Here is a 115,343-nt window from a genome sequence, read left to right on the forward strand (position 1 = left end):
CGGCGCGCTCAACGCACCCCGCACACCCGACACTTCAGATGTGCTCGGCGCACCTGGCGCACTCGGCACATCCGGCGCGCTGTCAGTATCCCGGTGGGCACGGACGAACCCCTCGGCGACCACGTCCGACGGGAGGCTACCCCCGGGCTGCCAGACGACCGACGTCGTCGGCGCGCTCGCGGCACCCGGCGCGCTCAACGCACCCCGCACACCCGACACTTCAGATGTGCTCGGCGCACCTGGCGCACTCGGCACATCCGGCGCGCTGTCAGTATCCCGGTGGGCGCGGACGAACCCCTCGGCGACCGCGTCCGACGGGAGGCTACCCCCGGGCCGCCGGACGACCGACGTCGCCGGCGCGCTCGCGGCACCCGGCGCACTCAACGCACCCCGCACACCCGACACGTCCGGCGCGCTCGGCACACCCGGCACTCTCGACACGCTCAGCGCTCCCGGCGCTCCCGGGGCACCCGGGGCGCTCTGGGCGCTCTGGGCGCTCTGGGCGCTCTGGGCGCTCTGGGCACACAACACACCCTGCGCACCCGGCGCTGCACCGGTCCCGGTGCCGTGCGCCGGAGTCGCACCGTTCCTCGCTGCCCGGCGCGTCGCCCCTCCCGTCCCGTAGCCGGTGAGGACCGCGCCCGAGTCGGCCTCGGGGGTGGTCTCCGTCACCGACAGCAGCGGTGCTCCCACCTCGACGATCTCGCCGGCGCGGCAGTGCAGGGCGGTCACCGTCCCGGCGAAGGGGGTCGGGAGGGTGATCACGGACTTGGCCGTCTCAACCTCGACGACGGGTTGATCGTGCGTGACGCTGTCGCCCACGGCGACCGTCCACTCCAGCACCTCGGCCTCCGCCAGCCCCTCGCCCAGGTCCGGCAGCAGGAAGGTGCGGTCCCCGGCAGCCGGGGCGACAGAGAACGCCGGCAGGGGCTGTCGTACGCCCTGGCCGCCGTCCGGCAGCAGACGCCGCAGGCCCGCCAGCACCCGGTGCACGCCTGGTAGATGGGCGTTCTCCAGCAGGGGCGGCGGATACGGGATGTCGAGACCGGTGACGCGCAGCACGGGCGCGCGCAGCGCGTCGAAACAGCTTTCCTGCACCCGGGCCGCGATCTCGGCGCCGACGCCGGCGAACCCCTGCGACTCGTGCACCACCAGACAGCGGCCGGTGCGCCGCACGGACTCGGTGAGCGCGTGGTCGTCGAGCGGGACGAGGGTGCGCAGGTCCAGCACCTCCACGTCGAGGCCTTCGGCGGCCGCCTCCCGCGCCGCCGTCAGGGCGACGGCGACCGACGGGCCGTAGGCGACGAGCGTGGCGTCGGTGCCGGGGCGGCGCACCGCCGCTGTGCCGAACGGCTCGCTCCGCAGGGGGAGTTGGATGTCCTCCTTGGTCCAGTAGTGGCGCTTGGGTTCCAGGAAGATCACCGGGTCCGGGTCCTCGATCGCTTCCCTCAGCAGTGAGTACGCGTCGCCGACGGTGGCGGGGGTGACGACCTTCAGGCCGGCCGTGTGCGCGTAGTAGGCCTCACTGGAGTCGCTGTGGTGCTCGACTCCGCCGATTCCGCCGCCGTAGGGGATACGGACGACCATGGGCAGGGCGAGGGTGCCGCGGGTGCGGTTGCGGAACTTGGCCACGTGGGAGGCGATCTGTTCGAACGCCGGGTAGGCAAACGCGTCGAACTGCATCTCCACCACCGGCCGGAATCCGGCCATCGCCATACCGACGGCGAGGCCGGCGATGCCCGCCTCCGCCACCGGGGTGTCGAAGCAGCGGCGGTCGCCGAAGGTGTCGGCGAGCCCGTCGGTGATCCGGAAGACACCGCCGAGCCGGCCGACGTCCTCGCCGAAGACGACAACGCGTTCGTCGGCGTCGAGCGCGTCCCGCAAAGCGGTGTTGAGGGCCTGTGCCATCGTGGCCGCCATCTCAGTGTCCCTCCAACTCGGCCCGCAGGGCGGCGCGTTGTGCGGTCAGTTGCGGGGTCGGGGCGCTGAAGACATGGTCGAACAGGGCGAGCGGGTCCGTCACGGGGTCCTCGGCGAACCGGATCCGCACCTCGGCGGCGTACGCCTCGGCCTCGGCCGCCGCCGCCCTGATGTCGTCCTCGGTGAGCAGTCCGCGGTCGCGCAGCCAGCTCTCGAGCCGGTCGATCGGGTCGCGCCCGCGCCAGTGCTCGGCCTCCTCGGCCGGACGGTAGCGGGAGGGGTCGTCGGCGCTGGTGTGCGGGGCCATCCGGTAGGTGTGCGCCTCGACCAGCCAGGGGCCGCCGCCCGCGCGCGCTTCCTCGACCGCCCTGCCCAGTACGGCGAGTACGGCCGCCACGTCGTTGCCGTCCACCTGCTCCGAGCGGACGCCGTAACCAACTCCCTTGTACGCCAGGCTCGGTGCCGCGCTCTGGGCCGAGAGCGGGACGGAGATGGCGTAGCGGTTGTTCTGCACCAGGAAGACCACGGGTGCCCGCAGGACGCCCGCGATACCCAGCGCCTCGTGGAAGTCGCCCTCGCTGGTGGCGCCGTCGCCGACGAGCGCGAGGGCGACCGTGTCGGTGCCCTTGAGGCGTTCGCCATGGGCCAGCCCGGTGGCGTGGGCGGCGTGGGTCGCCAGCGGAGTGCACTGGGGTGCGGTGCGGTGGCGCACGGGGTCGTAGCCGCAGTGACCGTCGCCGCGCAGCAGGGTCAGCGTCTCGACGGGGTCGATGCCCCGGCTGACCAGCGCCACGCAGTCGCGGTAGGTGGGGAACAGCCAGTCGGTCGGGCGCAGTGCCAGCGCGGCGCCCACCTGGCACGCCTCCTGGCCGAGGCTGGAGGGGTGGACCGCGAGCCGGCCCTGGCGGGCGAGCGCGGTCGCCTGTTCGTCGAAGCGGCGCCCCAGAACCATTTTCCGGTAGGCCGCGAGCAGCACGCCGGACTCCGGCAGGTCGTAGTCACCCTGCTCCGGGGCCGAATCGGCCCGTTCGCCCGGATCGCGTGTCGGCTCTTTTCCTTTCCATGGGAAAAAGCGCACCGGAACTTGAGAAGGAAGCCATTGCGAAGGTGAAAGTGAGGGCGCGAACAGAGAATCTGCCCGCTCGGCCAATGTCTCGTTCGTCGGTTGGTCGCCCAATTCCCCGCCGTCCTCTCCGTCAGGACGCGTGTGCGTCCCGGGTGCTGCAACAGGGCTAACACGGCCTCAGCTCCCTGATCGAGAAGGAGAGATGAAGCGGAACTGAACACTCCGAGGTTGCGTGTCGGCTCACTTGGAGGAACGGAAAGTCAACCCATCGTTGGTGCAACGGTAATTCTCGAGTCGCCCGTGATTTGCACGGCTCCGGTTGCAATTGACCAGCGAAGCACGGTCCTGCGGAAGGCAATGGAATGTCCCCCGTACGCCCCCAAGTACGCCCGGGAAATCGTCACTACACACTCGTCTGTTCCTCCTGCGGCAGCCGCTACGAGGACGACGGCCTGATTCTCGACTGCCCCCTGCCGCACGAACCGGCGTTCCTGCGCACTGAGTACTCCGCTCCCACTGGGTACTCCGCTCCCGCCGGGTACGAGGGTGCCGGCGGTCGCACCGACACCGGGCTGTTTCGCCATGCGGCTCTGCTGCCGGTGGCGCGGACCTTCCCCGGCGTGCCCGGCCCGGTCGTGCGGCGTGCCGACCGGCTCGGCCGGCGCATCGGCCTCGACCAGCTGTGGGTCGCCTTCAACGGGTACTGGCCGGAACACGGGGCGCATCTGCCGACCTGCACCTTCAAGGACTTCGAGGCGTACACGGTGCTCGGCCGGCTGCCCGCCGCCCCGCCCGTCCTGGTGATCCCCTCGGCGGGCAACACCGCCGCCGCCTTCGCGTGGGCCGCGACCCTCCATCAGGTGCCGTGCCTGCTCGTCGTACCCGACACGGCTCTGGCCGGTCTGCGCTTCCCCACCCCGCTCGACCCCTGCGTACGCGTCGTCGCCCTCGACGGTGCCGCCTACAGCGACGCCATCGCCTGCGCCGATCTGCTGGCCCGGCTCCCCGGTCACCAGGCGGAGGGCGGCAGCCGGAACGTCGGGCGCCGCGACGGCCTGGGCACGGTGATGCTGGCGGCGGCCGAGGCGATCGGCCGCCTGCCGGGGACCTACGTACAGGCGGTCGGCAGCGGCACGGGGGCCATCGGCGCCCATGAGGCGGCGCGCCGGATCCGGACCGACGACGAGGCCTTGCCGCGCCTGATGATGTGCCAGAACGCGCCCTTCGCCCCACTGTTCGAGGCCTGGCACCACGGCGGTCGCGCTCCGGCCGACCGGGAACACGAGCCGCTGGCTCGCGAACTGACCAACCGGCGACCGCCGTTCACCGTTCGCGGCGGGGTGCACGATGTGCTCACCGAGAGCGGCGGGGACGTTCTCCGCGTCGACAACGTTGCCGCTCTCGCCGCGATGGATCTGTTCGACGAGACCGAGGGCATCGACATCGAACCGGGCGCGGGAGTCGCGCTGGCCGCTCTCGCCGACGCGGTGCGTGCCGGGCTCGTCGACCGCGACGAACTGGTCCTCCTCAACATCACGGGCGGCGGCCGGGCCCGACAGGCCCGCGACCTGCGGCTCGTCCCCGCCGAGCCCTGGCTGCGTGTCCCCTGGCCCACCACCGGCGACGGCCCGGCCATGGTCGCCGAGCAGATCGGCCGCCATCTGACGTACGCGCCTGCCGCTGCCGGAGCGGCTCGTTGACGCACGACCGCCCGGGTGCGAGCGAGCGGCGCACAGCAAGCCCGCCGCCAGTCCCTGGGGGCCTGGCCGATGCACGAACACCCGCTCATTCACTGGCAGTTGAGCAGCACACAGCCTCCACGACAGCACGCCGCCCCTCCCCCACACCCCACCGGAGCACGTCGATGACTGTAAGCCGTGGCCTGGAGCCGTCCGCCGCCCAGCGCTCGATGTGGTTCGGCCAGCGGCTCGACGGCGCGGGTGCCGCCTACAACGTGGGCGAGTACACCGAGATCCACGGGCCCGTCGAACCGGAGCTGTTCCGGACGGCGGTGCGGCTGGTGGTGGACGCGACCGAGACGCTGCGGTCCCGGTTCGCGGCGGACGACGACGGCGTGCGGCTGCTGGTGGACGCCGGTCCCGAGCGGACGATGCCCGTCGTCGACGCGGCGGGGCTCGAGGCCGCGCGGGAGTGGATGGCGGACGACTTCGCCACGCCCTTCGACCTCGACCGGGGCCCGCTGTTCCGGTACGCGCTGCTGTGCCTGGCGGACGACCACTGGATCTGGTACCAGGCCTACCATCACATCGCGGTCGACGGCTTCAGCTGTTCCCTGATCGCCCGGCGGGTGGCCGACGCATACTCCGCGCTCGCGGCGGGCGTCCCGTACGCCCCGCCGACCGCGTCCCTCGCCCCGCTGATCGCCGCCGACCAGGCCTACCGCTCCGACGGACGGCACGACCGTGACCGCGCCCACTGGACGAGCTCCCTCGCCGACCTGTCGGACCCGGTGAGCCTGTCCGCCCGCCCGCCCCGGGTCGGCGACCACTTCCTGCGCCGCACCGGCCATCTCCCCGCACCTGCCGGTGACTTGGTGCACTCCGCCGCCGAACTCTCCGGAACCCGTTGGTCCCGCGTGGTCCTCGCGGCGACCGCCGCCTATCTGCACCGGCTCACCGGCACCCATGACATCGTCCTGGGCCTCGCCGTCACCGCCCGGGAGGACGAGAAGGAACTCGAGACCCCGGGCATGGCGTCCAACGTGCTGCCCCTACGGCTGTCCGTACGCCCGGACACCACCGCCGCCGACCTCGTACGGCAGACGGCTCGCGCCACCCGCGACCTGCTGGCTCACCAACGTCACCGGGGCGAGGACCTGCGCCGGGATCTGAACCTGCCGCCGGACGGCCCCCGTTACTTCGGGCCGGTCGTCAACATCATGGCCTTCGGGGCGGAGTTGCGCTTCGCCGGTCACCCGACCACCCGCCACAACCTGTCCACGGGCCCGGTCGAGGACCTCGCGGTCAACGTCTACGACCGTGCGGACGGCCAGGGCATCCGGATCGACCTCGACGCCGGTCCCGAGCACTACTCCGACGCCGAACTCACCGCCCACCACCGGTGTTTGCGCCACTTCGTGGACCGGTTCGCAGCGGCGGCAACCAAGCCCGACACGGTCGTGGGACGGGTGGAACTGACACTCCCCGGCGAGGAGGCGCGGCTCGACGGTCCGGTTCCCGTCGCCACTCCCGCCGTACGTGGGAGCAGCGTTCCGGCGCTGTTCGCGGCCCGCGTGGCAGCCGACCCCGACGGTGTCGCCGTCGTCCACGGTGAACTGGCGATCTCCGGCCGCGAGTTGAACGCCCGCGCAAACCGGCTCGCCCACCGGCTGCTGCGGCTGGGCATCCGGCCCGAGGACCGGGTCGCGGTCCTGATGCGCCGCTCCGACGAGCTGATCGTGGCGTTGCTGGCCGTCCTCAAGACGGGCGGCGCCTATGTCGGACTCGATCCGCGCGCCCCGGCCGCCCGTACCCGGTACATCCTCACGGAGACCGGTGCACCGGTACTGCTGACGGACGACACCACCGACAGCGGCTCGTACGACGGTCTTCATGCCGTCGTCTGCACGGACCCCTCCCTCGTCACCGAGCCGGACACCGACCCCGAAGTGCCCGTGCATGCCGCCCAGTTGGCCTACGTCAGTTACACCTCGGGCTCCACCGGTACACCCAAGGGCGTAGCCGTCACCCATGGGGACGTCGTCGCGCTGGCCGCCGACTCGGCGTTCGGGGGCGGCGCGCACGCACGGGTGCTCGTCCATTCGCCGACCGCGTTCGACGCGTCCACGTACGAGATGTGGGTGCCGTTGCTGGGCGGGGGCACCGCCGTGGTCACGGGGGCGGGCGGGGCCGACGAGTACATCGACGCGGCCGGTGTCGCCCGGCTGACCGCCCGGCACGGGCTGACGGCGCTGTGGCTGACGGCCGGGTTGTTCCGGCTCGCCGCCGAGCAGGACCCGGGCTGCTTCGCCGGGCTGCGCCAGGTGTGGGCCGGTGGCGAAGCCGTCCCCGCCTCCGCCGTGCGCCGGGTCATGGCGGCGTGTCCGGGTCTGACGGTCACCAATGGCTACGGCCCGACCGAGACGACCACCTTCGCGACCTGCCGTCCCTTTCCGGGCGGCGCGGAGGTGCCCGACACGCTGCCCATCGGCCGACCGCTCGACGGTATGCGCGCCTACGTCCTCGACAGCGCTCTGCGGCCCCTGCCGACGGGCGTCGTCGGTGAGCTGTACGTGGCCGGGCCCGGAGTGGCGCGCGGCTACCTCGGCCGGCCCGACGCGACCGCCGAACGCTTCACCGCCGATCCGTACGGCCCGCCGGGCACCCGTATGTACCGCACCGGGGACCGCGTCCGTGTGGACGGGAACGGCGAGCTGGAGTTCCACGGGCGGGCCGACGGTCAGGTCAAGCTGCGCGGCTTCCGCGTCGAACCCGGCGAGGTCGAAACCGTACTCGCCGCCCATCCGCAGGTCGCCCAGGCGCTCGTGCTCGTCCGCGAGGACCGCCCCGGCGACCGGCGACTGGTCGCCTACGTGGTGCCCGCCCCGGGCCCGCGCCCCGAGCCGGAGACCCTGCGTGCCCACGTTGCCGCACAGTTGCCCGGTCCCCTGGTCCCCTCCGCCGTCGTACCACTGGACCGGCTGCCGTTGACCGCCAACGGCAAGCTGGACCGTGCTGCCCTGCCGGTTCCCCACGTGGAGAGCGGCAGCCGCGACGCACGGGCTCCACGAAACACGCACGAAGAAGTCCTCTGCGGCCTCTTCGCAGACGTCCTGGGGCTGCCCGTCGTCGGCCCGGACGACAACTTCTTCGCACTCGGCGGCCATTCACTGCTCGCCCTGCGCCTGATCGGCCGGATCCGTGCCACGCTGGGTGTCGACCTGAGCCTGCGCGACCTGTTCGAGGCGCCCACCCCGGCGACGGCTCTCGCCGGTCCGCTCGTGGGACCCCTCGACGCTCTTCGCGTCGGCACGGATGCGGTCGTACGGGTCGTATCGCGGCCGGTGGCCGGAGCAGTCCCCGACGAGACCCCGTTGTCCTCCGCCCAGCGGCGCCTGTGGTTCCTCGACCGGCTCGAGGAGTCCGGCGCGGCCTATCACATCCCGCTCGCCGTACGGTTCACCGGCGCCGCCCTCGACCAGGACGCGCTGCGTCTGGCGCTGGCCGATCTGGTCACCCGGCACGAGATCCTGCGCACGGTCTATCCGGACATCGACGGCACCCCGCGCCAGCGGCTGCTCGACCCCGCCGCCGCCCGGCCCCGGCTGGATGTCAGCGGGGTCACGCAGGCCGAACTGCCGGACCGACTGGCCGAGTTGGCGGGCCAGGAGTTCCGGCTCACCGAGGACATCCCGCTCCGCGCCCATCTGCTCGTCCTCGGCCCCGAGGACCACGTCCTGCTCCTGCTGCTGCACCACATCGCCGCCGACGGCTGGTCCCTGGATCCCCTCACCCGCGATCTGGACGCCGCCTACCGGGCCCGCCAGGAGAACCGGGTCCCGGACTGGACGCAACTGCCGGTTCAGTACGCCGACTTCGCCGTCTGGCAGGGAGAGCAGACCAGCCCGGCCACTCATCTCGCGTACTGGACAACCGCGTTGGCAGGTCTTCCCGACGAACTCCCCCTGCCGACCGACCGCCCCCGCCCGGCCCGTGCCACGCACCGGGGCGGCGACATCCCCGTACTTCTGGACGCGGCGCTCCACAGGCGGGTGCGCGTCCTCGCCGGGGAGACAGGCACGACGCCGTTCATGGTCGTCCAGGCAGCACTGGCCGCCCTGTTGACCCGGCTCGGGGCGGGCACCGACATCCCTCTCGGCACGCCGGTCGCAGGGCGCGCCGACGAGGCGCTGGACGATCTGGTCGGCTGTTTCCTGAACACTCTCGTCCTGCGCACCGACACCTCCGGCGACCCCACCTTCCGGGAGTTGCTGGAGCGGGTCCGGGAGAGCGACCTCGCGGCCTACGCCCACCAGGACCTGCCGTTCGAGCAGTTGGTCGAGGCTCTCAACCCGCCTCGTTCACCGGCCCGGCACCCGCTGTTCCAGGTGATGCTCGCCTTCCGGCCCGGCGCCGAACCGCGCCTGGACCTGCCCGGCGTCACCACCCGGACGCTGCCCGTGGAGACCGGCGCGACCAAGATCGACCTCACCTTCAACCTCGGTGAACGGCAGGCCGCCGACGGGTCACCGGACGGCATCGAGGGCATCCTGCAGTACAGCGCCGACCTGTTCGACCGGACCACGGCCGTGGAACTCGCCGCCCGGCTGGAACGGCTGCTGCGGACCGCCCTCGACGATCCCGACCGGCCCGTGGGCAGGCTCGGCATCCTCGGGCCGGACGAACGACGGCGCCTGCTCGTCGAGTTCAACGACACCGCCCATGACGTGCCGGAGACGCCGTTCCACCGGATGTTCGAGGCGTGGTCGGCGCTGACCCCGGACGCGGTGGCCGTGACCGACGCGCACACTGAACTGACGTACCGTCAACTCGACTTGCGAGCCGAGCGGTTGGCGCGGGCTCTGGTCTCGTTCGGTGCCGGACCAGGCCGGGTCGTCGCCTTCGCGCTCCCCCGGTCTGTCGACCTCGCGGTGGCGGTACTGGCCGTCCTCAAGGCGGGCGCCGCCTATCTGCCGCTCGACCCGGAGCATCCGGCCGAGCGGACCGCCCATCTGTTGTCCGACGCCGGCCCGGTGTGCGTCATCACCGGGGACCCGATCACGGTCGACTGCCCGCTCGTGCATCCCGACACCGACGGCCCCGACACCGGGACCCCGCTGCCCGACACCCGACCCGCCGATCCGGCCTACCTGATCTACACCTCCGGCACCACCGGGCGTCCCAAGGGCGTGGTCGTCGAGCACCGCAACCTCACCACCTACGTGGCCCGTTGTGTGTCCGCGTACCCGAGTCTGCGCGGCGCCTCGCTGCTGCACGCCACGATGTCCTTCGACGCCACCGTGACAACCCTGCACGGAGCACTCGCCGCGGGCGGCCGGGTGCACATCGCCGCCGTCCACGAAGCGGGCGCGGACCCGCTGCCCGGCGGTTACACCTTCCTCAAGGCGACCCCCAGCCATCTCGCCCTGCTGCCCGCCCTGCCGTACGACATCTCGCCGAGCGAGGAGTTCATGCTCGGCGGGGAGGCCCTCGTCGGGGAGGCCCTGCGCGCCTGGCGCCGGGAGCATCCCCACGTACGGCTGGTCAACCACTACGGCCCGACCGAGCTCACCGTCGGCTGCACCGACCACCGCATCGAACCCGGTGACGACCTGCCGTCCGGCCCGGTGCCCGTGGGGCGCCCCATGTGGAACACCCGCGCCCACGTCCTGGACGCCTGGCTCAACCCGGTCCCGGTCGGCATCGAGGGTGAGCTGTACGTGTCGGGCGACCAGGTGGCCCGGGGGTACTGGAACCGGCCCGGGCTGACCGCCGAACGGTTCGTCGCCGATCCGTACGGGCCGCCGGGGACCCGGATGTACCGCACCGGCGACCTGGCCGTGCGGCGGGCCGACGGTGTCCTGGAACTGCGAGGGCGGGCCGACGGGCAACTCAAGATCCGGGGGCTGCGGATCGAGCCGGGCGAGGTCGAGGGTGCGCTGACCGCGCACGGTGACGTCGAGCAGGCCGCGGTGGTGGTTCGCGAGGACCGGCCCGGCGTACGGCGGCTGGTCGGCTACCTCGTGGGAGCCCGCGGCCTCGACGGCGACGACGTACGGGCGTTCGCGGCACGGCGGTTGCCCGAGCACATGGTGCCGGAGGCGTTCGTCGTGCTGGACGCCCTCCCGATGACGCCGAACGGCAAGCTGGACCGGTCCGCGCTGCCCGTGCCCGACGTCACGGCCGTCGAGGTGGCGCGCGCTCCGCGCACTCGGGGCGAGGAGACCCTGCGGGGACTGTTCGCCGAGATCCTCGGCCGGGACCCGCGCGATGTGGGCGTGGACGACGGGTTCTTCGACCTCGGTGGCGACAGCATCGCCTCCATCCATCTCGTCAGCCGCGCTCTCACGGCGGGGCTGCGCCTCACGCCGCGTGATGTCTTCGAGCAGCGGACGGTCGCCGGGCTCGCCACCGTGGCCGCGGGGCGTCCGGCCCCGGCACGGGGGTCCATTCAGGAACCGGCGGTCGGTGAACTGCCGTTGACCCCGGCCATGCACCGGTTGCGTGAACGCGGCGGCCCCATCGGTTCGTTCAGCCAGTCGGCGCTCCTCGTGACACCCGCCGGAGCCGACGAGAAGCGGCTCGCGGGCGCCCTCCAGGCCGTACTCGACCACCATGACGTGCTGAGGATGCGCGTGACGACCGACGGCGACTGGACCGCGTACATTCCGCCGCCCGGGAGCGTGGACGCGGCCGAACAGCTGGAGCGGGTCGCCGTGCCCGACGGGGACTTCGGGGCGGCGATCGAGGTACCGGTCTCCCGACTGAGGCCGAGCGAGGGCGAGTTGGTTCGTGCCGTCTGGTACGACGCGGGTCCTGATCGTCCCGGACGGCTGTTGCTGACGGTTCATCATCTGGCCGTCGACGGCGTGTCCTGGGGGATCCTCCGCAACGATCTGGCCGCCGCCTGGCGGGACGAGCAACTGCCGCCGTCCGGAACACCGTTCAGGCAGTGGGCACGGCTGCTGGAGCGCGCCGCCGAGCCGCGTTCCGGTGAACTGGAGCTCTGGCAACGGCTGTTGGGCGCCCACGACCCGTTGCTGGGCGGGCGGCGTCCCGACCCCGCGCAGGATGTCGTCGCCGCGATGCGTCACCTCATCCGTGCTCTCCCGGCCGCACAGACCACCGACCTGCTCACCACGGTCCCTACCGCCTTCCACGCCGGTCCCGACGACGTCCTGCTCGCCGCCCTCGCTCTCGCCTTCGCGCGGTGGCGCCACCATCCGGCACTGCTGCTGGACATCGAGCGGCACGGCCGCGAGGAACTCGCCGAGGGGGTCGACCTGTCCCGGACCGTGGGCTGGTTCACCAGCACCGTCCCGGCGCGGCTCGACCTCACCGGTCTCGCCCTGGAGGACACCGCCCAGGTGCTCAGGAGCGTCAAGGAGCAGCTGCGGGCCGTACCCGACCACGGCATCGGCCACGGTCTGCTGCGCCACCTCAACCCGGCCATCGGAGCGACGCTGAGCGCGCTTCCGGCCCCGCAGATCGGCTTCAACTACCTGGGACGCACACCCGCCGCCGACCCGCGGCCGGCCGACTGGTCCGCGGCGCCCGAACCGCTTCCCGGCGCGCTCGCCCTCGGCGCCGCCCACGATCCCGGCCTGCCCGTGGCTCATGGTCTGGAGATCACCGTCGTGGCCGGCGAGGAGGGGCTGCGGGCCACCTGGTCATGGGCTCCCGGGATCTGGTCGGAGGCCGATGTGAGCGCCCTCGCCGGGCTGTGGTGCGACGCCCTGACCGCACTGACCCATGCCACCGCGGAGGGCGGACGGACCCCGTCCGACCTGCCGCTGGTGTCGCTGTCCCAAGCAGAGATCGCCGAACTCGAAGCCGAGTTCGGAAGCGAGTGGAGGTAACCCACGGTGACTCGGTCCGGAATCTCCGACATCCTGCCCCTGTCCCCGTTGCAGGAGGGACTTCTCTTCCACGCCCTGTACGACGACGACCTGGCCCCCGACGTCTACGCCGCCCAGCAGGTCCTGGAGCTCACCGGCGAGGTGGACCCCGCCGCCGTACGAGCCGCCGGGCAGGCCCTGCTCGACCGGCATCCGAACCTGCGTGCCTGCTTCCGCCGGCGGGAGACCGGACAGCCGTTCCAGATCGTGCCCACGGATGTCGAACTCCCGTGGTCGGAAGTCGACTTGGCCACCAAGGACGACGAGGCCGAGCGTGACCTCGCATGGCAGCGGCTGCTCGACGACGAGCGCACTCGCCGCTTCGACCTGTCCAGGCCGCCGCTTCTGCGCCATCTGCTCGTCCGATGGGCCCCCGACCGCTACCGGCTGGTGATCACCAACCATCACATCCTGCTCGACGGCTGGTCCAAGCAGTTGCTCGTCCGGGAGTTCAGCGCCCTGTACGCGGGCGAGCACCCGACCGCGCTTCCCACCGTGCCGCCGTACCGCGACTACCTGGCCTGGCTGGCCCGACAGGACCGCACCGCCGCCGAACGGGCCTGGCAGGGCGCTCTCGCGGGGCTGACCGGGCCCACACTGCTGGCTCCCGGCGCCGCTCCCGCCACGCCTGCCCTCCCCCGCGAACTCGTCGTGGAGCTTTCTGAGGAGCTCACCGCCCGCGCCGAGACGACGGCGCGTGCGGTCGGTGTCACGCTCAACACCCTGGTGCAGGCGGCCTGGGGTGTACTGCTGGGCCGGTTGACCGGGCGCACCGACGCCGTCTTCGGCCAGACCGTCACGGTTCGCCCGCCCGAGCTGCCGAACGTGGCGTCGATGGTGGGGTTCTGTATCAACACCGTTCCCACGCACGTCCGTTGGGACGAGGAGGCCACCGTCGCCGACCTCCTCACCGGCATCCGGAGCCGACAGGCGGACCTGCTGCCGCACCAGTATCTGGGCCTCGCGGACATACGGCGTGCCACCAATACGGGCGATCTGTTCGACACCCTGCTGGCGTTCGAGAACTACCCCGCGTCCGCCGCCAAGGGCGGCGCCGCCCAGGTCACCCGGATCACCGCCCGCGACGCCACCCACTACCCGCTCACCCTCTCCGTCCTGCCCGGCCGCCGTCTGGCGCTGCGCCTGTCCTACCGTCCCGACCTGTACGACGGGACGGGCGTCCGCACCCTGCTGGACCGTTTCGCCGAGGTCCTGGCGGCTCTCGCGGCCAACCCGGCGTGTCCCGTGCGTGAGGTGGAGGCGCTACTGCCGGGCGAGCGGGAACGCCTGACGGCCCGACCGGCCGCGGCGGCCGAACCGGCCGTCACTCTTCCCGAACTCTTCGCCCAGCAGGTCGCCCGCACCCCCGGCGCGACGGCGGTCGTGCACGACGAAACCCGTCTCACGTACGCGGAACTCGACGAGCGGTCCAACCGCCTGGCGCACCTGCTCGGGGAACGAGGCGCCGGCCCGGAGAAGCTGGTCGCCCTCGCCCTGCCGCGTACGCCCGATCTGGTGGTGGCGGTGCTGGCGGTCCTGAAGACCGGCGCCGCCTATGTACCGATGGACCCGGAGTATCCGGCGGAGCGGCTGGAGTTCATGCTGGCCGACGCGGATCCGGTGCTGCTGCTGACGTCGGACGACCTGTCCGCCGCGCGGACGCCGACCGGTGGAGCGCCCGTGATCACGGTGACCGAGGCGCTCAACCACCCTGCCTGCGCACTGCAGTTGCCGCCTCCGGCGCCCGCCAACACCGCCTACGTGATCTACACGTCAGGCTCCACCGGCCGCCCCAAGGGCGTCTCCGTCCCGCACGCCAACGTCGTTCGGCTCTTCGCGTCGACCCGGAACTGGTTCGACTTCGGGCCGGACGACGTGTGGACGCTGTTCCACTCGTACGCCTTCGACTTCTCGGTGTGGGAACTGTGGGGCGCGCTGCTCCACGGCGGCACGCTGGTGGTCGTGCCGTTCGCGGTGAGCCGTGAACCGGAGGAGTTCCTGGAGCTGTTGGTACGCGAGCGCGTCACCGTGCTGAACCAGACCCCGTCGGCCTTCGGCGAACTGCTGCGCGCGGACGCCGCCCTGCCGGAGGTGGGGCGTGAACTTGCCCTGCGGTACGTGGTGTTCGGCGGCGAGGCACTCGACTTCGCAAGGGTCGGCGACTGGTACACCCGGCATCCGCAGGACGCGCCCGTCCTGGTCAACATGTACGGCATCACCGAGACGACGGTCCATGTCACCGGCCTGCCGCTGACCGAGAGCGCGGTCAGGGACGCCCAGGGGTCGATCGGCCGTGCCATCCCCGACCTGCGCACGTATGTGCTGGACGTGGGGCTGCGGCTCGTACCGCCCGGTGTCACCGGTGAGTTGTACGTGGCCGGGGCGGGCCTCGCCCGCGGGTATCTGGGCCGGCCGGGGCTGACGGCCGGGCGGTTCGTGGCCGATCCGTTCGGGGGCCCCGGCGAGCGCATGTACCGCACGGGTGATCTGGCGCGCAGGTCTGCGGACGGCGAGCTGGAGTACGCCGGGCGGGCCGACAGCCAGGTCAAGATCCGCGGTTTCCGCATCGAACTCGGCGAGGTGGAGGCGGCGTTGACCGACCATCCCGAGGTCGCCCGGGCGGTCGTCGTCGAGCGGGACGCGCGGTTGGTCGCCTACGTCGTCGGTCGGGCCGCCCTGGACGCGGACAACCTGCGCCGCCACACGGGTCGCACGCTCCCCGAGCACATGGTGCCCAGTGCCGTGGTCGTCCTGGACCGGCTGCCGCTGACCGCGAACGGCAAGCTGGACCGGGCGGCCCTGCCCGAGCCCGACGTGTCGTCCGGTGGGGGCCGTGCCCCGCGTACCCCGCAGGAGGAGATCCTGTGCGGCCTGTTCGCCGATGTCCTCGGCCTGGCGGCGCACCGGGTGGGCGCGGACGACGGGTTCTTCGACCTCGGCGGCGACTCCCTGCTCGCCATGCGGCTGACCGACCGGATCAGGGGCGCGCTCGGCGTCACGCTGCCTGTCCGCGCGGTCTTCGAGGCACCGACACCGGCCGGACTGGCCGAACGGCTGAACTCCGAGGACGCCGTACGACGCCCCGAACTCGCCCCGTACGAACGGGGACACGCCCCGATTCCGCTGTCGTACGCCCAGCAGCGACTGTGGTTCATGAGCCGTCTCGACGCGGGCAACAGCGGCTACACCGTCCCCTGGGCCCTGCGCCTGACCGGCTCGCTGGACCGGTCGGCGCTTCGGGCGGCCCTCACCGATCTCGTGGCCCGCCACGAGCCGCTGCGCACCCTCTACCCCGACTTCATGGGCACCCCGTACCAGCGCGTCCTCGACCCGGAGGCGGCCCGGCCGGAGCTCGACGTCGTCGCGACCACCGAGACCGAACTTCCGGCGCTGCTCACCGCCGCAGCCCGTCAACGTTTCGACCTGTCGTCCGAACTCCCGCTGCGCGCGACCCTGTACGGGCTCGGCGACGACACACACGTCCTGGTGCTCCTCGCCCACCACATCGCGGTCGACGGCTGGTCCATGGCACCCCTGATGCGCGACCTGGAGACGGCGTACGCGGCACGGAGTGCGCAGAGTGCCCCGGAGTGGCGGCAACTGCCGGTGACGTACGCCGACTTCGCGCAGTGGCAGCGCGAACTGTTGGGCGCCGCGACCGAGCCAGGAAGCCTGATGTACCGTCAGATCGACTTCTGGCGTGACGCGTTGGCAGGCGCTCCGGACGAGCTGCCCCTCCCGGCGGACCGTCCGAGGCCCGCCGAACCCAGCGGTGACGGCGACCGGGCCGCCCTCACCATCCACGCCGAACTGCACGCGGCCCTCGTCGACCTCGCCGCCGATGCCAAGGTCACCCTCTTCATGGTGCTACAGGCGGGGCTCGCCGCCCTGTTGACCCGGCTCGGCTCCGGTACCGACATCACCCTCGGCACGCCCGTCGCCGGTCGCCCCGACGCGGGGCTGGACAACCTGGTCGGGTTCTTCGTGAACAGCCTCACCCTGCGCACGGACACCTCGGGCAACCCCTCCTTCCGCGAACTGCTGCACAGGGTCCGGGAGTTCGACCTCGCCGCCTACGCCCACCAGGACGTGCCGTTCGACCTCCTCGTGGACGCCCTCAGCCCGGAACGCACCCTCGCCCGCCATCCCCTCTTCCAAGTGGTGATCGCCTTCACAGGCCACGCCGCGCACCCCGGCCTCGCCCTGCCCGGCCTGGACGTGACCCGGGAATACGTGGAGACCGGCGCCGCCCGCTTCGACCTCTCGCTCTATCTGAGCGAGCGCCGCGAGTACGACGGCAGCCCGGCGGGCATCGACGGCATCGCCGAGTACAGCACCGACCTGTTCGACCCGGCCACGGTCGAGCGGCTCGCGCGGGTACTCGTGCGTCTGCTGACCGCTGTCGCCGACGACCCCGGTGTACGCATCGAACACGTGGATCTGCTGGGCGACGACGAGCTCTTCCCGGCACCGGTTCGCGGGACGCTGGCGGAAGCCGGGGCCGGGGCTACGGATGCCCCGGGGCACCCCGTCGACCCGGAACCCGCCAACCCCGCCGAGCGCGTCCTCGCCGCGCTCTTCCGTGAACTGCTCAACCTGCCCGAAGTCCCCCTCGACGAGGACTTCTTCGCCCTCGGCGGCGACAGCATCTCCTCGATCCGGCTGGTGAGCCGGGCGGCCGAGGCGGGGGTCGTGATCAGTGCCCGGGACGTGTTCAAGCACCAGACGGTGCGGGAACTCGCCGCCGTGGCACGCGGACCCGTCGGCGGTGCCCCCGTCGCCGACCGGCGAGACGCGGGCGCGTCCCTCGTCCATCTTCCCGCCGACGACGGTACGGGCCCCGTCCCGCTGACCCCCGTCATGCGCTGGCTGCTCGAACGCGGCGGCCCGATCGGCCGGTTCAGTCAGTCCGTGCTGCTGACGGTCCCGCCGACGGCCGACCTGCCCCACCTGGCCGAGGCTCTGCAGAGCCTCCTCGACCATCACGACATGCTCCGGTCCCGGCTCGACACCGGCTCCGAACCGACTGCCGAGCCGGTACTCGACGTACGCCCGGGCGGTACGGTGCGTGCCGCCGACCTGCTTCGCCGCCGGGCGGTCTCCGCCAAGGACGACCTCCACGCGGCGGTGGCCGAGGAGTTCGACCGGGCCGTGGGCCGGCTCGATCCGGCGGCCGGGGACATGGTCCGGGCCGTGTGGTTCGACGCCGGGCCCCAGCGGCCCGGACGGTTGCTGCTGGTCGCCCATCACCTGGTCGTGGACGGCGTGTCCTGGCGCATCCTCGTACCCGACCTGGAGACCGCCTGGGCGGCCGTCGCGGCAGGCCGGCGGCCCGAACTGGCCGCTGTCGGCACGTCGTTCCGCCGCTGGGCCACCGTGCTGGGCGAACAGGCGGTGACGCCGTCGAGGATCGCCGAGGCCGAGCTGTGGCACGCCGTCGTGGACGCCCCGCGCACCCCGCTGGGCGCGCGACCGCTCGACCCCGACCGGGACACCGCCGCCACCACCCGCTCGCTGCGCCTGACCCTGCCGCCCGAGACGACCGGCGCCCTGCTCACCACCGTCCCGGCCGCCTTCCGTGCCGGTGTTCAGGATGTCCTGCTGACCGGCCTCGCCCTGGCCGTCGCCGACCTCCAGGGCTCCCCGCACGTCGTTGTCGACGTCGAGGGCCACGGCCGTGAGGAGCTGACGCCGGGGCTCGAACTGTCGCGCACGGTGGGCTGGTTCACCTCGCAGTACCCCGTCCACCTGGACCTGTCGGGCGTGGACGTGGCCGACGCGCTGGCCGCCGGGCCGGCCGCCGAGGTGGCCGTCACCAGGATCGCCGAGCGCCTGCGCGAACTGCCCGACCACGGCACGGGTTACGGTCTCCTGCGCCACCTCAACCCGGACACGTCCGCCGTGTTGGCGAAGGCGCCCGTGCCGGCCATCGGCTTCAACTACCTCGGCCGGTTCACGGCTCCCGCCGCTACCCCCGACACCTGCCCCGGCACCGGGCTGTGGGCCTTCGCTCCCGAGTCGTCGGCGCTCGGCACCGGCGCCGACCCCGGCCTCGCCGCCGCCCACGTACTCGAGCTCAACGCGGTCGTCCACGACACGGGAACGGGCGGCACCGGACCGCGTCTGCACGCCGACTGGTCCTGGCCCGACGGCGTGGTGACCGAGCCGGAGGTGCGGGCACTGGCCGGGTCCTGGTTCGCCGCGCTCACCGCGCTCGCGTCGCGGACGGACGACGAAAACGGCGACGGCCTGTCGGTCGGGGATCTGTCCCGGGACGAGCTCGACGAACTGGCGGCGGGCCTCGACAGTTGACCACGCCAAGTCCCACAAGTCAGCAGAAACAGCGAGACGAGAAGGCGACATGACCCAGCCGGCACTGGCCGACGTACTCCCCCTGACCCCACTCCAGGAGGGCCTGCTCTTCCACGCCCTGTTCGAGCAGGAGCGGGACGCCGACGACGTGTATGTCGTCCAGCTGGTCTTCGAACTCGAGGGCCCGGTGGACGCCGTACGCCTGCGCACCGCCGCCCAGGCGCTGCTGGACCGCCACCCGAACCTGCGGGCGGCGTTCCGGCGGCGCCGTGGCGGCCGGCCGGTGCAGGTCGTCCCGCACCGGGCGACGCTGCCGTGGGCGGAAGCCGATCTGACCGGACCGGGCACCGACCTGGAGAAGGCGTGGGCGGAGCTGCTGGACGAGGACCGGGAGAACGGCTTCGACCCGGCCACGCCGCCCCTTCTCCGCTGCGCCCTGGTGCGCACCGGAGCCGACCGCCACCGGCTGCTCGTCACCCACCACCACATCCTGCTCGACGGCTGGTCGGTCTCGGTCCTCCTGCGCGAACTGCTCGCCCTGTACGCCGCCGAGGGCGCCCCTGCAGTGCTGGCGCCCGTCCCGCCGTACCGCACCTTCCTCCGCTGGCTGGAGCGCCGGGACCGTACCGCCGCCGAGGACGCCTGGCGGGAGGCACTGGCGGACGTGACGGAGCCGACCCGGCTGGCCCCGGACGCCCCGTCGACCCCTGTCCCGGGCACCACCGACCTGGCGCAGGCCCGCACGGAGTTGTCGGCGGAGGCCGGGGCCGCTCTCACGGCACGCGCCCGGAGCCTCGGGGTCACGGTGAACTCCCTTGTCCAGTCCGCGTGGGCGCTCCTCCTGGGCCGGCTGACCGGGCGTGACGACGTCGTCTTCGGCACCACCGTCTCGGGGCGCCCGCCCGAGCTGCCCGGCGTCGAGTCGATGGTCGGCCTGTTCATCAACACCGTCCCGACCCGGGTCCGGCTGCGCCCGGCGGACACTCTCGGCCGTCTGGTCCACGAGGTCCAGGACACCTACGTGAACCTCCTCGACCACCACCATCTCGGGCTGGCCGACATCCAACGGGCGGTCGGTGTACCCGAGTTGTTCGACACTCTTCTCGTCTTCGAGAACTATCCGGTGGACCCGGAGGCGACGGGCGCAGGCGGTCCGGGCAGGGCCGACGGGCTCCGGGTCGTCGGTTCGAGCGGGCGCGACGCCACGCACTACCCCGTGACCCTCGTCGCCCTCCCCGGAGTGCGGCCCCGCTTCCGGCTGGCCTATCGCCCCGCGCTGTTCGACGCGGGCTGGGCCGACGCCACGCTCGCGCGGCTGGTGCGGATCCTGGAGGCCATGGTCGCCGACCCGGACCTCCCACAGGGGCGCCTGGGCATTCTGGCCCCCGGCGAACTCCCCCACCGGGTCGAGCTCCCGCCGGCCGCGACCGACACCCTGACCGGCCTCTGGTCGGCCCAGGTCGCGGCCACCCCGGACGCCGACGCCGTACTCGACCGGGGCACCCGGCTCACGTACCGCGCACTGGACGCCCGAGCCGAGCGGTTGGCCGCCCGGCTGACCGCTTTGGGTGCCGGTCCCGAGCGCGTCGTGGGCATCGCGCTGCCCCGCACGGCCGAGCTGGTGGTCGCCGTCCTGGCGGTGCTGAAGTCCGGCGCCGCCTATCTGCCCCTCGACCCCGCCTACCCGGCCGAGCGCTTGGCGTACATCGTCGACGACGCCCGTCCGGTCGTCGTTCTCGCCACTGCCGGCACGACCGGAGCACTGCCGGAGGGAACACCGACGCTCGACGTGAGCGATGAGCTGACGGTCTCCCAAGCTCCTTCCCGCGCAAGCAGGTTGCGTCCGGAGAACCTCGCGTACATCACGTACACCTCCGGCTCCACCGGCCGTCCCAAGGGTGTTCTGGCCACCCATCGCAACGCCGTCGAGTTCGTCGAGTGGACGCACAGCGAGTTCGGCCGCGACCGGCTGGCCAAGGTGCTGTTCTCGACCTCGCTCAACTTCGACGTGTCGGTGTTCGAGATCTTCGCGCCCCTCCTGCGCGGTGGCCGCGTCGAGATCGTCGACAGCCTTCTCACGCTCACCGACGGCACCCCTCGGGACGTCGGTCTGATCAGCGGTGTACCCACGGTCCTGGCCGGCGTCCTGGCAGAACGGCCGGCTGTCTCGCCGCACACGGTGGCTCTCGGCGGTGAACCGATCCCCGGCCGGCTCCGCGCCGACATCCAGGCCGCGTTCCCCGGGGTGCGGCTCGTCAACTTCTACGGCCCCACCGAGGCGACGATCTACGCCACCGCCTGGCAGTCGGACCCCGGCTCCTGCGACGACTCCGCACCTCCCATCGGCCGGCCGCTGGCCCGTAACCACGTCCACCTCCTCGACCACGCCCTGCACCCCGTGCCCGACGGCGCTGTGGGTGAGGTGTACGTGGCGGGCGGCGGGCCCGCCCGCGGCTATCTCGGCCGGCCGGCTCTCACGGCCGAGCGTTTTGTCGCCGACCCGTTCGGCGCACCGGGGGCACGCCTGTACCGGACGGGCGACCTCGCCGTCCGTGCCCCGGACGGACAACTGCGCTTCCTGGGCAGGGCCGACCATCAGGTGAAGGTGCGGGGCTTCCGTGTCGAACTGGGCGAGATCGAAGCCGTACTCGCCGCCCACCCCACCGTCGCCGGCGCGGCGGTGACCGTACGGGAGGACGGCCGGGGCGGAAAGCAACTCGTCGCGTACGTCGTCCTCACCGAAGGTCGAACGGGGACGGAGCGAGAGGCGGATGACGGGGTCGCACCCCCGGACACCTCCGCCCTCCGCGACCACCTCGCCCGCACACTCCCCGCCCACATGATCCCTTCGACGTTCGTCACCGTCGCGGCCCTCCCCCGCACCGCCAGCGGCAAACTGGACCGCAAAGCGCTGCCCGCCCCCGACGCGGCGACCGGCATCGCCAAGGCCTCCCCGCGTACCGGCACGGAGAAGGCGCTGCGCGGCATCTTCGCCGAGGTCCTCGGGCTCGCCCCGGCCCAAGTCGGCGTCCACGACGGCTTCTTCGACCTCGGCGGTCACTCCCTGCTCGCCCCCCGCCTGACCTCGCGCATCCGCGCCGAACTCGGCACCGACCTGCCGCTGCGCGTCCTCTTCGACACCCCGACCGTGGCGGCGCTCGCCCGCAGGACGGACGAGGGCCTCCGGCCCGTCGACGCGGGCGCGGCTCCCCTGGGCCCGCTGCTCCCGCTCCGCACCCGCGGTCACCGCGAGCCCCTCTTCTGCCTCCCGCCGGCCTCCGGCCTGTCCTGGGGCTTCGCCGGACTCGCCCGCCACGTCCCCGCGGACCGCCCGCTGTACGGTCTGCAGTCCCGTGGTCTGATCCCGGGCCGGACACCGGCCGGCACCCTCGCCGAGGTGGTCGCCGAGCACACCGCCCGCATCCGCGACACCCAGCCGCACGGCCCGTACCACCTGCTCGGCTACTCCATGGGCGGCCTCGTCGCGTACGAGGTGGCCGTCGGTCTCCAGGCGGCAGGCGAAAAGGTCGCCCTGCTCGCGCTGCTCGACGCCTTTCCCGGCGCTTGGACCGCACAGGGCCCCGCCCCGTCCGACCGCCCGGCCCTGCTGCGCAGCCTCCTCTCCATTCTCGGCCGCCCGACGGACGAGAACGACGACGAGCCCCTCACCGACTCGCGGTTCGCGGAGCTGGTCCGGCGCGTGCCCGACATGCCCGGCAGCCTCGCCGACGCCGAACTCGCCGCCCTGGTCGATGTGACGGCCAACAACCGGCGCCTGCTCGGCGAGTTCACCCCCACGTCGTACGACGGTGACCTGCTGTTCTTCACCGCCGCACAGGATCCGGACGCGCTCCCCGACCGGTACGGCGCCTGGCAGCCGTACGTCGAGGGCCGCGTCGAGAACCACGACATCCCCTGCACGCACGGGGAGATGACCCGGCCCACGTCACTGGACCGCATCGGCCCGGTGCTGGCCAGCCACCTCAGGAGGAACCAGGCATGACCACCAACCCCTTCGACGACGACAGCATCGAGCACTTCGTCCTGGTGAACGACGAGGGCCAGCACTCGCTGTGGCCCGCCTTCGCCGACGTCCCGGCCGGCTGGACCGTCGTCCACGGCCGTGCGAGCCGCCGGTCGTGTCTGGACTACGTCGGCGAACAGTGGACCGACATGCGCCCCAAGAGCCTCATCGAGGCCATGGGCCGGTGAACACGGAGGAGATGTCTACCCCTATGCCTGACAGCATCAAGCTGGTGTGCCTGCCGTACGCGGGGGCGGGCGCCTCGTTCTACCGGCCCTGGACCGCCCTCGCAGGGGACGCGCTGGAGATCGTCGCGCTTCAACTGCCGGGCCGGGAACGGCTGATCGACGAGGAGCCGTACCGGGACGTCCACCGAGCGGTCGACGCGCTCCTGGCGCAACTGCGGGAGCGGTTCGGCGACGGCGGTGGACGGGTCGCGCTCTTCGGGCACAGCCTGGGCGCCGTCCTCGCGTACGAACTCGCCCATCGGCTGGCCGCCGAGCCCGGCGTCGAGCCGCTGCACCTGTTCGTCAGCGGTGCCCCGGCTCCCGGGCGGGCGCGCACAGCGCGGGCCACCGGACTGTCCGACGACGAATTCCTCGCCCGGGTCGGCGAGTTCGCCGGTTACCGCCATCCCGCCTTCGACGACCCGGAGATGCGGGAACTGCTGCTGCCCGCCCTGCGCGCGGACGTCGAGATGCACGAGAACCACGTGCCCTCGACCGAACTGCCCCTGGGCATGCCCCTCACGGTGGTCCGGGGCGAGGACGACGAGCTGGTGGACCACGACGAAGCCGTGGCCTGGAGCAAGGCGACCGGCCGCGACTTCGCCTACGTCGAGCTGCCAGGCGGCCATATGTACCTGACCGAGGCCGCGCCCGCTCTCGTCCACGTCATCGCCTCGTCGCTGTCCTCCCAGGCCGCCTGACAACTTCCGGAGTTCCCCATGCGTCTGCACGGCAAGTCGGTCCTCGTCACCGGCGCAGCCCGAGGACTGGGCCGGGCCACCGCGCTCGCCTGCGCCGCCGAGGGCGCCGACCTCACCCTGCTCGACATCTGCACCGACCTGCCCGGCGTCCCTTACCCCCTGGGCACACCGGGCCAGTTGGCCCACACCGCCAACCTGTGCCGAGAGGCAGGCGCCGCCGTCCTCACCGCCGAGGCCGACATCCGCGACCTGCACGCCGTACGAGAAGCCATCACCCGCGCCACCGACCGGTTCGGCCACATCGACGTCGCCGTCAACAACGCGGGCATCGCCGCACCCTCCGGCAAACCCGTCCACGACATCGACGAGGACGAATGGTCCCTGATGATCGACGTCGACCTCTCCGGCGCCTGGCGCGTCATCCGCGAGGTCGGCAAGGCGATGAGCACCCGACGCACCGGCAGCATCATCAACGTCGCCTCCACCGCCGGCCTCGTCGGCTACCGCCACTTCGCCGGATACGTCGCCGCCAAACACGCCGTCATCGGCCTCACCAAAGCCGCCGCCCTCGACTACGCACCGACAAAGGTACGCGTCAACGCGGTCTGCCCCGGCTCGGTACGAGACAACCCGAAAGCCGAGGGCCGCATGCTCGCCGAGATCGCCCGCGCACTCGAAGTCCCCGTCCACGACCACGAGAAGACCTTCGTCGAAGCACAGCCCATGAACGCGCTGATCGAACCCGAAGACGTCGCCGCCGCGATCGTCTTCCTCGCCTCCGACGAGTCCCGGCAGATCACCGGCTCCGTCCTGACCGTCGACGGCGGATTCAGCATCCGCTGAGCCCGACTTCCCCCAGCATCAAGGAGTAGTACGGCCCGTGTCCGCCTCGCTGCCCGATCCCACCCGCTGTCACGCGATCCGTGTCCGGACGGCCGACTTCCCGGAGTCCGTCGGCGACCAGGGGCTGTGGATCGAGGACGTGCCCGTTCCGGCCACGGACCCTCGCGCCGAGCGCCGCCGGGCCACCGAACTCGCCCGTCCGGCCCACGACATACGCAGGGTTCTGCTCCGGTACGCCGACGGTGTGTCCGACCTGATCGTCGTGAGCCGACGTGACCGCCACGGCGATATGCCGGTGAACCGTCCGCCCGCCGGGGCCCCACCCACCTGGGGCCTGGGCGACGACGGCCCTGCCGCCGGCTTCACCGTCCCTCTGGACCAGGAGGAGCAGGAGGAGCAGGAGGAGCAGGAAGGGGACGAGACGAGTTGGCTCACGGCGCTGGCGGTCACCCTGCGCCGCTACGACACCGAGACCTCTCCGGTCATCGGCACGGACCACGGCGGCTTCACCGTCGTACCGGCGGCCACGCTCGGCGCGTCCAAGCCCTCCCCGGCGACGGGCGCGGCCCTCACAGGCCTGCTCTTCAGCACGCCGGACGAAGAGGAGGAAGGGACAGGGGCCAGGGAAGGGGCACACGCACAGGCAGCGCATGCTTACGCCGATGGCGACAGCGAGATCCAGTACGTGCCCTGCCTCGCGCCCCCGTTCCCCCTCACCCTCTCCGTCTTCCGCGACTCGGGCGGGTGGCAGTTGCGCTGCGACCATCTGCGCAGCCACTTCTCCGCCGAGATCGCCGCACAGTTCGTACGGCACGTCATGCACGTACACAAGCAGGTACTGAACCGTCCGCACACCCCAGTGGACGACGTCGAACTGCTCGACGAGGCGGAGCGCGCCCGCACGGCGGCGCTCGGTCGTCCGGCCCGCGCCGTGGTCGCCGCCGCCCCCGCGAGCGTGCCCGGTGGGCTCGACCGGATCGTGGCGGCGGCGCCTGACCGTGTCGCCGTGACCGATGGATCCGCCGTCCTGACGTACCGTCAACTCGACGAGTGGGCCGACCGGTTGGCAGCAGGTCTACGGGCGCGCGGAGTGGTCGGCGGGGACCGGGTGGGGGTGTGCCTGGAGCGCTCCGCCGAACTCGTCGTCGCCCTTCTCGCCGTCCTGAAGTCCGGGGCGACCTATGTGCCTCTGGACCCCGCCTACCCGGCGGACCGGCTCGCCCACACGGCACAGGACGCTGAGCTGGGCGTGGTGATCACCCGCGGCCCGGGCTTCCCCGCCGTCGCGGACTGTGTACGGGTGACACCGGACGAACTGGCGGACAGCCGGGCCCCGGAGGAGGCCGCGGCGAACCGTCCGTCGCCCTCCCCCGACGACGCCGCCTACGTCATCTACACGTCCGGGTCCACCGGCCGGCCCAAGGGCGTCGTCGTACCGCACCGCAATGTGATCGCCCTGGTCGACGCGACCCGCGACGAGTACGGGCTCGGTGCGGCGGACGTGTGGACGTGGTTCCACTCCAGCGCCTTCGACTTCTCGGTGTGGGAGATCTGGGGCTGTCTGCTGACCGGCGGACGGCTGGTCGTCGTGCCGTACTCCGTGTCGCGTGAACCGGACCGCTTCCGGGATCTGCTCGTCGCCGAGCGGGTCACCGTGCTCAGCCAGACCCCGTCGGCCTTCGCCCAGCTCCTGGACGTCGATCATGCCGACGCAGCCGTGCGGCTGGTCGTCCTCGGCGGTGAGCCGGTGGACGCCCGCGCGCTGCTGCCCTGGTTCGACCGGCACCCCGAGCGGGTGTGCCGGGTGGTGAACATGTTCGGCATCACGGAGACCACCGTCCATGTCACCGAGCAGACCCTCACCCGGAAGCTGGCCCTGGCCGCCACCCGTTCCGTGGGGCGCGCCCTGCCCGGCTGGCACCTGTACGTGGTGGACCCGGCCGGGCGGCTGCTGCCGCCGGGGGTGGCCGGTGAGATCTGTGTCGGCGGCGCGGGAGTGGCGCTCGGCTACCTCGGCCAGGAGGAGTTGACCGGCCGACGGTTCGTGCCGGACCCGTTCACCGGTGACGTGATGTACCGCAGCGGTGATCTGGGGCGGCTTCGGTCCGACGGGCGGCTCGAGCACCTGGGGCGCATCGACAGCCAGGTGAAGATCCGCGGTTTCCGCATCGAACTCGACGAGATCCGCTCCGTTCTACTGGAGGACCCCGCCGTGCGGACGGCGGCCGTCGTGGTGCGCCGCGACGAGCCGGCCGACGCCGCCACGGCCAGGATCGACGCGTACGTCGTCCTGTCGCCCGGGAGTGACCCGGGCGCCGTCCGCGAACGGGCGGCGGGCATCCTGCCCGAGCACATGCTCCCGGCGGCGGTCACCGCGCTGGACGCGCTGCCCCTGACCCCCAACGGGAAACTGGACGCGGCCCGGCTCCCCGCACCGGCCGCCCGCGGACCAAGGGCGCCGGGCACAACCCGTGCCGTCAACACCGTGAACGACCTCGACGACCTCACCGCGAGCCTGACGGAGATCTGGAGCGAGGTGCTGGGCGTCCCCGTCGGCCTGGACGACGACTTCTTCGAGCTGGGCGGCAACTCCCTGTTCGCCGTCCGTATCGGCGCGGCTCTGCGTGCCCGGGGCCTGCCGTCCCTGCGCCTGCGGGAGCTGTACCGCCACCCGACCGTCCGGGCGACGGCCGCCGGCCTACGGGCGGCGGCCGAAACTCCCGGCGCCGGAACGGCAGCGGCTCTTGCCGAATAAAGCCGGATAACGCGGTCACCTGATGCTGATCTCCGCCACCTGGAGGCGGCGGATCGTGCTCTCGTCGGAGGCCGGCGCGCCGAGTCTGGTGGCCTGGAGGCGCAGATAGCGGCCGGTGGCAGCGGTGAGGGTGTAGGTCTGTGCCGCTCCGTTGGGGTTGGCCTGGCCTGTGACCGTGCGCACGGTGGTGTAGGCCGTGGCTCCCTCGGCCCGGGTCCGCAGGGTGAAGTCGACGGGGAAGCCAGCCGTGCCGCCACCGGCCGCGCCGGTGTCGGTGCGGGGGTGGAGGGTGACGGAGCCGATGGCACGGTCGGCGCCCAGATCGACCTCGATCCAGACAGGGGTGGCACCGACATCGGCGGAGGCGAAGTCGATGCTGGTGAAGCCCTTGGCACCCGTGACACTCGACGTGGTGCCGTCGAGGGCGCGCGTCTTGCCCCAGTCACCGTTCTCCAGCGTGCAGTTGGCGGTCACCGAGGTCGCGGCTGTGGGGACGGTGAGCTCGGCCAGCTGGAGCCGGTACTTGGCCGACTCGTCCGCGGCCGGGACGCCGAGCCTCGTCGCCTGCAGCCGCACGTACCGGGCGGTCGTGGTCCGGAAGCCGTAGGTCTGCACAAGACCGCCCGGATTGGGCTCGGCGGTGACGGTACGGACGGTCGTGTAGGTGCCGGCGCCGGCCGCGCGCGTCTGGAGGGTGAAGTCGACCGGGAAACCCGCGGTACCGCCGCCGACAGCGGGAGTGTCGGTGCGGGGAAAGAGCCGGACGGCGTCGATGTGGGTGTCGGCTCCGAGGTCGATCTCCACCCACACCGGGTTCGCGCCGACATCGGCGGAGGCGAACTCGTTGCTGGTGTAGCCCTTCGCCCCCGTCACGCTGGTGAGCTTGCCGTCGGTGAGCCGGCTGCGGCCCCAATCCCCGTTCTCCAGGCTGTTGTTGCTGCTGACGGCGCGGCCGAGGGCGAGGTTGTCGAGCCGCCCGGCGCCGGTGACGGTGAACGTCCATGTGCCCGGCTGGAGGGTGAAGTACACGTACGCGGAATCCTTGCCCGCGTACGTGAGGCCGCCGGCACCGCCGGTGGCGGAGCCCGAGGTGAAGACGGTGGTGCCGTTGGCCTTGATGACAGGATGGGAGCCGCCGTAGGTGGGCACGCCGACACGGGCCGTCGTGCCGCTCGGCGAGGTGAGGCCGAGTGTCACCTGGGTGCCCTCGCGGGTGATGCCGAAGCGGATGTCGCCCTTGACGGTGGGTGTCACGGTGTTGATCTTCGTGAGGGTGCCGGTCTGCGGGACGACGTCGTACGTCGTCCAGCCGGGCTGAGTGGGGCGCACGCCCGCCGCGTAGGCGGACAGCGCGTAGAGCGGGCCGCCGTTCCAGGCGTGGTTGTCGGTTCCCTCGGCCTTGGTCCACAGCTCCCACAGGGTGTAGGAGGCGGGGTCGTTGACCTGTGCGGCGAAGCGGTTGCGCATCCGCTCCTCGGCGACGGTGGCCGCGCCCATCAGGTACAGCGCCTCCAGGACGTAGAACTCCATGTAGGGGCTCGCGTTGAGATGGGTGCGCAGCACCTCGACGAGCCCACCGTTGCGGGAGGCGGGGGCCAGGCCCGCGACCACGGCGAGGGCATTGGCGCGGTCGTCCGTGTCGCGGGTGTAGCCGGGTGAGCGGTACTCGTTCGTCGAGGAGTTCCACAGCACGCGGTCGAAGTTGGCCCTGATGCTGTCGCGTCGGGCCCTCCAGCCGGCCGTGTCGGCGCTGTTGCCGCTGAGGTCCGCCAGTCTGGCGGCGGTGTCCAGGGCGAGGTAGTACCAGCAGTTGTCGAGGACCCGGGCGTCGATGTCGGAGCCCCAGTCCTCCCAGTCCCAGTCCCCCGCCCGGTGCTTGACCAGGCCGTCGCTGTCGAGCGCCCACAGGTTCAGGTACTTCTTGACCGCCGGATAGGCGCCGGTGACGGCGTCGGCGTTGCCCGTGTAGAGGTAGTAGGTCCAGAACGACCACACCGAGGCGAGCATCTGGACGGGCAGTTCGGCTGTCCAGATGACCGACGGGACCGGGGAATAGAGAGCCCCGGTGTCCTTCTGCCAGGCCGTCAGCTGGGCGATGGCCTTCGCGCCGAGCGCGTGCGAGCGGGTGTCGAAGGTGTAGAAGCCCTCCTTGAGCTGGTTGACGACATCGCCCCACCACTGGGCGCGTTCGCGGGTGGGGCAGTCCATGTAGTTGTCCCGCATGTTGACGTACATGGTGCGGGCGGCCTTGCCCCACAAGGTGTCGAGGAAGGGGTCGCTGCTGCTGAACGACCCGGCGAAGTCGGTGTCGTAGCCGGACTCGCGGTACTTCAGGTCCAGGACGGTGACACCTGCGGGGACGGTGTAGCGGACGGCGGTGCCGCTCATCCAGCCCAGTGACTCGAACTCCTGGACACCGCCGGCGCAGACATAGGTGGAGCGCACGTTGAAGCCGGTGCCGGGTTCGATGCCCGTCAGGTTGGCGCCGTCGTCGTGGTGGTCGGTCTGGATGCCGATCACCGCACCGGCGGGGGCGTCCACCCTGAGGTACGGGGTGACCTGGAGGTTGGAGGGCAGGGTGGCGGAGATGGGGGTGCCGCCCTGTCCCGTGGACGGCAGGGAAGCGGCGTTGGCGTAGGACGTGAGACCGGAGTGGCGGAACAGCGGAACCGGCCGCTGGACGAGGCCGTTCCAGGGCGCGGAGCCGGCGGCGCCGAAGTCGGTGGGTGCCGTCCAGCCGCTGTCGTCGAAGCCCGGGGACCGCCAGCCCGCCATGGCGGTGGCGTTGCGGGCGTCGTAGTAGATGTTCGACTCGGGCAGCCGGAAGTTGGCCTGTGCGCCGCTGGTGTTGTTCGAGTAGCCGGGGTGGACGGTGTGCTTCCAGCTGGTGTCACTGACTATGCGGGTGGTCGTGGACCCGGTCGTGACGTCCGACTGGAACAGCAGACCGCCCTTGCCGCTGCTGTTGTGCGAGAAGCCCTGCTTGCCGAAGTGCCACACCAGCAGTGCGACCGTGTTGCTGCCACTGGTCAGGTAGGGGGCCAGGTCGATGACGTCGTGGTAGGTGTCCGTGCGGTTGGGGCCGCGCTTGAGGCCGCCCTCGAAGACCACGAGGGTGCCGTTCACCCACAGCCAGTACTTGGAGTCGGCGGCGATCCGCGTCAGGGCCTGGGCCGGTTTGGCAGGCAGGGTGAACGACCTGCGGAAGGCCACCCATTGGTTGGTCGCGGTGGCCGGAGCCCAGATCCACTTGGCGGTCCAGGGATCGGCTGCGGCCGCCGCCGGTGCGAGGGCGGGCAGCACCAGGGAACTCGCCAGGGGCGCGAGCGCCACGGCTGTGGCGGTGCGCAGGACAGACCTGCGGGTCAGCTGTCGCATCGGGGGGGTCCGTTTCATGGGGTGGTCAGGGAGATGGGGAGGGGTTGGCAGGGGGCCGGGCCTGGCGGGGACGTCAGTCCCGTACGCCGCCGAGCAGCGCCTCCAGATCGGCGGCGGCACCTGCGCCGCCGTCCTCGAAGAGGACCTTGTTGGCCAGCGCGGGCAGTTCACGCGCCGGCACGTCCAGGAACGGTTCCAGCTTCCGGGCCAGCCGGGCGGCGTCGGAGCCCAGGCCGTGCCGGAGCAGGACTCCGACCGTGCGTTCCCACAGACCGGGGTCGTCCATCAGGTCCCGTACGGTGGCCGGCTCGGCCGAGGTCGCCGGGCAGGGGTCCTCGGTCGTCCAGGTGTGCGTCCCGTGAGCCGCGGTCACCGGGGGCCATCCCTCGCCGGGCAGGTGGACGGTGGCCCGCGTCCCCACGGGCACGGTCACCTCCAGATGGAAGCGCCCCTCCGCGCGCCGCCAGCTCACCGAGGCCTCCCCGTACGGGGTGACATGTCGGGCGGAGGCGTGGGTGAGTGCCCGGTCCGGCAGCGGCCGTACGGTGAACTCCCGGTATCCGGGGGCGGCGGGGGCGAGTCCGGCGACCGTGCGGTGCATCCAGTCGGCGACGGCGCCGAGGGCGTAGTGGTTGAACGAGGTCATCTGGCCCGGGTTGACGGTGCCGTCGGGCAGCATGCTGTCCCAGCGTTCCCAGACGGTGGTGGCGCCCATCGTCACGGGATACAGCCAGGACGGGCAGCCCTTCTCCAGCAGCAGACGGTGCGCGAGGTCGGAGCGGCCGACGGAGGTGAGGGCGTCGGTCATCAGCGGGGTGCCGACGAATCCGGTGGCGATCCGGAAGCCGCCCGTACGGACGAGGTCGGCGAGCCTGCGTCCGGCGGCCTCGCGCTGCCCGGGGAGGGACAGCAGGTCCCACTCGAGGGCCATGGCGTACGCGGTCGGTGAGTCGCCCACGATCCGGCCGGCCGGTGTGACGAACGCGCGGGCGAACGCCTCCCGGGTCCGGGCGGCGAGCGCGCGGTACTCGTCGGCCTCCGCGGAGCGGCCCAGCGTCGCCGCGGTACGGGAGACGAGGTCGGCGCAGCGGACCAGGCACGCCGTGGCGACGACGTCCGCCGGGGTGCGGGCGGCGAACGGGTCGTCCGGCGGTGCGGCCGGGTCGAGCCAGTCACCGAACTGGAAACCGCCCGCCCACACGCCGCCGGTGGTCAACGAGGCGATCTTGTCGACCCAGGCACGCGCACTGGCGAACTGGCGTCGCAGGATGTCGAGATCGCCGTAGCGCTCGTGGAGCACCCAGGGCACCACAGCGGCCGCGTCTCCCCAGGCCGCCGCGGTCGGTGACCCGGTGTCCAGGACGTCGGGGACCACCCAGGGCACCGCGCCGTCAGGATGCTGGTCGGCGGCGAGGTCGGCAAGCCAGGAGGAGAGGAAGCCCGCGGTGTCGAAGAGGAAGGCGGCGGTGGGCGCGAAGACCTGGGTGTCTCCGGTCCAGCCGAACCGCTCGTCACGCTGCGGACAGTCCGTGGGTACGTCGAGGAAGTTGCCGCGTGTGCCCCGGACGACGTTCTCGTGGAACTGTTCGAGGTCCGGGTCGGAGCAGGTGAACCAGCCGGTGCGCCGCAGGTCGGTGCCCACGACCACGGCGTGCAGGTCGTCGGCCGTGAGGCCGGGCACTCCGCTGATCTCGGCGTAGCGGAAGCCGTGGAAGGTGAACGAGGGTTCGAGGACGGCCTCGGCGGACTCGGCGAGCAAGTAGGTGTCGATGGCGTCGGCCGTCCGCAGCGGCCTGGTGCACAGTTCCTCGTCCTCGAGGACCTCGGCGTGCCGGACAGTGACCTCGCGGCCCTCCGTGGCATCGCGTACCCGCAGCCGGACCCAGCCGACGACGTTCTGTCCGAAGTCGGCGAGCGTACGGCCGGACGGTGACTCCCAGACCTTCAACGCGGGCAGGACCTCGGTGACGCGTACCGGGGGGCCGTCCGGGGCGACGAGTCGCGCCAGGTCCGTGTCCTCCTCGGGGAGCACGTCCACGGGGCCGCTCGCTTCGCCGGGTGTGTACCGCAGGTCGGTGCGCTGACCCTTGTAGAGGTCGTCGGCGACGATGCCGGTGTCGCGCGCCCGCCACTTCTCGTCGGTGCCGAAGACCTCCACGGACCCGTCGGCGTACCGGACTTCGAGTTGGGCGAGCAGGGCGAGCCGGTCGCCGTAGAGGGCGCGGGCACCCCACCAGCCGAGGTGGCCCCGGTACCAGCCGTTGCCGAGGAGGACCGACAGGGTGTTCTCGCCCGCTGTCAGCAGTGCGGTGACGTCGTGGGTCCGGTAGCGCAGCCGGTGGCGGTAGCTGGTCCAGCCGGGTGCGAGGACCTCGTCACCGACGCGGGTGCCGTTCAGTGCGGAGGTGTAGACGCCGTGAGCGGTGGCGTACAGCCGGGCGCTCACGATCCCGGGGCGCAGGACGAGTGTGCGGACGAGCTCGGGGGCGGGTGCGTCCAGGGCGCCGTGGTCGCGGGGCGTGATGAAGCGGGCGCTCCAGTCGCGCGGGTGCAGCAGTCCCGTCTCCACGGTGGCGGGCGCGCTCCACCCGCTCCAGGCGTTCTCGGAGGCCACCCGGATCCGGACCGTGGCCCGGGTGCGGGAGGGCAGGGGCTCGAAGGGCCACGGCACCAGGATCTGCTCGGCCGACTCGACCCGTACGGCGGTGACGCCGTCCAGCTCGACCTCGTACGCCGTCTGGTGCCAGCCAGGGTCGTCCGTGCGCACCTGCCAGGAGAGGCGCGGGGCCGGGGACCCCACACCGAGCGGGTCGTCCCGGTGCTCGAAGCGGATCGCCGCAACGGTGGTGTCGCGGGGCTCCGGATGTTTCACGGCCATACCCGTCTCCTCTCTGGACGTGGAACGTTCCACGTTTGAAACGACTCAACCATGAGCCGGAGAGGCCGGTGCGTCAAGAGCGGACGGGAAATTGGATTCGCGATTCCGCCGCGCTCAGGGACGCGGCGGGGCGGTGCTGCCGCGCACCACGAGGTGCGGGGTCGAGGCCGTCACGACGGCACGGTCACGGCTCTTCTCGATCCGCTCCACCAGGAGCCGGGCGGCAGTCTCGCCCATCATCGCTCCCGCCTGGTCCACGCTGGTCAGGCTGACCGGGGCGAGGGCGGCCACCGAGGTGTTGTTGTACCCGGCGAGCGAGAGGTCCCCGGGGATGCGCAGGCCGAGTTCGGCGGCGGCGCGGAAGACTCCGGTGGCGGCGACGTCCGCGCCGGCGAAGATCGCGGTGGGGGGTCGTCTCGACGTGAGCAGTTCCATGGCGCCGCGGTAGCCGCCCTCGTCCGAGTACCCCGAGTGCACGACGCGGGCCAGGTCGGCCAGGCCGTGCCGGGCCATCGCCTCGTCGTAGGCGGCCCTGACATGGTGTTCCGGGCGCTGGCGCCACTGGGTGCCGCGCACCGTCGGATGCGACAGGTGGGCGATGTCCCGGTGCCCCAGGCCTACCAGGTGGTCGATGACGAGATCCACGCCGAGACCGTCCTGGTTGACCACGCTGTCGTACGCCGGCGACGGGTCGTGATGGCCGATCACCACGGTCGGCACGTCGGCCGCGATGCGCACCACCTCCTCCCGGGCGACGGCGGGGGCGATCAGGATCAGCCCGTCCATCTGCCGGTCCACCATGGCGTGGATGAGCTTCGTCTGGTCGTCCATCTCGGCGGAGCCGCTGGAGCCGATGAACACCGTGAACTCGGTGGTGCGCAGCGTGGCGTCAACCCCCTCCAGGAGGTCGGCGTAGAAGGCGTTGCGGATGCTCGCGAGGAGGATGCCGATCGTGAAGGTGCGGCCCCGCATACCGCGGGCGGCGGCGTGCGGACGATAGCCCAGCTCGGTCATCGCGGTCCGCACCCGCTCGCGCATCGCCGGGCTGACGCCATAGGCGTTGGTCAGCACCTTCGACACGGCGGAGGTCGACACGCCCGCACTGCGTGCGACATCGGCGATGGTCACCCTCTTCGAGCCGCCCGCAGATCGCATGGGAATCCCCACCTCCGTTGCCATGATCACCCCGCCCCACTTCGGCGTTTCCGGAACGTTACTCGCAGATGACTTGACGGCTCCGGGCGGTTCGCCTCAATCTTTGGGGCATTCCGTTTGTGGCACGTTACACGAAAGGGCCGCCACGACCGGCCGAACGGACGGCCCTACCACGGCGGACCGCCAAGGACTTGACGCACGGCCGCCGCGAAGGATCAAGAGGCCGACCCTCCATGCCCCATCTCCACCCGCAGCCCTACCGCACTGGACCCCACCACCCCCACTGAAACGATTCACAGCCGCTCGAACGAAGGAACAACCATGAGGTCAAGCACTCCCGCCAAGACAAGGGCCGTGGTGACCGCGGCCGCCGTTCTGCCGCTCGTGCTCAGCGCCTGCAGCGCCGGTTCGCTCGGCTCCGCCGACGAGGGCGGGAACGCGACGTCGATCAAGCTGCTCGTCGACAACGCGCCCGACAACCTCCAGTCCGCGCAACAGCTGGCCAAGGCCTTCGAGGCGAAGAACCCGAAGATCAAGGTGAGCGTGGAGACGCGTCCCGGCGGTACGGAGGGCGACAACCTCATCAAGACCCGGCTGCAGACGGACAGCATGGACGATCTCTTCGTCTACAACGTGGGATCCCTGTTCCAGCAGATCGACCCGACGAAGACGCTCACACCGATCACGCAGGACCCGTATGTCAAGAACCTCGACGAGTCCTTCCTCCCGCAGGTCACGGTGGGCGGCCAGACCTACGGCGTCCCGCTGGGCTCGGCGCTCGGCGGCGGCGTCCTCTACAACAAGAAGGTCTACGACAAGCTCGGCCTGTCGGTGCCCAGGACCTGGGCGGACTTCATCGCCAACAGCGAGAAGATCAAGGCCGCAGGTATCGCCCCGGTGATCCAGACCTACCAGGACACCTGGACCTCCCAGCTGCTGGTCCTGGGCGACTTCCACAACGTGGCGGCGGCGCAGCCGGACTTCGTCAAGGACTACACCGCCGACAAGGCGAAGTTCGCCACCGATGCGAACGCGTTCAAGGGCTTCGAGCACCTCCAGCAGATCCACGACCTGAAGCTGCAGAACTCCGACTACGCGTCGGCCACCCTCGTCAAGGGCCTGCAGATGCTGGCCACCGGCAAGGGCGCCCAGTACCCGATGCTCTCCACCGTCATCAGCGGCATCAGGACGAGCAACCCGGACCAGCTCAACGACATCGGGTTCTTCGCACTGCCCGGGGACGACGCCGCCACCAGCGGCCTGACGGCGTGGTTCCCGAACGCCCTCTACGTCCCGAGGACGACCACCGGCGACAAGCTCGCCGCGGTCAAGAAGCTCCTCGCGTTCGCGGCGAGCCCGGCCGGCTGCGCGGCCCAGGCCAAGGCGTCGACGCCGACCGGCCCCTACCTGGTCAAGGGCTGCACCCTGCCGACGGACGTACCGACGATCACCAAGGACGTCGCCGCCTACTTCACCAGCGGCGCCCAGAGCCCGGCGCTGGAGTTCCTGTCCCCGGTGAAGGGACCGAGCCTCGACCAGATCAGCGTCCAGGTCGGCTCCGGCATCACCGACGCGAAGACCGGGGCGGCCCAGTACGACAAGGACACCGAGAAGCAGGCACAGCAGCTCGGTCTGCCGGGCTGGTAGGAACGCACGTCAGTGTCTCCCCGCCTTCGGCGACGGGCGCGGGGAGGCACCCGAGAGAGGTCGCACGATGACCACAGTCGTACCGGCCGGGCAACCGCCCGCCACACAGCGGGAATCGGCGAGCAGGGCGCGCCGCTCCCCCGGAACGCGCAGTTCCTATCCCACCTGGTTCTATCTGCCCGCGGCGGCCGTCTACGGGGTGCTGTTCCTGGTCCCCACCCTCGCGTCGTTCTACTTCAGCCTGACCAGGTGGACGATCTTCAAGTCGACCTTCATCGGTCTGGACAACTACACCGACTTCTTCCAGGAACCCGCCCTCGTCAAGGGCTTCGTCAACACGTTCCTGTACGCGGTCGTCACCTCGGGACTCAAGGTCGTCATCGGCCTCCTCCTCGGGATCCTGCTGACCAGTCAGATCCGAGCGCGCGGTTATCTGCGCTCGGTGGTGTTCTTCCCGGTGCTGGTCAGCACAGTGGGCATCGGCATCACCTTCACCGCCTTCATGGACCCCTCCACCGGGGCCATCAACAGGGCCCTGTCGGTGATCGGAATCGACGGTCCCGGATGGCTGACGGATCCCTCGCTCGCCCTGTTCTCGGTGGCGCTGGTCGACGTGTGGAAGGGCGTGGGTCTGGCGACCGTCATCTACATCGCCGGCATCGTGTCCATCCCGGACGAGTACTACGAGGCGGCGAGGCTGGACGGCGCGGGTTCGTGGCAGCTGCTGCGCAACGTCGTGCTGCCGCTGAGCTGGCCGGCCACGTCCACGGTCATCATCCTGTCGCTCATCGGCGGGCTGCGTTCCTTCGACCTCATCTGGGCGATGACCCGCGGCGGACCGGGCTTCAGCTCCGACGTGGTCGCCTCCGTCATCTACAAGCAGTACCAGGCGGGCTTCTACGGCCTGTCGACCGCCGGGAACGTCATTCTCTTCCTGGTCGTGACGGCGGTCGTCGTCCCGCTGTCCCGCTTCCTGGCCCGCAAGGAGGTGCAGCGATGAAGAAGTCCACCGGTACCTGGCTCGGCGTCCTGTCGACCGCCGTCAGCCTCGTGGTCTTCGTCGTGCCGTTCGCGTTCATCGTGCTCACGGCCGTGAAGGATCCGCAGCAGGCTTCCCAGCTCGACTTCTCCTGGCCGCGCCACTTCCGGCTCATCGACAACTTCGTCCAGGTGGTGGAGGCGCGGGACTACATCCTGGTCATCGCGTTCGTCAACAGCGTGATCCTGACCGTCACCAGCGTGACGGCGATGGTCGTCCTGGGCGCGATGGTCGCGTTCGTGCTGCAGCGCCGGATCACCCGCTGGACGGGACTGATCAACTTCCTGGTCCTGTCCGGGCTGATCATCCCGCCGGCCGTGGTGCCCACGATCTGGGTCCTGCAGAAGGCGGGCCTGTTCGGCACGCTGCCCGGGCTGATCCTCGTGGAGGTCGCCTTCGGCCTGTCCTTCTCCATCCTGCTGTTCCGCGCGTTCATCGCCACCATCCCGCGCGAACTCGACGAGGCCGCGATCATCGACGGGGCCTCGCCGCTGCGGCTCTTCTTCCGGGTCGTCCTGCCGATGCTGCGCTCGGTCGTGGTGACGGTGATCGTCGTCCAGTCGGTCGCCGTCTTCAACGACTTCACCAACCCGCTGTACTTCCTGCCGGGCGAGCAGAACGCCACCGTCCAGCTGACGCTGTTCAACTTCCAGAGCCAGTACAGCACCAGCTACAACCTGCTCTTCATGGACATCCTGCTCATCACCGTGCCGCCGCTGATCATGTTCCTGTTCTTCAACCGGCAGATCGTGGCGGGCATGACCGCGGGGGCGGTCAAGGGCTGAGTCTCCGGCGCCCCTCGTACCGAGTACCAACACCTCACCGATACAAAGGAGTCTCGTGTGACCAGCCCACATGCCGGCCTGCATGTCGAAGGCCTCCGTCCCCGGATGCACGGAACCCGGACACCCGGAAGGCGACACCGTTCCCTCCTCGCCGCCCTGCTGGCCGCCGCCCTCGCCGTCCTCGGACTGGTCTCGGCCGGGCGGGCGCAGGCGCTCGGCGGTGACATCCGTATGCACGACCCGTCCGTCATCAAGGTGGGCAACTGCTACTACGGCTTCTCCACCGGGTTCGAGAACGACCCGCTCAATCCCAGCGGTTCCATCACCGAGCGCCGGACGTGCGACGCCACGGCGGCGACCGGCTGGACGAAGATCGGCAACGTCTGGGAGTCCACGCCGTCCTGGATCGCCGGCAAGCTCGGTTCGACGCCCCCGAACATCTGGGCCCCCGACATCAAGTACTTCAACGGCAAGTACCACCTGTACTACGCCGGTTCGCTCTGGGGCACCTCGTACGCGGTGATGGGTCTGGCCACCGCCACCAGCATCGAAGGCCCCTGGACCGACCAGGGCATGGTCACCGACGTCAACTACCCCATCGATCCCAACGTCGACTGGGGACCCGACGGCCGGCTGTACGTCTCCTGGGGCTCCTGGACCGGCTCCGGCACCTATATGCACGTCCTGGACCAGTCCACCGGCAAGCTGTCCACCAGCGACAACAACCTCTGGCACATCGCCGTCGGCATCGAGAACCCGACCATCGTCCTCAACGGCGGCTACTACTATCTGTTCGGCTCCAAGGGCCTGTGCTGCAGCGGCACCAACAGCACCTACTACACGGTCGTCGGACGGTCCACCGCCATCACCGGCCCCTACCTCGACCAGAACGGCACCGACATGGCGTCCGGCGGAGGAACACAGGTGCTCGCGGGCGCCTACCCGAAGGTCGCCGCCGGCGGTGCGGACGCCTACGACGACGGCACGTCGAAGTTCCTCGCCTACCACTATTACGACGGGAACAACTCCGGCCGGGAGGCCCTCGACATCCGCCAGGTCACCTTCGCCGGCGGGTGGCCCGTACTCGCCGCCCCGCTGGGCTCCACCGACAACCGCCTCCTCAACCGCAACAGCGGCAGATGCGCGGACGTCTGGTTCGCGAGCACGGCCGACGGCGGTGCCGTGAACAACGGCAACTGCAATGCCGGGACCAACCAGGGGTGGATCCCGACGCCCAGCGGTTCCAACTACCGCCTGGTCAACGTCAACAGCGGCAAGTGCCTCGAGATCCCGGGCGGCTCCACCGCCGACGGTGCGACGGCCGACCAGTGGACCTGCGACGGCGGCACGCACCAACTGTGGCGCAGGACATCGGTGATCGGCGGCTATGTCACCTTCACCAACGTCAACAGCGGGCTGTGCCTCCAGGTCGCCGGAGGATCGACCGCCAACGGCGCGGCCCTGAGCCAGTCGAGCTGCAACACGGGTATGAACCAGCAGTGGCTCGTCGTCTGAGACCTTGGCGCGTCCGCGGCACCGACCGGTGCCATGGACGCGCCTCCCCTCTTGCGACCCCTCAGCCGGCCAGAGGATCACCCGTGATGAACGTGTGCCTCCCCGAGCCGACGCTGTGCGGGTCGCGGCCTCCCGAAGGGAGCAGCACCTGCGCCGTGGTGTTCGCGGGCAGCTCCACGTCCAGCCGGAACATGCCGTCCCGCCGGGCCCACCGCGCGGACACCTCGCCGTACGGGGTGCGGTAGCTGCCCTCGGCGTGGGTGAGGTCGCCGACCGGGCGGGGGTCGATCACCAGCTCGCGGTAACCGGCCCCGCCGCGCGCCTGGCGGATGCCGACGACTCCGGCGTGGAACCACTCCTCGATCTGGAGCAGGATCATGTGGTTCTTGGAGTTGCCCATGCCCCACTCCTCGGGCACGGTCGTCAGGCCCTGCGGATTGGCGGTGGTGGGTGCCATGAAGTAGCCGTAGCTCGGCCGGGTGTCCTCCTGGAGGACGTCCCACAGAACGTCGTCGCGTCTGCCCTCGTGCAGGGCCCTGATGATCGGGGCAAGCCCGAGGGTGCCGCCGCTGAGGTGCGGCCCGCCCCCGAACGGCTGGTGTGCGCGCACCAGTTCCACCAACGCGTCCAGCACCTTCTCCCGTTCGGACTCCGGTACGAGGCCCTCGTCCAGCGCGAAGGCCTGCGCGGCCTGGGTGGCCCCGGCGCCGCCCCGGTCTCCCTCGGCGGTGTAGCGGCCGAGCGCCGAGTTGTAGAAGGCGTCGTTGAACGCGTCCCTGATGTTGTCGGCGAGGTTGCGGTACTCGGAGGCGTCCGTGTCCCGTCCGATCAGTGCGGCCATCCGGGCCATCCGGTCGGCGACCTGATGGTAGCCCCAGGTTCCGGTAATACGGCCGGAGGTGTTCTCGCTCGCGATCCAGTCGGCGAGGGCGGCGTCGACAAGGTGGGCGTTCGCCCCGGTGCCGGTCTTCCTGGTCCTGATGCAGTTCAGGAACGCCTGCATCCGCGGGTAGTAGCGGCTCATCGTCTGGGTGTCGCCGTACGTCTCGTACAGCAGCCAGGGCACCAGCACGATGCCGTTGCCCCAGTTGATCTCGTCGCCGAAGCGGCCGGTGTAACCCCAGTCGTACACCGGTGCCTTGAGCGCCACGTTGCCGATGTCGGCGCCCGCCCTGGACTGCCCCTCCGCCAGGTGCCGTTGCATGGTGCGCAGGTAGGCCGCGTATCCGAAGGTGCGGTGCACCGAGGCGAAGGGCTGTACGTAGTCGGCGGGGTAGGCGAGCTTCTCGCGGCCGGGGCAGTCCGTGAAGGTGGACATGGTGTTGCTCATGATGGAGTAACGGGCCATGCGGTGAACGCGGTTGACGCGGTCGTCGGACGTGCTCAGGGAGCCGGCGGCCGGTACGTCCGCGTGGATCCGCAGTCCGGTCACCGTGTCCCGGGTCGGTATGTAGCCCTCGGGCAGGCCGGTGACCTGGAGCCACTGCATGCCGAAGTAGTGGAACCGCGGATGCCACCGCTCGCCCCGCTTGTCGCCGTACGTCGTGTAGGCGGCGAACACATCGGTGCCGCGGGCGGCGCCACCGCCCATGATCGACGCCTGGTTGACGGTGCCGTCGGCGTTGAGCGACTCGGCGGGCCGCAGCTGGACCGTGCTGCCTGCGGGCAGGGGGCCGTCGAGTTCGAGTTGCGGCCAGCCGGCGAAGTTCTGCCCGAAGTCGAAGACCCACACGCCGGGTCGGGGCTGGGTGACGCCGACCGGGCGGAGTCTGTCGACGACCTTGAGGGGTTCGGCGACGCGCCAGACCAGTTCGGTGGTCAGGTTGGGCGGCGGGGCGATTCCCGCGCCGACCCAGCCCACGGCCGTGCCGTCGCGCCGCTTCGCCGACGCACCGAGGTCCGCGCCCGGGGCCGTCCAGGCGGGCTGCTCGCGCCGGGCGTCGTAGTCGGAACCCGAGTACCAGTTGGCCGTGGTGGTCGGGCCGAGTGCCGCCCGCCACGAGCGGTCGCTGACGATCGTCTCGACCCTGCCGTCGGTCCTGGTGAGTTCCAGGCGGGCGATGAGCCGTGGGGAGACGGCCGCGCCGGCGCTCGGGTCGGTGCTCGCCAGGGAGTTGCCGGAGCCGGTGACCGCCGCTCCGCTCTCGTGGCCGTGGGAGAGACCGGGTTCGAAGGTGATGCCGGTGCCGTCGGGGCCCGCGGTGCCGATCGCGGTGATGGTGCGGGACTCCAGGCGCACACCGCCGTCGCCGGTGTCGATGTTGACGGTGCCGCCGAGGTGATAGTTGGCCACGCTGTTCACCTTGACGGTGACGGCACCCGGGGCGGCTCGCGCGACCAGGCTGCCGCTGCCCTTGAACTGGCTCTGCCACCAGCTGTACGGGGCGGTCCGGCCGGTCGCCGGGTTGGTCACGGACCGGGTCACCAGCGCCGTACCGTGGCCGAGTTCGACGCCCAGGGTGTTGGCGCCGGGGCGGACGAGGCGGGTCACGTCGTAGGCCCGGTATTCGGTGGAGAGCTGATAGTTGGAGTTGCCCGGAGCGAGCACCTCGTCGGTGACGGGCCTGTCGTTGAGCCACGCCACCTGCAGTCCTACGCCGGACAGGTACAGCCGCGCCCGGACGACGTCCCCCCGGCCCGTGTCCACGCGGAAGGCGCGGGCGAGGAGGGGCAGCGGCTGGTCGACGGTGCGGCCCGGGTACTCGATCCAGCGGGCCTCTCCCCAGTCGGCGCGCTTGAGGAGGCCCATCTCCCACGAGGCGGCCCCGCTCCACGGTGTCGCCCTGCCGTGGTGATCCCAGGCCCGCACCTGCCAGATCACCCGGTCGCGCGAGGCCGGGGCAGGGCCGTGCCAGGCGATGTCGGTCTGGGCCGAGGAGCGGACCGTGCCGCTGTCCCACAGCAGACGGCCCCGGTCGAGGTCCGCCTCCGTGCGGGCGGCGCGAATCCGGTAGGCGGACTGTGTCCATCCCGCGCCGGCGCCGACCACCCGCCAGCCCAGTCGGGGTGCGGGGTTGTCGACGCCTAGGGGCTCGTCCTCACGGCCGTCGACGGTCAGACCGGTGACCCTCGCCCCCCGTCTGTCGTCCTCGTGACCGGCGTGGGCCGTCTGGGCGGGCAGTGCCAACCCGGTCGCCGATACGGCCATCGTCGTGACCACCTGTCTGCGGCTCAACTCTGCTCCACCTGGGACATCGGGCATGTCGAACCTCCGATATGCGATCGATGAGAACGTCTCAGTCGGCTGCTGCGCATCACCGTCGGCCACAGAGGGTGGCCGACGGCGCGTCGGTCAGCTGCCGGACTCGTAGTCGCTGTCCATCTCGGCCAGGACCTTCTCCGGCGTGCTCTGGTCGCTGAAGATCTCCTGGAGACCGCTGAGCATGGTCTGCTGGACCTTGGCGTTGGGCCAGAGCTGGTCCATGAACGGCACGGTCCGGCCGGCTTTGACGAACTCGGACAGCTGGGCGAGGGACGGGCTCGCGACGAAGCCCGTGTCGGACAGGCTGGGCAGTCCCCCCTGCTTCTTGGCGAACAGGTTCATGCCCTCGGGGGACATCACGAAGTCGACGAACTTCAGGGCGAGTTCCTCGTTCTTCGCCTTGGCGTTGACGCCGTATCCGGCGCCCGCCGCCGCGGGTATGAGGGTCTTCGACGGATCGTCGGTGGCCGGCAGTGCCCGGAGGGTGAACGTGCCCTTGGGGTTCTTCTGCTCCAGGAGGGCGATCACCCAGTTGCCCTGGATGATGCCGAGCGTCTTTCCGGTCGCGGCGAGGCTCTGGCTGGCTTCGTAGTTGGTGCCCAGGGGGTTCTTCTGGAAGCAGCCCGTCTTCTCCATCGTCAGGTACTTGTCCAGGGCCGTCAGCCAGGGCGAATTGGCGAAGGTCGCCTGCCCCGCCTGCATCTTCTGGTCGAAGTCGCGGTCGTTGCCGTAGACGGTCGTGGCGACCAGCGCGTACTGGACGAGCTGGGTCACCCAGTTGTCCTGGTTGCCCAGGGCGAAGCCGGGCGTTCCCTTGGCCTTGGCGGCGCGGCAGAAGGCGAGGAGCTCGGTCCAGGTGTCCGGCGGAGTGAGACCGGCCTTCGCCATGGCCTGCTCGTTGTAGACCGCGCCGATGCCGTTCTGTCCGAAGACCGCCGTGTAGGTCCTGCCCTCGTACTGGGCGACGCTCTTGATCGCCTCCGGCAGCTTCACCGCCCACGGCCGGTCGGAGAGGTCGCGCAGATAGCCGGGTTCGGCCAGGGTGTGGGTGGCGCCCGGGTTGCCGTTGCCGGGCCAGACCGACATCACGTCGGGTGCGGTGCCGGAGGACAGCTGGGTGCGGATCTGCTGCTGGTACTGGTCGGCGCCGCTGGTGGTGTAGCGGACCTTGACGCCCGGGTTGGCCTTTTCGAACGCCTTGACGACGTCCTCGACGGAACCCTGGTCGATGGAGGCGAGGGTCAGGGTTCGGGAGCCGCCCGAGCCGCTGTCGGAACCGGCCTTGGTGCCGCCGCTGCACGCGGCCAGCACGGCGACGGAGGTCGTCGCGGCGATCAGAAGGGGGAGTGCGCGTGTCTTCATGATGTCCTTCTCGGGGAAGAGCCACCGGGCATGGGGGACGGTCGGGCGTCGGGGCTCACCCCCGCAGTCCTCCCGCGAAGCCGTTGATGATGCTGCGCTGCAGCACGAAGTAGACGAGCAGGACGGGCAGGACGCTGATCACCAGAGCGGCGAAGATGAGGTTCCAGTCGGTGACGTACTGACCGACGAAGCCGGCGATCGCGACCGGCATGGTCTGCCGGTCGCTGCCGCTGAGGTACAGCAGCGGGGTGAAGAAGTCGTTCCACACCGCGACGGCGTTGAGCACCAGGGCGGTGACGGTGATGGGTTTGAGCATCGGCAGGACCACGTACCGGAAGCCCTGCAGTGGTGTGCACCCGTCGATCAGCGCCGCGTCCTCGAAGTCGCGGGGCAGGGCGCGCAGGAAACCGACGTAGAGGAAGACGGTGAACGGCACCTGGAGGCCGGAGTAGAAGAGGACCAGGGCCCATGGGGTGCCGAGCAGGCCGAGGTCGCGCATGGTCTGGTACAGGGGCAGCGAGGCGAGTTGAAAGGGCAGGACCAGGCCCAGCAGGAAGCCGAGGTACGTGCCCCGGGACCAGCGTGCCGTCGCGCGGGCCAGCGGGAACGCCGCGAGGGCGGAGACGGCGAGCACGATCGCGACGCTGCACGCCGTCACCAGCACGCTGTTGAGCAGCGCCCCGCCCAGCGCGCCCTGCTGCCAGGCCTCGGTGAAGTTGTGCAGCGTGGGCGAGGTGGTGGGGCTGATCGGCGAGGAGGTGTCCGACGCCGGCCGCACGGCCAGGTTGACCAGGACGTACACCGGGAAGCCCACGACCAGGGCGATGGCGATCATCGTCAGTTCCAGCGCGAACGTACGTCCGCGGTAGCGGCTCACGAGGTGGCCCTCTCGTTGCGCGACAGCACGGCGTACTGTCCGGTCGAGACGACGGCCACGATGATCGTGAGGACGACCGCGAGCGCGATGCTGTAGCCGAACTCCCCCAGCGTGAAGGCGTCTTTGTAGATCAGCGTGGAGAGGGTGTCGGTCGCGTGTCCCGGCCCGCCGCCGGTCAACGCGTACACCTGGTCGAAGAGTTTGATCCCGCCGATGATCGACAGCATCAGGTTGATGGTGAGGGCCGGAGCGAGCAGTGGCCGGGTGACCGACCAGAAGCGCCGGACTGCGCCCGCGCCGTCGATGGCGGCGGCTTCGTGGACCTCCTTGGGTACGGACTGGAGTCCCGCGAGGAAGATGACCATGGAGTAGCCCGCGAACTGCCAGACGATGACTCCGACGACGGACCACAGGGCGACCGTCGGGCTGCCCAGCCAGTCCTGCCGCAGCCCGTCCAGTCCGACCGCGCCCAGCAGGCTGTTGACCGCGCCGTCGGGGCCGAGCAGGTTGCGCCAGAGGTAGGCGGTGACGATCGGGGTGATCACGGCCGGGGCGAACAGCAGGACCCTGAGCACGTTGCGGGACCTGATGGCCGAGTTGACCCCGAGGGCGAGCAGCAGGCCCAGCGCGTTCTGGATGACCGTGATCGACACGGCGATGACCAGTGTGTGCCGGATGGCCTGCGTCGCGTCGGGATCACGGAGCAGTTCGGAGAAGTTGTCGAGGCCCACGAAGGAGAAGTGGGGGTCGAGGCCGTCCCAGTCGGTGAAGGCGTAGTGGACACCGCGGACACTCGGCACGAGGACGACGAAGGCGAAGAGCAGTACCGCCGGCAGGGCGAACCACCAGGGCGGGGTGTTTCGCGCCCGCCGGACACCGGGAGCCGGTTCGGTGTCCGGAAGCTGCTCGAACGGGGCCGCGGTCACCAGCACACCTCCTTCCGCGAATCGGTTCACGACTCGATGGGTAACGTTACCCACGAGGTCGTGGCCAGACCTTAGAGAGCGTCCTGTGTGACGTCAAGGGCCCTCCGTAGACTCGGCGTCAGCGTTTCCCAGCGGAAAAAGGAATCGAATGGAGCCACCAGCTCGGCGTCGTCGCGTGACGATCGTCGATGTCGCACGCCACGCCCAGGTGTCCACCACCGCCGTGTCCAAGGTGCTGCGCAACGCGTACGGGGCGAGCCCCGAGATGCGCGAGAAAGTCCGCCGCGCGATCGACGAACTCGGCTACCGGCCGCACGCGGGGGCGAGAGGCCTGCGCGGGCAGACGTACACCATCGGTGTGATGCTCCCGGACATCCGCAACCCCTTCTTCCCCGAGGTTCTCGACGGCATCACCGACTGGCTGGGGGACACGGAGTACCAGGTACTGCTGGGCCCCGGCTGCAACGGCGAGAAGGAGGAGGCCCGGGTCACCGAGGCGATGGTGGACCGCGGTATGGACGGCCTCATCCTGGTCGCGCCCGTCTCACCCCGCCCCCACCTCGAACACATCGCCTCCTCCGTGCCGACCGTCGTCGTCGGCCGGCACGGCTCGTCCGAGCTGTACGACACGGTGGTCGACGACGACGTGGAGGGCGCGCACCTGACCGTCGCACACCTCGCCGGACTCGGGCATCGCCGCATCGCCCACATCGAGCACCACGAAACCGACCCGACGCGCCTGGCCGAGATGCCCAACGCCCGCCGCGCCGACGGATACCGGCAGGCCATGCGGACACTCGGGCTGGCCGACCACATCGACGTGGTCTCCACCACCTACACCCAGGAAGGCGGCTACCGGGGCGCACAGGAACTGCTGGCGCGCCCGACGGTTCCCACGGCCGTCTTCGCGGGCGCGGACATCGTGGCCATGGGCGCCCTGGAGGCGATCAACGAGGCCGGGCTCTCCGTTCCCGGCGACATCTCGGTGGCCGGTTACGACAACACCACCTTCGCCGCGCTCGGTCCGATCTCGCTGACCAGCGTCGACCAGGCGGGCCACGAGATCGGCGGGAACGCCGCCCGGCTGCTCCTGGAGCGGATCTCCGACCGGCACAAACGCACGGACCAGGTCAGGCTGTCGCCCACGCTCGTCCCGCGCCGGACGACGGGACGGCCGCCGGAGTAGGGCGCAGGGGAAGCCGCGGGGGAAGCCGCGGGGGTCGTTCAACCATTCGATTGAATGTGGGATTCCCCTCGTGGGAAACGTTGCCCATCCGCGGCTCGCGTGGCAAAAATGGAGCTGCCCGGCGCCCTGACCCGTCCCCCAGCACCGGACGGCTTCACTACGCCACCCCCCAGCAGAGAGGTCTCCTCAGCGTGTCCAGCTTCCTCAGCAGACGACATGTCCTCGCCACCGGAGCGGGCGCCGCCCTCGGTGTCGGCACGGTCGCCGCGAACGCCGCTCCGGCCACCGCCTCCCCCGCGAACTCCCGAGGCGCCACCCGGGACAACCCCCGGGGCGAGGAGAGAAGGACCCTCGACGAGCTCTACCGCGCCGCTCTCGCGGAGGGCGGCAAGCTCGTCGTCTACGCCGGCGGCGACACGCCGACCCAGCAGGACGGCACGAAGGCGGCCTTCAAGGCCCGCTTCCCCGAGATCGACCTGACGCTGGTCGTCGACTACAGCAAGTACCACGACGTCCGCGTCGACAACCAGTTCGCGACGGACACCCTCGTTCCGGACGTCGTCCAGTTCCAGACCCTGCAGGACTTCGACCGCTGGAAGCGGCAGGGCCGTCTGCTGCACTACAAGCCCGCCGGGTTCTCGAAGGTCTACGACAGGTTCAAGGACCCGGAGGGCGCGTGGGTGGCCACCGGCGCGATCGCCTTCAGCTTCATGTACAACACGGCCGCGGTGGGTGCGAGGACCCCGCTCACCCCGCGCGACCTGGTCGACCCGAAGTGGAAGGGCAAGATCGCCTCCGCCTTCCCGCACGACGACGACGCGGTGCTGTACCTCTTCACGCTGTACGCCCGGAAGTACGGCTGGGACTGGGTCGCCAAGTTCGCCGCTCAGGACGTGCAGTTCGCCCGCGGCAGCAACTCCCCCGGTGACGCCGTCTTCGGCGGCCAGAAGACGATCGGGGTCGGCACCGCCGGGTCCGCGGTCGGCACCTCTCCCGTGACGTTCGCCATCGGCGCCGGACACCCGTTCATGGCCTGGGGCCAGCGCATGGCCGTCCTCAAGGAGGCCAAGAACTCCACGGCGGCCAAGCTGTTCCTCAACTGGCAGCTGTCGACGGAGATGCAGAACGGATCCTTCAACGGCTGGTCCGTCCGCACCGACGTCACTCCCCCGGCGGGCCTGAAGCCGATCTGGGAGTACCCCAACGCCTACGTGGACGGCTTCCCCCGCTTCATGTCCGACCGCGCCGAGGTGGAGCGCTGGAAGCAGACCTTCGCCCTGTACTTCGGCGAGGTCAAGGGCGACCCGACACCCGGCTGGCTGGGGCTGCACCCGGGCGCCTAGAGACGAACGGATGCGCCGACCGCCGCTTCGGAGCGGCGATCGGCGCATCGCTGTTCCCAGGACGCCCGTGTCTCCCATGTCCGCCCACGTGACCCACGCCCGTCAGAGGGTCAGCGTTCGGCCGCCGTCGAGAGCTGCGGGGAAGAGTCCTCCACCCGCAACAGATAGGCCGCAGCGCCGGCGTAGGAAGCCTCGACGACAAAAACCGCGATCAGCACCGCATGGGGCCACCCATCCGCCACGAAGCTGACCAGGCGCCCCACCGCCAGGCCGCTCATGAAGGTGAACAGCGTGACGAGCGAAGTCCTGCTGTAACGCGTGTTGACGGCTCCCAGGCAGAACAAGACCGCCATGGCTACGAACAATGCCCCGGAACCGCTCCTGAAAATGTTCGCCTCCGATGGCGACTGGATGTCGACCCCGTAGACGTCGAGCAAGAGGTGCGGAGCCAAGAGATAGATCAACCCGATCACGGCGACCCCGAGGCCCGCGGAACCAAGGACCATCTTCTTCAGATTCATTCTTCTGTGACCTCCGGTTTGGGAGCTCATCGAAGAAGCTCCAGAACAAGCGGGACGAACTGCTCGCGGTGTGGGAAGCACGCGGTCCATCAGCATCCGACCCTTGGACGGGTGGGCCTGCGTCGGTCTGCTGTGGTCAGGCTTCTGAGCTCCTTGCCGCCGGCCGGTCGCTCCTGCCGCGTGCCAGCGAGGCGAGGATTTCCTTGCGGCAGACATCGAGGATTTCGTCCGCCAGTGGAGAACCGTCCGGGCATGCCCGCGACAGCATGATCGCGCCGACCGAATGGGCGAGCATGTCGATCACCGTGGTGCGCGCCACGCGCTGTTCCGCATCCTCCGGTGTGTCGCCCTGGGACTGAAGGGCCGTCACCAGGCTCTCGATCCCGGCTGCGAACTCTGTTTTGATGCCCGCCGGCTGACGTGCGGCGTCGCCGCTGAGGGCCGCGATGGTGCAGCCGTCGCCGCGCCCGTCACGATGCTCCCGGGAGACATAGCTCTCGACGAACTCGGTGGGGCCCACGCCTTCTGCCCGTGCCGCGGTCTGCGAGAGCCCGCTCGCGGACGCCTCGGCCATCAGGTCGGCCTTGGAGCCGAAGTGCTTGTAGAACCCGCCATGCGTGAACCCGGAGGCTGCCATCAGTTCCGCCACGCCGACACCGTCATAGCCGCGCTCACGGAACAGTCTGGCCGCTGTCGCGACGATGTGTGCGCGGTTCTGCTCCGCCTGCGCCTTGGTGACCCGCATGCGCCCGCCCCTTCCACGGTCGACGCTCAACGCTCGACGGCCAAGCATACATAGATGTCGATCCACATCTAAGAGGTTGACTTTTTAAATTATGGTCGTCATCGTATTGCTCACCCGCTCCAGAAAGGCTCAGGCCATGAGTGATACGCATGTGACCGCACCGACCCAGTACGTCGAGGTCGACGGCGACCGATTCGCCTACCGGCGCTGGGGCAAGCCCTCCGGCGTCCCGATCTTCCTCGTCCAGCACCTTCGCGGGGGAATGGACCACTGGGACCCCCTGCTCACCGACGGCCTGGCCGAAGGCCGCGAGGTGATCCTGTTCAACGGGCGCGGCATCGCCTCCTCGTCCGGCACACCGCGCAACCGGATGGAGGACATGGCCGACGACATCGCCGCGGTCATCCGGGCGCTGGGGCTGGAGCAGGTCGATCTGCTCGGCTTCTCGATCGGCGGCTGGCAGGCGGAGGAAGTCACGCTGCGCCACCCCGAACTGGTGCGCAAGCTCATCCTGGTCGGCACCGGCCTGCGGGGCGGGGACCCGACGATGGACCCCAAGGTGCCCGAGGTGGCGACGAATCCGGTTCCCACCGTGGAGGACTTCCTCTTCCTGTTCTTCGGCCGCTCGCAAGCCGCGGCCGAAGCGGGCCGGGCCTTCTGGGAGCGCCGCCACCAGCGGACCGACCAGGACCCGCCGAGCTCGCCCGCAGTCGCACAGGCACAGCTCGAAGCGGCCACCGCCTACGGGGAACCGCTACCGGGCGAGAATCCCTACGCCTACCTGAACGCGATCACCCAGCCGACGCTGGTCCTCAACGGTGAGAACGACGTGATGATCGCCTCGATCAACTCCTGGCACCTCGCCCAGAACATCCCGAACGCCCAACTGCTCATCTACCCCGACGCCGGGCACGGAGCGCACTTCCAATACCCCCAGCGGTTCCTGAAGCACGCCCTTCAGTTCCTCGACGAGTAGGACCGGCGAGGACGCCGTCCACTTGGCCGGTCACAGGGTGCGTCGTATCCCGCGACGAGGCTCGATCCGGGCGAACCTGTCTGGCGATAAGGATGTCGCGGTCGCCGGCGTGCCGGCGGCCCATCTCGATGAGGTCGACAACCTCCCGGCGGAATTGGGCGGCGGTCGTGCTGTACACCAGCGGTACCACCGGGCAGCCCAAGGGCGCCGCACATCCCCACCCCGGCCTTGGCTGCCGATCGGACACGCTCGCTGACCGCCGGCGCCCATTCCTCAATCACTACGAACAGAACGGCAACATCCCATGAGTCAGCCCAGCACTGTCCGCCTCGAGCAGCCGACGCCGCAGATCGCCAAGATCACGTTCGCGAACCCGCCGGTGAACCTGGTGGTTCCCGAGACCCTCGTCAGGTTGCACGAGATCGTCGCGGGGTTCGAGACGGACCCCGACCTCCAGGTCGTCGTCTTCACCAGCGAGGTCCCCGACTACTTCTTCAACCACTTCGACGCCTCCCAGGCCGGCGGCATCCCCGCGCCCGAACAAGAGGGCGGCAACCCGGTCTGGACCGACATGGTCCTGCGGCTGAGCAAGGCCCCGTACGTCAGTATCGCCGCCATCCGTGGCCGCACCCGCGGCGCCGGCAACGAACTGGCCCTCGCCTGCGACCTGCGCTACGCCAGCCGTGAGAAGGCGCTCTTCTCACAGCCCGAGGTAGGCCTCGGCCTCGTCCCCGGCGGAGGCGGAGCCGAGCGGCTGCCCCGTTCGATCGGCCGCGACCGGGCGCTCGAGGCCATCCTCGGCAGTGCCGACTACGACGCCGACCTGGCCGAGCGCTGGGGCTGGGTCACCCGAACCCTGCCCGACGCCGAACTCGACGCCTTCGTCGACGCGACGGCCGCCCGCCTCGCCTCCTTCGACCGGCAGGCACTGGCGACCGCGAAGTCCCAGGTAAATCGGGCGACACTGCCGCCGGACGCCGATCTCGTCGCTTCCTTCGCCGCGTTCGGGAACACTCTGACGCAACCTGGGTTCCTTTCACGAATGGCCGGACTCGGCGCAGTCGCCGCCGACAAGGGGCTCGACGTCGAGTACCGGCTCGGCGAGTACATCGGCCTGGTCAACCAGACACCCTGATCCACCTCACCCTGCTTCTGGACCTGCTGGTCCCCAGGTACCGAACGCCCTCGGGGCGAGTTGGGCCGGACCGACCAGGGACATAGCATCCAGTGGGACGACAGGAAGAACAGACTCGATCAAGTCAGGGGAACGAGCCGGAGTGACAGGTGGGACGGCCCGGTTGCGAGTGCCGGTGGGCGAGGACGCGGAGCGCTGGGTCACACGCGTGGGCTGTCGTCGCATCCTGCTCATCGTGCACAACGTGACGTCCGCGACTCGCCTGCTCGACGTACTTCCGCTGTTCAACAGCGATGTTCGCGTGCAGTTGTTCGCCACCTGCACGGGTTCATCTCCCTTCCTTGCGGGAGTACCCGAGTTGTTGGCTCAGGCGGGGCTGCCTGTCCTCCCCTGGGACCAGGCCAAGGACACGGAGTTCGATCTGGCGGTGGCCGCGAGCTATGGCGGCGAACTCGGCTCAATACGCGGCAAGTTGGCCGTTTTGTCCCATGGGATGGGATACAACAAGAAATTGGCGACACCGGACACCGGACACCGGACACCGGTCTTCGGTATGGCGCCGGACTGGCTCCTGGAGGACGGCCGTCCGATCGCGTCCGCCACGGTGCTGTCCCACCCCGAACAGTTGGAGAGGCTTCGCTCGGCCTGCCCCGAGGCGGTGCCCACCGCGGTACTGGCCGGGGATCCTTGCTACGACCGTATCCTCGCCGCTCTCCCGCAACGCGACCGCTTCCGCCGTGCGCTGGGCGTGCGGCCCGGCCAGCGGCTGATCGTCATCAGCTCGACCTGGGCAGCGCGTTCCCTCTTCGGCGGTGCCGGACCAGGAGAAGCGGGCGAGCCGGGTACGGATGATCTGTTGCCCTGGCTGCTGTCGCGTCTGGCGGCGGAGCTGCCGGCCGATGAGTACCGGACGACCGCTGTGCTGCATCCGAATATCTGGTACGGCCATGGTCCCGGCCAGGTCCGTGCGTGGCTGGACAACGCGCGGCGAGCCGGCCTCGATGCGATTCCGCCGCTCGACGGGTGGAGACAGGCCCTGATCGCCGCCGACTGCGTCCTCGGGGACCACTCCAGCGTCACCTACTACGCGGCATCCATAGGCATCCCCGTCCTCCTCGGCGCGTTCCCCCAGGAAGACCTCGACCCGCTCTCCCCGGTGGCCGCCCTCGGCCGTACGGCTCCCCGTCTCCTGCGCCGGGGCAGCCTCCGCGCACAGATCGACCGGGCGATCACCTCGCACAACCCCGGCCGCTACGGGGAACTGGCGGAGCAGACCAGTTCGTCGCCAGGAGAGTCGGCTGCCCTGCTGCGCCGCCTGTTCTACGGCCTCATGGACATACCCGAGCCCCCAGGGCACCCGGCGCTGCTCGACCCGCTGCCACTGCCGCCGTACACGCCCGCCCGCGTCACCGCGCCGGTCCGCGTCCTCGTGCGGCACATCAGTACGGATCCGCCGGAACTCGCCCTCGTCCGGTACGCCGTCGTCGGCGACGAGCCGGGTCCGTCGGAGGACCCGGCGGTGCGGGTCGACACCGCGCACGTGGTGGTCGACGAGGAGACACGGGAGACCGGCCGGCTGCGCGTCGCCGACGTCGTCGTACGCCATGCCGCCGGGGACGATCCACGGCTCGGCCCGCCGGCCGTCTGGACGTCGGAGGCGCTGGACCGCTATCCGTACTGCGGGCTGGTCGCCTATGTCGACGGCCCGGACCGCTGTGTCGTACGCACCCGCGAGGGAGACCTTCTGCGGCTTTCCGCCGCCACGGAACTCGACGGTCGGCCCGACCTGGGCGATCCCGCCGTCTACGCCTCCGCGCTCCACGCCTGGCTCGCGAGCGGGCAGCCTCTGGACGAGGCCCTCCCCGCGATCACCGTACGCACCGGCGCCACGGCACATCACGTCACCGTCGAACTCCTCCCGTCGCCCCCACCACCGACCGAGGCTCATGCCTCCGGTTCGGCGAGCCCCATCCGGATCCGCTCGGCACCCACCCGGTCACCGTTGCCCTCGTAGTGCGCAGCGGCGGCGCGAAGATCATCCGCCGCCTCCGCCTGACGGTCCGAGAGACGGTGGCACCGGGCCCTCGACTCGAAGACATCGGCGAGTTGCAGCCCCGCGCCCGCCGTTTCCATGGCCTTGACGGCCTTGTCCAGGCACACCCGCGCCAGGTCCGTGTCCCCCGCCTCCAAGTGGGCCTCGCCCAGACTCATGTAGACACGGCCCTCGTTGTAGGCGTCACCACCGTCGGGCAGCTGACGGAACCGCACCAGCGCGTCGTTGAGCCGAGCGAGAGCCTCCGCGAACTGCCGCTGCTTCGTCAGGGCACGGCCGATGTGGTGCTCCAGCAGGGCCGTGGCACGAGGAAGGTCCGCCCACCCGTCGTCGCCCTCCCGGATCCGCCCAAGGATCTCCCGCGCCTCCTCGAAGCACCGCTGGGCATCCGCGTACTTCCACCGCTTGAGGCGGAGCAGCCCCAAAGCCTCGACTGCGCTTGCCTGCCCGCGATGGTGGCCGCAAGCCTCGTCCGCGACTCCGGCCTTCGCGAGTGCCTGCTCGGCGTCGTCCGCCCGCCCGGCTCCCATATGTCCGAAGGCGAGTTGCACCAGCATCCGGCCCACCGCGCGCCGGTCACCGAACTCCTCAGCGCAGCGCCGGGCGGCCTCGACTCCGAGCAGATGCGTGTCGATCCACTGGGCGTGGAAGCCGAGCAGCAGATGCAGACCCCACATCGCCTCGCACAACTGCCATACGAGGTCGTCGAAGCCGTGGTGATCGGCCGCCCGGATGGCAGCCGCGAGGTTCTCCCGCTCACTACGCAGTTGCGCCAGCGCGTGCCTGCCGTCCGCCGGATCACGGTCCGCCGGCAGAACGAGTGCCCGATAGGCGGGGCCGAGCCGCCAGCGCAGCGGCATGACCCGGAAGTCCGCTTCCGCCGCCCAGCGCAGATACCCGACCACCACCCGCCGGACCCCGGCGGACATACGGCCATGACCGTCCTCGGTCACGGCGAGCTCACGTGCGTGCGCCCGCGCCAGATCGTGGAAGCGATAGCGCTCCTCACCGACCTCCTCCAACAGATGCACCCTGGCCAACTGCTCCAGCAGTTCCCGGGCCTGGTCCTCCTCCACGCCGGCGGCGTGGGCGGCGCACATGACGGTCACGGTCGGCCACGCCCACCCCGCGATCGCACGATAGAAGGCGGCACACTCGGGCGTCAGTTCGCGGTACGAGGCATCCTGCGCGCGGCGAACGGGATCGATGAAACCACCTGAGTCGTCGGCGCTTCCCGATCGCATGGCGTCGCCTCCCCCGCTCTGGCCGTGGATCCGTTCGGACAACTCTCGCGCCACCCGCTCCCATGCCAAGTGCTCTCGGACCGCGAGGCCGGCACCCGTGGTGCACAACGCGAGTGGAACACCACCGGCCGCCTCAGCCACAGCCTGAACGACCGCGTCCGGAGCCGCCGCGCGCTCGCTCCCCGCGACCCGCCGGAGCAAAAGGACGGAATCCGCGGTCGACAGCGGTCCAAGGACGCGCGGGCGGGCCCCGTGCTCGGCCACGAGGCGGCCCAGCCGGTGCCGACTCGTCACCAGGACGAGGCACCCGGGCGACGCCGGGAGCAGGGGGACGACCTGGGCGTCGGAATGGGCGTTGTCCAGTACGACCATCATGCGCCGGTCGGCCGTGCAGTCGCGGAACAGATCGCGCTGACGGGCCTCATCGCCGGGCACCATGGCGGGCGGAACCCCGAGCCTCTCCAGGAACCGCGCCAGCACGTCGGAAGGCGGGAGAGCCGTGCCGGAGGAGGCGCCGGCCAGGTCCACGAACAGGATCCCGTCAGGAAACCGCTCCCGCAGTGCGTATGCGCAGTGAACGGCGAAAGCCGTCTTACCGATGCCACCCGGCCCGGTGAGGGCGGCAATCGTCGGCGCGCCCGGTAGGGGATCCGCATCGTCCAGCAGTGCCGTGATCCACGCGATCACGTCCTGGCGGTCCGTGAACACCGCGGTCGCCGGCGGCAGCATCTGCGGACGGGAGGCACCGTGAGCCACGGCAGGCACGGCACGCGGCGCCAGCCAGGAGGCCTCCCGGACCCACTCCGCGACCTCGCGGGCGGCTTCCGGTGATCTGCGGGCGACTTCCACCAGCCGTAGCGCAGCAGCCCTCTGCTCCTGCTCGGTGACGGGCAGAGTGGGCTGCTCCTCACCGCCTCCGGAACCGGCGCCCGCTCCCCCGTCCTCGGTCCGTGCCCGGCCCAGCAGTCCGCAGAGTCGCTCGGATGTCCGCCTGCCCATCTCGCCGCCCGCTCCGGAAAGAGCCCCCGAGGCGACGGTGCCGACAGCTGAGAGCGCCATACTCATCAACGGTTCCACCCAGGACTCCCCCAACTCGCCGGTCCCGCAATGGTATCGACAAGATCGAAGCACGGGGGAAAAGGCCGATGCCTCAGAATCGGCCCCGGCCCCTTGTCGCACCGTTTCTCCGGAACGACCCGCACACGCCCGTTGGCGTCTGCACACGCGCCCCTTCGCGCGAACAGGAGTTGGGTCAGCGTCAGTCGTCAAGGGAGGGTCGGCTGTCCCCGGGGTCACGGTGTGCGTCGCCTGAGGGAGGTTCGGAGAGTGCCGCTTGGCGTAGGTGCTCGGCCAGCGCCGCGGTGGCCGTCGGTGAGGCGCGGTCCTTGACGCCCCAGGCCAGCAGATGGTGGCGGCGAGCCCAGGGGTCCTGCAGTTCGCAGATGTCGAGTGGCTGGTGGAGATCGATGGCGCGGCGCGGCACCACGGCGAGCCCGACGCCGACGGCAACGAGGGCGACCAGGACGTGGAGGTTGGCGACGGTGGTGCGGTAACGGACCACCGGAGCGTGTGGTCCCAGGTGCTTCTCGATCCAGCGGCGCAGCGAGGAGTCGACGTCGAGCCCGACGAGAGGGTGCTCGGCGACCTCGCCGTACGTCAGCGCGGTCCGCCCGGAGAGGATCCCTCCGGCCTGGCCGATCACGACGAGGGAGTCGTCACCGAGGGGCTCCAGGTGCAAGCCGCAGTCGCGGGCCTCGTCGTCGAGGACTACCCCCAGGTCCGCCTCGCCGTCGGTGAGCATCCGTACGGTCTGTGGGGTGCGGCTCTCGGACACGGTGACGTCGACTTCCGGGTGCGCGCGGAGGAACGAGACCAGGGCCCGCGGCACGAGCCGATGCATCGCGGAACCGCCCCCCAGCAGGATCAGCGGAGCGGTCGGTGACCTTGTGTAGCTCGCGACCGCGCTTTCGAGGCGCGCGGTCCGGACCAGCACGTCACGTGCATGGCGGGCCAGAGTCGTCCCCGCCGGGGTGGGCCGCACGCCCCGCCGACCGCGGATCAGCAGCGCCACGCCGGCGTGACGCTCCAGCGAGCGCACCCTGGCGCTGGCCGAAGGCAGGCTCAGGTGCATCCGGTGAGCACCCGCCGTGATGGACCCCTCGTCCACGATGTGGAGAAAGAGCCGCAGGTCGTCCAAGTCGTAGCGCACCGTGCCAGCCTATGGCTCAGCCTTAGGCTGGGTCCGTTGATTACACATTGTGGACCCGACTGGTGACGGGTGATGCTCGGCGTGTGCTCGAGATACTGCTCGTCCTGCTGGCCGGTGCCGCCGCCGGAGCGTTGAACGCCATCGGCGGTGGAGGTACGTTCGTGGCACTGCCCGTTCTCGTCGCGTTCGGCCTGTCCCCGGTGACGGCGAACGCGTTGTCCCGGGTCGCCCTCGTACCCGGGGCCGTGGCCGGCGCCTGGGTCTACCGACGCGAACTCACCCCGGTCGGGCCGACATCCACAAAGTCCCTGACGGTGGTCAGTGTGGTCGGTGGCGGAGTCGGCGCCGGCCTCTTGCTGGCACTGCCCGCATCGTCCTTCGACGCCGCCGCTCCCTGGCTGCTCGCCTTCGCCACGGTGGTCCTCGCCTTCGGACGCAACCTCTCCAAGGCGTTGGACACCGCGCTCGGGCGCTCGGTCGGCATGAATTCCCGGGCCGTCCTGATCGGCCAGTTCGTCCTCGCCGTGTACGGGGGATACTTCGGCGGTGCCGTAGGCATCATGATGCTGGCCCTGTGGAGCATCGGCCTCGGCCTCGACGCCTCGGTCAGCAACCCGATGCGGATCGCGCAGCTCGCGGCCATCTATCTCAGCGCGACCGTGCTGTTCCTCATCGCCTCGGACACGCTGAGCTCTCCGCTTCTCCTCACCGGCATGCTGGTCGGCGCGATGGCCGGTGGCTTCGCCGGCGCCCACCTCGCCCGCCGTCTCCCCGCCCGGCTGCTGCGGGGTGTCATTCTGGCCACCGCCGTGATCACGACCGTTCTGTACTTCCTGCGCGGCTGACACCGCGGAGAGCCGCGGTGATCAGCTCCCGTCGTCGGAGCTGAGGCTGACAGCCGTCCCGATCGGCGAGCACCAGCTACGACCCGACGGCACCACCGGTTCGCCGGGCGCCAAGCTGGCCGACGCCGTCCGAGTACTCGCGGCCGCGCAGCGGTTTTTCGAAGCTGCGGCCGCTTTCGAGCGCGTGGGGGGCGCCGACTGGCAGCTCATCGGTGATGTCCTGGAGGTGTCTCCGCAGACCGCGCGAGTGCGCTTCGCGACGGCCGAGGCCGGCTTCCGGGAGGGACCGCGCTTCCCGGAAGGATCGAAGCCGACAGTGAGACGGGCTTGTCGGTCCGATTCCGCAGGCGTGCTCGGTGCCGCGCTGAATGACGATGTCACCGTGCCTCATGATCGTCTCGCCCGTTTCGAGCAAGAGGCACGCCGCCCCGGAACACGGTGACAATGAGGCTTTTCCAACTTTTCCACGGGCTGGGGCGGTTGGGGTGACCGGAGGACGAAGCTCCTGGCAGATGGGTTGTCGACCAAGACCAACCTTCTCCGCCAGGAGATTCGTCGTGCTTGTTCTACCAAGCAGCCGGGTGATGCATCGTGGTTCTCGTCAGTGCTTCGGGGCCGGTCCAGGCCGGACGTCGACAGCGTCGCGCAAGAAGCTGCGCTCGGAGTAGAACGTGGCTCGTTTCGCCCAGCCTCGTTCGGTCAGGTAGTCCAGGAGCCAGCGGTTAATGCGCTCCATCTCGCGCTGCACGAGCTCGACCTCGGGAGCCGCCAAGAGCGAGCAGTGATCGAAGAAGATGCCGTAGACGCGGCATAGCCCGCACATCGAGGCGCCAGCGTCGAACTCAGGTACTCCTCGAAACCATCCGGAGTGCCCTCGACATCAGGGTCGGTCCCCGTGTACCGGCTCCGCCCCCGTCGCATCTTGGCCGGAGCGCCCCGGTTGCCGGCTACCACTCGGCCGCCTCCGGCGCACCATGGCCGCTGTTGCACACGTGACCCGCGCCCGGTCAGCGTCGATACTTCCGAGAGTAGGCATATGGAATCGTTCAACCCGTACACCAACCGCATCTGATACCCCGTCATCAAACTCGGCATTGAGTCAGCATCAGCCCCGCCGGAGCCCTGCCCCGATCGCCATGCACCGCCATATGCACCGCCATGCACCGCCATGCACCGCCAAGATCGACAACTGGCACAACCCACTCTGACCAGCAGAGACTCAGGTCAGAGGCTCATCTACTAATCTCACCAGGAGGTACCCGTGAAGATGCTCATCAACGTTCCGGAGACCGTGGTCGCCGACGCGCTGCGGGGTATGGCGGCGGCCCATCCCGAGTTGACCGTCGATGTGGAGAACCGGGTGATCGTGCGGCGGGACGCGCCCGTTGCCGGAAAGGTCGCTCTCGTCTCAGGTGGCGGTTCGGGCCACGAGCCGCTGCACGGAGGGTTCGTGGGGCCGGGGATGCTGTCCGCGGCCTGCCCGGGTGAGGTGTTCACGTCTCCCGTGCCCGACCAGATGGTGCGGGCCGCGGCTGCCGTGGACAGCGGGGAGGGCGTGCTGTTCATCGTGAAGAACTACACCGGCGACGTCCTCAACTTCGACATGGCGGCCGAACTCGCCGAGGACGAGGGCATCCAGGTCGCGAAGGTCCTCGTCAACGACGACGTCGCCGTGACCGACAGCCTCTACACGGCCGGGCGGCGTGGCACGGGCGGCACCCTGTTCGTGGAGAAGATCGCCGGTGCGGCGGCGGAGGAGGGACGCCCGTTGGAGCGGGTGCGCTCCATCGCCCAGCGGGTCAACGACGGTTCCCGCACCTTCGGCGTCGCACTCGGCGCCTGCACCACCCCCGCCAAGGGCAGCCCCACCTTCGATCTGCCGTCGGGTGAGCTGGAGTTGGGCGTGGGCATCCACGGTGAACCCGGCCGGGAGCGGCGCCCGATGATGACGTCGGGGGAGATCGCCGACTTCGCGGTGGAGGCCGTACTGGAGGACCTGAACCCGCGCAATCCCGTGCTGCTGCTGGTCAACGGGATGGGCGCGACGCCACTGCTGGAGCTGTACGGGTTCAACGCCGAGGTGCAGCGCGTGCTGGACGGGCGCGGAGTCGCCGTGGCCCGCACGCTGGTCGGCAACTACGTCACCTCGCTCGACATGGCCGGTGCCTCGGTGACCCTGTGCGAGATCGACGAGGAACTGCTGCGGCTGTGGGACGCGCCGGTGCGTACGGCGGGTCTGCGCTGGGGCATGTGAGCCCGTCCGGGCGCGAACCGGCGGTCACAGCCGGGTTCGACAGCGAAACCGACGTACCTACCACGCAAGGAGAACCCTGTGCTCGACGCCGACTTCTTCCGGCGCTGGCTGACGGCGACGGCCGTGTCCGTCGACCGTGAGGCGGAGCGGCTCACCGCTCTGGACTCGCCGATCGGCGACGCCGACCACGGCAGCAATCTGCGCCGCGGCTTCAACGCCGTGGCCGACGTCCTGGAGAAGGACGCGCCCGACACGCCGGGCGCCGTCCTCACCCTCGCCGGACGCCAACTGATCTCGACGGTCGGCGGCGCCTCCGGACCCTTGTACGGAACCCTGCTGCGCCGGACGGGCAAGGCGCTCGGCGAGGCGGCCGAGGTGAGCGCGCCGGACTTCGCGCAGGCGCTGCGCGCCGGGGTGGACGCGGTGATGACGCTCGGCGGTGCGGTGCCCGGCGACAAGACGATGATCGACGCTCTGGTGCCCGCCGTGGACGCCCTCGGTGACTCGTTCGCCGCCGCGCGCACGGCCGCCGAACAGGGCGCCCTCGCGACGACGCCGCTGCGGGCCCGCAAGGGCAGGGCGAGTTATCTCGGCGAGCGCAGCGTCGGTCACCAGGATCCGGGGGCCACCTCGGCGGCGCTGCTGATCGCGGCTCTCGCGGAGACCGCCGGTGAGTGACGGCGACGGCGTGGGCGGCGAGAGGCTGGTCGGGGTCGTACTGGTGTCGCACAGCGCGGCGGTGGCCGACTCGGTGGCGGACCTGGCCCGGGGGCTCGTGGGCGCCGGTGCGACCGTTCCCGTCGCAGCGGCGGGCGGCACCGAGTCCGGCGGGCTCGGCACGAGCGCCGAGCTGATCACCGCGGCGGCCCGTTCCGTGGACCGGGGGGCCGGAGTCGCCGTCCTGATGGATCTGGGCAGCGCGGTCCTCACGGTGAAGGCGCTGCTGGCGGAGGGCGACGAACTCCCGGCAGGGACCCGGCTGGTGGACGCGCCGTTCGTCGAGGGCGCGGTGGCTGCGGTCGTCACGGCGTCGACGGGAGCCGACCTCGCGGCGGTCGAGGCGGCGGCCGCGGAGGCGTACACGTACCGGAAGGTGTGAGGGAGGGCGGGGTGGAAGCGGCGGGAGACGGTTCGAGGACCGGCCCGCCGCGCCTGCCGGGGCCCGTGCGAGCGGCCGGCTCAGCCGCCGTTCATGCCCCCGTCGCTCACGTCGGCCACATTGCTGTCGATGCTCACGTCGCTCGCACCGCTGTCGCTGATCCGGTCGCTCTGGTCGCTCTCGCTGCTGTCGTCGAACGCGTCGACCTGGCCAACGAACTGTTTGGCCAGCCGCTCTCCCGTCTCCACCGCCGCCGCGTGGTCCTCGATCGGCGAGACCCTGGAGTTCTTGAAGACGATGTACGTGACTCCGTAGGGGGCCCCGCCGCCATGCGGGTCGGGGTTGATGCCGAGCGCGTCGGCGGTGGCGTAGGAGGCCTCGCCGATGATGTCGCGCGGGCCGGTGTCGCCGACGACCGCGTACTGCACCCGGTCCTTGTAGACGACGGCTGCGACCGAACCGCCCCGGATGCCGTAGTCACGGTGGTTCCAGATGTTGCTGGCGACCGGTACGACGATGAACGGCAGGCGTTCCGGGTCCAGTTGACGGCCGTCGGACTGCTGGTAGGCGGTGCTGTCGGCGAAGGACGGGTCGGTGCGGCTGTTGCAGCGCGGACCCGGGCTGCCGTCGCAGTCGATGTCCATGTCGGCCTTCCAGAAGACGGCCTCCGCGGTCCCGCAGACAGGGATGTCGGCCCGGGTTCCGGCGTCGCTGCGGTAGTGGCCGTGGGACACGGGCGCGCAGTCACGCACCCTGGCCAGGAGGTCGGCGGCCCGGACGCTGCCCTCGTACCGCACCGGTTCGTTCGAGTGGAGGGCGCCGGGCACCGTGGTCGGAGCGAGCAGGGCGGCGCCGGCCGCGGCGAGCGTCAGCGTCTGGACACGCACGATAGGAGGCCTCTCCTGGGGGATCTGACGGACACTCGGTCCAATCTGGTGCCGGTCCGATCACGTGGCCACCGTTAGGGGGCCGTACGGTGCATGCCCCGAACTCCCGACAGGGGCCGGGCGTCTGAGCCTGTGTCGGCTCCGGCCGCCCGGCCGCCCGCGCCGGCGCGGGTCCTGCGACGACAGCGGTTCCGCGCCACTGACATGAACTGCCCCAACGACAGGGCGAGTTCAGCCTTGATGAGCGTCAGCATACGTAAGCGCGACGGCCGTACGACAACCACGCCCCTCTTGTGCGCCCGCCCCACCGGGTCCATATTGGTCCGGACCAATACCGTGCGGGGGGGGCGGAGGAGGGGCAGCTGTGCGACGCGTCGCCCGGTACGTGACAGTCGTCGGTGGGGGGCTGCTGCTCACCGTCTCCTGCGCCTGGAGCGGGGGCGGGAGCGGTACGGGGGTCCGGCTCCCGCCCGCCCCGGCCGGGGTGACGGCCGCCGCGGGCAGTGCGACCAGCGTCCATGTGATGTGGAACCGGGCGCCGGGCGGGCCCGAGGCTGCCGTGTACGAGGTGTACCGGGGCGAGGTGAAGGTCAGGGAGGTGCCCGGTCCGGAGCACATGGTGGATGTCGTCGGGCTCGCGCCGTCCACCGCGTACGTCTTCACCGTGCGGGCACGGAACACGGACGGGCGCTCCGGGCCACCCAGCGCGGGCGTCCGCACGACGACCCCCACCGCCTCCCCCGCGGACACCACCGCACCGACCCGCCCAGGCCGTACGCGGGGCGACCGGGCCGGCAGCCGGTCGGCCGAGTTGTCGTGGGGCCCGTCGACGGACGACCGGGGTGTGGTCTCGTACGACATCTACCAGGGCGCCGCGAGAATCCACACCGTGGGCGGGGACCGGACGGCGGCCGTGGTCACCGGGCTGCGGCCGGGCACCGACTACGCCTTCACCGTCCGGGCGCGCGACGCCGCCGACAACGTCTCCCCCGCCGCTGCCCCCGTACGGCTGACCACCGCGCCGGGCACCGACGCCGGCCGCGCCACCGCCCCCACCGGTTTCCGTGCGGCGACCCATCGCTCCGACGGGGCGTACTACCTCGACCTGTCCTGGGTTCCGCCGCGTGCGGACGGTGTGATCACGGAGTACGGCATCCATCTGGACGGACGTCCGGCGACCTCCCTCGTGTGGGGTGGGCCCGGTCCGCGCGGACGGGCGTCGTACAGCTTCTACGTGGGCCGCGAAGCCGGGACCGTCCACCGAGTGCGGATCAGGGCACGGCTGCCGGACGGCACTTGGGGCGGGTTCTCGGCGGAGCGGTCCGTGACGACGGCGCCGTAGGGCGACGCCACCGGGGTCGGGTCCGGGTCGCCCGCACGGCGCATCGGCGGTCCGCCGTACGAATGAATCCGTCACCTGCCCGGTGGCCGTCCGGGTGCGGCCCCGGGCGGGGGCACGTTGGCTGGCCCCGAGGCAGCACGGGCGATCCCCGACCCCTCGGCGGCGCATGGGACGTACCGCCAACCGTGCCGCCGGAGGGCAGTCCACATGCGAACCGTTCCACTCCTCCTCCGATCCGGCCTGACCGTGGCGGCCATCTCCGTCCTTCCGCTCGCCCTCACCGCCCAGACCGCTTCGGCGGCCGGGATCTCGGTGAGCACCAGCGGGTCGACGGTCTCGGTGACCACCAGCGCCTGCCTCACCAGCAGCGGCAGCGGCTACGGCAGCGCCTCGCTCCTCAACAGCAGCCAGCGGGCCTTCAACGACGGGCGTGTGGTGACGCTCTCCGGGACGAGCACCAGTCAGTCCGCCGTCTGGTCCGATGTCCCGGTCGGCACCCACACCGTCACCGTGCGCTGTGCGAACGGTGACACCGCCGGTTCCCAGGCGGTCATCGTCAGCATCGCCCCGACACCCGTCGTCCCCACCTCGACGCCCACCATCTCCGCCACGGCCTCCGCTCCCAGCCGGGGTGTCATGGGCGGACTCGGCGGTGCCGCCAAGGACTACGGCACCCTCACCCTGGCGGCGGGCGGCGCACTGGTCGTGTGCGGTGCGGTGGCGGCGGCCTGGGTACTGCGGCGGCGTGCCAAGCCCCACCGGCTCTGAGCCCGGCCCGCACAACGGCCGCCGGTCTCCCACGCGAGAGTGCTCGCGCGGACGGCCGGCGGCCGCCCGGCGTGTCTAGTGGCCGACGCCGATCACCACGGTCGCGTACGGCTCCTCGGAGATCGCGAGCCGCGTGGCCAGGCCGCCTGCCTCGAACGCCTCGATCGCGGACGGTGCCTGGCGTTCGCTCGTCTCGATGAGGAGGCAGCCGCCGGGGGCCAGCCACCGGCGGGCCCCGGCGGCGACCCTGCGCAGTACGTCGAGGCCGTCGCCGCCGCCGTCCAGGGCGACCAGGGGTTCGTGGTCGCGCGCTTCCGGGGGCAGCAGACCGACCTCGTCGGTGGGGACGTAGGGCACGTTGGCAGCGAGGATGCCGACCCGGCCGCGCAGGTGGGCGGGCAGGGCGTCGAACAGGTCGCCCTCGTGGGCGTGGCCGCCGTACGCGGCGACATTGCGGCGGGCACAGCGCACGGCCGCGGGGTCGATGTCGGCGGCGTGCAGTTCGACGCCGGTGAGTGCGGCGGCCAGCGCGGCGCCGACCGCGCCAGAGCCACAGCACAGGTCCACGACGACGGAGGCGTCCGGGGCCTGGGCGAGGGCCTCGGCGACCAGGAACTCGGTGCGTCTGCGCGGCACGAAGACACCGGCCTCGACGGCGATGCGCAGTCCGCCGAACTCGGCCCAGCCGAGGACGTGTTCGAGCGGCAGGCCCGAGGCGCGGCGGGCGACCATGTCTGCCAGCTCCTGCGGATCACGGGCAGTGGCGAGTATCAGCCGTGCCTCGTCCTCGGCGAAGACACAGCCGGCGGCCCGCAGGGCGGCGACGACGGGGTCCGGGGTGGAGGCGGGCGAAGAAGAACTGGGGGACATTGAATGGAGAGCCTTTCGAAAGCCGAAGGGCGCTCTCGCGGTCGCCTAGCGGAGGCGGTCCGCGCTGCCTTGAGGTGAGAGCACCCGACCTGACACAGCGGTAATGGGTCTCACCTCCCGGGACGATGTCCGGCTGGGGCGTTCCGCAGCCGGACGGCAACACTACCCGAACAGTCGGGCGCGGACCGCCCGACCGCGCCCGACATCGCTAGGAAACGGCCAACTGCCGCTCGCCACCCAGGTGTTCGGGCACCCGGGCACCCATGAACGCGGTGGTGCGGCGCAGCCGGAAGCCCAGGGACTCGTACAGCCGGATGGCGTTGGTGTTGTCGGCGGCGGTGTGCAGGAAGGGGGTTTCGCCGCGGGCGCGGATGCCGTGGGCGACGGCGAGGATCAGCCGGGTGGCGAGGCCCTCGCCGCGGACGGCGGGGTCGGTGCAGACGGCGCTGATCTCGGTCCAGCCCGGCGGGTGCAGCCGCTCCCCCGCCATCGCGACGAGCGCGCCGCCCCGGCGGACCCCGAGGTAGGTGCCGAGTTCGACGGTGCGGGGCAGGAAGGGGCCGGGGCGGGTGCGGGCGACGAGGTCGAGCATCTCGGGCACGTCCTCCGGGCCCAGTTCCACCGCTTCCGGGTCCGGGGCGGCGGCCAGTCCGTCGTCCACGAACTGCACGCCCTCCGCGTGGAAGGTGATCTCCCAGCCGTCCGGGACACGCCCCTGGAAGCCGAGCAGCGGCACGTCCTGCCCGGGACCGGCGAGCGCGGCGAGGTCCGCCCAGTCGCGGTCGTCCAGGTCGGCGGGCAGGGCGAGCCAGGGCGTCACGTCGACGGGGTAGCGAACGATCCGGCCCCGCCATTCGGCGAAGTGGGCGTGCGGGCCGGTGAGCGCGGCGAGCGCGGGCTGGTCGAGCGGGTGCGCCGAGCTCATGCGCCCGCCTCGATGCCGGCCACGGAGTCGGCCTCAGACTCTGCGTCGACACCGGCCGCCGTCTCGACGACGATGACCGTCTTGCCGCGCGCGTGGCCCTCCTCGACCGTGCGCAGGGCCTCGTCGGCCCGGTCCAGCGGGAAGGTGCCGGTCACATGCGGGGTCAGGTCGCCGCGTACGACGAGGTCCGCGACCGCCTCGAGGACGGCGGCGTTACGGGCTCGGACGACCCGGGCGCCGCCCAGCTCCTCCACGGCCTCCGCGGACGCGCCCACCGTGACCAGCTTCGCGCGGTCGGTCAGCAGGGTCGCCGCCTCAGCGAGCACCTCGCCGCCGACGACGTCGTACACGCCGTCGACACCCTCCGGGGCCGCCGCCCGCACCCGCTCCGCCAGTCCGGGGCCGGACGGCACATGCACCGCGCCCAGCGACTCGACGAAGTCCTTCTTGCCGTCACTCGCGACGCCGACGACCCGCAGTCCCCGGGTCCGGGCGATCTGGACGATCGCGGCGCCGACCCCGCCGCCCGCGCCGGTGACCAGCAGGGTCGCGCCCTCGGGCAGGGCGAGCTGGCCCACGCCGTCGTACGCGGTCGCCGCCGCGACGGGCAGGGTCGCCGCGTCCGTGAAGGAGAGCGCGGCGGGCTTGTGGGCGGTCACCGTGACCGGCAGCAGCGCGTACTCGGCGTAGCCGCCGGCGACCGGGTTGCCGAAGACCTCGTCCCCGACGCCGAACCCGGTGACGTCCTCGCCGACCTCCGTGACGACCCCGGCGACCTCGTTGCCGAAGACGGCGGGCAGTTCGCGCGCCGCCCCACCCGCGCGGGCGTAGCCGGTGCGCTGCTTCCAGTCGACGGGGTTCACACCGGCCGCGCGGACCGCCACGAGCAGTTGTCCGGGACCGGGGCTCGGCCGGTCCACGTCGACCAACGCCTCGGTCTCCGGACCGCCGAACCGTGTGAAGACGTACGCCTTGGGCATCTGCTCCCACTTTCCTTGTCCACCAACCGGCTGAGCGGTTACCGATCACCAGGATCCGCACTCAAGGGCAAGGTCGGTCACCCGAGCGCTATTCCCGTGAGTGCGAAGCCCCGTGGAGAGTTCATACACCCGCAATGATCGCCGCGGGCCCGGCGTCCGGGGCACGCACGCCGACCCCGTACGGTGGTACGCGACCCCCTGACCAGGCCTGACCGTGAGGCATCCACCCCATGAACGTCACCCGAGGCTTCACCGGACGCCCCCGCGTCCACAACGCCGGTCTGCCGCCCGGCCAGTACGACGCGGGCGACGAGTGGCCCGTCCTGTCCGCCGAGGTCACCCCCGATCTCGCGCCCGCGGACTGGTCCTTCCGGATCGACGGCCTGGTGGCCGAACCCCGCACCTGGGACTGGGCCGAGGCCCACGCGCTGCCCGCGTCGGCGTACGAGGGTGACATCCACTGTGTGACGAGCTGGTCGAAGTTCGGGGTGCGCTTCGGGGGTGTGTCCCTGGACGCGTTCCTCGACGCGGTACGGCCGGACGCGTCCGCCACGCACGCCGTCGCCTACTCGCACACCGGATACACCACGAACCTCCCGCTCGCCGATCTGACCGGCGGCCGGGCGTGGATCGCCTGGGAGTACGAGGGCCGACCGCTGCCCGCCGAGCATGGTGGCCCGGCACGGCTGCTGGTGCCCCATCTGTACTTCTGGAAGAGCGCCAAGTGGATCGCGGGCCTGCGCCTCCTCGACCACGACGAGCCGGGGTTCTGGGAGCAGAACGGCTATCACGCGCGCGGCAACCCCTGGGAGGAACAGAGGTACTCCGGTGACTGAGACCTTTGTCCCGCCCACCCGGTTCGCGGTGCCCGGCCGGATCGCCGTCAGCAATCGTGCGGCGGCCCACTGGCAGACGGCGACGCTCACCGAGGTCCGCCGGGAGACGCCCCACGCGTCCACCTTCCGGTTCGCGGTGCCCGGCTGGGCGGGTCATCTGCCCGGCCAGCATCTGATGCTGCGGCTGCGGGCCGACGACGGTTACACGGCCCAGCGCCACTATTCGATCGCGTCACCGCCGGACGACGCCGGTCACATCGAACTGACCCTGGACCACGTCGAGGGCGGTGAGGTCTCCGGCTGGTTCCACACGGTGGCCAAACCCGGCGACGAGGTGGAGGTGCGCGGCCCGCTCAGCGGCTTCTTCGCCTGGCCGGGCGACCGGCCCGCGCTGCTGATCGGCGCCGGCTCCGGGGTCGTACCGCTGATGTCGATGGTCCGCCACCACCGGGCGCGCGGCCTGACCGTGCCCCTGCGGCTGCTGGTGTCCGCGCGTGGCCCCGAAGAGCTGATCTACGCGCGGGAGTACGGGGCCGAGACCACGCCCGTCTTCACCCGCCGGGCGCCCGCAGGGGTGCCGGTCGGCAGGCTGGCGGGCTCCCAGGTGGCATCGGTGCTGGCGGCCGAGCAGCCGCCGGGTGGCTGGGAGGCGTATGTGTGCGGCTCCAACGCGTTCGCCGAGCACGCCTCACGTCTGCTGGTGGCGGCGGGCCAGCCCGTGGACCGGATCCGGATCGAACGCTTCGGCTGAGGCCGGGACCGGGCCTCGGCCCGGGTGGTGCGCCGGGCCCACGGGGGCGCGAGCCCGTCGTGCGCGCTGACTCTCGTGCGCGGCTCCCGTTCGCGCGCTGTCACGGGTGACGATGGGCGGGTGGGGGTCCCAGGGCTGACGCGCGTGTCCGGCCTGCGCCGGCGGCGCAATCCGCTGCGGCGCCGATCGGACGTCGTGGAGGCGTGGACGAGGCTCGTCCTCGCCGTGACGCTGTTCGTCGGCGCGCCCCTGGTCGGACTGCTCACGGCACGCTGGGCGTACGACGAAGGGCGGGCGACGGTCACGGCACAGCGTGCCGAGCGTCATCGCGTCCACGCGGTGGCCGTCGCCGCGGCCGGAACGGGGGCGGCGCCTCCCGCGCTCGCCGGCCGTCAGTACCTGTACCGCGTGCGGGTGCTGTGGACGGAACCCGGGGCGGGGACGCGCGCGGCGACGGCACATGTGCCGGCCGGTACACGCCGCGGTGACACCGTCGATCTGTGGCTCGACCGGCGGGGACGGATCGTCGCCCCGCCGCCGGGCGCCGCCGCGGTCCGGCAGCACACGGTGGCCGTGGGCATCTGCGCCACCGGCGTGACCGCCGGACTGGTCCTCGTCACCCGAACCGCCTTACGCCGTACGGTCGTTCAGCGTCGGCTCGGGGAATGGGAACGCGCGTGGGCGCGCACGGAACCGGAGTGGACGGGACGGCGGCCGTAATCCATACGTCTCTATGCCATCTCCTGCATCCGGCGGGCGATCCGGCCATGGTCGGTGAGCGCGTCCCGCAGTCCCGGGAGGACGGGTTCGCCCCGGTCGACGAGGACGCGTCCGGCGACCACCGTCGTCCACGCGCGGGCCGGTCCGCAGCGCAGCCACGCCTCCACGGGGTCGCTGAGCGCACCGGCGAGCGCGACCTCGTGCAGGTCCCAGACGACCAGGTCGGCGCAGGCCCCGGGCCGCAGGTGCCCGAGTTCGTCGGCACGTCCGAGACAGCGCGCCGAGCCCCGGGTGGCGATGTCGAGGGCGTCGCGCGCGGTCATCGCACCCGGGCCGCCCCGGTAGCGGCCGAGGAGCAGGGCGCCGCGTGTCTCCATCCAGAGCGAGGCGTGGTCGGTGGAGGCGGAGCCGTCGCAGCCGATGCCGACGGGCAGTCCCAGTTCGCGCATCTCCTTCACGCGGGCGGTGCCGCCGCCGATGAGCATGTTGGAGCTGGGGCAGTGCGCGACGCCGACGCCCGCATCGGCCAGTCGGCGCAGTTCGGCGTCGTTCGGATAGATGCAGTGCGCGACCCAGGTGCGGTCGCTCATCCACCCGGCCTCCTCGAAGTACTCGACGGGCCGGCAGCCGTAGGTCTCCAGGCAGTACGTGTCCTCGTCGTGGTCCTCCGCGAGATGCGTGTGGAGGCGTACGTCGTACCGCTCGGCGAGTTCGGCGGTGGCGGTCATGAGCTCTTTGGTCACCGAGAAGGGCGAGCAGGGAGCGAGGGCGACCCGGATCAGCGCGCCCGGTTGCGGGTCGTGGTGGGCCTTGATCAGCCGCTCGCTGTCGGCGAGGACCTCGTCCTCGGTCTGGGTGACGCTCCGGGGCGGCAGACCGCCGTCCTCCACGGACCGGGTCATCGAACCGCGGGTGGCGTGGAAGCGGAAGCCGATGTCGCGGGCGGCACGGATCTCGGCGTCGACGAGCCCGGGACGCGGGTGGACGTACAGGTGGTCGGAGGAGGTGGTGCAGCCGCCCATGAGGAGTTCGGCCATGCCGACGTACGCGGAAACGTACGCCGCCTCCTCGTCGAGTGCGGCCCACAGCGGGTAGAGGGTGGTCAGCCAGTCGAAGAGGGTGCCGCCCACGGCGGGCGCGTAGGAGCGGGTGAGGTTCTGGTAGATGTGGTGGTGGGTGTTGATCAGGCCAGGGGTGACGAGTCGCCCGGCCGCCGACACGACTCGCAGCGCCTCGGGCTCGGTCCCGGGAGTGCCCACGGCGGTGACGCGCCCGCCGTCGACGGCGACCCACCCGCCGGGAATCTCGCGCGCGCCGTCCACGACGAGCAGTTCGGCATCCCTGACCAGCAGTTCCACAGCAGTCGGCATGGGCGTCATCGTAGAGGTGCGCGGTCCACGAGGGGCTTCCGGCCGAGGGGTCGCGGCCTGGCGGGTCGCGGGTCCTCCCACGTACGGTGTGATCATCCGCAAGCGCTTGCCACTACCCGCGAAGGTGGTCCTGCATGGCCCAGTTCGACCTCCCCCTCGACGAACTCATCGAGTACCGCAGCGCGTCCGCGGAGCCCGAGGACTTCGACGCCTTCTGGTCCAAGACGCTCCAGGAGACCCGGGAACACGACCTGGACGCCCGTTTCGAACCGGTGGACACGGGTCTGACCACGGTCGACGTGTACGACGTGACGTTCGCCGGATTCGGCGGCCACCCGGTGAAGGGCTGGCTGCGGCTGCCCGCGGGCGCCTCCGAGCCGCTCCCGGTGGTCGTGGAGTTCATCGGGTACGGCGGCGGACGCGGTCTGCCGCACGAGAACCTGCTGTGGGCGTCGACCGGCCGGGCCCACTTCGCCATGGACACACGCGGCCAGGGCAGCGCCTGGGGCGGCGGTGGCGGTACGGCTGACCCGGTGGGCAACGCGCCCTCGTACCCCGGGTTCATGACCCGTGGCATCGACGCTCCCGAGAACTACTACTACCGGCGGGTCTACACGGACGCGGTGCGCGCGGTGGAGGCGGCCCGTTCGCATCCGCTCGTCGACGCGGCGCGCACGGTGGCCCTGGGCTCCAGCCAGGGCGGCGGGATCACGATCGCGGTCGGCGGGCTGGTCCCGGACCTGGTCGCGGTCGCCCCGGACGTGCCGTTCCTGTGCGACTTCCCGCGGGCGGCGACCCTCACGGACCGCCACCCCTACCGCGAGATCGGCAGCTATCTCAAGACCCACCGCGGCCGTACGGCCGACGCGCTGAAGACGCTCGCCTACTTCGACGGCGTGCACTTCGCGGCCCGCGGCCGGTCCCCGGCACTCTTCTCGACGGCCCTGGAGGACCAGACCTGCCCGCCCTCCACGGTGTTCGCCGCGTTCAACGCCTGGGCGCACGACGACAAGAAGGTCGAGGTCTACGACTTCAACGACCACGAGGGCGGCGGCCCCTACCAGGAGGCGACGAAGATGAGCTGGCTGCGCTCGTACGCCTGACGGGCCGGTAGCCGACTGGTCGACTCCGACGCCTTCCGCGCGATCCGACCAGTCGGTATGTTCATCGGTGCCGGGTCACAGCGTCGTGGCCCGGTGTTCCGGCGAACCACGGAGGGCCCATGTCCGAGCACGTCCCACTCGTTCACGGCGACTGCGACGCACGCTTCGCGGCGGTACGCACGGCGTTCGAGGAGAACTTCCGCGACCGCGAGGAGCTGGGCGCCGCGGTGAGCGTCACCGTCGGCGGCGAAACCGTGGTCGACCTGTGGGGCGGCTGGGCCGACTCGGGGCGCACGCGCGCGTGGGAGCACGACACGCTCGTCAACGTGTGGTCGACGTCGAAGGGGCCGACGGCGCTGTGCGCGCACATTCTCGCCGACCGGGGACTGCTCGACCTCGACGCCCCGGTGGCCACGTACTGGCCGGAGTTCGCGGCGGCCGGCAAGGAGGGCGTCCTCGTACGGCATCTGCTGTCGCACCGCTCGGGCCTGTCCGGCCTGCGGGAGCCGCACTCGCTGGCGGAGCTCTACGACTGGGAGCTGACGACCAGTCGGCTGGCGGCGACGGAGCCCTGGTGGGAGCCGGGGACACAGTCCGGCTATCACGCGATCACCTACGGCTTCCTGGTCGGCGAGGTGGTCCGCCGGGTGTCGGGGCTGCTGCCGGGCGCCTTCCTGGAGCGCGAGGTGACCGGGCCGCTGGGCATCGACTTCCGCCTCGGACTGCCGGAGAAGGAGGCCGGGCGGGCCGCCGAGCTGGTGCAGCCCCCGGCCGCCTCCAGCAGCGAACAGGCCGCGATCTTCGCCCAGTTGACGCCTGCCGCGATCGCCGCCCTGGCCAATCCGCTCGCGGGCGCGGCCGAGGCGAACAGCCCCGGGTGGCGGGCCGCCGAGATACCGGCGGCCAACGGCCACGGTACGGCGCGCGCGATCGCCGCCCTGTACGGAGTGTTCGCGGGACAGGGCTCGTACGGCGGACGCCGCATCCTCTCCCCCGAGTCGGCCGAGCGGGTGCGCGAGGGGCAGGGCAGCTGCCGCGACCTGGTGCTCGGCGCGGGCTTCGACCACGAGACGGAGATCGGGCTCGGGCTGTGGCTCAGTGGACCCAACGGCTCCTACGGGCCGAATCCGAGGGCGTACGGCCATGACGGCTTCGGCGGTTCCTGCGGCCTGGCCGACCCGGACGGCGGAGTGTCCCTGGGGTATGTCATGAACCGCATGGGGCCCCATATCGCCGACGACCCACGCAAGATGGCACTCATCGACGCGCTGTACAGCGCGCTCTGACCCCAGGTAAGGACCACAGGGCACAAGTGGGTCGTACCGGATGGATGCCAGGTGCAGTCGGATGACAGATTCGGTGAAGGCGGCGTGCGCATAGGTTCGAGACATGACATCCGACGGCGTACCGCAGACAGTGCGGACCGCGCGTCCGTCGGATGACGTCTCCACGCGAAAGGCATTCATGAGCACCTTCACCACCTCCGACGGAACCGAGATCTTCTTCAAGGACTGGGGGACGGGGCAGCCGGTGGTGTTCAGCCACGGCTGGCCGCTGAACGCGGACGCATGGGACGGTCAGGCCCGTCTGGTCGCCGAGAACGGCTTCCGGGCCGTCGCGCACGACCGGCGGGGGCACGGCCGTTCCGCGCAGCCGTGGCAGGGCAACCACATGGACCAGTACGCGGACGACCTGGGCGAACTGATCGAGTCGCTGGACCTCGACAACGTTATCCTCGTCGGCCACTCCACCGGCGGCGGCGAGGTGACCCGCTACATCGGCCGGCACGGCACGGCCCGGGTCGCCAAGGTCGTCCTGCTCGGCGCGGTACCTCCGCTGATGCTGAAGACGGACGCCAACCCCGAGGGCACGCCCATGGAGGCCTTCGACGGCATCCGGGCGGGTGTCGAGGCGGACCGTTCGCAGTTCTACTGGGACCTCAGCGAGGCCTTCTTCGGCTTCAACCGCCCGGACGCGACCCCGTCCGAGGGCATGCGGCGCGCGTTCTGGCTGTGGAGCATGCAGGTCGGGCTGAAGGCGGCCTACGACTGCGTCAAGCAGTTCTCGGAGTCCGACTTCACCGAGGACCTGGGCCGCATCGACGTACCGACGCTGATCGCGCACGGCGCCGACGACCAGATCGTGCCGATCGCCGCCTCGGCGGAGAAGGCGGCCCAGCTGGTCAAGGACTCGACGCTGAAGGTCTACCCGGGCGCCCCGCACGGCCTGGTGGGCGACTTCGAGAAGGCGTTCAACGCCGACCTGCTGGAGTTCATCAAGAGCTGACCGGGTACCCGCCGGCGGTCCGCGTCGCCACCACCATCCGGCAGCGCGGACTGCCGTCCGGACGTCGCCCGAACTCGGGCAGGGCGACGGTCTCGACGTCGAAGCCGGCGTGCGTCAACTCCCTTCGTACGTCGGCCAGTCGGAAGTCCCGGTAGTACATGACGAACGGTGGCCGCCAGACGGCGTTGCGCACCCTCATCACCGTGTCGAACCCCAGCAGCGCCCAGTAGGCGGGCGTTCCCGGGCGGGCCGGAGCGACGATGGGAAAGGCGAAGCGCCCGCCCTGCCGCAGTACGGAATGGACTTGGGCGAACAGTCCGGGCAGCTCGTCCGGCAGGAAGTGCCCGAACGCGCCGAAGCTGACCACCAGATCGAAGGCGGGGGCGGCCGAGGGGGCGGAGGCGAAGGGCAGGGCGCGGGCGTCGCCGCGGACGAGGAAGACACGCGGTCCCTCGGCCCCTTCGCCCGTCCCCTTTCGCTGCCTGGCCACTTCCAGCATGCCCGCGCTGATGTCGATGCCGGTGACGCTCCCCCGGCACACCCGTTCCAGCACCGCCAGACCGGCGCCGGTGCCGCAGCACAGGTCGAGGCCGTCGTCGAAGGTCCCGAGCGGGCCGAGCGCCGACGTCACCGCGTCGAGGATCGTGTCCGGGGTGCGGAACGGCGTGTGGTCGAACTTCGCCGCGAGCAGGTCGTAGCCGTGCTCCACGGACGACAGCGCCTGCACGGCGAGTTCACGGATCGTCGGACCTTCGGGGCTGAACATCGGCCCAGCTTAGAAGGAGTCCTCGGGTCGGCGCCCAGAACGCCCACTCGGACGGTTCACCCCTTAGGGTGAGCCGATGCGCGCATTTCGTGAGGCAGTCGACGCCCGTGATCTCGACGCCGTCGAGGCTCTGTTGGCGGAGGACATCGTGTTCACCAGTCCGGTCGTGTTCCGGCCGTACGCAGGGAAGGCCATCACCGCGGCGATCTTGCGTGCGGTGATCCGGGTTTTCGAGGACTTCCGGTACGAGCGGGAGATCGGCGCGCCCGACAGCCGTGACCACGCGCTGGTGTTCAGCGCGCGGGTCGGCGGGCGCGAGCTGCAGGGCTGCGACTTCCTGCACCTGGACGAGAACGGTCTGATCGACGAACTGACGGTCATGGTCCGCCCGCTGTCGGCCGCGCAGGAGCTGGCGGCGGCCATGGGCGCCCAGTTCGAACAGATCGCACAGGAGGCGCGGGCCGCCGGGTCCGCCTGAGGGGGGCGGCCGACAGATCCGGCCGAAGGGACGCGTCCGTGCTTCGGCGGCGGGCGCGTTTTGGTTGGATGGCTCCATGACCGCCGACGAGCACGCGCGGATGATGCGGGCCAACGAAGCCAACTGGGACGCCCGCACCCCCGTCCATCTCGCCAGCCGTTTCTACGGCCTGGGCGAGAGCCTCGATCCGTCGCGCTGGTTCGCCCCCTGGGAGTGGGACGACCTCGGCGCACTGGCCGACCGCGATGTGCTGCACCTCCAGTGTCACCTCGGCACGGAGACCCTCGCCTTCGCCGAACGCGGGGCGCGGGCCGTCGGGCTCGACTTCTCCGAGGCGTCCGTGACGGCCGCCCGGGGCATCGCGGCGAAGGCGGGCCTCGACGTGAGCTACGTACGGGCGAACGTGTACGACGCCGTCCAGGCCCTCGGTGAGCGGCGGTTCGACATCGTGTACACCGGGAAGGGCGCGCTGTGCTATCTGCCCGACCTGTCGGGCTGGGCGGAGACGATCGCTCAACTCCTGCGCCCCGGTGGCCTGTTGTACATCGTGGAGTTCCATCCGCTGCTCAACTCGCTGGGCCCCAAGCCCGCTCCGGGCGACACCGGTGAACTCCTTTTGCGGCACGACTACTTGGGCGCGCGGGGTGCCGTGCACCGCGACGCGACGTTCACTTATACCGACGGGCCGGCGGTGGCGGGGGCGACCGAGAGTTTCGAGTGGATGCACGGAATCGACGAGGTCGTCAACGCGTTGATCGGAGCGGGACTGACCATCCGGCGGTTGCGCGAGAGCGACGAACTGCCCTGGCCGCGCTGGCCCCGTATGGAGCGCACCGCGTCGGGCTGGTGGCGGTTGCCCGAGCCGCGCATCCCGCTGCTCTACGGGCTCCTCGCGAGCCGCTGAGCCACAACTCACAGCCATACTCGCCCAACATGTGGTACCGTCCTGACAGCACTTGTGTACGCCCCGTTGTGGGCGCCGGTGCCAGTTTCCTCTCAGTTCGCTGACATGCCCGTCGGTTTCCGATCGGCGCATCAGCTTTTCTCCCGCCGCCCGTGGCGCGCTCGGTGCGCTCAGTTCTCGCGGCCTCTCCTCACCCGTTGTCGTTCCGCTTCTTCCTTCCGCGTGCCTCATGCGGCATGCGTCCTCGTCCTTGAAAGGACTCTCCGACCATGACCACCACACTCGAACACCCCCCTGTGGCACAACTGCCCCCGGCCCGGATCGCGACCGGTGTCCTCGACATCGACGGCAACGGGAAGGGCTGTCTGCGGGCCGCCGACAGCTGCCTGCCCGCACCCACCGACCTCCAGGTCTCCCCCGCGCTCATCCGCCGCCACGGCCTGCGCAAGGGTGACCTCGTCGTCGGCGCACAGGGCGGCCAGCGGGCCCTGACCGAGGTCGGGCTCGTCAACGGCCGTACGCCCGGGGAGCTGCGCGGCCGTCGCCACTTCCACGACCTCACCCCGCTGCACCCCCGCGACCGGCTCCGCCTCGAACACCCGGCGGCCGGACTCACCGGCCGTGTCACCGATCTGATCGCACCCGTCGGCAAGGGCCAGCGCGGGCTGATCGTGGCCCCGCCCAAGACCGGCAAGACCGTGCTGCTCCAGCAGGTCGCGGCGGCCGTCGCCGGCAACCACCCCGAGTGCCGCCTGATGGTGGTGCTGCTCGACGAGCGGCCCGAGGAGGTGACCGACATGCGGCGCTCCGTGCGCGGCGAGGTGTACTCCTCGACCTTCGACAAGACGCCCAAGCAGCACATCGCGCTCGCCGAACTCGTCGTCGAGCGGGCCAAGCGGCTCGTCGAGGCGGGCGAGGACGTCGTCATCCTCCTGGACTCCCTGACCCGGCTGTGCAGGGCCCACAACAACGCGGCGGCCTCCGGTGGCCGCACCCTCAGCGGCGGGGTCGACGCCGCGGCCATCCTCGGGCCGAAGCGGCTGTTCGGGGCCGCGCGCCTGGCCGAGGAGGGCGGTTCGCTCACGATCCTCGCCACGGCCCTGGTGGAGACCGGCTCTCGCGCCGACGACTTCTTCTTCGAGGAGTTGAAAGGCACCGGCAACCTGGAACTGCGGCTGAGCCGCGAGCCGGCGTCCCGTCGGGTCTACCCGGCCGTGGACATCAACTCCTCCGGCACCCGTCGCGAGGAACTCCTGCTGTCCCCGGCCGAGTTGACGACCGTACAGGGGCTGCGGCGGGCCCTGCAGTCGCGAGACGGCCAGTCGGGCCTGGAAACCCTCCTCGAGCGGCTCCGTGACACGCCCGACAACGCGACCTTCCTGCGGCGGATCCAGCCGACGCTGCCCGCTGCGTAGACACCGCGTCGGCCGCTCAGGTCTCTCCCGCATGCCTCCCGTGTGCGGCATCCGGGTGTTCGGGACCCGTCCTCGGCCCCGGCAGCGCCGCGTTCGGCACGTCCATTCTTACGTTTGCGGTATGACCATCAGATTCTCTTCCCGGATTGCCGCCTCCTGCTGTGCGCTGTCCGTGACGGGCGTGCTGGCGCTCGCGCCCGTCCCGGCGTCCGCCCGCACCGCTGCCGACCCCGGCACCCCGACGGCGACGGACACGCGACTGCTGTACCGCACGGGCACCCACGCCCGGCTCCGCTCCGGCGCGCCCCGGCTTCCCCGGGACGTGTCCGCGCTGTCGTGGCTGGTGGCCGACGCCGGTACCGGTGAGGTGCTCGCCGCGCACAACGCGCACCGGAAACTGCCGCCGGCCAGCACGCTCAAGACACTCTTCGCCCTCACGGTGCTGCCCACGCTGCCCGCGGGCCTGCGACACAAGGTCACCGAGGCCGAGTTGGCGGGGGTCGGCGCCGGCAGCAGTCTGGTCGGGGTCGCGGCGGGGCGCACCTACCGGGTGTCCGACCTGTGGCGGGGGGTGTTCCTCAACTCCGGGAACGACGCCGTGCACGTGCTGGCCGCCATGAGCGGGGGCTGGCGCGACACCGCCGTCCGGATGCAGGCCAAGGCCCGCTCCCTGGGCGCCCGCGACACCCACGTCCGCTCGCCCGACGGCTACGACACCTCGGGGCAGGTGTCGTCGGCGTACGACCTCGCGGTGTTCGGGCGGGCCGGCCTGCGCAACGCGGACTTCGCCGACTACTGCGGCACGGTCCGGGCCAGGTTCCCGGGCGGGGGCGGCTCGTCGTACGAGATCCAGAACACCAACCGGCTGCTGTCCGGCGCCAACGGCGTCAGTCGCTACCGGGGGATGATCGGCGTCAAGAACGGCTACACCAGCAAGGCGGGCAACACGCTGGTCGCCGCCGCGCGCCGGGACGGGCGCTCCCTGGTCGTCACGGTGATGAACCCTCAGGAGGGCGACGGGTACGCCGTCTACGAGGAGGCCCGCTCGTTGCTCGACTGGGGTTTCGGGGCCGCCGGACGCGTCGATCCCGTCGGTTCGCTGGTCGCCGAACGGCCACCCGTGTCGCACGCGGGTCCCCAGGCGCGGGCGAACGCGGTGCCGGTGCCAGTGGCCGCAACCGTGGCGCCGGACAGCGGGCCCGGCTGGCCGGAGACCTGGACGATCCTCGCGGCGGCCGTCCTCGGCGCCGGAGCGGTGTCGCTGGCGTTGCGGATCGGCGGCGTGAAGCCGGTCTGACCGGCGCCGTCCACCGGCAGCCACAGCAGCAACCCGAGCGTGACCCAGACATACGCGCTGCCACCGACGAAGCCGTCGACCCCCGACGCGTCGTCGAACCAGAGCCACACCACGCTCGTGCACAGCACCGCGTACAGCGCGCCCGCCACGCGCGCGTGCCCGGTGCGCAGCAGGACGGCGAACGACGGGAGCAGCCAGACGAGATGGTGCACCCAGGTGATCGGGCTGACCAGACACGCGGTCAGCGCGGTGAGGGCGAACGCGGCCCACCAGTCCCCCACCGCGACGGCACGGCGGGCCCGCCATGCCCAGACACCGAGCACGACCACGACCACCACCAGCCACACGGCGCGGCTCGGTTCGCCGGGCTCGGCCAGTCGCGCCAGCACGCCCTGGAGCGACTGGTTGGAGACGTACGCCGCCTCCCCGATGCGCCGGGTGTCCCACAGCGCCTCGCTCCAGTAGAACCGTGAGGCGTCCGGCGCGACCCACGCCGCGAGCGCGGTCGCCGCCCCGGCGACGGCCGTCGAGACCCCGGCGGCCCGCCGTCGCCCGGCGAGCAGCAGCAGCCCGATGAAGAGGGCGGGCGTCAGCTTGACGGCCGCTGCGAGCCCGATCCCGATGCCCGCCCAGCGGGCCCGACCGGTCGTCAGCAGCCACGCGTCGGTGAGGACGAGGGCCAGCAGTACGAGGTTCACCTGGCCGAAGCTGACGGTGTCACGGACGGGTTCGAACAGTGCCAGCGCGCACCCGGTCAACGCCCAGCCGTACCAGCCGAACCGGCGCAGCAGGGGCCCCGCGAGCAGCCACACCACCGCGCCGAGCGCCGCCAGGTTGAGGAGCAGTGCGGCGGTGATCGCGGCGCGCAGCCCGAGCAGCGCCATCGGCAGCATGCTGACGGCCGCGAACGGCGGGTAGGTGAAGCCGTATGTGGTGCCCGGCACCCGGTAGTCGTAGATCCGGCCGCCGTGGTGGACCCAGGTGTCGACGGTCCCGTAGTAGACGCGCAGGTCGAACCAGCCGCGCAGCAGGGGCACGGTCGCGGTGAACACGGTGACCACGGCGACGAGGGCAAGCACCAGGAGCAGCCGTTCCCGGTCTGTGCGGGGCAGTCTCACCGGGCTCATACGGTGCTCTCCCTGAGGGGTGTCCGGGCCGTCTGGTGGGCCTGCCAGAGGACGACTACGGCCAGTGCGCCGCCGGAGCCGGCCAGGACCAGTTCCTCGGTCCCGGCGGGCGCGCCGCTCGGCAGGGCGAGGAGCGCGACGACTCCGGTGACGGCCGCGAGGCGGTGGCGTATCGCCGCGCTGGTGCTGGGCGCGGCCGCGGCGATGAGGAACAGGGCCCACAGGGCGTACCAGGGCCGGATGGCCGGGCCGAGGACGACCACGACGGCCAGGCTCAGGCCGAGTGCGTAGAGCGGGCTGAGGCGTGGGGTGCGCAGCCATATGAAGGCGATGGTCAGGACGGTGACCACGATGCCGAGGACGTGCCAGGCGGGGACGGCGCGCGGCGCGAGATCGCTGCCGATCTCCGTGAGCGCGGCGGCCGTTGCCCGCCCGAGAAGGCTGGTGAGGGCCCAGTTCTGGGGTGACACCGGGGTCTTCAGGGCTCCGATCCAGCCGTATCCGGTGCCGGCCAGCGCGGTGGCCGCGACGGTGGTCGCGGCTGCCGCGCCCGCCGTGGTCAGTACGGCCCGGACGGGAGAGCGTCCCGCCCGGATCTGGAGCGCCACGACGGCCGCGAGGCCGAGGACCGCGGGTGCCTTGACGAGGGCGGCGAGCGTGACGAGTACGGCGCCCAGGACCGGCCAACGGCCCAGGGCCGCCACCAGGCCGACGCCCAGCAGCCCGAGCATGATCGCGTCGTTGTGGGCGCCGGCCACCAGGTGCAGCAGGACCAGCGGGTTGAGGGCGCCCAGCCAGAGCGCGGCGGCCGGGTCGGCGCCGCTGTGCCGGGCGAGGCGGGGCAGGGCCGCCGCCATCAGCGCGACGCCTAGCAGCGCGACCAGCCGCATGCCGAAGAGTCCTGCCGGGATCTCGCCCCGGGTCAGCCCGGAGAGCCCGGACGCGACCGCGAGGAACACCGGGCCGTAGGGGGCGCCGGTCTGCTGCCACACCGGGGCGACCTCGGCGGCGAGCGGGCCGCCGAGCAGGGCCGGGCCGTGCGTGTACACGTCCATGTGGGCGTCGACCATCGCGCCCTGGGCGAGGTAGCTGTAGACATCGCGGCTGAAGAGGGGCGGGGCGAGGAGGAGCGGGGCGGCCCAGACGGCGAGGACGAGCATCAGGGACCGTACGGTGGGCGGCTCTGAGCCCCGGACCAGTCTGCCCAGCAGCATCCACGCTGCGATCAGGAGGACGACGCCGAAGTAGACGCCGACGAGGCCCAGTGCGGCGCGGCCGGTCGAGGGTGCTATGAGTTCTCGTACGGGGAGGGCGCCGGCGGTTTCGCCGCCGAGGGCCAGGCATGCGGTGCCGAGGAGGCCTATGGCCTGGCAGCGGGGGAGAGTTGTCGTTGTCGGGGGAAGCGGCACGGGGGCAGCGTGGCAAGGGCGGGTTGACGGAGGGCCCTCCGGGCGGGGGACTGGGAGTTACTGGCGGGTGATGTCTGGGGGTTCTTTGTCGGGTGCGGGGTAGTGGGGGTTGTTCGCGCAGTTCCCCGCGCCCCTGAGGCGCGCCCCCGCGCAGGATCAGAAGACCGATACTCCCGTCAGTGTGGTGAAGCGGTCCAGGGCTGCTACGCCCGCTACCGAGTTGCCCCTCTCGTCCAGGCCCGGGCTCCAGACGCACAGGGTGCAGCGGCCCGGGACCACGGCGATGATGCCGCCGCCCACTCCGCTCTTGCCGGGGAGGCCCACTCGGTAGGCGAAGTCGCCGGCCGCGTCGTAGGTGCCGCAGGTGAGCATGATGGCGTTGATCTGTTTGGCCTGGCTGCGGGTCAGCAGGCGGGTGCCGTCGGCTCGGATGCCGTGGCGGGCCAGGAAGCCGGTGGCGAGGGCGAGGTCGGCGCACGACGCCTCGACGGAACACTGGCGGAAGTACTGCTCGAGCAGGTCGGGAACCGGGTTGTCGATGTTGCCGTACGAGGCCATGAAGTGGGCGAGGGCCGCGTTGCGGTCGCCGCGTCCGGCCTCGGAGGCGGCCACCTCCTTGTCGAACGTGAGGCCGGGATTGCCGGACTCCGCGCGCAAGAAGTCGCGGAGCGCCCCGGCCGCGTCGCCGGTACGGGTGTGCAGACGGTCGGTGACGACGAGGGCGCCCGCGTTGATGAACGGGTTGCGCGGGATGCCGTTCTCGTACTCCAGCTGGACAAGGGAGTTGAAGGGATTGCCGGAGGGTTCGCGGCCCACGTGCTCCCAGAGTTCGTCGCCCTCGCGGGCCAGGTCGAGGGCGAGTGTGAACACCTTGGTGACGGACTGGGCGGAGAAGGGCTGCCGCCAGTCCCCCACGCCGTAGACCGTGCCGTCGAGTTCGGCGACGGCCATGCCGAAGCTGCGGGGGTCTCGCGACGCGAGGGCCGGGATGTAGTCGGCAGGGCGCCCGCTTCCCGGGGTACGGGCGATCTCCTCGGCGATTCGGTCCAGGACCGGCTGGAAGGTCAGGGGCGACGGAGCGGGTTCCATGATCGTCATTGTCCCTCGGGATCGGTTCTGGTGCTGTGCGCTCCGTGGGACGGCTGTCGTGAAACCGCGGGCCCGGTGGGGGGCTTGTCGCGCCCACGCGGCGGAGCCGCGCGATGTCACAGCCCCGCGCCCCGGCCGCTTACCTTGTGACGCCCGTACCCGCCACGATCTCCGGGCGGAGCAGGTGCGCGAGTCGTTCGGCGGGCAACAGGCCCTTCTCCAGGACGAGTTCGGCGACGCCCCGGCCGCTGACGAGGGCTTCCTTGGCGATGTCGGTGGCAGCCGTGTACCCGATGTGCGGGTTGAGGGCGGTGACCAGGCCGATGGAGTTCTCCACGCTCGCGCGCAGGGCCTCGGTGTTGGCGGTGATGCCGTCGACGCAGCGTTCGGCGAGGGTGAGGCAGGCGGAGCGCAGATGGGTGATGGACTCCGAGAGGGAGTGCAGGATGATCGGCTCGAACGCGTTGAGCTGGAGCTGGCCGGCCTCGGCGGCCATGGTGATGGTGACGTCGTTGCCGATCACCTCGAAGGCGACCTGGTTGACGACCTCGGGGATGACCGGGTTGACCTTGCCGGGCATGATCGACGAACCGGCCTGCACCGGCGGCAGGTTGATCTCACCGAGGCCGGCGCGCGGCCCGGAGGACAGCAGCCGCAGGTCGTTGCAGCTCTTGGAGAGCTTGACCGCGACGCGCTTCAGCACCCCCGACATCTGGACGAACGCCCCGCAGTCCTGGGTCGCTTCGACCAGGTTGGCGGCCGTGACGAGCGGCAGGCCGGTGATGGCGGAGAGGTGCCGGCGGGCCGACTCCGCGTATCCGGCGGGGGCGTTGAGGCCCGTACCGATGGCGGTGGCGCCGAGGTTGATCTCGTGGATCAGCAGGGCCGCCTCCGCGAGCCGGCTGCGGTCCTCCTCGATCATCACGGCGTACGCCGAGAACTCCTGCCCGAGCGTCATCGGCACCGCGTCCTGGAGCTGGGTGCGGCCCATCTTCAGCACGTCGTGGAACTCGGCGGCCTTGCGGGCGAAGGAGTCCTGGAGCACGGCCATCGCCTTGAGCAGTTCCCGTACCGCGAAGACGGTCGCGACCTTGACGGCGGTCGGGTAGACGTCGTTGGTGGACTGCCCGAGGTTGACGTCCTCGTTGGGGTGCAGGTACTCGTACTGGCCCTTGGCGTGGCCCAGCAGCTCCAACGCCCGGTTGGCGACGACCTCGTTGGCGTTCATGTTGGTCGAGGTGCCGGCCCCGCCCTGTACGACGTCCACCACGAACTGGTCGTGCAGCCTGCCGCCCCGGATCTCCTGGCAGGCGGCGACGATGGCGGCGGCCTTCTTCGGGGCGAGGAGGCCGAGTTCCTCGTTGGCGAGGGCGGCGGCCTCCTTGACGGCGGCGAGGGCGTCTATGAGGTGCGGGTAGGCGGAGATGGTCATGCCCGTGATGGGGAAGTTCTCCGTGGCACGCAGGGTGTGGACACCCCAGTAGGCGTCGGCGGGGACGTCACGGTCGCCGAGCAGATCGTGTTCGCTGCGGACTGCGGCGGCGCTGCGCTGGGCTGCTGCGGTCATGGTGGGGCGGGCCTCTTTCGGTGGTTGGCGCGGATGGAGGTGGGGAGAGTTCGGGTCTGCGGGCGAACTCCCGTGGTTCGCCTGGAGCAAGGCCCCGCGCCCGCCGGGCCATGGCTCACGTCCGAGTGGGTTCTACGGATGCGGTCTCAGGTGTACGTCGGGCCCGCCGGAAGCGGGTCCAGGGCGCGGACCGGGCGGATGCTGCCGACCGGTTCGCCGCCGCCGAGCAGCGGTTCGCCCGCGAACTCGGTGAGCACCGCCGGGTCGACGCCGGCCCGCGCGAGTGCCGCCGCCGTGACCGGGACGCGGGCCCGGTTCGCGCCGTCGGCGATCTTCACCGCGACGGCGCGGCCGTCCGGCAGGGCCGCGACCTGGACGCCCTCGAAGCCGTCCTTGCTGAGCAGTCCGGGTACGGCCCGCATCAGCGCGGCCACGTCCCGGCCCGAGCCGGAGGCCATCTCGGCGTGGTCGCGCATGGCGTCGGCGACCAGCGCCTCCGGAGTGTCCGGGGCGGCGGTGGTGATCCGGGCCGCGGCGCGGGCCAGGCCGTGCAGCGAGATGGAGAAGAGGGGTGCGCCGCAGCCGTCGACGGTCACCCGGGCGATGCGCTGGCCGGTGAGGTCCTCGACGATCTCGGCGATCGCCTGCTGGAGGGGGTGGCCGGGGTCGAGGTAGGTGTCGAGGGGCCAGCCGTTGAGCTTGCAGGTGTAGAGCATGGCCGCGTGCTTGCCGGAGCAGTTCTGGGCGAGGCGGGAGGGCAGTCGGCCCTCGCGTATCCAGGCGTCCCGGACGACCGGGTCGAACGGCAGGTCCGTCACATTGCGCAGGTCGTCGTCGCCGAGGCCGGCCAGCTCCAGGATGCGACGGGAGCCGGCCAGGTGGCGTTCCTCGCCGGAGTGGCTGGCGGCGGCCAGGGAGAGCAGTTCGCCGTCGAGGGGCAGGCCCGCCCTGAGCATGGCCACGGCCTGGACCGGCTTCAGGGCGGAGCGCGGGTAGAAGGCCGCCTCGATGTCACCCACCTGGAGCTCCACCTGGCCGTCGGCGCCGAGGACGACGACGGACCCGTAGTGGACGCCCTCGATGACCCCGCCGCGTACGAGGTGCGCGACGGGTGAGTGGAGGGGTTCGCGGATCGTGGGAGCGTCCGCGAGAGAACTGCCGTACATGGCTGCCTGCACTGCTTCCTGCATGACTGCATCGTGCATCACTGCGTGGTTCACGCGTCGGCTCCGGCCGACCCGGTGGAGGTGGAGGACCCGGACCCGGGTTCTCCGGCCGCTTCGGCGGCCTTGCGGGCCACCTGGGCGCGGACGCCGTACCAGCCCGCGACCAGTGCCGCGGCGATCAGCGGGAGACACAGCACGGTGGTGCGGCCGGCGCCGCCGTCGGCGTACATCAGGACGAGGACGGAGGCGAGGAAGGCCAGCGTCACGAGCTCGGTCCACGGGGAGCCGGGGAGCCGGTAGCTCGGGCGGGTCAGCTCGCCGTTCTCGGTCTTCCGCCAGAACACCAGGTGGCAGACCATGATCATGCCCCAGGTGGCGAGGATGCCGATCGCGGCGAAGTTCAGCACGATCTCGAACGCGTCTGCGGGGACGACGAAGTTGAGGCCGACGCCGAGTACGCAGAAGCCGCTGGTGAGCAGGATGCCGCCGTACGGGACCTGGCTGCGGCTCATGTTGCCGGTGAACTTCGGCGCGGAACCGGCCATCGCCATCGAGCGCAGGATGCGGCCGGTGGAGTACAGGCCCGAGTTGAGCGACGACATGGCCGCCGTGAGGACGACCAGGTTCATTACGCCGCCGGCCGCCGGGATGCCGATGTTGGACAGGACGGTCACGAAGGGGCTCTCGCCCGACGTGTACTTGTTCCACGGCAGCAGCATCGACAGGAGGAGCACCGAGCCGACGTAGAAGAGGCCCACGCGCCACATGATCGAGTTGATCGCCTTCGGCATGATCTTCTCGGGGTTCTCGGTCTCGCCCGCCGCGACACCGACCAGTTCGACGGAGGCGTAGGCGAAGACGACGCCCTGGATGATCAGCAGCATGGGCAGCAGACCGTTGGGGAAGACGCCGCCGTTGTCGGTGATCAGGGACGGGCCGGGGGTGGTGCCGTCGACCTCGTGCTGGGTGACCAGCAGGAAGATGCCGATCAGCATGAAGACGACGAGGGCGCTGACCTTGATGATCGCGAACCAGAACTCCAGTTCGCCGAACATCCTCACCGAGATCAGGTTCACGGTGAGGACGACCGCCAGGGCGATCAGCGCGAGCACCCACTGCGGGATGTCGGAGAACAGGCCCCAGTAGTGGGTGTAGAGGGCCACCGCGGTGATGTCGGCGATGCCGGTGGTGGCCCAGTTCAGGAAGTACATCCAGCCTGCGACGTAGGCGCCCTTCTCGCCCAGGAACTCACGGGCGTACGACACGAAGGCGCCGGACGAGGGCCGGTACAGGACGAGTTCGCCCAGGGCCCGCACCACGAGGAAGGCGAAGACGCCGCAGACCGCGTAGGCGATGAAGAGGGACGGGCCGGCGTCGGCCAGCCGGCCGCCGGCGCCGAGGAACAGGCCGGTGCCGATGGCACCGCCGATGGCGATCATGTTGACGTGCCGGGACTTCAGCGACTTGCTGTAGCCCGCGTCACCGGCGTCCACGTGCACGGCCTTCTGCTGCGCCGTACCGTTCGCCGGCCCGTCCTGGAGGGATTGCTCGCTCACGCCTCGGGTCCGCCTTCCGTGGATGGTTCTGTGGGGGTTTCTGTGGGGGCATCCGTGTGCGCGGCGCGCACGATGTCGGTGAGGGTCGTGGAGACCCGCTCGAGGTGGTGGGACATGGCCGCCACCGCGTCCTGCTCGCTGCGGTCGATCAGCGCCTCGACGATCGCCCGGTGCTCACGGTTGGACTGCTCGCGCCGACCGCCCAGCTCGTTGAGGAAGGCCGACTGACGGGCCAGCGCGTCCCGGATCTCCTCGATCACCCGGCGGAACACCGGGTTCTGGGCGGCCTGCGCCACGGCCAGATGGAAGAGGGTGTCCATGGCGACCCACGCGGTGGTGTCGGTCTCGTGCTCCATGCGCTCCAGCAGGTGCGCGAGGTGGTCGAGGTCCTCGGGTGTCCGCCGTACGGCCGCGTAGCCGGCGACCGGGATCTCGACGTGCCGGCGGACTTCGAGGAGGTCGCTGGCCGCGTAGTCGCCGAAGGTGGGGTCCTCGACGGTGCTGGACACGACGAAGGTGCCCTTGCCGGTCCGGGAGACGGTCAGGCCCATGGTCTGCAGGGCCCGCAGGGCCTCCCGCAGCACGGGCCGGCTCACCTCCAGGCGCCGGCACAGCTCGGCCTCGGAGGGGAGCTTGTCCCCCACGGCGTAATCTCCGCGCTCGATGGCGCTGCGCAGATGACCGAGGACCGCTTCCATCGCGCTGACGCGCCGCGGCACCGAGCCACCTGTCTGGCTGTCTGACAGGTTCACGGAGGTGATCCTGCGGGTGCGGGACGACCCTGTCAAGGGGTGTGGGTGGCGAAGAAGCGGGTTCGACGCCCTTGCGCGTGGCGCCGGACCGGCTCGGCGTCGCGCCTCACCGGCGAGCGCCCGCCACGCGGCTGTGGTCCCGGGCGGGCGCCTGGCGGTCCCACCTGACCGCCGCCCCGCACGGCGCCCGCCCGGCCTGCGGGCGGACAACCCCGACCGGCTGGAACAACCGGCCTGAGCTGTGCAAACGCCAGTGGTCGCTCAGTTCAGTACGCCCGCGCCCAGCAGCCCGAAGAGCAGCACGCCCACGACGATCCGGTAGATCACGAACGCGTTGAAGGAGTGCTTCGCGACGAACTTCAGCAGCCACGCGATGGAGCCGTAGGCGACGACGAAGGACACCGCCGTGCCGACGGCGAGCGGCGCGGCCCCCACTCCCGCGCCCAGGGCGTCCTTCAGCTCGTACAGCCCGGCGCCGGTCAGGGCGGGGATGCCCAGGAAGAAGGAGAGACGGGTGGCGGCGACCCGGTCGAGGTCCAGGATCAGGGCGGTGGACATGGTGGCGCCGGAGCGGGAGAAACCGGGGAAGAGAAGGGCCAGGATCTGCGAACTGCCCACCAGCATCGCGTCCTTGAACGACGTGTCGTCCTCGCCGCGCTTGTGCCGGCCCATCTGGTCCGCGGCCCACATCACGCCGCTTCCGACGATCAGCGAGGCGGCGACCACCCACAGCGAGGCCAGCGGGCCCTCGATCAGCGGCTTGGCGGCGAGACCCACGAGGACGATCGGGATGGTCGCGTAGATGACCCACCAGGCGAACTTGTAGTCGTGGTGATGGCGCTCGTCGCGGTTTCGCAGGCCCCTCCCCCACGCGGAGACGATCCGCACGATGTCCTTGAAGAAGTACACGAGCACGGCGGCGATCGCGCCGACCTGGATGACGGCCGAGAACCCGACCACGGCGTTGTCGTCGACGGGGATGTGCATCAACCCCTCGGTGATCTTCAGATGGCCGGTGGAGGAGACCGGCAGGAACTCGGTCACCCCCTCGACGGCTCCGAGGACGACGGCCTGACCGACGGAGATGGCGCTCATGGAATCCAGTTCTGCTGGAGAGGTACGGGCAGCGGCGGGGTCAGTCCTACTACACGCCGACAAGGCCAGAACGCCCCTCACCTACAGCGCCGCGCCCACCCACACCCCCGCGAAAGCGGCCCCGAGACCGGCCAGGACACTCACCATGACGTTGGCGACGGCGAACAGTCCGGCCCCGTCCTCGGCCAGTCGCAGCGTCTCGTACGAGAAGGTCGAGTACGTGGTCAGCGCGCCGCACAGGCCCGTACCCAGGAGCAGTTGGAGGTTCGGGCCCGGCGCGGCGCCGGCGAGCAGGCCGAGGATCAGGCAGCCGGTGACGTTGACGGCGAGGGTGCCCCAGGGGAAGACCGTGTCGTGGCGGGACTGGACGACCCTGTCGGTGAGATAGCGGAGGGGTGCGCCGACCATTCCGCCCGCGATCACGAGCAGCCAGTTCACAACGACTTCTTACCCTTCTCGTCCGTTTCGCCGGGTTTCCCTCCGGCGCGGCCGACATACCGGATGACCTCACACTCGTCGAGGATCACCAGGCCCTCGGTGACGAGTTCGTCCAGCTGCGGCAGGAAGGACCGTACGTGTTCCTCGGTGTCGACAATGACGATCGCGACCGGGAGGTCCTCGCTGAGGGAAAGCAGGCGGGAGGTGTGGATGAGGGAAGACGCGCCGAAGCCCTCGATGCCGCGGAAGACGCTCGCCCCCGCGAGGCCGGCGGCGCGGGCGCGGTGGACGATCTCCGAGTAGAGCGGTCGGTGGTGCCAGGTGTCGTGCTCGCCGACGAGGACGGTCACCCGCAGGGCGCTGCCGGTCAGCCTGGTCATCGTCGCCTCCGCTTCAGGATCCGGCGGGTCGCGGTCGCCGCGAGGGTCACGGCGGTGAGCGCCGCGAGCAGGGTCGCGGCGAGGTAGGCGAGGCCGGTGCCGGGGTGGCCGTGGTCGACCAGTTTCTGGATGTCGACGGCGTACGTCGAGAAGGTGGTGAAGCCGCCGAGGACACCGGTGCCGAAGAACGGGCGTACGAGGCGGTGGGCGGCCCAGATCTCCGTGATGACCACCATGAACACGCCGATCACGGCGCAGCCGACGACATTGGTCCAGAAGGTGGTCCAGGGGAAGCCGCCGGTGTGGGCGGGCCAGGCGAGGGAGGCCGCGTAACGGGCACTGGCACCGATCGCGCCGCCGATCGCGACCACCGCGACGACGGGCGCCTGCCCCCGCAGGACGGACGGGCGTGGTGGCGCGGCGACGGTCCCGGTCCGGATGTCGGGGGCTGTCATGGTCGTACGTCTCCTACTCGCCGGCGCCGCGAGGTGCGGGCGCGCCCCTGTGCGCAAGTAGGGACCGTTGGCGGCGGTGCTGCCGCGGTTCGGGTACGGCGGGCCCCACCGCCGCGCCACGAGCGGGGATCGTGGCCGGTCACCAGCGTAACGCCGGGGGTGCGTGGGCCGCACGCCGCCCGACCGGCACTCACGAGCCGGCGGACAAGCCATGGACGGGGCCCGGCCACCCCTCGGGCGGCCGGGCCTGTGTCACCTCGGGCTCAGCGGTGGCTGAACCAGGTCATCGCGGGGAGGGCCCTGTCGTCGTAGCCGAACAGTGCCTGGTTCTCCCAGCCGTTGCCTGAGGCGGCGTCCGTGGGGTCCCAGCCGTTGCCGTTGACCGCGGTCCAGGTCGCCTCCCAGTAGAAGACGCCGAGTCCGCGGCCGTTCGGAACGGCCTCCACGATGTTGAGGATGTCCCGGAACCAGGCCGACTGCCCGGCCGTGGACGCCGGGTAGCCGGAGACCAGTTCACCGGTCGTGTCGATGATGTTCTCGTGCGAGTCCTTGCTGTCGAGGCGGAAGGGGTAGGCGGTCTCGGCGACGAACACCGGCTTGCCGTAGCGGGCGGCCGCGTCGTCCAGGGTGGTCTGGAAGTCGTAGAGCGAACCGTGCCAGTAGCCGTAGTAGGACAGGCCGATGGCGTCGAACTTCACCCCGTTGGAGACCGCGCTGTCGAACCACCAGCGGGTGCCCGAGAGGTCCCCGCCCTTGGCCAGGTGCAGCGCCACGGTCGTACCGGAGTTGACCGCCTTGACCGCGTTGTAGCCGGAGTTGAGCAGCCCGGCGAGCTGCGACCAGTTGTCGGTCGAGCCCTCGGACCACAGCATGCCGCCGTTGATCTCGTTGCCGACCTGGACCATGTCGGCGGTGGTGCCCTGGGACTTGAGGGCGTTGAGCACGTCGTACGTGTGGTTGTAGACGTCCGTCTTCAGCTGGCTGTACGAGTGTCCGGCCCACGCGGACGGCTTGGACTGGGCGCCCGGGTCGGCCCAGATGTCCGAGTAGTGGAAGTCGACCAGCAGCTTCATGCCCTGCGCCTTGATGCGCTTGGCGATGGCGAGCACGCGTGCCTTGTTGTTGTAGCCGTCGGCCGGGTTGACCCAGACCTTGACGCGCGCGTAGTTCATGCCGGAGTTCTTCAGGACCGTGAGCGCGTCCGTCGTCGCGCCAGAGCCGGTCTTGTAAGTGCCACCCAGCGCCTCGCTCTTGGGGAGGGAGGAGATGTCGGCGCCCTTGACGGGCACGCCGCCCGTGCCGGAGGCGAAGGTCAGGTCGTCGACGTTGATCCAGTTGCCCGCGTTGGCATCGGAGTTGACGCTGATCGTGCACTGGTTGTTCGTCACCGCGATGGGCACGACGATCCGGATCCACCCGCTCGCGGAGACGGGCAGGTCGGTGCGCTGCTCGGCGCTGCCGCAGTTCTTCAGCGCTATGTAGGCCGACTTCTGGCCGCCGCCCGAGCGCACCCACGCGGTGAGCTTGTAGTTGCCGTTGGTCAGCCCGGACAGGTACTGGTAGGTCTCCACCTTGTAGGCGGCGGCGGAGTAGTGGGACAGGCGGTAACTCCCGCCGTGGCCACCGGACTCCACGTACGAGGCACCCGTGTCGCCGTACTCCGACCAGCCGTTGGGTGTCGCCACGCCCGAACCGTCGGCCTCGAAGCCGCCGTTGGTGAGGGTGCTCGCCGCCTGCGCGGAGGTGGCGGGGAGGGCGGTGAGGGCGAGGCCCGCTGCGAGCGGGAGCAGCAGGGCCCTGAGTGCGCGCCTGGGTGTGCGTCTGGGATGGAACATCGTCGTCCGTCGTCCCTTCGACGTGATGGGGTGGGGGTGTCCCTCCTGAGGGGCGGGAGGGGACCCCCTCCGCCCGCGGCTCTCGTGGCACGCACGGGCGGAGGGGAACTTGCGGCTCAGCCGTCGAACTCGGCTGTCGAACTCGGCCGTCGGAGTCAGTCGTCGAGTCGTACGACCCGGACGGCACCGGCGGGCAGCGCGAGGCGGCCCGCGGCTCGTTCGCCGGTCAGCAGTTCGGTGCCCGGGGCCTCCAGGGGCACCTTGGCGTCCGACGCGGTGTGGTTGACGGCGAACAGGTAGGTGCCCGACTCGCCGGTGCGGCGGACGAGTTCGACGTCGCGCGGCAGTTCGGCGCGGGGTGCGAGGTCGGCGTCCTCGGTGGCCCAGCCGAGCAGGGCGTCCAGGCCGTGCGCGTCGAGGCGCGTCGAGACATACCAGGCGGTGCCCTCGCCGAGGCGGTGACGGGTGACGGCCGGGTGCTCGGCGGCGAGTCCGTCTGCGTACGTCCACACGGTCTCGGCGCCACGCGGGACGACGAACTCGGTCCATACGTCACCGGTCAGCTCGGAGCCGTCGGGGCCGGTGATGCGTACGGCCTCGCCCTGGAGGAGCGGTGAGAACTCCTCGACGGTCAGGCCGAGTACGTCGCGCAGGGCGCCCGGGTAGGGGCCCGCGTGCACGGCGTCGTGTTCGTCGACGATCCCGGAGAAGTAGGAGACGACGAGGGTGCCGCCGTTCTCGACGTACTCCCTGAGGTTGTTCCCGGCTGCCTCCGTCATCAGGTACAGCGCGGGAACGACGACAAGGGGATAGGCCGACAAGTCGGCTTCCGGGTGGGCGAAGTCGACCGTGAGGTGGCGGTCGTACAGGGCCTCGTAGAAGGCGTCGGCGCGTTCGCGCGCGTCGTGGTCCTCGCTGGGGCGCCAGTCGAGGTTCTGCGCCCACCAGGAGTGCCAGTCCCACAGGACGGCGACGTCGGCGACCGTGCGCGTGCCGCGAATCGACGCCAACGAGTCGAGGGACGCGCCGAGTTCGACGACCTCGCGCCAGACGCGGGTCTCCGTGCCGCCGTGCGGGAGCATCGCCGAGTGGAACTTCTCGGCGCCGCGCCGCGACTGGCGCCACTGGAAGAACATCGCGCCCTCGGAGCCCCGGGCCACATGGGCGAGGGAGTTGCGGGCCATCTGGCCCGGCGCCTTCGCGGGGTTGCGGGGCTGCCAGTTGATGCCCGAGGTGGAGTGCTCGAGGAGGATCCAGGGGGCGCCGCCGCCGACGGAGCGGGTGAGGTCGGCGGCCATGGCCAGGTTGACGTGGGTGCGGCGGCCGTCGGTGATCAGGTAGTGGTCGTTGGTGACGATGTCGACCTCGCGGCCCCAGGCCCAGTAGTCGACGGAGTCGCACTGGCTGAGCGCGGTCATGAAGTTGGTGGTGACCGGGATGCCGGGCGACAGGCGGTGCAGGATGTCCCGCTCCGCCACGAAGTTCTCGCGCATGGTGGCGTCGGCGAACCGCTTGTAGTCCAGCGCCTGGCCGGGGTTGCCGACCGTGGGTGCGGTGCGCGGCGGGTTGATCTGCTCGAAGCCCGCGTACCGCTGGCCCCAGAAGGTGGTTCCCCAGGCCTCGTTGACCGCGCCGACGGTGTCGTACGTCGTCTCCAGCCAGCGGCGGAAGTGGGCGGCGCAGGAGTCGCAGTAGCAGGCGGAGACGGGGACACCGTACTCGTTGTGCACGTGCCACATGGCGAGCGCCGGGTGGGCGCCGAAGCGCTCGGCGAGTTTTGTGGTGATGTTCGCGGCGGCGGCGCGGTAGTCGGCGTTGCTGTGACAGATCGCCGCGCGGGAGCCGAACTCGTAGCGCACACCGTCGGGGGTGACCGGCAGCGCGTCCGGGTGTGCCCGGTAGAACCAGGCCGGCGGGGCCACGGTGGGCGTTCCGAGGTCGGCGCCGATGCCGTTCTCGTGCAGCAGGTCGAGCAGACGGTCCAGCCAGCCGAAGTCGTACGCACCGGGTGCCGTCTCCAGCAGGGCCCACGAGAAAATCCCGACGCTGACCATCGTGACGCCGGCCTCGCGCATCAGCCGGACGTCTTCCTGCCAGACGGATTCCGGCCACTGCTCGGGGTTGTAGTCCCCGCCGAAGGCCAGCCTCGTGAGGCCCGTGGGGGTGGTCTCCGGCATGGAATGTCTCCCGGTTGATTCGGTCACTTCGGAACATTGTGGGAACGTGCACACACAGCATCAGCGGTGCGTGGCCTAGATAACCGCATGGCCACAACCATTGACAAGTGTCCAGTGTGTTTCTCTACTGTGAACGCTCACAGAAGCATGGCGGGTCTTCGCAGCAGGCGAGGGCCCCACCAGGTCAGGGGAGAAACGTTCCATGCCGAACACGAAGCAGTGGCGCCTCGTGGCAACCGCGGTCGCCGTCACACTCGGCGCCACCACACTCGCCGCATGCGGGTCCGACGACGACAGCGACGCCCAGTCGGGCCCGGTGTCGCTGACGTACTGGACCTGGACGCCCGGCATGGACAAGGTCGTCGACCTCTGGAACAAGGGTCCGGGCAAGGAGCAGCAGATCACCGTCACGGTGAAGAAGCAGGCCTCCGGCGACACCCTGGTCACCAAGATCCTCACCGCGCACAAGGCCAAGAAGGCGCCCGACCTGGTGCAGGCCGAGTACCAGGCGCTGCCCACCCTGGTCAGCAACGACGCGCTCGCGGACATCTCCGGCGAGGTCGGCGACGCCGAGAAGGACTTCGCCGAGGGTGTCTGGCAGCAGACGACGCTGGGCACGGACGCGGTGTACGCGGTGCCGCAGGACATCGGGCCGATGATGTTCTACTACCGCGAGGACCTCTTCAAGCAGTACGGACTGAAGGTTCCGACCACGTGGGCCGAGTTCGCCCAGACCGCCAAGGACCTGAAGAAGAAGGCCCCGGACAAGGACCTCACCACCTTCTCCGCCAACGACTCCGGTCTCTTCGCGGGCCTCGCCCAGCAGGCCGGCGCCAAGTGGTGGACGACCTCCGGCGAGAAGTGGAAGGTCGGCATCGACGACGCGGCGACCCAGAAGGTCGCCACGTTCTGGGGCGACCTCGTCAAGGAGGACGCCATCGACAACCAGCCGATGTACACCCCGGCCTGGAACAAGGCGCTGAACACCGGCAAGCAGATCGCGTGGGTGAGCGCGGTGTGGGCGCCGGGCACGCTGACGACGGCCGCCCCGGACACCAAGGGCAAGTGGGCCATGGCGCCGCTCCCCCAGTGGTCGGCCGGCGAGGATGTGACAGGCAGTTGGGGCGGCTCCTCGACCGCCGTCACCACCGACTCGAGCCACAAGTCGGCCGCCGCGAAGTTCGCCGCCTGGCTGAACACCGACCGTGCCGCGCTGGCCGCGCTCGCCAAGGAGGGCGGGATCTACCCGGCCGCCACGGGCGCCCAGCTCAGCGGCGCGTTCGTCAAGTCGCCCGACTTCTTCTCCAACCAGGCGGACTTCTACCCCAAGGCCGCCGAGATCGCGAAGACCACGGCACCCTCCGCGTGGGGCCCGAACGTGAACGTGGCGTACACGTCGTTCAAGGACGCGTTCGCCTCGGCCGCGAAGAACAGGTCGGACTTCGGCGCCGCCCTGAAGACGATGCAGGACGCCACCGTCGCCGACCTGAAGAAGCAGGGTTTCGGAGTCGCGGAGTGACCAGCGCACGCCGGAGGCCGTACGGGGTCAGGTCGGCCCCGTACGCCTTCCTCCTCCCCGCGGTGATCCTCTTCGCCCTCTTCTTCGCGCTGCCCATCGGCTACGCGCTCTGGCTGAGCCTGCACAAGGTGAAGGTGTCCGGCCTGGGCCTCGGCGCCGGGGCGCGCAAGGAGGTGTGGGCCGGCATCGGGAACTACACCGACGCCCTCACCGACAGCGAGCTGCTGCACGGCGCGCTGCGCGTGGTCGGTTACGGCGCGATCGTGGTCCCGGTGATGCTGGGGCTCGCCCTCGTCCTCGCGCTGATGCTGGACGCGGACAAGGTGCGGTTCACCCCCTTCACCCGGCTCGCGATCTTCCTGCCGTACGCCATCCCGGGCGTCGTCGCCGCGCTGCTGTGGGGCTTCCTCTATCTGCCGGACGTCAGCCCGTTCTACTTCGTCCTCGACAAGCTGGGGCTGCCGCAGCCGGATCTGCTGGACGGCGGTCCGCTGTATCTCGCCCTCTCCAACATTGCGGTATGGGGCGGCACCGGCTTCAACATGATCGTCATCTACACCTCGCTGCGGTCCATCCCGGCCGAGGTGTACGAGGCGGCGAAGCTGGACGGCGCCACCCCGCTGCAGATCGCGCTCCGGATCAAGATCCCGATGGTGGCGCCCTCACTGGTGCTCACCTTCTTCTTCTCGATCATCGCGACGCTCCAGGTGTTCAGCGAGCCGACCACCCTCAAGCCCCTCACCAACTCCGTGTCCACGACGTGGAGTCCGCTGATGAAGGTGTACCAGGACGCCTTCGGCAAGGGTGACATCTACTCGGCCGCGGCCGAGGCGACGATCATCGCGATCGTCACGCTGGTCCTGTCGTTCGGCTTCCTGCGGGCCGCGAACTCCCGTAACAAGCAGGAGGCAGCACGATGAGTTCTCTTGCCGTGGGCAAGACGGAGGCGACGGCGGGCACCAGGCCCGGCACCGTGCGGCGCCCGCCGCTGCGCAACCGCATCGCCCTGATCCCGACGCTCACCCTGCTGCTGGGCGCCCTGTACTGCCTGCTGCCGGTCGCGTGGGTGGTGATCGCGGCCACGAAGTCGGGCAGCGAGCTGTTCTCCACGTTCACGTTCCTGCCCGGCAGCGGCTTCACGGACAACGTGCAGGAGCTGAGCGCCTACCGCGACGGCGTCTACTGGAAGTGGATGGGCAACTCGGCTCTGTACGCCGGCGTCGGCGCCCTTCTGTCGACAGCGGTCAGCGCGATCAGCGGTTACGCCCTCGCGATCTACCGCTTCCGCGGTCGGGAGGCGGTCTTCGGCGTCCTGATGGCGGGCGTGCTGATGCCGCCGGTGATCCTCGCGATCCCCCAGTACCTGCTGCTGGCGAAGGCCGACATCACGGACTCCTACGCCTCCGTACTGCTGCCGGTGGTCCTCTCCCCCTACGGCGTCTACCTCGCGCGGATCTACGCCGCCGCGGCGGTGCCCGCCGATGTGGTCGAGGCCGGGCGGATGGACGGCGCCGGCGAGTGGCGGATCTTCACGAGGGTCGCGCTCCCGATGATGATCCCGGGCCTCGTGACGGTGTTCCTGTTCCAGTTCGTCGCCGTGTGGAACAACTTCCTGCTGCCCTACATCATGCTCAGCGACGACGAGAAGTTCCCGATCACGCTGGGTCTGTTCACGCTCCTCGAGCAGGGAGCGGCCACCCCGGCCCTCTACACGCTGGTGATCACGGGCGCGTTCCTGGCGGTCCTCCCGCTCATCGCGCTCTTCCTGGTCATCCAGCGGTTCTGGAGCCTCGACCTGCTCTCCGGAGCCGTAAAGTCATGACCATGAGCAATACCGGGGGCCGGCGCAAACCGCCGACGATCCACGACGTTGCCCGCGAGGCGGGAGTGTCCCGAGGCACCGTCTCGCGTGTGCTCAACGGCGGGCACTATGTGAGCCCCACCGCCGCGGAGGCGGTGAACGCCGCTATCCGCAAAACGGGGTACGTGGTCAACCGCCACGCCCGTTCGCTCATCACCGGCCGCTCCGACTCGATCGGCTTCCTGCTGACCGAACCGCAGGAGCGGTTCTTCGAGGACCCCAACTTCAATGTCCTGCTGCGGGGTTGCACCCAGGCACTGGCGGCGCACGACATCCCGCTCCTGCTGATGCTGGCGGGCACGGAGGACGAACGGCGCCGCCTCACGCGGTACATCACCGCCGGTCATGTCGACGGGGTGCTGCTGGTCTCGAGTCACTCCGGTGACCCGGTCGCGCAGGAGCTGTGCGAGGCGGGCGTACCGCTCGTCGCGTGCGGCAAGCCCATCGGGCTCGGCTCCAAGGTGAGCTATGTGGCGGCGGACGACCGCGACGGCGCCCGTGACATGGTGCGTCATCTGTTGTCGCTGGGCCGCCGGCGTGTCGGGATGGTGACCGGTCCGCTCGACACCCCGGGCGGGGTGGAACGCCTCGCCGGCTACCGCGAGGTCCTCGCCGAGGAGGGCATCGAGTACGACGAGGCCCTCGTCGTCTCCGGCGACTACAGCCGGGCCAGCGGCGAGGCGGGCGCGGAGCAGTTGCTGGGCCGGCGCCCGGACCTGGACGCCGTGTTCGTCGCGTCCGACCTGATGGCGCAGGGGGTGCTCACGGCACTGGAACGGGCGGGACGCAGCGTCCCCGGGGACGTTTCGGTGGGCGGCTTCGACGACTCCTCGGCCGCCCTGGCCGCCCGCCCCCAGCTGACGACCATCAGACAGCCCTACGACCGGATCAGCGCCGAGATGGTCCGGGTGCTGCTCGCGCAGATCGGCGGCGAGGACCCGGCGGCGGTGATCCTGCCCACCGAGCTGATCAAGCGGGGGTCTGCCTGAGCCAGCGGTCCCGCCGCCTCCGCCCGGCGTTTTTTATGCATACGCATTAACATGGGTTGCATGGCAGCGAACACGGCCGGTACGGGGCTGGCGGACCAGTGGCGGGACATCCTGGCGGCGCATGCGCGCACGATGTGCGAGATCGACCGTGTGCTGCATCCGCACGGACTGGGCGCGAGTGACTTCGAGGTGCTCGATGTCCTCGTCGCGGAGGAGGCGGCCGCGGCTGCCGCCTCCGACCCGGGTGAGAAGTGCCGGGTTCAGGACATCGCCGGGCGGGTCCATCTGAGCCAGAGTGCGCTGTCGCGGCTCATCGGGCGGCTGGAGAAGGACGGGCTGGTGGAGCGCAGCATGTGCGTGGAGGACCGGCGGGGGGTGCGGGTGGCTCTGACGGAGCGGGGGCGTGCGGTGCACAGGGAGGTTCTGCCGCTTCAACGTGCGGCTCTGGCACGCACGTTGGGGAGCTGAGTCCTGGAACGGTGGTTCGTTCAGCGCGGGACGGTGGGGGCCGATCGCGCAGTTCCCCGCGCCCCTTCAGGGCGCGCTTCACCGGGCCCCCGCCGCCCACTCGTCGCAGCGGCGCATCAAGGACGCGTTCGATCCGCGAGGCATCCTCAATCCCGGCAAGTCCCTGTGGCCGGACGGGGGTTCAGTACTTGAACTGCCTGGCCAGCAGGGTGCGTACGCCCTCTGAGGTGACCGTCATCCCGTGCGGGGAGGCCGCGTCTATGGTGAGCGAGAGGTTGCCGGTGGGCCACTGTTCGGCGAGCGCGCCGAGCGGGATCAGACGGTAGCGGGAGACGGACGGCAGCAGTTCGGCCAGTTCGGGTTCCGAGGTGAACACGGGCACGGCTTCCCGGCCGTCCGGTTCCTCCAGGACGGGCAGCGCCACTGTCGAGGGGTTGCCGGCGTCCACGTCGCTGACGTCGTCCGGCACGGGCACCAGCACGTCGCTCATCGCGAGGACGTCCAGCGCGGTCGGATCCTGGCTGTTGTCGGCGAGGGCGTCGAGCGCTCGCCTGGCCGGTGTGGCGGTTTGCCGACGTGCGGGTGTCTCCATGATGGGTCCCCTGGTGGTGGAGGTCGGGTGGGCCGCCCGGGACACGGCGGCCCGGGCATGGTGCCAGGGCGCATACCCGGCGGGGTCCCGGGCATGCCTGGCCCGGGGGCACGACATGTCGCTGCTTCGGGCCGCCCTTGGCGGTACCGATCCTGCCGGGCCGCCCCGAGCGCCTCCATGGTGAAAACGGACCAGTAGTGGTGACCCGCGCCCACGCGCGCGCCGCCGGCCCGTGCCTAGCGTGGGCACATGCCGATGCAACCCTGGTTCCCCGATGCCAAGCTGGGCATCTTCATCCACTACGGCATCTACGCCGTGGACGGCTGGGCCGAGTCCTGGTCCTTCTACACCGGTGAGGTCACGCACGAGGAGTACATGAAACAGCTCGATCGTTTCAGCGCCTCGCACTACGACCCCAGGGCCTGGGCGGAGCTGTTCGCCCGCGTCGGCGCCCAGTACGCGGTCCTCACCACCAAGCACCACGACGGCGTGGCCCTGTGGGACACCGACCACCGCAACCTGGACGTGGTCCGGGACACCCCGGCGGGCCGTGACCTGGTCAGCGGCTTCGTGGACGCTCTGCGGGAGCAGAACCTCAAGGTCGGCCTGTACTACTCGCACTCCGACTGGAACCACCCCGACTACGCGAGCGAACGCCACCCCGGCCCGCACATCGTCGAGCCCAACGACTACTCCCACGCCCGTCCCGGCGAACAGGACCCCGAGGCCTGGGCGCGCTATCTCGCCTACCGCGACGGGCAGGTGGGCGAGTTGGTCGAGCGCTTCCGCCCGGACGTCCTCTGGTTCGACGGCGAGTGGGAGCGCACCGAGGAGCAGTGGCGGATGCGGGAGCTGTCCGAGCTGATCCTGGCGGGCAACCCGGAGACGATCCTGAACGCGCGCATGCTCAGCTACGGCGACTACGCCACCCCCGAGCAGGGCGTTCCGCTGATCGCCCCGGACGGTCCGTGGGAGCTGTGCCTGACGATCAACGACTCGTGGAGCTACCGGGCCACGGACCGCGACTTCAAGTCGGTGCGCCAGCTGGTGCGTTACTTCACGGAGACGATCGGCATGGGCGGCAATCTGCTGCTCGGGGCCGGTCCGACGGAGGACGGCACGATTCCCGCGGAGCAGGTCGAGCGTCTGGAAGGGCTCGGCGCGTGGGTCACCAAGCACGCCGAGGCCGTGTACGGCACGGTCGCTGGCCTGCCCGCCGGGCATCACTACGGGCCGAGCACGCTCTCCGCCGACCGGCGCACCCTGTACCTGGTCTGCTTCGACGCGCCCCGTGAGGCCGTGTCGATCAGGGGCCTGCGCAACGCGGTACGGCGTGTCTCGGTCGTCGGCACGGGCGCCGAGCTGGGCCACCACGTCACCGGCGGCCTGGACAAGGTGCCGGGCGTGACCTGGATCGACGCGCCCGGGGCAGCCGACCTCGACGAGTACGCGACCGTCCTGGCCGTGGAGCTCGACGGTGAGCTGGACCTCTACCGGGGCGCGGGCCGCGACTGACAGGGCGGGCCTGTCTCCGCCGACCCATCGCCAACAGCACGTCGACTCCATCACAGGACATGACATCCAAGACAGGAGTTCGAACGAACACCCTCCTGGGCGGACCGGCCGCCAACGGCGCCATGAGGAGGGCGACATGGGGAATCTCTTCAGGACACTGCTCAGACAACTCGACAGCAACGCACGACACGCCACCGGGGTCTACCGGCGTGAGGTCGCCGAGTACGAGGTGCTGGAGCGGGACGTGCGCGCACGCGCGGAAGCCCTTGAGTACACCGTGTGGTTACGGCGCAAGACCATCGATCTGGCGGACAAGGAACAGCCCCTGAGCGCCGACGATCTCGCGCTGATGGCCTCGGTGGGCGAACAGCGTGCCGGAATGGGCCTGTCCTTGCCCGGCCACCAGCAACTGGTCGTCGCGCACACCCGGTTGCTGCTGCGCGAGATCGACCAGGCGACCGGCCCCGGCGACGGTGACGACCTCATGCGTCTGATGCGCTGGTTCGGCCCGCAGGGCACCCGCGGCGGCGAGGCCTACCTGTCGGGGTACGTGGCGGGACAGCGACGCCGTATGTCGCTGGCCGGCCGGGTCCGGATGCTGGCGGAGGCGCTGCTCGCCGACGATCCGGCCGCGTCGGGCCTGGCATCCGGGGTGGGGATGCGCGTACACCCGCGCTATCGGGTCACCGTGATCCGCGTGCCCGGCCGGCAGCGGCCCCCGAAGGCCCGCCGCGAGGAGATCACCGAGACCCTGCTGCGCCGCCGTCAGGTACCGATCTTGTGGCACGACCCCGCGGAACTGGTGGCCCTGACACCCGAGCACACCGGTGAGCCGGCCGATGCGGCGACGACGCCGACCGGGCAGGAACGCGCGCAGTCCGTCGTCCAGGACATCACGGCGGCCGTGGGCGGCACCTGCGCGATCGGTACGAGTGTCGGTGCGACCGGTGCGCTGGCCGCTGTCCTCGCCCAGGCGCGGCGGGTGAGCCGGGTCGCGCCGATGAAGTCCGGGCAGCAGCATCTGCACACCATGGCCGACGTCTTCGTCGAGCTGGGGGTCACCCGGCTGCCGGAGGTCGACGACTGGCTGCGCGACATCGACAGGAGCCTGTCCCGGGGGCCCGATCTCGTCGCCACGCTGGACAGGTACTACCAGCTCGACATGGACCGGGCGCGCACGGCGACGGCCCTGAACGTCCATCCGCGCACGCTCGACTACCGCCTGCGGCGCGCACACGAGCTCACCGGCATCCATCCGGGCTCCACTCGCGGCGTACGCGTCCTCAGCGCCGTCGTGACCCGCTCGCTCGCCCGGGGCTGAAGAGGGCAACCCCGCACTCAGGAGGGCCCGCCGGACGTCCGGCGGGCCGCTCACCCCGCTGTCGCCGCCCCGCTCACTCGAAACTGGCGAAACCCGTGGTGTCGAACCAGGTGGGCGCCTCGGCCTCGGACATCGCCTGCTTGATCCGGAACAGCGAGAACTCGTTCAGTTCCGGCAGCGCGTCCACCGCGAACCACGCGACGTCCAGGGACTCGTCGTCATTGACCCGGGCCTCCCCGCCGACGGCACGGCAGCGGAAGGTGATGTCCATGTACTGGCAGACGTCGCCGTTCTCGTACGTCACCGGGTCGAGTGCCTGGACGAGCACGACCCGCTCGGGCACGCACCGGACAGCCGTCTCCTCGTAGACCTCCCGCACCGCGCAGGCCGCCGGCTGCTCACCCGGGTCCGGGATGCCGCCGACCAACGACCACTTGCGGGTGTCGGTACGGCGGCCCAGGAGCACTCTGCCCTCGTCGTCGAAGACGAGGGCGGTGACACCGGGGAGCCAGAGCAACTGGTGGCCGGCGGAGGCACGGAGAGCGCTGATGAAGTCAGGAGTAGCCATGACCCGACCCTAACGGGCCGGTCGGGTCACCCTTGTTGATCACGGGGGCGTGGCACCGGCGTACGGCTACACGCCACCGGCGCGCCGCCCGCGCATCCCGGCGCCGATCGCCCAGCCGAGACCGCCGGCGGCGACCAGGACGAGGAGCATCTCGGGCAGGATGCCGAGCTCGGTGGCGGGTGTCTTCGAGGAGCGCAACGGCACCTTCTGGACGAGGTGGTCGGCCACGAACATGCCGGTCTTCTGGGTGATCCGCCCGTCCGGCATGATGATCGCGCTGACACCGCTGGTAACCGGGACCGTGACGGTCCGGCTGTGCTCGACCGCGCGGATACGGGACATCGCGAGCTGCTGGTAGGTCATCTCGCTGCGGTCGAAGGTGGCGTTGTTGCTCGGCACGGAGATCATCTGGGCGCCGTGGGTGACGGTGTCGCGCACCGCCCAGTCGAAGGCGGCCTCGTAGCAGGTGGCGAGGCCTACCTTGGCGCCGTCCATGGTGAAGACGCCCGGCTTGCTGCCCCGGCTGAAGTCCTGGTGGACCATGGTGGTCCAGTTCTTGTTGATGTGTTCGAGCAGCGAGCGCAGCGGGAGGTACTCACCGAAGGGCTGGACCTGCCGCTTGTCGTACGTCTCGGTGGGGCCCTTCGCCGGGTCCCACAGGATCTGCTCGTTGTAGAGCTTGCCGTCCCGTTCGACGACCCCGCCGACCGAGATGGGCACACCGACCGCCTGGGCCGCGCCCTCGATGACCGCGGCGGCGTCGGGGTCGGCGAACGGGTCCACGTCGGAGGAGTTCTCCGGCCACAGCACGAAGTCGGGCTTGGCCACCTTGCCGGCCTTGACATCGGCGGCCAGCCGCAGGGTCTCCCGCGCGTGGTAGTTGAGTACAGCCTGCCGCTGGGCGTTGAAGTCGAGGCCCGCGCGGGGCACGTTGCCCTGGATGAGGGCGACGGTCGCGGTGCCGTTCTCGGCCTTGTCGCTCACCAGCGTCCGTGCGGCCAGGGCGCCCACCACGGGGACGGCCACGCTCAGCGCGGCGACGACCGCGGCGATACGGGGCACCACGCCGGTACGTCGCCACTCGATCAGCTGCCGGACGACCTCGTACAGCCCGAAGCCGCACAGGACGACCGCGAAGCCGAGCACCGGGGTGCCGCCCAGCGCGGCGAGCGGCAGGAAGACGCCGTCTGCCTGGCCGAAGGCGATCTTGCCCCAGGGGAAGCCGCGGAAGGGCACACGCGCGCGTGCGGCCTCGCCCGCGATCCACACGGCCGCGGCCCACAGCGGCCACCCGGGCAGCCTTGACACGGCGGCGATGCCCACGCCGACCAGCGCGATGAAGACCGCCTCGACGGCGACCAGCGCCAGCCAGGGTCCGGAGCCCACCTCCACCCCGGTCCACACCAGCAGGGGCAGCAGGAAACCGAGCCCGAAGAGGTAGCCGAGACCGAGTCCCGCCTTCCATGACCGGCCGCGCAGGACCCAGCCGAAGAGTCCGAAGGCGGGCAGCGCGAGCCACCACAGGGTGCGCGGCGGGAAGCTGACGTACAGCAGCACTCCGGCGAGCGCGGCGGTGGCGGCCGGCCAGAGGCGCAGCAGCCGCGCGCGGCGCGAAGCGGGCGCGAGCTGCGGTTCGAGCTGGTCCGGCTCGTCTATGGAGGGAGCGGTGACGGTCACTCCGGGAGTGTACGGCGCCTGACCCGGACGCCGACAGCACGGTCCCGCGGGTACGGGTGGGCCCGCACGGCCTCACCTGCCGCATCGTTTCTGCGCAACTCGTCCACAAATCGTCCACCAGCCGTTACGGTGTGCCGGAGCCTCTGACGTGCGCGCCGGCGACGGCCCCGTACGGTCGGGGCCCGTCACAGGTCGGGGGGCGACGGGTTGGGATCCACGGGGATGACGTCGGCGACGGACGCGCCGTCGGACGGGGAGAGACGAAACGTTTCGGACGCGGCGGGCGTCGTCGTGCTGGGCGCCTGTGCCGTCTGGTCGCTGATCACGGCGGCCGCCCACGACGGCCGCCCCGAGGGCGTGCTGCTGGCGGTGCTCGCGGTGGCCGCCGGTTACGCGGCGGGCCGGATCTGCGGGGCGCTGATGCCCGTCGCGGCCCCCTGTACGGCTGCGCTGGCCGGGCTGGGCCTCGCGGTGGCCGCCCCGCACGCGCTGCCGGGGCCACGGATCGCCACCCCCGTCGGGCATCTCGGTGCGGTGGCCGCGCTGCTGGTCCTGGCCACGGGCGCCGCCTGCTGTGCCGCCTGGGCGGCCCGGTCGCCGTCGCTGCGGCTGGCGCTGCGTGCACTGGCCGCCACGGTCACGGTGGCGTCGGCGGTTCTCGGCTCGGTGGCCGGCTTCGCCCTCTGTGCCGGCGTCCTGCTCTGCTCGCTGGCCGCCGGGCACATGCCGCGCCGGGGCGTGGGGCTCGCGGGGCTGGCCCTCACGGCGGCCCTGATGACCGGGACGGCGTGGGCGGTCGCCGAGAAGTCGCTGCCGGACGGACTGTCCGACTCGCTGGAGGGGCAGCTGACCGGGAACCGGGTCCAGCTGTGGCGCGACGCCCTGATGATGGCGCACCGGGACCCGGCGGCGGGGGTGGGGCCCGGCAGGTTCTCGGAATTCAGCGAGGCGGCGTCCCTGTCGCTGCCGGCCGAGGCGAAACCGCACTCCGCGCCGCTCCAGCAGGCGGCCGAGGAGGGCGTGGTCGGTGTGCTCCTGCTGGCGGCGGTCTTCTGCTGGGTGCTGTACACCCTGTGGCGCACTTCGCGCTCCACCGCCGTCGCGCTGACCGCGGGAGCGGCCCTGACGGCTCTGGCGGCCCTCGCGACGGTCGGCAACGTGCTGAGCTTCACCACGGTGACCGTGGGCGCGGGCCTGCTGGCCGGCCTGGCCACGGCCCGTCCCCTCGGCTACGAGACACCGGACACGGCGACACCACGCGCGCGGGAGCAGCGAGAACATCTGTGAGCTGAGCACGAGAGCGACTCGAGGTCAGCGCGTCGCCCCGGTGGCGCCCCGCAGCCGGTCCCTGATGACGCGTACGGCCGCCTCCGCGTTGTCCACCGTGATCGTGAACGTGTGTCCGTCCCCGAGGCGCAGCACCACTCCCTCGCCCTGACGGACGACGACCGCGGTGCCCTGGTGGGGCCGCCAGCGATAGCCCCAGCCGCCCCACTGGCGCGGGGTGACCCTGGCCACGAACTCCGCGCCGACGATCTGGGACAGCGGAATCCGGCGGCGGGGCAGGCCGATGTGGCCGCAGCGCACCTCAAGGGTGTCCTTGTCGACCTTCACGGCGACGTGCACGAACGCGATGGTGCCGAAGAGGACGAGCACCCCGGCCGCGATACACCCCACGACGGACATGACAAGCGGTGCGCCGGACGTCCACGCCGAGTCGATCGCCAGCTCGATACCGAGTGCCATGAAGGCGCAGCCACCGAGCGCCAGCAGCCACTGGGCGCGGTTGGTCGCCCGGCCGGTCCAGATCTCGGTCGGCACGGGCTCGTCGGTCTCGTCCGCTTCGACGTGCTCGCTGTGGGGGTTGTCCCTCATATGTTTGAGAGTACTCAGCTTCCGCTGCGCGGGCAGCGGGTTGCGGAGGGTGACTGCTCCGGTCAGCGGACGGGGGTGGCCGTCTGCAACAGCCGGCCTTCCTCGTAGGCGAGCGCGGGCGCGGGCAGCGGGCTCACGGTGCCGTTCAGCAGTGCGGTGAGGGTGCCGTCCGGTGACGCCCCGGGCGCGGCCTGGGCGCCGAGCCTGCGGAGCGTCTGGGCGGCCACCGCGCCGGCCGAGCCGTGCAGGACGAGCGGCGGGCGGCCGGGCTGCTGGACGGCCGCGCGGATGCGCTCGGCGACGAGTTCGTAATGGGTGCAGCCCAGGACGACGGTCGTTACCTCGTCCGGGGTGAGGGCGGCTGCGGCCGCGATGGCGTCGGCGATCGCCTTCTCGTCCGCGTGTTCGACGGCTTCGGCCAGTCCCCAGCAAGGCACCTCGGTGACCGTGACGCCCTCGGCGAAGTTCCGGATGAGGCCCTGCTGATAGGGGCTGCCGGTGGTCGCGGGGGTCGCCCAGATCGCGAGGGGCCCGCCGCCCGCGGCGGCCGGTTTGATCGCCGGGACCGTGCCGATGACCGGCAGCGCCGGTTCGAGGCGGGCTCGCAGGGCGGTCAGGGCGTGCACGGTGGCTGTGTTGCAGCCGACGATGAGGGCGTCGGGCCGCTGCGCGGCGGCGGCCTCGGCAACGGCCAGGGCGCGCTCGGTGAGGTCCTGCGGGGTACGCGGGCCCCACGGCATGCCCGCGGGGTCCAGGGAGAGCACGAGATCCGCGTCCGGCCGCAACCGCCGTACCGCCGCGGCCGCCGGGAGAAGTCCGATTCCGGAGTCCATCAGCGCGATCTTCACCCGGTCACTATAAACGGGGTCCCCCTACGGGCCTCGGGGGTGGGGCAGACTGCGGCGGGTGAGCGCCGTTGTGTGGATCGCCGTCGGATCACTCGCCGCCTGGCTGTGGCTGCTGCTGTGCCAGGGCTTCTTCTGGCGTACGGACGTCAGACTGCCGTCCTACGACCGGGAACCGGAGTCCTGGCCGTCCGTCTGTGTCGTCGTGCCCGCGCGCGACGAGGCGGCCGTCCTGCCCGCGAGCCTGCCGTCGCTGCTCGCGCAGGACTATCCGGGACGGGCGGAGGTCTTCCTGATCGACGACGGCAGTTCGGACGGCACCGGGGAGCTGGCCCGGGAGCTCGCGCGACGCCAGGGCGGGCTGCCGCTGACCGTGGACTCGCCCGGTGAACCGCCGGCGGGCTGGACGGGCAAGCTGTGGGCCGTACGCCACGGCATCGGCCTGGCACGCGCGCGTGGACCCGAGTTCCTGCTGCTGACGGACGCGGACATCGCCCACACGCCGGACAGCCTGCGGACGCTGGTGGCGGCGGCCCGGGGCGGCGGTTTCGACGCCGTGTCGCTGATGGCCCGGCTGCGCGTGGAGAGCGTCTGGGAGCGGCTCGTCGTACCGGCCTTCGTGTACTTCTTCGCGCAGCTCTATCCCTTCCGCCGGATCGGGAGGAAGGGCACGCGGACGGCTGCTGCGGCGGGCGGATGCGTGCTGCTGCGGACGGAGGCGGCCGAACGGGCCCGGATCCCGGACGCCATCCGGCACGCCGTCATCGACGACGTGGCACTCGCGCGGGCCGTCAAGGGCGGCGGTGGCCATATCTGGCTGGGGCTCGCCGAGCGCGTGGACAGCGTGCGGCCCTACCCCCGGCTGCACGACCTGTGGCGGATGGTCTCGCGCAGCGCGTACGCGCAGTTGCGCCACAGTCCGTCGCTGCTGCTCGGTACGGTGCTCGGCCTCGCCCTGGTCTACCTGGTGCCGCCGTTCGCCCTGCTCGCCGGGCTCGCCACCGGGACGACCCCGGCGGCGGTGTGCGGCGGCCTCGCGTGGCTGGTGATGGCGGGGACGTACGCCCCGATGCTGCGTTACTACGGGCAGCGGCTGTGGCTCGCGCCGCTGCTGCCCTTCACCGCGTTCCTGTATCTCCTCATGACGGTCGACTCGGCGGTGCAGCACTACCGGGGGCGGGGCGCCGCCTGGAAGGGACGGACGTACGCCCGTCCCGAACCCGCCGCGGAGGAGAGCTGATCCGCCGCGTCATTTTCGGCCGGGGGTCCAGTTCATTCCCCAGCCGTAGGCGTGGTCGACGGTCCGCTGCGGGCTCACCCCGCGCTCGGGCACGAGATAGCGGGCCTCACGCTGGACGATCAGATCGCCCCCGGTGTTGGTGATCAGGGCGAGCGCGCACACCGTGGAGGGCACCGTGCACTCGTCGAGCGAGAAGTCGACCGGCGCGCCGTTCACCGGGGTCAGGGTGACCGTGGCGTGCAGGTCGGCGAAGGAACGCGCACCGGCGTAGATGGTCACGAAGACCAGGATGCGCCGGAAGGCCTGCTTGCGGTCCAGGTTGACGGTGAGGTTCTCGCCGCTCGACATGGCCCCGGTGCGGTCGTCGCCGTCGAGATGGATGTACGGCGGCTGGTGCAGCGCCCCGAAGGCGTTGCCGAGGGACTGTACGACGCCCTTGCTGCCGTCGGAGAGCTCGAACAGAGCGCACAGGTCCAGGTCGAGATCGGAGTGCTGGGCGACGGCGCGGCCGAGTTTGCTGCCCCACCCCGAGAACTGCTTGTGCACCTGCCAGTTGAGGTTGACGCGCAGGGCGCCCGAGGTGCCGCCCTGTTTGGTGAGCGAGACGGACGGGGCCTCCTTGGTGAGCGTCACCTTGGTCAGCCGTACCGGCGTCGCGGGAGGCGCGGGCGGGGGCGCGGTCACGGGCCGTGCGGGCGCCGGGGACAGGGGCGCCGGGGGTGCCGCGGGCACGGGTGCGGCCGGGGCGGGTGCGGGGACGGCGGTCTGGGGGGCGGGCGCGTGCTGGGGCTCGTCCACGGTGATGCCGAAGTCCGTGGCCAGGCCCTCCAGCCCGCTGCTGTAGCCCTGTCCGACCGCGCGGAACTTCCACGCGCCCTGCCGGCGGTAGAACTCGCCCAGCACGAAAGCGGTTTCGACACTGGCGCCCGCGTTGTCGAAGCGCGCGACGACCATGCCCTGCGCCGCGTCACGGACCTCGATGTACAGGTCGGGGACCTGCCCGAACGTTCCTCCGTCGGCGGAGGCCGCGAGGACCACGGTCTCGACCGCCGGCTCCACGCGCGCGAGGTCGACGAGAAGGGTGTCCGTCACCCGGCCTCCCGCGTCCCGTTTGCCCTCGTGGCGGACCGCGCCGGAGGAGTGCACGGGCTGGTTGTAGAAGACGAAGTCGCTGTCGGAACGCACCTTTCCGGCGACCAGCAGCAGCGCGGAGGCGTCCGCGTCGGGCACGCCCGGACCGGAACGCCAGCCCAGTTCGACCCGGAGTGCGGTCGTCGGTACCGGAGCGTTGGATCCCTTGGACATTGACATGGCTGCCCCCATCTCTGCCGGCCTCGCGGGACAACCTATTCTCCCGGGCCCGCGGCCTCCTGTTGAACTCCCTTGCCGAACGCGGGAAGAACGCGGGGCGACCCGTCGGTAACCCGCCCGGAACCTGGCCTTTACCTGATCTCAGCATGACGGGGTGCCCCTTTTTGGCAAGTTCGCTCGCATTGGGGGTCCCAAGTCACCGCCGACACGGAAAACAACCCTCTTATCGGTCTCCCCAACCAGCTCATCGTGGGCTTAACTTATGTGCCATGACCTCCCCCCGCTCCACCTACGGCGGCGGCTACTACTCCGCCTTCCCGGACACTCCGATCTACGACTCGCTCGTCGCCGAGCGGGGCACTCCTCAGATCGCCCCGATCCGGGTCCCCGCCGCGTACGACACGGGCAGCAGCAACCTGCCCGCGCTGCCGTCGGCGCTTCCCGCACTGCCGGCCGGGCCGTCCCAGCAGGCCCCCTCCTACGGCTACCCGCAGGCGCAGCAGCCCTCGCCGCTGCAGCAGGCGCCCGCCGCCTACATTCCGCAGCAGGTACCGCCGCGTGGTTACCCCGGCGGCCAGCCGATGCAGCAGCAGCGCCCGGCGCCGATGGCCACCGGTTACGAGGCGATGCGTCCTGCGGCCCCCCGGCCCGCGCAGCCGCAGTACCAGGATCCGTACAACAACCAGCAGCAGCAGTACCGCGGGTACTGATACCACCCCGGAATGTCCGTGCCTGCTGGCACGATGGCGGTATGGGGAATGCGGAACTGCACTCGATTCACATTCATCCGGTCAAGGCGTTCCGGGGCCAGGCGCCCCGGCAAGCCGTGGTGGAGCCCTGGGGGCTGGCCGGAGACCGACGCTGGGTTCTGATTGACGCCGGGGGAAAGGTCGTCACACAACGCCAGCACCCGCGCCTGGCGCAGGCCGCCGCCGAACTGCTGCCCGACGGCGCGATCCGGCTGTCCGCGCCCGGTCGCGCGCCCCTGACCGTGCCCGTCCCGGAGGTGACGGGCACGACGACGGTCGACATCTTCGGCACCAAGGTGCAGGCGGTACTCGCGGGCGACGACGCGCACGACTGGTGCGGCGGATATCTCGGCGAGGACGTCCGTCTTCTGCACATGGACGATCCGGGCACGCGTCGCGCGATCGACCCCGAGTTCGCATCGCCCGGCGAGACCGTGAGTTTCGCCGACGGCTTCCCGCTGCTGCTCACCACGCTCGGGTCGCTCGACGCCCTCAACTCGCTGATCGCGCAAGGGGATCGCGCTCAGGAGGGCCCGCTGCCGATGAACCGCTTCCGGCCCAACGTGGTGATCTCGGGGACGGCCGCCTGGGCCGAGGACGACTGGTCCCGGATCGCCATCGGCGAGGTCTCCTTCCGCGTGGCCAAGATGTGCGGGCGGTGCGTGGTGACCACCACCGACCAGGAAACCTCCGAACGCGGGCGGGAACCGCTGCGCACGCTCGGGCGCCACCGCCGCATCGACAACCAGTTGATCTTCGGCCAGAACCTGGTCCCCGAGACTCCCGGCACGATCGGCGTCGGCGATCCGCTGAGGATCCTCGAATAGGGGGATTGGTCCCGTGGGCGGGAACACCGGCACCGGGCCCGGCCGTTGGGTTTGTGAGAAGTGCATGAGACGGGCCGGTGGGAGCCGGTGAGGGGTGATTTCCCTCTCTCTTCGACCGGCGGCATGCGGGAACTTCTCCGACCGGGTTATCACGGAGCGGAAGGGGGTGCGGCTGTGCGGGTGATCGGCGGACTCTGGCGCTGGCGGCACAATCCGCTGCGCCGCGCGACCGACCTGGCGGAGGCCTGGGTGGCGCTCGTGGCCCTGTTGCTGATCCTCGTCGCGGCGCCCCTGATCGGCCTCCTGATCGGCGGTGTCGCCCAAGACGCACTGCAACAGGCCGTACGGGACCAGCGTGCGGCCCGCCATGTCGTGACGGCCACCGTGGTCAAGAAGCTCGCCCGGTCCCCTCTGGAGCCCGACCCCGAGTCGGCGGCCGCCCGGGAGGCCAGAAGCCGCGTGGAGGCCGACTGGACGGGACCGGACGGCACGTCGCAGCACGGCAAGGTCATGGCGAGCCTCAAGTCCCCGCATCCCGGCGACCACTTCACCCTGTGGACGGACGAACACGGGCGAATAGCCGCCCGCCCTCTGGACACCGCCACCGCGACGACACACGCCGTGCTCGCCGGATTCGGTGCGGCCGTTCTGTCGGCCGGGTTGGTCGAGGGCGGCCGGCGCCTGATCGTCTGGCGCATGGTCCGTCGCCGGTACGCCCGCCTGGACCGGGCCTGGGAGCGGGCCGGACCCGACTGGGGCCGGACCGGGACCGGCAGTTGACCGCCTTGCCGCTCTGGTCAACCCACCGTGCCCGCGCACGCTACGGTGGACCGGCCGACATCGTTCGGCACCTTCCGCGACTTACCGCGTTCCACGAGGTGGGGGCACAGCAGCGCCATGGCACAGGGCACGGTCCAGGTGACGCACACCGGCACATCGAGGTGGCGGCGCCGCACGGGTGAGTACGTATCGCTCGCCGCCGCCCTGGAGGCCGCGGCGGACGGCGACGTCCTCACCGTCGCCCCCGGTACCTACCGGGAGAACCTCGTCGTCGAGCGAGCGGTGACGCTGCGCGGCCCGGAGGGCTCCCCCGGCTCGGTGCGCATCGCGCCCGTCGACGGTGTGCCGCTGACGGTGCGCGCCTCCGCGGTGGTCCAGGACCTGCATGTCGAGGGCCAGGACTCCACCTCGGCCGCCGTGCTCGTCGAGGAGGGCACACCGGAACTGCTGGACATGCGGATCGTCACCCGGTCCGCCGCCGGCATCGAGGTGCGCGGCGGCGCGCGCCCGACGGTGCGGCGCTGCACGGTCGACAACCCGGCGGGCGCCGGCATCGCCGTACTGGACGACGCGGGCGGGGTGTTCGAGGAGTGCGAGGTCGTCGCGGCCGGCCAGGCGGGGGTTACCGTGCGCGACGGCGGTCATCCGCGTCTGGAGCGCTGCCGGGTGCACCACGCCTCAGGCGTCGGTCTTTCGGTCTCGGGCGAGAACTCGGCGCTGGAGGCGGTCGGTTGTGAGGTCTACGAGGTCAAGGGCAGCGGCGTCCAGATCACCGGCCGGGCCACCGCCTTCCTCACCGACTGCGATGTGCACCGTACGTCCGCGGACGGCGTGACGCTCGACACCGACGCCGTGCTGACGCTCGCCGACTGCCGTATCCACGACATCCCGGAGAACGCGGTCGATCTGCGGTCCCGCTCGGTGCTTACGCTGACCCGTACGACGGTGCGTCAGTTCGGGCGCAACGGGCTGTCGGTGTGGGACCCGGGCACGCGGGTGGACGCCAACCAGTGCGAGATCTTCGACAGCACCGGCGACTACCCGGCGGTGTGGATCAGCGACGGCGCCACGGCGGTTCTCGAGTCCTGCCGGGTGCACGATGTGCCGGACGCGCTGTTCGTGCTCGACCGGGGCTCTCGCGCGGACGTCATCGACAGCGACCTCTCGCAGGTGCGCAACACGGCCGTGTCGGTCAGTGACGGCGCGACGGCGCAGCTCGACGACTGCAGGATCCGGGACGCGGCGACGGGAGCCTGGTTCCGTGACCACGGCAGCGGCGGCACGCTCAACGGCTGCGCGGTGGTCGGCACCCAGACGGGCGTGATCGTCACGAAGGGCGCGGATCCCACCATCGAGCGCTGCACGGTCGACTCCCCCACCGAGGCGGGTTTCTATGTGTCCGCGGGCGGCCGGGGCAGCTTCCTGCACTGCCGGGTGACGGGCAGTGAGGGGTACGGCTTCCATGTGATAGACGGCTGCCGTGCGACGCTGACGAAGTGCCGTACGGAGCGGTGCGCGCGCGGCGGCTACGAGTTCGCCGACGGCGGCTCCGGCACCGCTTCGGGCGGCGGGCCGGTCGTCGAGGACTGCACCAGCGACGAGAGCGCCGCGCTGCGGACACCCCCGCTGCCGGAGACGGCCGTACAGACGATGGTGGCTCAGTCACCGGGGCTGCTGGGTTCGATCCCTGGCCAGCGCGCCACCGAGCCGGAGCCGGCGGCGGCCGCCCCGGAGCCGGAGGTGGCCGCGCGGTCCTCGAAAGACGTCCTCGGTGAACTCGACACGCTGGTGGGCCTGGAGAGCGTCAAGCGCGAGGTACGGGCCCTCACCGACATGATCGAGGTCGGCCGGCGCCGTCAGCAGGCGGGCCTCAAGGCGGCCTCGGCCCGACGCCATCTGGTGTTCACGGGCTCCCCCGGTACCGGCAAGACGACGGTCGCCCGGCTCTACGGCGAGATCCTGGCCGCGCTGGGCGTCCTGGAGAAGGGCCATCTCGTCGAGGTGTCCCGGGTGGACCTGGTCGGCGAGCACATCGGTTCCACGGCGATCCGCACCCAGGATGCCTTCGACCGGGCGCGCGGCGGTGTGCTGTTCATCGACGAGGCGTACGCGCTGTCCCCGGAGGACTCCGGCCGTGACTTCGGCAAGGAGGCCATCGACACGCTGGTGAAGCTGATGGAGGACCACCGGGAGGCCGTGGTGGTGATCGTCGCCGGCTACACGGCAGAGATGGAGCGCTTCCTGTCGGTCAACCCCGGGGTCGCCTCCCGTTTCTCGCGGACCATCACCTTCGGTGACTACGGCGCCGAGGAACTGCTGCGGATCGTGGAACAGCAGGCGGAGGAGCACGAGTACCGGCTCGGCCCCGGCTCCTCCGAAGCCCTGCTCAAGTATTTCGAGGAGATCCCCAAGGGGGCGACGTTCGGCAACGGCCGTACGGCGCGGCAGACGTTCGAGGCGATGGTCGAGCGGCACGCGGGCCGGGTCGCCCAGCACGCCGAGCCGAGCACGGACGACCTGACCCTGCTCTACCCGGAGGACCTGCCCGAGCTGCCCTGAGCCCCGGCCCCGGGCCGCGGCCCGGGGACCGCCTCGCGGGGCCGCAGCCGGGCCAGTAGCTCCTCGCGTTCCTCGGCGAAGGCAGGGTCGGCCTGGTAGTCGGA

Annotated in this window: 87 protein-coding genes and 1 pseudogene (1 of these 88 running past the window's edge); 48 read left to right on the top strand and 40 right to left on the bottom strand. The window is 71.1% G+C overall.

Features of this window, described 5'->3' with window-relative positions; genetic code table 11:
• Positions 1–1,920: transketolase C-terminal domain-containing protein (locus PV396_RS10085; protein WP_319202724.1), on the bottom strand; the 1,920-nt coding region annotated here is incomplete at its 3' end.
• 1 nt (position 1,921) lies between these two features.
• Complete coding sequence (locus PV396_RS10090; protein ID WP_319204042.1) at positions 1,922–2,872, bottom strand: thiamine pyrophosphate-dependent enzyme; 951 nt, start codon at positions 2,870–2,872, stop codon at positions 1,922–1,924.
• A gap of 476 nt (positions 2,873–3,348) precedes the next feature.
• Here PV396_RS10090 and PV396_RS10095 point away from each other — a divergent pair, with 476 nt between their 5' ends.
• The 8 genes from PV396_RS10095 to PV396_RS10130 all read left to right on the top strand — a co-directional run bounded on the left by PV396_RS10095 (position 3,349) and on the right by PV396_RS10130 (position 27,425).
• Entirely contained in the window at positions 3,349–4,686 is a 1,338-nt protein-coding gene (locus PV396_RS10095; RefSeq protein ID WP_319202726.1) for a cysteate synthase, read from the top strand.
• A gap of 164 nt (positions 4,687–4,850) precedes the next feature.
• Positions 4,851–12,524, top strand: coding sequence for a non-ribosomal peptide synthetase (locus PV396_RS10100; protein WP_319202728.1), 7,674 nt, complete (start codon positions 4,851–4,853; stop codon positions 12,522–12,524).
• 6 nt (positions 12,525–12,530) lie between these two features.
• On the top strand, positions 12,531–18,875 hold the full coding sequence (locus tag PV396_RS10105; RefSeq protein WP_319202730.1) for a non-ribosomal peptide synthetase: 6,345 nt from the start codon (positions 12,531–12,533) through the stop codon (positions 18,873–18,875).
• Between the two features lie 49 nt (positions 18,876–18,924).
• Complete coding sequence (locus PV396_RS10110) at positions 18,925–22,878, top strand: amino acid adenylation domain-containing protein (protein ID WP_319202732.1); 3,954 nt, start codon at positions 18,925–18,927, stop codon at positions 22,876–22,878.
• The gene (locus PV396_RS10115) at positions 22,875–23,087 is read left to right on the top strand and encodes an MbtH family protein (protein ID WP_319202734.1); all 213 of its coding nucleotides are present in this window, start codon (positions 22,875–22,877) and stop codon (positions 23,085–23,087) included. The genes PV396_RS10110 and PV396_RS10115 overlap by 4 nt, the downstream gene beginning before the upstream one ends.
• A gap of 23 nt (positions 23,088–23,110) precedes the next feature.
• On the top strand, positions 23,111–23,827 hold the full coding sequence (locus tag PV396_RS10120) for a thioesterase II family protein (protein ID WP_319202736.1): 717 nt from the start codon (positions 23,111–23,113) through the stop codon (positions 23,825–23,827).
• An 18-nt stretch (positions 23,828–23,845) separates the two neighbouring features.
• The gene (locus PV396_RS10125; protein ID WP_319202738.1) at positions 23,846–24,670 is read left to right on the top strand and encodes an SDR family oxidoreductase; all 825 of its coding nucleotides are present in this window, start codon (positions 23,846–23,848) and stop codon (positions 24,668–24,670) included.
• Between the two features lie 289 nt (positions 24,671–24,959).
• A complete protein-coding gene (locus PV396_RS10130; RefSeq protein ID WP_416071390.1) occupies positions 24,960–27,425 on the top strand; it encodes a non-ribosomal peptide synthetase in 2,466 nt (821 codons plus the stop codon).
• Positions 27,426–27,440: 15 nt separating this feature from the next.
• On the opposite strand, the gene PV396_RS10135 is transcribed toward PV396_RS10130, so the two are convergent.
• The 3 genes from PV396_RS10135 to PV396_RS10145 form a co-directional block, all read right to left on the bottom strand.
• Positions 27,441–30,803 carry a discoidin domain-containing protein gene (locus PV396_RS10135; RefSeq protein WP_319202742.1) on the bottom strand — a complete coding sequence of 1,121 codons (3,363 nt, stop codon included), beginning with the start codon at positions 30,801–30,803 and terminating at the stop codon, positions 27,441–27,443.
• Positions 30,804–30,876: 73 nt separating this feature from the next.
• On the bottom strand, positions 30,877–33,681 hold the full coding sequence (locus PV396_RS10140; protein WP_319202744.1) for a family 78 glycoside hydrolase catalytic domain: 2,805 nt from the start codon (positions 33,679–33,681) through the stop codon (positions 30,877–30,879).
• A gap of 114 nt (positions 33,682–33,795) precedes the next feature.
• Positions 33,796–34,836: a LacI family DNA-binding transcriptional regulator gene (locus PV396_RS10145; RefSeq protein WP_319202746.1), complete on the bottom strand. Its 1,041-nt coding sequence runs from the start codon at positions 34,834–34,836 to the stop codon at positions 33,796–33,798.
• A gap of 321 nt (positions 34,837–35,157) precedes the next feature.
• Here PV396_RS10145 and PV396_RS10150 point away from each other — a divergent pair, with 321 nt between their 5' ends.
• The 4 genes from PV396_RS10150 (at position 35,158) to PV396_RS10165 (ending at position 39,822) form a co-directional block, all read left to right on the top strand.
• Entirely contained in the window at positions 35,158–36,483 is a 1,326-nt protein-coding gene (locus PV396_RS10150; protein ID WP_319202748.1) for an ABC transporter substrate-binding protein, read from the top strand.
• A gap of 67 nt (positions 36,484–36,550) precedes the next feature.
• Positions 36,551–37,483 (top strand): sugar ABC transporter permease, encoded by a 933-nt coding sequence (locus tag PV396_RS10155; protein WP_319202750.1) that lies wholly within the window; start codon positions 36,551–36,553, stop codon positions 37,481–37,483.
• Positions 37,480–38,307, top strand: a complete 828-nt coding sequence (locus PV396_RS10160; protein ID WP_319202752.1) for a carbohydrate ABC transporter permease — start codon at positions 37,480–37,482, stop codon at positions 38,305–38,307. The genes PV396_RS10155 and PV396_RS10160 overlap by 4 nt, the downstream gene beginning before the upstream one ends.
• A 57-nt stretch (positions 38,308–38,364) precedes the next feature.
• Complete coding sequence (locus PV396_RS10165; protein ID WP_319202755.1) at positions 38,365–39,822, top strand: RICIN domain-containing protein; 1,458 nt, start codon at positions 38,365–38,367, stop codon at positions 39,820–39,822.
• Positions 39,823–39,883: 61 nt separating this feature from the next.
• Here PV396_RS10165 and PV396_RS10170 read toward each other — a convergent pair whose 3' ends face one another.
• The 4 genes from PV396_RS10170 to PV396_RS10185 all read right to left on the bottom strand — a co-directional run bounded on the left by PV396_RS10170 (position 39,884) and on the right by PV396_RS10185 (position 46,189).
• The gene (locus PV396_RS10170) at positions 39,884–42,997 is read right to left on the bottom strand and encodes a family 78 glycoside hydrolase catalytic domain (RefSeq protein WP_319202757.1); all 3,114 of its coding nucleotides are present in this window, start codon (positions 42,995–42,997) and stop codon (positions 39,884–39,886) included.
• Positions 42,998–43,114: 117 nt separating this feature from the next.
• On the bottom strand, positions 43,115–44,386 hold the full coding sequence (locus PV396_RS10175) for an ABC transporter substrate-binding protein (RefSeq protein WP_319202759.1): 1,272 nt from the start codon (positions 44,384–44,386) through the stop codon (positions 43,115–43,117).
• A 55-nt stretch (positions 44,387–44,441) separates the two neighbouring features.
• Positions 44,442–45,263, bottom strand: coding sequence for a carbohydrate ABC transporter permease (locus PV396_RS10180; RefSeq protein ID WP_319202761.1), 822 nt, complete (start codon positions 45,261–45,263; stop codon positions 44,442–44,444).
• Positions 45,260–46,189, bottom strand: a complete 930-nt coding sequence (locus PV396_RS10185; RefSeq protein WP_319202763.1) for a carbohydrate ABC transporter permease — start codon at positions 46,187–46,189, stop codon at positions 45,260–45,262. The genes PV396_RS10180 and PV396_RS10185 overlap by 4 nt, the downstream gene beginning before the upstream one ends.
• Positions 46,190–46,337: 148 nt before the next feature.
• Between PV396_RS10185 and PV396_RS10190 the strand changes: the two genes are divergently transcribed.
• Complete coding sequence (locus tag PV396_RS10190; RefSeq protein ID WP_319202765.1) at positions 46,338–47,375, top strand: LacI family DNA-binding transcriptional regulator; 1,038 nt, start codon at positions 46,338–46,340, stop codon at positions 47,373–47,375.
• 191 nt (positions 47,376–47,566) lie between these two features.
• The gene (locus tag PV396_RS10195; protein ID WP_319202767.1) at positions 47,567–48,718 is read left to right on the top strand and encodes an ABC transporter substrate-binding protein; all 1,152 of its coding nucleotides are present in this window, start codon (positions 47,567–47,569) and stop codon (positions 48,716–48,718) included.
• Positions 48,719–48,828: 110 nt separating this feature from the next.
• Here PV396_RS10195 and PV396_RS10200 read toward each other — a convergent pair whose 3' ends face one another.
• Both PV396_RS10200 and PV396_RS10205 read right to left on the bottom strand, forming a co-directional pair.
• On the bottom strand, positions 48,829–49,239 hold the full coding sequence (locus PV396_RS10200) for a DUF4345 domain-containing protein (RefSeq protein WP_319202769.1): 411 nt from the start codon (positions 49,237–49,239) through the stop codon (positions 48,829–48,831).
• Positions 49,240–49,375: 136 nt separating this feature from the next.
• Positions 49,376–49,984 (bottom strand): TetR/AcrR family transcriptional regulator, encoded by a 609-nt coding sequence (locus PV396_RS10205; protein WP_319202770.1) that lies wholly within the window; start codon positions 49,982–49,984, stop codon positions 49,376–49,378.
• 136 nt (positions 49,985–50,120) lie between these two features.
• Here PV396_RS10205 and PV396_RS10210 point away from each other — a divergent pair, with 136 nt between their 5' ends.
• The 4 genes from PV396_RS10210 to PV396_RS10225 all read left to right on the top strand — a co-directional run bounded on the left by PV396_RS10210 (position 50,121) and on the right by PV396_RS10225 (position 54,109).
• Complete coding sequence (locus PV396_RS10210) at positions 50,121–50,960, top strand: alpha/beta hydrolase (protein WP_319202773.1); 840 nt, start codon at positions 50,121–50,123, stop codon at positions 50,958–50,960.
• 128 nt (positions 50,961–51,088) lie between these two features.
• A complete protein-coding gene (locus PV396_RS10215) occupies positions 51,089–51,268 on the top strand; it encodes an AMP-binding protein (protein WP_319202775.1) in 180 nt (59 codons plus the stop codon).
• A complete protein-coding gene (locus PV396_RS10220; protein WP_319202777.1) occupies positions 51,265–52,095 on the top strand; it encodes an enoyl-CoA hydratase/isomerase family protein in 831 nt (276 codons plus the stop codon). Before PV396_RS10215 ends, PV396_RS10220 begins: the two co-directional genes overlap by 4 nt.
• A gap of 142 nt (positions 52,096–52,237) precedes the next feature.
• Entirely contained in the window at positions 52,238–54,109 is a 1,872-nt protein-coding gene (locus PV396_RS10225; protein WP_319202780.1) for a hypothetical protein, read from the top strand.
• On the opposite strand, the gene PV396_RS10230 is transcribed toward PV396_RS10225, so the two are convergent.
• A complete protein-coding gene (locus tag PV396_RS10230) occupies positions 54,040–56,451 on the bottom strand; it encodes a tetratricopeptide repeat protein (RefSeq protein ID WP_319202782.1) in 2,412 nt (803 codons plus the stop codon). The two genes, PV396_RS10225 and PV396_RS10230, sit on opposite strands and share 70 nt — an antisense overlap.
• Positions 56,452–56,650: 199 nt before the next feature.
• Positions 56,651–57,601, bottom strand: a complete 951-nt coding sequence (locus PV396_RS10235) for a LysR family transcriptional regulator (protein WP_319202785.1) — start codon at positions 57,599–57,601, stop codon at positions 56,651–56,653.
• Between the two features lie 83 nt (positions 57,602–57,684).
• Between PV396_RS10235 and PV396_RS10240 the strand changes: the two genes are divergently transcribed.
• On the top strand, positions 57,685–58,446 hold the full coding sequence (locus tag PV396_RS10240; RefSeq protein WP_319202787.1) for a sulfite exporter TauE/SafE family protein: 762 nt from the start codon (positions 57,685–57,687) through the stop codon (positions 58,444–58,446).
• A 601-nt stretch (positions 58,447–59,047) separates the two neighbouring features.
• Here the strand turns inward: PV396_RS10240 and PV396_RS10245 are convergent.
• Positions 59,048–59,269, bottom strand: coding sequence for a hypothetical protein (locus PV396_RS10245; protein WP_319202789.1), 222 nt, complete (start codon positions 59,267–59,269; stop codon positions 59,048–59,050).
• Between the two features lie 438 nt (positions 59,270–59,707).
• Between PV396_RS10245 and dhaK the strand changes: the two genes are divergently transcribed.
• The 3 genes from dhaK (at position 59,708) to PV396_RS10260 (ending at position 61,799) form a co-directional block, all read left to right on the top strand.
• A complete protein-coding gene (gene dhaK / locus PV396_RS10250; RefSeq protein WP_319202791.1) occupies positions 59,708–60,700 on the top strand; it encodes a dihydroxyacetone kinase subunit DhaK in 993 nt (330 codons plus the stop codon).
• A 78-nt stretch (positions 60,701–60,778) separates the two neighbouring features.
• Positions 60,779–61,378, top strand: coding sequence for a dihydroxyacetone kinase subunit DhaL (dhaL, locus tag PV396_RS10255; protein ID WP_319202793.1), 600 nt, complete (start codon positions 60,779–60,781; stop codon positions 61,376–61,378).
• A complete protein-coding gene (locus PV396_RS10260) occupies positions 61,371–61,799 on the top strand; it encodes a PTS-dependent dihydroxyacetone kinase phosphotransferase subunit DhaM (protein ID WP_416071371.1) in 429 nt (142 codons plus the stop codon). Before dhaL ends, PV396_RS10260 begins: the two co-directional genes overlap by 8 nt.
• 80 nt (positions 61,800–61,879) lie before the next feature.
• Here PV396_RS10260 and PV396_RS10265 read toward each other — a convergent pair whose 3' ends face one another.
• Positions 61,880–62,686, bottom strand: coding sequence for a glycoside hydrolase family 75 protein (locus tag PV396_RS10265; RefSeq protein WP_319202795.1), 807 nt, complete (start codon positions 62,684–62,686; stop codon positions 61,880–61,882).
• A 364-nt stretch (positions 62,687–63,050) separates the two neighbouring features.
• On the opposite strand from PV396_RS10265, the gene PV396_RS10270 reads away from it, so the two are divergent.
• The gene (locus tag PV396_RS10270) at positions 63,051–64,028 is read left to right on the top strand and encodes a fibronectin type III domain-containing protein (protein WP_319202797.1); all 978 of its coding nucleotides are present in this window, start codon (positions 63,051–63,053) and stop codon (positions 64,026–64,028) included.
• Between the two features lie 207 nt (positions 64,029–64,235).
• Entirely contained in the window at positions 64,236–64,796 is a 561-nt protein-coding gene (locus PV396_RS10275; RefSeq protein ID WP_319202799.1) for a hypothetical protein, read from the top strand.
• A 75-nt stretch (positions 64,797–64,871) separates the two neighbouring features.
• On the opposite strand, the gene PV396_RS10280 is transcribed toward PV396_RS10275, so the two are convergent.
• The 3 genes from PV396_RS10280 to PV396_RS10290 form a co-directional block, all read right to left on the bottom strand.
• A complete protein-coding gene (locus tag PV396_RS10280) occupies positions 64,872–65,666 on the bottom strand; it encodes a putative protein N(5)-glutamine methyltransferase (RefSeq protein ID WP_319202801.1) in 795 nt (264 codons plus the stop codon).
• A gap of 208 nt (positions 65,667–65,874) precedes the next feature.
• Positions 65,875–66,591 (bottom strand): GNAT family N-acetyltransferase, encoded by a 717-nt coding sequence (locus tag PV396_RS10285; protein WP_319202803.1) that lies wholly within the window; start codon positions 66,589–66,591, stop codon positions 65,875–65,877.
• Positions 66,588–67,571 (bottom strand): NADP-dependent oxidoreductase, encoded by a 984-nt coding sequence (locus tag PV396_RS10290; RefSeq protein ID WP_319202805.1) that lies wholly within the window; start codon positions 67,569–67,571, stop codon positions 66,588–66,590. The genes PV396_RS10285 and PV396_RS10290 overlap by 4 nt, the downstream gene beginning before the upstream one ends.
• 230 nt (positions 67,572–67,801) lie before the next feature.
• Here PV396_RS10290 and PV396_RS10295 point away from each other — a divergent pair, with 230 nt between their 5' ends.
• The 3 genes from PV396_RS10295 (at position 67,802) to PV396_RS10305 (ending at position 69,878) form a co-directional block, all read left to right on the top strand.
• A complete protein-coding gene (locus PV396_RS10295; protein ID WP_319202807.1) occupies positions 67,802–68,407 on the top strand; it encodes a sulfite oxidase-like oxidoreductase in 606 nt (201 codons plus the stop codon).
• Entirely contained in the window at positions 68,400–69,158 is a 759-nt protein-coding gene (locus PV396_RS10300; protein WP_319202809.1) for a ferredoxin reductase, read from the top strand. The genes PV396_RS10295 and PV396_RS10300 overlap by 8 nt, the downstream gene beginning before the upstream one ends.
• 120 nt (positions 69,159–69,278) lie before the next feature.
• Positions 69,279–69,878 (top strand): hypothetical protein, encoded by a 600-nt coding sequence (locus PV396_RS10305; RefSeq protein ID WP_319202811.1) that lies wholly within the window; start codon positions 69,279–69,281, stop codon positions 69,876–69,878.
• 11 nt (positions 69,879–69,889) lie between these two features.
• Here the strand turns inward: PV396_RS10305 and PV396_RS10310 are convergent, their stop codons facing one another.
• Entirely contained in the window at positions 69,890–71,248 is a 1,359-nt protein-coding gene (locus PV396_RS10310; RefSeq protein ID WP_319202813.1) for an 8-oxoguanine deaminase, read from the bottom strand.
• A gap of 134 nt (positions 71,249–71,382) precedes the next feature.
• Here PV396_RS10310 and PV396_RS10315 point away from each other — a divergent pair, with 134 nt between their 5' ends.
• From PV396_RS10315 to PV396_RS10325, 3 genes are all read left to right on the top strand, one after another.
• Positions 71,383–72,351 carry an acetylxylan esterase gene (locus PV396_RS10315; RefSeq protein WP_319202815.1) on the top strand — a complete coding sequence of 323 codons (969 nt, stop codon included), beginning with the start codon at positions 71,383–71,385 and terminating at the stop codon, positions 72,349–72,351.
• 119 nt (positions 72,352–72,470) lie between these two features.
• A complete protein-coding gene (locus PV396_RS10320) occupies positions 72,471–73,637 on the top strand; it encodes a serine hydrolase domain-containing protein (protein ID WP_319202818.1) in 1,167 nt (388 codons plus the stop codon).
• A 178-nt stretch (positions 73,638–73,815) separates the two neighbouring features.
• Entirely contained in the window at positions 73,816–74,637 is an 822-nt protein-coding gene (locus PV396_RS10325) for an alpha/beta hydrolase (protein ID WP_319202819.1), read from the top strand.
• Here the strand turns inward: PV396_RS10325 and PV396_RS10330 are convergent.
• Positions 74,627–75,403 (bottom strand): class I SAM-dependent methyltransferase, encoded by a 777-nt coding sequence (locus PV396_RS10330; RefSeq protein ID WP_319202822.1) that lies wholly within the window; start codon positions 75,401–75,403, stop codon positions 74,627–74,629. The genes PV396_RS10325 and PV396_RS10330 overlap by 11 nt on opposite strands.
• A 76-nt stretch (positions 75,404–75,479) precedes the next feature.
• Between PV396_RS10330 and PV396_RS10335 the strand changes: the two genes are divergently transcribed.
• The 4 genes and pseudogenes from PV396_RS10335 to PV396_RS10350 form a co-directional block, all read left to right on the top strand.
• Positions 75,480–75,881: a nuclear transport factor 2 family protein gene (locus tag PV396_RS10335; protein WP_319202824.1), complete on the top strand. Its 402-nt coding sequence runs from the start codon at positions 75,480–75,482 to the stop codon at positions 75,879–75,881.
• A gap of 76 nt (positions 75,882–75,957) precedes the next feature.
• Entirely contained in the window at positions 75,958–76,785 is an 828-nt protein-coding gene (locus PV396_RS10340) for a class I SAM-dependent methyltransferase (RefSeq protein WP_319202826.1), read from the top strand.
• Between the two features lie 269 nt (positions 76,786–77,054).
• Entirely contained in the window at positions 77,055–78,200 is a 1,146-nt protein-coding gene (gene rho / locus PV396_RS10345; protein WP_319202828.1) for a transcription termination factor Rho, read from the top strand.
• A gap of 121 nt (positions 78,201–78,321) precedes the next feature.
• Positions 78,322–79,194: pseudogene (locus tag PV396_RS10350) on the top strand (D-alanyl-D-alanine carboxypeptidase family protein); the annotation flags it as partial.
• A 35-nt stretch (positions 79,195–79,229) separates the two neighbouring features.
• On the opposite strand, the gene PV396_RS10355 reads toward PV396_RS10350, so the two are convergent.
• The 13 genes from PV396_RS10355 to PV396_RS10415 all read right to left on the bottom strand — a co-directional run bounded on the left by PV396_RS10355 (position 79,230) and on the right by PV396_RS10415 (position 94,543).
• Entirely contained in the window at positions 79,230–80,624 is a 1,395-nt protein-coding gene (locus PV396_RS10355; RefSeq protein WP_319202830.1) for a glycosyltransferase 87 family protein, read from the bottom strand.
• A complete protein-coding gene (mptB, locus tag PV396_RS10360; RefSeq protein ID WP_319202832.1) occupies positions 80,621–82,033 on the bottom strand; it encodes a polyprenol phosphomannose-dependent alpha 1,6 mannosyltransferase MptB in 1,413 nt (470 codons plus the stop codon). Before mptB ends, PV396_RS10355 begins: the two co-directional genes overlap by 4 nt.
• 156 nt (positions 82,034–82,189) lie before the next feature.
• Positions 82,190–83,122 carry a glutaminase gene (locus PV396_RS10365; protein WP_319202834.1) on the bottom strand — a complete coding sequence of 311 codons (933 nt, stop codon included), beginning with the start codon at positions 83,120–83,122 and terminating at the stop codon, positions 82,190–82,192.
• A 139-nt stretch (positions 83,123–83,261) separates the two neighbouring features.
• Positions 83,262–84,689, bottom strand: coding sequence for an aspartate ammonia-lyase (gene aspA, locus PV396_RS10370; protein ID WP_319202836.1), 1,428 nt, complete (start codon positions 84,687–84,689; stop codon positions 83,262–83,264).
• Between the two features lie 146 nt (positions 84,690–84,835).
• On the bottom strand, positions 84,836–85,855 hold the full coding sequence (locus PV396_RS10375; protein WP_319204045.1) for an asparaginase: 1,020 nt from the start codon (positions 85,853–85,855) through the stop codon (positions 84,836–84,838).
• Positions 85,856–85,905: 50 nt separating this feature from the next.
• Positions 85,906–87,411 (bottom strand): amino acid permease, encoded by a 1,506-nt coding sequence (locus PV396_RS10380; RefSeq protein WP_319202838.1) that lies wholly within the window; start codon positions 87,409–87,411, stop codon positions 85,906–85,908.
• The gene (locus PV396_RS10385; protein WP_319202840.1) at positions 87,408–88,163 is read right to left on the bottom strand and encodes a FadR/GntR family transcriptional regulator; all 756 of its coding nucleotides are present in this window, start codon (positions 88,161–88,163) and stop codon (positions 87,408–87,410) included. Before PV396_RS10385 ends, PV396_RS10380 begins: the two co-directional genes overlap by 4 nt.
• 261 nt (positions 88,164–88,424) lie before the next feature.
• Positions 88,425–89,258: an undecaprenyl-diphosphate phosphatase gene (locus PV396_RS10390; RefSeq protein ID WP_319202842.1), complete on the bottom strand. Its 834-nt coding sequence runs from the start codon at positions 89,256–89,258 to the stop codon at positions 88,425–88,427.
• A gap of 81 nt (positions 89,259–89,339) precedes the next feature.
• On the bottom strand, positions 89,340–89,696 hold the full coding sequence (gene crcB, locus PV396_RS10395) for a fluoride efflux transporter CrcB (protein ID WP_319202844.1): 357 nt from the start codon (positions 89,694–89,696) through the stop codon (positions 89,340–89,342).
• On the bottom strand, positions 89,693–90,076 hold the full coding sequence (locus PV396_RS10400; RefSeq protein ID WP_319202847.1) for a DUF190 domain-containing protein: 384 nt from the start codon (positions 90,074–90,076) through the stop codon (positions 89,693–89,695). Before PV396_RS10400 ends, crcB (PV396_RS10395) begins: the two co-directional genes overlap by 4 nt.
• A complete protein-coding gene (gene crcB / locus PV396_RS10405; RefSeq protein WP_319202849.1) occupies positions 90,073–90,531 on the bottom strand; it encodes a fluoride efflux transporter CrcB in 459 nt (152 codons plus the stop codon). Before crcB (PV396_RS10405) ends, PV396_RS10400 begins: the two co-directional genes overlap by 4 nt.
• Positions 90,532–90,794: 263 nt before the next feature.
• Positions 90,795–92,366: a glycosyl hydrolase 53 family protein gene (locus PV396_RS10410; RefSeq protein WP_319202851.1), complete on the bottom strand. Its 1,572-nt coding sequence runs from the start codon at positions 92,364–92,366 to the stop codon at positions 90,795–90,797.
• Positions 92,367–92,521: 155 nt separating this feature from the next.
• Entirely contained in the window at positions 92,522–94,543 is a 2,022-nt protein-coding gene (locus PV396_RS10415) for a beta-galactosidase (protein WP_319202853.1), read from the bottom strand.
• Positions 94,544–94,745: 202 nt separating this feature from the next.
• On the opposite strand from PV396_RS10415, the gene PV396_RS10420 reads away from it, so the two are divergent.
• Genes PV396_RS10420 through PV396_RS10445 form a run of 6 tightly spaced genes read left to right on the top strand, consistent with a single transcriptional unit; the run spans position 94,746 to position 99,606 of the window.
• Entirely contained in the window at positions 94,746–96,062 is a 1,317-nt protein-coding gene (locus tag PV396_RS10420) for an ABC transporter substrate-binding protein (RefSeq protein ID WP_319202855.1), read from the top strand.
• Positions 96,059–96,982, top strand: a complete 924-nt coding sequence (locus PV396_RS10425; RefSeq protein WP_319202857.1) for a sugar ABC transporter permease — start codon at positions 96,059–96,061, stop codon at positions 96,980–96,982. Before PV396_RS10420 ends, PV396_RS10425 begins: the two co-directional genes overlap by 4 nt.
• Entirely contained in the window at positions 96,979–97,884 is a 906-nt protein-coding gene (locus PV396_RS10430; RefSeq protein WP_319202859.1) for a carbohydrate ABC transporter permease, read from the top strand. Before PV396_RS10425 ends, PV396_RS10430 begins: the two co-directional genes overlap by 4 nt.
• Entirely contained in the window at positions 97,881–98,912 is a 1,032-nt protein-coding gene (locus PV396_RS10435) for a LacI family DNA-binding transcriptional regulator (protein WP_319202861.1), read from the top strand. The genes PV396_RS10430 and PV396_RS10435 overlap by 4 nt, the downstream gene beginning before the upstream one ends.
• 60 nt (positions 98,913–98,972) lie before the next feature.
• Positions 98,973–99,380: a MarR family transcriptional regulator gene (locus PV396_RS10440; RefSeq protein ID WP_319202863.1), complete on the top strand. Its 408-nt coding sequence runs from the start codon at positions 98,973–98,975 to the stop codon at positions 99,378–99,380.
• Positions 99,349–99,606 (top strand): FAD-linked oxidase C-terminal domain-containing protein, encoded by a 258-nt coding sequence (locus tag PV396_RS10445; protein WP_319202865.1) that lies wholly within the window; start codon positions 99,349–99,351, stop codon positions 99,604–99,606. Before PV396_RS10440 ends, PV396_RS10445 begins: the two co-directional genes overlap by 32 nt.
• On the opposite strand, the gene PV396_RS10450 is transcribed toward PV396_RS10445, so the two are convergent.
• Entirely contained in the window at positions 99,562–99,972 is a 411-nt protein-coding gene (locus PV396_RS10450) for an SseB family protein (protein WP_319202867.1), read from the bottom strand. The genes PV396_RS10445 and PV396_RS10450 overlap by 45 nt on opposite strands.
• Before the next feature lie 249 nt (positions 99,973–100,221).
• Between PV396_RS10450 and PV396_RS10455 the strand changes: the two genes are divergently transcribed.
• Both PV396_RS10455 and PV396_RS10460 read left to right on the top strand, forming a co-directional pair.
• The gene (locus PV396_RS10455; protein ID WP_319202869.1) at positions 100,222–101,487 is read left to right on the top strand and encodes an alpha-L-fucosidase; all 1,266 of its coding nucleotides are present in this window, start codon (positions 100,222–100,224) and stop codon (positions 101,485–101,487) included.
• A 136-nt stretch (positions 101,488–101,623) separates the two neighbouring features.
• On the top strand, positions 101,624–102,808 hold the full coding sequence (locus PV396_RS10460; RefSeq protein ID WP_319202871.1) for a helix-turn-helix domain-containing protein: 1,185 nt from the start codon (positions 101,624–101,626) through the stop codon (positions 102,806–102,808).
• A gap of 73 nt (positions 102,809–102,881) precedes the next feature.
• Here PV396_RS10460 and PV396_RS10465 read toward each other — a convergent pair whose 3' ends face one another.
• Together PV396_RS10465 and lnt are read right to left on the bottom strand one after the other, a co-directional pair.
• A complete protein-coding gene (locus PV396_RS10465) occupies positions 102,882–103,376 on the bottom strand; it encodes an NUDIX domain-containing protein (protein WP_319202873.1) in 495 nt (164 codons plus the stop codon).
• Positions 103,377–103,442: 66 nt separating this feature from the next.
• On the bottom strand, positions 103,443–105,053 hold the full coding sequence (gene lnt / locus PV396_RS10470) for an apolipoprotein N-acyltransferase (protein ID WP_319202875.1): 1,611 nt from the start codon (positions 105,051–105,053) through the stop codon (positions 103,443–103,445).
• Between the two features lie 222 nt (positions 105,054–105,275).
• On the opposite strand from lnt, the gene PV396_RS10475 reads away from it, so the two are divergent.
• On the top strand, positions 105,276–106,340 hold the full coding sequence (locus tag PV396_RS10475; protein ID WP_319202877.1) for an O-antigen ligase family protein: 1,065 nt from the start codon (positions 105,276–105,278) through the stop codon (positions 106,338–106,340).
• Positions 106,341–106,364: 24 nt separating this feature from the next.
• Here the strand turns inward: PV396_RS10475 and PV396_RS10480 are convergent, their stop codons facing one another.
• Together PV396_RS10480 and PV396_RS10485 are read right to left on the bottom strand one after the other, a co-directional pair.
• Entirely contained in the window at positions 106,365–106,928 is a 564-nt protein-coding gene (locus tag PV396_RS10480; RefSeq protein WP_319202879.1) for a hypothetical protein, read from the bottom strand.
• A 62-nt stretch (positions 106,929–106,990) separates the two neighbouring features.
• Entirely contained in the window at positions 106,991–107,776 is a 786-nt protein-coding gene (locus tag PV396_RS10485; RefSeq protein WP_319202881.1) for a glutamate racemase, read from the bottom strand.
• Positions 107,777–107,846: 70 nt separating this feature from the next.
• On the opposite strand from PV396_RS10485, the gene PV396_RS10490 reads away from it, so the two are divergent.
• Positions 107,847–109,013 carry a glycosyltransferase gene (locus PV396_RS10490; RefSeq protein ID WP_416071391.1) on the top strand — a complete coding sequence of 389 codons (1,167 nt, stop codon included), beginning with the start codon at positions 107,847–107,849 and terminating at the stop codon, positions 109,011–109,013.
• A 9-nt stretch (positions 109,014–109,022) separates the two neighbouring features.
• On the opposite strand, the gene PV396_RS10495 is transcribed toward PV396_RS10490, so the two are convergent.
• Complete coding sequence (locus tag PV396_RS10495; RefSeq protein ID WP_319204047.1) at positions 109,023–110,318, bottom strand: TerD family protein; 1,296 nt, start codon at positions 110,316–110,318, stop codon at positions 109,023–109,025.
• Between the two features lie 275 nt (positions 110,319–110,593).
• Between PV396_RS10495 and PV396_RS10500 the strand changes: the two genes are divergently transcribed.
• The 4 genes from PV396_RS10500 (at position 110,594) to PV396_RS10515 (ending at position 115,239) form a co-directional block, all read left to right on the top strand.
• A complete protein-coding gene (locus PV396_RS10500; protein WP_319202885.1) occupies positions 110,594–111,034 on the top strand; it encodes a DUF6643 family protein in 441 nt (146 codons plus the stop codon).
• A 41-nt stretch (positions 111,035–111,075) separates the two neighbouring features.
• The gene (locus tag PV396_RS10505; protein ID WP_319202887.1) at positions 111,076–111,900 is read left to right on the top strand and encodes an MOSC domain-containing protein; all 825 of its coding nucleotides are present in this window, start codon (positions 111,076–111,078) and stop codon (positions 111,898–111,900) included.
• 174 nt (positions 111,901–112,074) lie between these two features.
• Positions 112,075–112,680 carry a hypothetical protein gene (locus PV396_RS10510; protein ID WP_319202889.1) on the top strand — a complete coding sequence of 202 codons (606 nt, stop codon included), beginning with the start codon at positions 112,075–112,077 and terminating at the stop codon, positions 112,678–112,680.
• A 117-nt stretch (positions 112,681–112,797) separates the two neighbouring features.
• Complete coding sequence (locus PV396_RS10515) at positions 112,798–115,239, top strand: right-handed parallel beta-helix repeat-containing protein (RefSeq protein WP_319202891.1); 2,442 nt, start codon at positions 112,798–112,800, stop codon at positions 115,237–115,239.
• Here the strand turns inward: PV396_RS10515 and PV396_RS10520 are convergent.
• Positions 115,209–115,343, bottom strand: the end of a protein-coding gene (locus tag PV396_RS10520) for a hypothetical protein (RefSeq protein WP_416071372.1). The gene runs 2,235 nt beyond the window's last position; only the last 135 of its 2,370 coding nucleotides appear in the window; its start codon lies beyond the right edge, outside the window; its stop codon occupies positions 115,209–115,211. The genes PV396_RS10515 and PV396_RS10520 overlap by 31 nt on opposite strands.

It is taken from the genome of Streptomyces sp. ME02-8801-2C, from assembly GCF_033793965.1.
In the GTDB taxonomy this organism is placed as follows: domain Bacteria; phylum Actinomycetota; class Actinomycetes; order Streptomycetales; family Streptomycetaceae; genus Streptomyces.

Coding starts and splice junctions, on each gene's coding strand:
- PV396_RS10090 (WP_319204042.1), bottom strand. CDS start 2,872: ATGGTTCTGGGGCGCCGCTTCGACGAACAGGCGACCGCGCTCGCCCGC.
- PV396_RS10095 (WP_319202726.1), top strand. CDS start 3,349: ATGTCCCCCGTACGCCCCCAAGTACGCCCGGGAAATCGTCACTACACA.
- PV396_RS10100 (WP_319202728.1), top strand. CDS start 4,851: ATGACTGTAAGCCGTGGCCTGGAGCCGTCCGCCGCCCAGCGCTCGATG.
- PV396_RS10110 (WP_319202732.1), top strand. CDS start 18,925: ATGACCCAGCCGGCACTGGCCGACGTACTCCCCCTGACCCCACTCCAG.
- PV396_RS10115 (WP_319202734.1), top strand. CDS start 22,875: ATGACCACCAACCCCTTCGACGACGACAGCATCGAGCACTTCGTCCTG.
- PV396_RS10120 (WP_319202736.1), top strand. CDS start 23,111: ATGCCTGACAGCATCAAGCTGGTGTGCCTGCCGTACGCGGGGGCGGGC.
- PV396_RS10125 (WP_319202738.1), top strand. CDS start 23,846: ATGCGTCTGCACGGCAAGTCGGTCCTCGTCACCGGCGCAGCCCGAGGA.
- PV396_RS10130 (WP_416071390.1), top strand. CDS start 24,960: ATGCCGGTGAACCGTCCGCCCGCCGGGGCCCCACCCACCTGGGGCCTG.
- PV396_RS10135 (WP_319202742.1), bottom strand. CDS start 30,803: ATGCGACAGCTGACCCGCAGGTCTGTCCTGCGCACCGCCACAGCCGTG.
- PV396_RS10140 (WP_319202744.1), bottom strand. CDS start 33,681: ATGGCCGTGAAACATCCGGAGCCCCGCGACACCACCGTTGCGGCGATC.
- PV396_RS10145 (WP_319202746.1), bottom strand. CDS start 34,836: ATGCGATCTGCGGGCGGCTCGAAGAGGGTGACCATCGCCGATGTCGCA.
- PV396_RS10150 (WP_319202748.1), top strand. CDS start 35,158: ATGAGGTCAAGCACTCCCGCCAAGACAAGGGCCGTGGTGACCGCGGCC.
- PV396_RS10155 (WP_319202750.1), top strand. CDS start 36,551: ATGACCACAGTCGTACCGGCCGGGCAACCGCCCGCCACACAGCGGGAA.
- PV396_RS10160 (WP_319202752.1), top strand. CDS start 37,480: ATGAAGAAGTCCACCGGTACCTGGCTCGGCGTCCTGTCGACCGCCGTC.
- PV396_RS10175 (WP_319202759.1), bottom strand. CDS start 44,386: ATGAAGACACGCGCACTCCCCCTTCTGATCGCCGCGACGACCTCCGTC.
- PV396_RS10190 (WP_319202765.1), top strand. CDS start 46,338: ATGGAGCCACCAGCTCGGCGTCGTCGCGTGACGATCGTCGATGTCGCA.
- PV396_RS10200 (WP_319202769.1), bottom strand. CDS start 49,239: ATGAATCTGAAGAAGATGGTCCTTGGTTCCGCGGGCCTCGGGGTCGCC.
- PV396_RS10205 (WP_319202770.1), bottom strand. CDS start 49,984: ATGCGGGTCACCAAGGCGCAGGCGGAGCAGAACCGCGCACACATCGTC.
- PV396_RS10210 (WP_319202773.1), top strand. CDS start 50,121: ATGAGTGATACGCATGTGACCGCACCGACCCAGTACGTCGAGGTCGAC.
- PV396_RS10215 (WP_319202775.1), top strand. CDS start 51,089: ATGAGGTCGACAACCTCCCGGCGGAATTGGGCGGCGGTCGTGCTGTAC.
- PV396_RS10220 (WP_319202777.1), top strand. CDS start 51,265: ATGAGTCAGCCCAGCACTGTCCGCCTCGAGCAGCCGACGCCGCAGATC.
- PV396_RS10230 (WP_319202782.1), bottom strand. CDS start 56,451: ATGGCGCTCTCAGCTGTCGGCACCGTCGCCTCGGGGGCTCTTTCCGGA.
- PV396_RS10245 (WP_319202789.1), bottom strand. CDS start 59,269: ATGTGCGGGCTATGCCGCGTCTACGGCATCTTCTTCGATCACTGCTCG.
- PV396_RS10275 (WP_319202799.1), top strand. CDS start 64,236: ATGCGAACCGTTCCACTCCTCCTCCGATCCGGCCTGACCGTGGCGGCC.
- PV396_RS10280 (WP_319202801.1), bottom strand. CDS start 65,666: ATGTCCCCCAGTTCTTCTTCGCCCGCCTCCACCCCGGACCCCGTCGTC.
- PV396_RS10285 (WP_319202803.1), bottom strand. CDS start 66,591: ATGAGCTCGGCGCACCCGCTCGACCAGCCCGCGCTCGCCGCGCTCACC.
- PV396_RS10290 (WP_319202805.1), bottom strand. CDS start 67,571: ATGCCCAAGGCGTACGTCTTCACACGGTTCGGCGGTCCGGAGACCGAG.
- PV396_RS10295 (WP_319202807.1), top strand. CDS start 67,802: ATGAACGTCACCCGAGGCTTCACCGGACGCCCCCGCGTCCACAACGCC.
- PV396_RS10310 (WP_319202813.1), bottom strand. CDS start 71,248: ATGCCGACTGCTGTGGAACTGCTGGTCAGGGATGCCGAACTGCTCGTC.
- PV396_RS10315 (WP_319202815.1), top strand. CDS start 71,383: ATGGCCCAGTTCGACCTCCCCCTCGACGAACTCATCGAGTACCGCAGC.
- PV396_RS10320 (WP_319202818.1), top strand. CDS start 72,471: ATGTCCGAGCACGTCCCACTCGTTCACGGCGACTGCGACGCACGCTTC.
- PV396_RS10325 (WP_319202819.1), top strand. CDS start 73,816: ATGAGCACCTTCACCACCTCCGACGGAACCGAGATCTTCTTCAAGGAC.
- PV396_RS10330 (WP_319202822.1), bottom strand. CDS start 75,403: ATGTTCAGCCCCGAAGGTCCGACGATCCGTGAACTCGCCGTGCAGGCG.
- PV396_RS10335 (WP_319202824.1), top strand. CDS start 75,480: ATGCGCGCATTTCGTGAGGCAGTCGACGCCCGTGATCTCGACGCCGTC.
- PV396_RS10340 (WP_319202826.1), top strand. CDS start 75,958: ATGACCGCCGACGAGCACGCGCGGATGATGCGGGCCAACGAAGCCAAC.
- rho (WP_319202828.1), top strand. CDS start 77,055: ATGACCACCACACTCGAACACCCCCCTGTGGCACAACTGCCCCCGGCC.
- PV396_RS10355 (WP_319202830.1), bottom strand. CDS start 80,624: ATGAGCCCGGTGAGACTGCCCCGCACAGACCGGGAACGGCTGCTCCTG.
- PV396_RS10365 (WP_319202834.1), bottom strand. CDS start 83,122: ATGGAACCCGCTCCGTCGCCCCTGACCTTCCAGCCGGTCCTGGACCGA.
- aspA (WP_319202836.1), bottom strand. CDS start 84,689: ATGACCGCAGCAGCCCAGCGCAGCGCCGCCGCAGTCCGCAGCGAACAC.
- PV396_RS10375 (WP_319204045.1), bottom strand. CDS start 85,855: ATGTACGGCAGTTCTCTCGCGGACGCTCCCACGATCCGCGAACCCCTC.
- PV396_RS10390 (WP_319202842.1), bottom strand. CDS start 89,258: ATGAGCGCCATCTCCGTCGGTCAGGCCGTCGTCCTCGGAGCCGTCGAG.
- PV396_RS10400 (WP_319202847.1), bottom strand. CDS start 90,076: ATGACCAGGCTGACCGGCAGCGCCCTGCGGGTGACCGTCCTCGTCGGC.
- crcB (WP_319202849.1), bottom strand. CDS start 90,531: ATGACAGCCCCCGACATCCGGACCGGGACCGTCGCCGCGCCACCACGC.
- PV396_RS10410 (WP_319202851.1), bottom strand. CDS start 92,366: ATGTTCCATCCCAGACGCACACCCAGGCGCGCACTCAGGGCCCTGCTG.
- PV396_RS10415 (WP_319202853.1), bottom strand. CDS start 94,543: ATGCCGGAGACCACCCCCACGGGCCTCACGAGGCTGGCCTTCGGCGGG.
- PV396_RS10420 (WP_319202855.1), top strand. CDS start 94,746: ATGCCGAACACGAAGCAGTGGCGCCTCGTGGCAACCGCGGTCGCCGTC.
- PV396_RS10430 (WP_319202859.1), top strand. CDS start 96,979: ATGAGTTCTCTTGCCGTGGGCAAGACGGAGGCGACGGCGGGCACCAGG.
- PV396_RS10435 (WP_319202861.1), top strand. CDS start 97,881: ATGACCATGAGCAATACCGGGGGCCGGCGCAAACCGCCGACGATCCAC.
- PV396_RS10440 (WP_319202863.1), top strand. CDS start 98,973: ATGGCAGCGAACACGGCCGGTACGGGGCTGGCGGACCAGTGGCGGGAC.
- PV396_RS10450 (WP_319202867.1), bottom strand. CDS start 99,972: ATGGAGACACCCGCACGTCGGCAAACCGCCACACCGGCCAGGCGAGCG.
- PV396_RS10455 (WP_319202869.1), top strand. CDS start 100,222: ATGCCGATGCAACCCTGGTTCCCCGATGCCAAGCTGGGCATCTTCATC.
- PV396_RS10460 (WP_319202871.1), top strand. CDS start 101,624: ATGGGGAATCTCTTCAGGACACTGCTCAGACAACTCGACAGCAACGCA.
- PV396_RS10465 (WP_319202873.1), bottom strand. CDS start 103,376: ATGGCTACTCCTGACTTCATCAGCGCTCTCCGTGCCTCCGCCGGCCAC.
- PV396_RS10475 (WP_319202877.1), top strand. CDS start 105,276: ATGACGTCGGCGACGGACGCGCCGTCGGACGGGGAGAGACGAAACGTT.
- PV396_RS10480 (WP_319202879.1), bottom strand. CDS start 106,928: ATGAGGGACAACCCCCACAGCGAGCACGTCGAAGCGGACGAGACCGAC.
- PV396_RS10495 (WP_319204047.1), bottom strand. CDS start 110,318: ATGTCCAAGGGATCCAACGCTCCGGTACCGACGACCGCACTCCGGGTC.
- PV396_RS10500 (WP_319202885.1), top strand. CDS start 110,594: ATGACCTCCCCCCGCTCCACCTACGGCGGCGGCTACTACTCCGCCTTC.
- PV396_RS10505 (WP_319202887.1), top strand. CDS start 111,076: ATGGGGAATGCGGAACTGCACTCGATTCACATTCATCCGGTCAAGGCG.
- PV396_RS10515 (WP_319202891.1), top strand. CDS start 112,798: ATGGCACAGGGCACGGTCCAGGTGACGCACACCGGCACATCGAGGTGG.